Here is a 114,476-nt window from a genome sequence, read left to right as displayed (position 1 = left end):
AGAATGACAAGGGAGCCGCGGCTGCCACGCTCTCTCTGAAGCACGCGGCAGCCCAAGTGCGCAAGAGCCGGTTTGGTGGGGCGAGATCATGATCACGAAGATCACGTCCGTGGGCAGCGGCAGCCGGTTCAGTACCGAGCCGGTGCGCTCGTTGAAGCCGCGCTGGCATTCGCGGCAACGAAAGCGGCGATAGCCCTGCGCCGTCGAACAAGCTGGCGTGAAGGCTGACAGAACCTTGAAGGGGACGGTAGGGTGGGCGATCGAACGCCGTTTTCGTCTTGCCAAGGCCTCCTGCCGCTCTCTACGACAGTCCGCCATCAAGGCCTTCGACGGCACCCATGTCGCCGTCGAAGGCGCGTGCGAGGCGCTCGGCCGTATTGGCGCTTGCGCCGCTCCGCGTCGAGTAGGGCCGTGGCGAGGCCGGCCCCGGTCGCGTGAACCTCCCAGTAGCCGCGCGTCCGGATGAGGTCGCCGGCTCCCGCTGCCCTGATCAGGGCCTCGTGCCGTGGCACCGCCTCCAGGATGAGCCGGTGCCACACCGGAATGACCTTGCGCAGCGGCGTTCCCGCCGACGACCGCCAATAGGAATACAGCGCTGGAAGCTGGCGCGGCAGCGAAGGCCAGTGAAGCGCGACCGCATTCTTCCAGCCGAGCGCCATCCGGAGCATCACCAGCGGGTTCGACGGCAGGGCGTAGGGTTCGACCGCCTCGGCCTGGATGATGCCGGCGTTGCCGTAACTGGTCTCCGATCCCGGCGGACGCCGGTCGACGACCACGCAGTCATGTCCCCGCTCCTGCAGGGCAAGGGCCGTGCAGATGCCGACCATGCCCGCTCCCAGTATCGCGACCTGCGCCATTCTGCGCCTTCCGTCCGGTGTTCCGTTGCCGCCACGCCGCGCGGGCCTTGTGGGGTGTCCGAGTCCGCCCGTCCGTGGCCGGGCATCCTGCTCATGCGAACCTGATCGCATCGAGGGCCGCCTTCGCCCGCTCGATGTCGAACTGCTCCTCCCTGCCGATGAAGACCAGCTGGACGCCAGGGGTCGGGTCCGGTTGCGTCGACGGAGACAGGCTCGCCCGGGTGCCGACGAGCTGGAACATGAACCGCTCGTCCGGCCGTTCGCGGATCGACAGGAAGCCTTTGCCGCGAGCCAGCTGCGCGGCGAATGTCTGGACCGCGCCCTGGAAGGCAGAGAAGGAAACCGGGGTTTCCGACGACCATTCGAGATGCACGAACCGGCTGTCGGCGAAGCGTCGAGGGGTACCCCCCTCCCGCCCATCCGGCCGCTCCGGCGGATTCCCGAAAAAGATGTCGATCGGGATGTCGGCAGCCTCCCGGATGACGAACACCGTCTTCTTCCGCATGGCGCGCAGCAGGGCCCTGACGCCGAGCACATCCTTGTCGGTGACGCGGTCCGCCTTGGACAGGACGACGAAGTCGGCGGCATCCAGCTGGGCTCGCCACAGGCCGTCGGAGACGTCATGCTCTTCCGCATCGACGACCGTCACCACGGAATCGAGCCTGACCGCGTCCTTGAGGATCGGGTCGTACAGAGCCTCGGCGATGCCGCGGGGATCGGACACTCCGCTTGCCTCGATCACGATACCGTCGATGCGGGACCCGTGGGAGAGGACGGTCCGCAGCGTCCGCAGCAGATCCCCCTGGAGCGAGCAGCAGATGCAGCCGTTCTTCAGGCCGATAACCGATCGGCCCGAGGCCGACAGTACCGCCTCGTCGATGTTGACCGCGCCGAAGTCGTTCACGATCGCGGCCAAGCTCCGCCCGCCGCTGCCGTGCAGGATGTGGTTGATCAGCGTGGTCTTCCCCGACCCCAACACGCCGGTGACGAGCATCACCGGCACGGGACCGGCGGCGGCGTCATGGTTCATCGTCCCGCCTCCCGCCTCTCACCGCGCGGCCCGGCCGCGCTTGCGTGTCCAGCGTCCCGTCGAGGATGACGGGCGTTCCTCCCACCAGCACGGCGTCCATCCCGGCCGCATGCGCGGTCATGTCGGTGAAGCTGGCGCGCGCGGCGACGGTTTCGGGATCGAAGACGGCAATGTCGGCATCGCAGCCCTCCTGCAGCCTGGCTTTCCGGCGCATCTGCGGAAGGCATCCTTCGATGACCTTCGACGGGATGAGGGTGCATTTCCCGATCGCCTCCCTCAGGCCGATCTTCCCGCGCTTGCGGTGGTAGTCGCCGAGGAACTTGCTGAAGGTGCCGGCGGATCTGGGATGGGACGACAGCCGCCGCGGCAGCGGCCATTCCGCACCGCGGTAGAGCGAACCGTCCGGTTCGACCCAGGGCATCGCGTCGGATGCGATCGCGCCACCCGGATACAGGACGGACAGGTCGAGCAAATCCCGATGGCCGTCGTTCCGCTCCAGATCCAGGAAATGCCAGGCGACCAGCGCCCCCGGATCGGCCCGCCGGGCGCCGAGCAGGTCGTCCCGGTCGCGCATCTGATGCCGGTTGTGGATCAGCTCGATGCTGCCATAGGCGGAGCCGGTCCGCTTCGGGAATTCCGGGTCGGCAAAGAAGGCGGCGGAAACGACCGTCGAGCCGGTGCCGTAGGGATAAGCTTCGACGGTGATCGGCAATCCCATCCCCTGCGCGTGCAGAAGCAGCTCACGGCATCGGCCGATGTCGTGCAGCGAGGTGGAGTTCAGGTGGCAGACATGCATGTGGGCGCCGGTCGCGGCGGCATAGCCGATCAGCCGGACATAGGCCTCTTCCGAACTCTGCGGATCGGTGTTCGACATGAAGGGGATGTGGGTGAAGGTCGGGACGCCAGCCTGTGCCGCGATCCCGCAGACCGCCGTCATCTCCTTGACGCCCGCTCCCGGTGCATAGCCGTGAGGGATGCCGATGCCGATGCCGCCCTCGCGCAGGCCGGCCGACAGGATGTCCTGGATTTGCGCGATCTCGCCGGCGGACGCCACCGCACTCGCCCATCCGCCCTCGTCGCCGGCGCCCTGGCCCATCATCTCCATCGGGTGCAGTTCCGGATCCGGGGCGATGCCGGCCTTGACGGCCTTGCGCGCGAAGATCCAGCCGACCGACACCCCGTGGTTCAGGACGCGCCCTTCGGCCCGCTGCCGGTCGTACCAGACCGCCACCGGCAGGACCCCGACCTCCAGTTCCAGCGCGGTGGTCACGCCGTCGAACGCCTGCATCCAGTCCGCCGCGACCGACTGGCCATGCGCATGGATGTCCACAAAGCCGGGGCAGACGATTTTCCCCGAGGCGTCGAGGGCCTTTTCACCGGACGCCGCCGGGATCGCACCGACCGCGGCGATGGTCCCCGACCTGATGGCGACATCGGCGATCTCGTCCCGGCCGCTTTCGGGATCGATGACACGGCCCCCACGGATCACCAGATCATATGCGTTGTTTGACAACGTCCCGTCACTCCCCGATCCATGCGCCGGCGGCCGGCACGCCGCTGGCTCCCGCGGCGTACCGTCCATCGCGGGAACGGCGCGAATATTTTAAAATCGCAAGTCCTGCATCAATAGCTGCGCGCCATCCGCTCCTTCAGGGAGTTTCCATAAAGACTGAACAGCTCGTGTATCGTTCCGACCCCCAGCTTCGAATACAGGTTCTTGCGGTGGGTCTTCACCGTCGTTCCGGAAATATCCAATCGAAGGCTGATCGACAGCGTCGAGTGGCCGCCGATCAGGAGGCCGACGATCTCCTTCTCGCGCGGACTCAGCCGCTCGATCCTTTGCAGCAGCCTGTGATCGATGGTGTCGCCCCGGCCGTCAGCCGGCAGGCCGGCACAATGCCAATGGCGGCGGAACACCGAGGTCAGGAATGGGAGGACGGTTCTCACCCGTCCGGCCTCTTCGTCCGTGAACCCCCGTCTGCTGCGCCTGCGCGTCAGCACCATCAGGGTGCAGGCCTCGCCGGACATCGGCAGGGCGATGCAGAGTTCCTCGCTGCCGTCCGGCACCCCGTCGGCCTGGTATTCTCCGGCTGGGTATCCGAACTCCCCGGCCGGATCGCACAAGCTCTCGTGCCGTCCGGTTCCTCCCGCGGGCGGCACCGGACGGGCGATGTCGCGCAGCAGGTAGACACCCGATCTCATGCCGGCGCGGTACATCCGGTCGAATGGATGCCGCACCCTACCGCCGTCCTGGTGTTCGGAGCCGGTCCCCGGGCAGTCCTGGCCGTCGCGGCCGACCAGAACCTGCCGCCGGTTGCCGTCGTAAAGGACCTGGGTGCATTCCTCGAAGGAGATCAGTGTGGTGAGGGAGCGGGAGAAGATGCTCGGGAACACCGGATCTTCGATCGCTTCGACAAGGTCCGCCGACGTCTCGGCCCAGGCCGCCAGGAGGCCGTGGTGGGAAACGGTGCAGCCCTGCGTGTCTCCATGACACAGCATTTCGCCCTCGCTTCGTAGAGGTCGGGATCGTGTTTTCCGAGGCGGCCGTGGCGGTTCCACCGGCGGGGACCCGCGGAGAGGTCCCGTCCGCGTGATGGCCGCGCGGGGGTCAGGACATCTGCGCGGCGGCCTGCCGGACCGCGTCCATCCGGCGCGCCCGGAACGGTGCGATCCTTTCGCTCATCGCTGCGAGAACCTCCGCCGGCGCGGTGTCCGGCGAGCCCGCGTCGAACGGCGGGGCGGGATTGTATTCCAGGCGCAACTGCACCATCTCCGCGGTCGCACGGTCGACGAGGGTCGCCACCAGGGTCAGCGCGAAATCGATCCCGGCGGTGACGCCGCCGCCGGTGATGCGGTTGCGGTCGATGCAGACCCGTTCCCGCGACAGCGTCGCCCCGAACAGGGGAAGCGCCTCGAGCGCGCTCCAATGGGTGGTCGCGCGATAACCTTTCAACAGGCCGGCCGCCCCGAGCACCAGCGATCCGGTGCAGACCGAGGTGATGTACCGGGCGCCTTCCGCCTGCTTGCGAAGGAAGCCGAGCACCTCGGCGTCGCCGAGAAGGCCGTCGGTGCCATATCCGCCCGGCACGCAGATGACGTCAAGTTGCGGGCAGTCGGCAAAAGTCACGGTCGGCGTCATCGCAAGGACGGAATCGCTCGGCACCGGCTCCATGTTTTTCCAGATCAAGTGGACTTCGGCGCCCGGCACACTGGAAAAGACCTGCAACGGACCCGTGAGGTCGAGTTGTGTGACCTGGGGAAAGACCATTAGTCCGATTTGCAACGGTGTTGCCATCGCTTGGCTCCAAATATTCGGCTTGACGAAAGAAATCTGCCATGATGGCATCGGGTCGGAAACGGCGTAATTCCCTCCTTTTCGGACGGACGCATGATCGGAGTTCTGATCTATCCGGACTTTCAGCTGCTGGACGCCGCGGGACCCATATCCGTGTTCGAGATCGCCGGGCGCTTCGCCGGCAAGGCACCGGCAATCCGGATGTATGCCGTGGAGGCGGGGCCGGTGCGGAGCTCCTCGGGTATCGAGACGTTCGCATATGGGCTGCGGTCGGCCAAACCCGTCACGACCCTGATCGTCGCCGGAGGGGAGGGGGTCACGGCGGCGGCGTCCTGCAAGACGACGGTCGCCTTTGTGCGGCGGCTCGCAAGCCGCGGGGTCCGGATCGCCAGCGTCTGTTCGGGCGCCTATCTCCTGGCCGAGGCCGGGCTGCTGGAAGGCCGGCGCGCCACCACCCATTGGTGCCGCACGCAGGACTTCATGGCACGCTATCCCGACGTGAAGCTCGAACCGGACAAGATATTCACCTGCGACGGCGGCGTTTGGACCTCCGCCGGCATCACCGCCGGGATCGACCTCGCGCTTGCGCTGGTCGCCGAGGATCATGGCGACGCGGTCGCGCAGAACACCGCACGCCAGCTCGTGCTCTACCACCGCCGTAGCGGCAGGCAGACGCAGTTCTCGCCGCTTCTCGAATTGAAGGCTCCGAACGGTCGTTTCGACGCGTTGCTGTCCTGGGCGCGCGAGCATCTCGACCAAGCTCTGACCGTGGAGGTTCTCGCCGAACGCGTCGGCATGAGCTCCCGGCATTTCGCCCGCACCTTCATTGCCGAGACCGGTATGACCCCATCGAAGGCGATCGAGAAGCTGCGGATCGAAGTCGCGCGGGCATGGATCGAGTCCTCCAGCGAGATGATCGAGCGCGTGGCCCAGATCACCGGCTTCGGCGATCCCGAGCGGATGCGCCGTGCCTTCATCCGCAAGTTCGGCCAAGCACCGCAAGCCCTGCGCCGCGCCGCCCGCGATGCCAAGGTTCCCCTGCCGACCCGGTGACGGCGCCCGACGCCGAGCAAGGCACGGGTCCGCCCGCCATCCTCCCTTGGGAGGATGGCGGGCGGCTGCACGCCCGGCCAGAGTAAGAAAGTCAACATAATCTGGCAGGCATTCGGCCGAACCTCGATGGTCGGCGGCGGTGCTGCAGCCAGAACAGGGAGCTTGCACGGATTCTTCGCCTTTGAAGGGCGAATACCGGGCCGAGTACCAGGTTGAGCCATGCCGTCTTTTCGGTGAGCGTCGGAATACCCGGCGCGCGAGGAGAGCAGGGGCATGGATGTGGTCGGGCGGAAGAATCCATCGCGTCACGGCAATCGCAACGACCGACTTAGCGCAGGGACGACGAGAAACATGCACCATCATCGAAGCCAGTCCATCAAGCCCTGGTACCGGTCCGCCATCCGGAATTCGAAGACGGCCGCTGCCGCGCTGTCGGCAATGGCGATCATGGCGACTCTTTCGGCGACGACCGTTTCGGCGGCCGAAATCTCGGACGGCGTGGTGAGGATCGGCATCATCAACGATCAATCGGGAACATTGTCCGACCTGGCGGGTCCCGGCTCGGTCGTCGCCGCCAAGCTGGCGATCGAGGATTTCAAAAAACTGAAGCCCGACCTGAAGGTCGAGCTTCTCACGGCCGACCATCAGAACAAGGCCGACATCGGGTCCCAGGTCGTGCGCCGGTGGATCGATGTCGACGGCGTCGACATGATCGCCGACGTCGGGAACTCCGCCGTCGCCCTGGCGATCCAGTCGGTCGCCCGGGACAAGAACAAGATCGTCATCTATTCGGCGGTCGGCACGACCGAGATCAGCGGCAAGCAATGCTCGCCGACCGGCATCGCCTGGCTCCACGACAATTACAACCTGGTCGCCGCCCCGATCCGCAGGCTCGTTTCCGAAGGCCAGGACAGCTGGTTCTTCGTGGCAGCCGACTACGCCTTCGGCCGGAACATGGTGTCGGAGTCCCAGCGGATATTGTCCGAGATCGGCGGGAAATCGGCCGGTGCGGTCTTCCATCCGCTCGGCACCGTCGACTACAGCTCCTTCATCCTGCAGGCAAGCAGCTCGCAGGCAAAGGTCATCGCCTTCGCGAATGCCGGCGACCAGCTCGTCGCCGCGATGAAGCAGTGGAACGAGTTCGGAATGGACAAGGGCTCGCAGAAGGTGGTTGCCGAACTGATGTTCCTGACCGACGTCCACAGCATGGGGCCGGAGATCGCAAAGGGCCTGACGACGGTCACCGCCTGGTACTGGGACCTGAACGACGAGACCAGGGCGTTCGGTCGGCGGTTCTACCAAGTCCGCAGCAGGATGCCGACAGCTCCCCAGGCGGCGGTCTATTCCGCCGTGCTGCATTACCTGAAGTCCGTCGCGGCGGCCGGCACGGATTCGACCGACGCCGTCATGGAAAAAATGAGGTCGATGCCGGTGGACGATTTCTTTGCGCGTGGGGCGAGGCTGCGTGCGGACAACAAGCTCGTTCATGATTTCTACCTCGTCCAGGTTAAGGAACCGGCCGAGGTGAAGGGCCCCTGGGAATATTACAAGGTGGTCGCGACGATCCCCGCGAGCGAGGCTTACCTGCCGCTGAGCCAGAGCGATTGCCCGCTGGTCGGCACCGCAAGCAGCCAGAAATAAGCGGAGCGACGGTCACCAGCGGTGGATACCGGGCAGCCGTCGCGACACGGTTCATCGAGTGCCGCCATCGGAACTGCCATGTCCCACCGCCAGCAACAGAAGGACGCCAGAACGTGACCATGAATGGCACCATCATTCTGGAGGCCCGGGGACTTTCGAAGGAGTTCGGCGGCTTCGTCGCGGTTCGCGATGTGAACCTGCAAGTGAGGCGGGGCACCATCCACGCGCTGATCGGCCCGAATGGCGCCGGCAAGAGCACGGTGTTCAACCTGCTGACCAAGTTCCTGACGCCCACCCGCGGCCAGATCCTCTACAAGGGCCGCGACATCACCCGCACCAAGCCGGCGGACATCGCGCTGATGGGGCTGGTGCGCTCCTTCCAGATCTCGGCCGTTTTCCCGCATCTCAGCGTGCTGGAGAATGTCCGCGTCGCCTTGCAGCGGCCGCTCGGCACCAGCTTCCATTTCTGGAAGTCCGAGTCGTCGCTCTACGACCTGCACGACCGGGCGCTGGAGCTGATCGAGGCGGTGAACCTGTCCCCTTGGGCCAACCATCTGGCCGCCGAGCTGCCCTATGGCCGCAAGCGCGCGCTGGAGATCGCCACCACCCTGGCGCTCGACCCGGAGGTGATGCTGCTCGACGAGCCGCTGGCCGGCATGGGCCATGAGGACATCGAAGGCACCGCGGATCTCATCAAGCGCGTCGCCGCCGACCGCACCGTGCTGATGGTCGAGCATAATTTGTCGGTCGTCGCCCACCTGTCGGACACCATCACCGTGCTGCGCCGCGGCGAGATCCTGGCGGAGGGACCCTACGAGGTCGTCTCCAAGAACCCGCAGGTGATGGAAGCTTATATGGGGACCGGACATGCCTGACGGGGCAATGACCAAGACCGCGATGCTGGAGATCGCCGACCTGCACGGCTTCTACGGCGAAAGCCATGTGCTGCACGGCGTCAGCCTGGAGGTGCGGCAGGGCGAGGTGGTGACGCTCTTGGGCCGCAACGGCGCCGGCAAGACCTCCACCATGCGCGCCATCATGGGGATCATGGGCAAGCGCACCGGCTCCATCCGCTTCCAGGGCACCGAGCTGATCGGCATGGCGCAGCACAAAATCCCCCGCCTCGGCATCGGCTATGTGCCGGAGGAGCGCGGCATCTTCTCAAGCCTCAGCGTGGACGAGAACCTGACGCTGCCGCCGGTGGTCAAGGACGGCGGGATGACGGTCCCGCAGATCTACGATCTGTTCCCCAACCTGAAGGGCCGCGGCTCGACCCAGGGCACGCGGCTGTCGGGCGGTGAGCAGCAGATGCTGGCGATCGCCCGCATCCTGCGCACCGGCGCCAATCTGATCCTGCTGGACGAGCCGACCGAGGGTCTGGCCCCGGTCATCATCGAGCAGATCGGCGTGGCGGTGCGGGCGCTGAAGCAGCGCGGCTTCACCATCGTGCTGGTCGAGCAGAACTTCCGCTTCGCCGCCACCATCGCCGACCGCCATTACGTGATGGAGGAGGGCCATGTGGTCGACATGATCCCCAACGACCAGCTCCACGCCAACATGGACAAGCTCCACACCTATCTCGGCGTGTGAGCGGGAGAGGAACGCCCGATGTCGCACCTGTTCGGCATTCCGCCGCAGGCCCTGTTCGGCCAGCTGCTGCTCGGCCTGATCAACGGCTCCTTCTATGCGCTGCTCAGTCTCGGGCTGGCGGTGATCTTCGGTATGCTCAACGTCGTCAACATGGCGCATGGCGCCCTGTACATGGTTGGCGCCTTCGTGGCGTGGCTGCTGCTGACCAATGCCGGCGTCGGCTATTGGGGGGCGCTGGTGCTGGCGTCCCTGGTGGTCGGTCTGGTCGGTCTGGTGCTGGAGCGCACGATGCTGCGCCGGCTCTACAAGGTCGACCATCTCTACGGGCTGCTGCTGACCTTCGGGCTGGCGCTGATCTTCGAGGGCGCCTTCCGCCACCAGTACGGCGTGTCGGGCCAGCCCTATCCGATTCCCGACCTGCTGAAGGGCGGTACCAACCTTGGCTTCATGTACCTGCCGACCTATCGGGGCTGGGTGGTGGTGGCCTCGCTTCTGGTGTGCCTGGGCACCTGGTACGCCATCGAGCGGACCAAGCTGGGGGCGTATCTGCGGGCGGCGACGGAAAACCCGACGCTGGTGCAGGCCTTCGGCATCAACGTGCCGGTGATGGTGTCGCTGACCTACGGCTTCGGCGTGGCGCTGGCCGGGCTGGCCGGCGTGCTGGCGGCACCGATCTACCAGGTGTCGCCGCTGATGGGCTCCAACATCATCATCGTGGTGTTTGCGGTGGTGGTGATCGGCGGCATGGGCTCGATTCTCGGCGCCATCGTTACCGGCCTCGGCCTGGGTCTGCTGGAGGGGCTGACCAAGGTGTTCTATCCCGAGGCCTCCAACATCGTGGTGTTCGTCATCATGGCCGTGGTGCTGATGGTGAAGCCGGCCGGCCTGTTCGGACGGGAGAAATAAGCCATGACCATGCAAACCCAGGCGCTGCCGCGGACGGGAATGGGGACGGGATCGCGCAAGGCGCTGCTGCTGGGCGGCGGCTTGCTGCTGGCGCTGGCGGCGCCGTTCCTGCTGTACCCGGTGTTCCTGATGAAGGTGCTGTGCTTCGCGCTGTTCGCCTGCGCCTTCAACCTGCTGATCGGCTTCGCCGGCCTGCTCAGCTTCGGCCATGCCGCCTTCTTCGGCAGTGCCGCCTACATCGCCGCCCACACGGTGAAGGTCTGGAACTGGGCGCCGGAGTTCGGGCTGATCGCCGCCACGGCGGTCGCCGGGCTGATGGGGTTGGTCTTCGGCCTGATCGCCATCCGCCGGCAGGGCATCTATTTCGCGATGATCACGCTGGCGCTGAGCCAGATGGTGTTCTTCCTGGCGCTGCAGCTTCCCTTCACCCATGGCGAGGACGGCATCCAGGGCGTGCCGCACGGCACCCTGTTCGGGCTGTTCGACCTCAACCAGCCGCTGACCATGTACTACGCCGTGCTGGCGATCTTCGTCGGCGGCTTCGCCCTGATCTGGCGCACCGTCCATTCGCCCTTCGGGCAGGTGCTGAAGGCGATCCGCGAGAACGAACCGCGCGCCGTCTCGCTGGGTTACCGCACCGACCGCTACAAGCTGGTCGCCTTCGTGCTGTCGGCTTCGCTGGCCGGTCTCGCCGGCGGGACCAAGGCGCTGGTGTTCCAGCTCGCCAGCCTGACCGACGTGACCTGGCAGATGTCGGGCGAGGTGGTGCTGATGACGCTGCTGGGCGGCATGGGCACGCTGTTCGGGCCGGTGATCGGTGCTGCCCTTGTGGTGACGCTGGAAAGCTACCTCGCCTCCACCAGCCTGCCGGTGCCGGTGGTGATCGGCTGCATCTTCGTCGTCTGCGTCCTGGTCTTCCGCCGCGGCATCGTCGGCGAGATCGTCGCGCGGAGTGGCCGCGGCAGGAAACCGTCATGACTCCGGGGGACTCCTGGGGTGACCAAGGGCGATGACCGCCAAGCCGTACTGCTATCGGAGAGTGTCATGACGAGCAGAGACATCCTGGCCCATCTGGTCGGCTTCAACACGGTCAGTTCGACGTCCAACTTAGCGCTGATTGACTGGGTCCGCGGCTACCTGGAGCGGCACGGCATCCGCTCCGAGGTGATCCGTGACGAGACCGGGACCAAGGCCCATCTGTGGGCGACCATTGGTCCCGACCGCGACGGCGGCATCGTGCTGTCCGGCCATACCGACGTGGTGCCGGTGGACGGCCAGCCCTGGACCAGCGATCCCTTCACCCTGACCGAACGCGACGGCAGGCTCTACGGCCGCGGCACCGCCGACATGAAGGGCTTCATTGCGGTCGCGCTGAATGCCGTGGAGCGCTTCAAGGCGGCGGCGCTCGACCGACCGGTGCATCTCGCTTTCTCCTACGATGAGGAGATCGGCTGCCTCGGCGTGCCGAGCCTGCTGGAGGCGATCGGCCAGCACGGTATCCGGCCGGTCGCCTGCATCGTCGGCGAGCCGACCATGATGAAGCTGGTGGTCGGGCATAAGGGCATCCTGTGCGCCCGCGGGCATGTTCGCGGTTTGGAGTGCCATAGCTCAATGGCCCCGGAGGGCGTCAACGCCGTCCAGTATGCCGCCAGGATCATCGATTTCGTCCGGCGGGAGACCGAGCGGCGGTATAAGGAGGGGCCGTTCGACCACCGCTTCACCCCCTCCACCACCACACTGCATGTGGGCACGGTGCATGGAGGCACCGCCTTCAACATCGTGCCGCGGGATTGTCGGTTCGACTTGGAGATCCGCCATCTGCCGACAGAGGATCCCCACCGGATCCTCCAATCCGTCGAACGCTATTGCCGCGACGTGCTGGAGCCGGAGATGCGCGCCGTCGCTCCTGAAACCGGGATCACGTTTTCCGTGGTCTGCGATACCCCTGGCCTCGCTGCCGATCCCGAATCCGACATCGCTGCGACCGTGCGACGAATCACCGGCGACAATGACAGCGCCGTCGTCGCCTACACCACCGAGGCCGGCCATTACAGCCGGGCGGGCTACCCGACCATCGTCTGCGGCCCAGGATCGATGGAACAGGGCCACAAGCCTGACGAGTTCATCGAAGCGTCGCAACTGGAAGCCGGAGACCGCTTCATGGAGACGCTGGCTGGCATGCTTGGCCGGAAAGATGTTCCGTCGGATAACACGCTACGCTCGGACTGACGATCGTGCCCCTGGCCGTGGTGTAGGAGCGGAAAGGCGCTCATGGCCTCCGGCTGGTCTGGCCGGGATTGCCAGGCGGCCACGGCAGGCAGGCTGGCAAGGGGATGATCGCCGAGCGGGGCGATGGTTTCCAGATGCTATGGGACAGCGTGACGTTGCGGCACGCTGAGGCATTTGGAACCGATGGAGACGCTCCCATGCAGCAGCCCGAGATCGGCCGCTCGACGGCCACCTTCGTTCCCGAAGAAACCCTGGTTGCGGTCATTGAGATGAGCCTGTCCACGTGGCTTGTTGCCGGGCTTGTCCCTGGCGTCGACCGCCGTCCCTTGAAGAAGCTCAGCCCCGACGAGAACGACCTTCTGCTCCTCCTGGATGGCTGGCGCTGCGAGGCGATAGCCGCCGGCCGAACGATCACACGTGTCGTGGTTGCGTACGAGTCCGGCCGTGATGGGTTCTGGCTGGCACGCTGGCTGCGAACCCGAGGCATAGAAGCCCAGGTCATCCACGCCAGCAGCGTAGCGGTGTCGCGTGACCGTCGCCGCGCCAAGACCGACCGGCTCGATACGATGCTGCTCATGCGCGTCCTGCTAGGCTGGTTGCGTGGCGAAGCTGGGCATTGCTCTATGGTGGCCGCGCCAGGGATCGATGAAGAAGACGCCAAGCGTCCGACGCGCGAGCGTGAGAACTTGGTGGCCGAGCGCACCCGGATCGTGAATCGGATGAAAGCGACCTTCGCCCGCCTCGGCATTTGGAACGTCAACCCAGCACTGCGCAAGACGGCCGAACGATTGGACAAGCTACGGACCCCTGAGGGTGGGATGATCCCCGCCAACACGCTGGCAGAACTTCGCCGAGATATAGTCCGGCTTCGGATGGTTGAGGAACAGATCGCCGAGATTGAGCGCGATCGTATGGACCGCATTGCCCAGGCCGCTCCGCAGCGCAGCCGCGCTGACGGTATGCTCCGCATGCTGTCGCGCGTGGTCGGTGTCGGCGTGGAGATGGCCGGCCTATTGGTGCAAGAGATCCTGCTGCGCGATCTGCGGGATCGCCGGGCGGTTGCCCGCTATGCCGAATTGACCGGGTCTCCTGATGAGAGCGGTGCGCGCCGGCGCAAGCGCGGATTATCGGGCGCCGGTAATGCGCGGGTCCGAAAAGCCATGGTCCAACTCGCGTGGCGCTTCCTGGTCTTCCAGAAGGAGAGCGCGTTGGTGAAATGGTATCGGGAACGCACGGCCGATGGCCGGGCGCGAACCCGTATGGCGTTGATCGTCGCACTCGCCCGCAAGCTGTTGATCGCATTGTGGCGGATGGTGAAGACCGGCGAAGTGCCGCAGGGCGCTCTCGTCCGACCTGACCCTGCGACGGCGTAGCTCTCGACGGGACGGCGGCTGTCAATAGCCGCCGGGCTGTCCTGGCGGGTCCGAGGTGGCGGCATCCCGCTACATGACGTGGTCTTCGTACCGTTTTCCAGATAGGGACCGCTGCGCCGGAGCTTGGCTGACGATACGGATGCCTGCATCATGGTACGGGCGTTTTGCCCACCGAATACAAGGTCGCAGCGCACCTTGTGCGCTCTGCAAGCCGGCTGTCCGGGCTAGCCGAACGATGGCACGGAGGAGGTGTTGGACACGGTCAACCCGGTCGGCGAAGTCAGTTCCGAACCCGGATGGTTCAGGAGCGGCGCGGCGACGTCCGCGCCCCAATCCTCGCCGGCAAAGCCGTCACTCAGCAGTCCGACATTGGCCGTCAGGCGAAAGCCTCCTCCGGACGGGCTGGGATAGACAAGTCCCTCCTGCTCCAGGGACTCCAGGATTCGATAGACGGTGGGGCGGGGCAGTTTCAGATTACGTGCGATGGTTGCGGCAAAGGTACCGGGGGTGCGCGTATAGAAGGAGGTCATGGAATCGTTCGTATGCCGCCCCAGCGTCGTCACCACGCGGCCCGGCTGCGCGAGCGCCGCGTCGTAGCCCTTCCCCACATCGTCCAGGTTAAGCAGCTCCATCATCAGGTGATGGACTCCGGTTTTCCCGCTTTCCGCCAGAGCGAGGCTGTGATGGCGCGCGTTCACATGGAAGAAGGACGCCTTGAACGGCTGCAGCACATAGTCGCTCAGCCGGAAGCCCAGGACATCCTGGTAGAACCGCTGCATCTCGTCGAGACGCGGCGTTTCGAGCACGATATGCCCAGGCCGAGCGCTCCGGTGCGAAACCCGGAAATCGGACGTCCGGAGACAAACGGGGTATCCGCGAGTTCCGGTCCGCAAACGCATCCAACCGATAGCCAGCGGGATCGTGGAAGGTGATGCCAGCCGTCACCCCGCGCATCGCCAGCTTCGAGCCCGGCAACGCCGCGACCGTCACCTTCGCGGTTTCCAGCCGGACGGCCAGAGCCTCCAGCGCCGCCGGGCCGCCAACACCCTGGCCGAATCCACCGTCGACGCCATTGCGCGCCTGACCAAGCTGTCGTGGTCGACGGCGTTCCGGTTTCTCGAGACGCTCGAATCGTCCGGCTACATGATCCGCAGCGAAAGCGGCCTCAACAGGCCGGCCTTGCTGGCCCGTTCGCTTGGGGAAGGCTACGCGCGCTGAGGCCTGGGTCGCCCAGTTCGCGGTGCCGCACATCGTCGATCTGTCGCTGCGGCTCGTCTGGCCGATCGACCTGCTGGTCTTCGACAATGATTCCATGCTGATCGTCGAAAGCACCCAGCGGACAAGCCCCTTCTCGATTGATCGGAACATGGTGGGACAGCGTTGGCCGATCCTGATGACGTCGAGCGGACGGGCCTATCTCGCCCATGTCGCGGCGCATGAGCGGAGCAGCATCGTCGAACGGCTGAGAAACAGGGATACGGCCGAGGGGGAACTGGCGCGCGACAGCCGAGGGCCGCGCCTCATGGTCAAACAGGTCCGTCAGGCCGGCTGCGCAACCCGGGAAGGCGGCCTGTTCCCGCATACCAAGAGCATTTCCGTGCCGGTCGTAGCGAAGGGGCAGGTCACCGGCTGCCTCACCATCGTCTGGATCGCGTCCGCCTTGACGCTGGAAGAGGGCGCGATGCGCTTCGCAACGGAACTTAAGTCCGCCGCGGCTCTCATTGTTGCGGATCTCGAACGCGATGGTGAGCCGGGGGATCGATCGGCGCCTACCGGGGAAATGTGCGTCGCGCCCCACTGCATCGCAGATGCCGCTAAACGGAAAAGATGACCTTGCCCTGGTTCGGTGGTTCCTGCGCACTTTGCGTGGATTGAACCGCCGTTCGCTCGCCAAGTGCTTGAAGCGGCCCGCTCCCCAATAGGTCAGCGCGTGATATCCACAAACGGGTTCGGACTCAACTCTGACAGGGAGTCCTGCTTCTGAGCTGATCAACAGCCGGCAGCGTGATCTCGATGGCCAGCCCCCCTTGCGGGGCGCCGGTGGCCACGACCGTTCCACCGTGCGATTCGACGGCACGGCGGGCGATGGCAAGGCCGAGACCGAAGCCTGCCGTCGCCGGGGCCGTGGCATCCAGGCGCAGGAAAGGCTCGAATATCTTGTCGAGCATATCCTCCGGCACGCCGGGACCATGGTCGACCACGGCAACCCGAAGCCCTCCCGGGCCGATGGCGGCCGTGACCTCGACAACCGTGCCCTCGGCGGTGAATTTGACCGCGTTGCGGATGATGTTCTCGAAAGCCCGGCACAGCACCTCGGCCGCAACGGTGCAGACGAACGGACCGTCGGCCGCCAGCCGCACGCCGCGGCCGCAGGCTTCTGCCTCGAAGGCAGCATCGTCGACGATGGCGGCCAGCAGCTCGATCAGATCGACGCGTTCGCGGGAAATCACCTCGGAGCCGACCTCCAGCCGCGCCAGGGTCAGAAGCTCTCCCACCATGGCGTCAAGCCGGTCCGCCTCGCGGTCGATGCGCTCGACCATGGCGGCGGTCTTGCCCGGATTCTGGCGCAGCAGGCCGATGGCCGCCTGCATGCGGGTCAGCGGCGAGCGCAGCTCGTGCGAGATGTCGTGCAGCAGGCGCTGGCGCCCCTCCACCAGCTGCTGGAGCCGGTCGGCCATGCGGTCGAAATCGCTGCCGAGTGCCGCGATCTCATCGCGCCGCCCGCCCATGTGGTGGCGGACGCGGGTGGCGAAGTCGCCACGCGACACCGCATGCAGGGCCCAGCTCAGCGCGCGCAGCGGGCGCGACAGATACCAGGCGAGCAGGCTGCTGAACAGCAACGCCACCAGGCCGCCCGACATCAGCGGCACCAGGATGGGCGGCCGCAGGCTGAGCGTCCCGACGAAATCCAGGGCGGTGACCAGCGTGTAGCGGCGGCCGTCGGCGCCCAGCACGCTGCGGCGGTAACCGGTCAGCGCGGCGGGAGATCCGGCCAGCCGCCGGCCGTCGTCGGCCAGCAGCGCCACGGGGGGAGCCGCCCGACCGGCGTTCCAGGCGGCGATCACCGAAACCGCAGCGTCCGTTCCTGATCGTTCGAGCAACCCTTGCGCCGTCGACAGCAACACCTCGGTCCGCACCGCGTCGGCATTGTCCAGCGCATCGCGATAGCCCGCCAGATGCAGATAGAAGACGCCCACGACGAAGGACAGCACCATCGCCAGCCACAGCGACAGGAACAGCTTCCAGAACAGGCCGCCCCGGTCTGGGCGGAGCAGGCGCCAGGGGGAACGGCTCATAATCAATCGACCACCAGCTGATAGCCCATGCCGCGCACCGTCTGGATCCAGGACCGGCCGTCGCCGCGGGTGCCCAGCTTCTGCCGGATGCTGCTGATGTGGACATCGATGCGCCGGTCGAACGGGCTGAGCGGCCGGCCCAGTGCACGCTGCGACAGGTCCTGCTTGCTGATCAGGTGGCCGGCGCGGCGGGCCAGAACCTCCAGCAGGTTGAATTCGGTGCCGGTCAGGTCGAGCGTCCGACCCTCCAGCGTCGCCGTGCGGCTGCCGGGGCACAGCAGCAGCGGCCCGGCCTCGACGGTGGCGGCGGCCATCGCCAATGCCGGCTGCGGTCCGGTGCGGCGCAGGATGGCGCGCAGGCGCGCAACCAGCTCGCCCGGGGTGCAGGGCTTCGGCACATAGTCGTCGGCGCCGAGGTCGAGACCGGTGATGCGGTCGATGTTGTCGCCGCGTGCCGTCAGCATCAGCACGGGAACGCGGCTGGATTGGCGGATGCGGCGCAGCGTCTCGATCCCGCTGAGGCGCGGCATCATCACGTCCAGCACGACAATGGCATAGCCGCCGCCCAGCGCCGCGGCGACGCCATCCTCGCCGTTGTGGACGGCGTGGCCCTCGAAGTTCTCCTGCGCCAGATATTCGACGAGCATCGCCGTCAGGTCGACATCGTCGTCGACAAGCAAGACCTTGATCATGCCACACAGTCGATCCGGGAATGCGGGGCTGTCAACGGCAATGAACTCCCGCGAAAGCGGTACCCGTCAACCTTTACCTAACTTTACGCTCACTTAACCCTGCTTGACACAGCGCCACGCTATATCGGGCCAACCGATATGCTGATGGACCTTTGTGTGGCATGCGCAGTCTGTTTCGAAACGCCGCGGCGATGACCGCGGCCCTGGCGCTGGGAGCCTGCGCGGCCGGGCCCGATTACGACGCACCGGTGGCGACGACGACGACATGGTCCGCACCGCTGCCGGCCCGGGTGGGCACCGCATCCCTGGTGGGATGGTGGGACCACTTCCGCGATCCGGTGCTGACCGGCCTGCTCCAGGCGGCGGAGGCGGACAGCCCGTCGCTGGCCGAGGCCTGGGCGTCCATCGCCAAGGCGCGCGCCACGGTGACGCAGGACCGTGCCGACCGGCTGCCCGCCGTGACGGTCGGCGGCTCGGCCCAGCGGGCGAATCAGTCGGCACTGGGCAGGGTCGCCACCGCGAACACGCTGACCGGGACGCTCGACGCTTCGTGGGAACTCGACCTGTTCGGCAAGCTGCGCCACACCCAGGAGGCCGCAGAGGCGCGGCTGGAGGCGCGCACCGACGACTGGCACGACGCCCGCGTCTCGCTGGCCGCCGAGGTCGCCGACGACTATGTGCAATACCGTGCCTGCCGGCTGCTGGCCCGCGCCTATGCCGACGAGGCGGCGTCGCAGGCCGATACCGCGCGGGCCACCGCCACCAGCATGCGGGCCGGCTTCACCTCTCCGGTCAACGGGTCGCTGGCCGAGGCGAGCGCCGCCAGCCTGCGCGCCAGCGCCGTCGAACAGCAGGCCGAATGCGACGTACTGGTGAAAGCGCTGGTTTCGCTGACCGGGCTGGACGAAGCCGACCTGCGCCGCCGGATGCGGGAGCCGGCGGACGCACCCCCGCCCTTGCCCGCTCCGGAGGGTTTCGCGGTCGACAGCGTGCCGGCGGCGGTGCTGACGCAACGGCCAGACCTCGCCTCGCTGGAGCGGGAACTGGCGGCGGCCAGCGCAGAAATCGGCGTGGCAGAGGCCGACCGCTATCCCAGCCTGTCCTTCAGCGGCGAGATCGCGCGCTCCGGCACGGCGTTGGGCAGCCTGATGACGACATGGCTGCTGGGGTCCTCGCTGACCGCACCGCTGTTCGATGCCGGCAAGCGGGCCGCGGCGGTGGACAGCGCGAGGGCCGCCTATGATTACCAGCTGGCTGCCTATCGCAGCGGGGTGCGCACCGCCATCCGCGAGGTGGAACAGGCGCTGGTCCGGCTGGATGCCGCCACGCGGCGCACCGGCGACGCCCGCACCGCCGCCCAGGGCTACCGCACCTATTTCGAGGCGATCGACCGCAACTGGCGGGCCGGCGGGGCCAGCCTGCTTGACCGCGAGGAAGCCCTGCGCAACGCGCTGAACGCCGAGATTTCCCTGATCATCGTACAGCGCGACCAGATCGAATACTGGATCGCCCTCTACAAGGCGCTGGGCGGCGGCTGGCAGGCGGGAACGCCGGCCAGGGCACCCGCGCAAACCGCCGCCCGAGCCACCACACCGGACACCCGGAAGAGCGGAGACGCATCGTGAGCCTCCTCACCCGCAAGCAGATCATCGGATTTGCGGCCGGACTTGGGCTGGCCGCCGCTGCCGGCCTTGCCGCAGCTCTAGGCGAAACAGAGACCGGACCGCGGGACGGCACCGTCACCCGGCCCGCCGTATCCACCACGCGCAACAGCGTGCTGACCGTCACAGCGACCGTTCCTCGTCTTGAGGACTGGACGCAGACCCTGCCGGCCAGTGGCGCCTTGGCGGCGTGGCAGGAAGCGGTGATCGGCGCCGAGACCGGAAACCTGCGCATCACCCAGCTGTTCGCCGACGTCGGAACCCAGGTCACCCGTGGACAGGAACTGGCGCGGCTGGCTCAGGACAGCGTGCAGGCCGATGTCCGCAAGCAGGAGGCGCTGGTGGCGCAGGCCAGGGCATCGCTGGCGCAGGCCCAGGCGAACGCCAAGCGCGCCCGTCTGGTCAAGGGCAGCGGCGCGCTGTCGGACCAGCAGGTGACCGAATACCTGATCACCGAAGAGACGGCGAAGGCCAGCCTGGCATCGGCCGAGGCCGACCTGGACAGCAGCCGCATCACGCTGGCGCGAACCAGCATCCGGGCGGTGGATGACGGGGTGGTGACCTCCCGCTCCGCCACGCTGGGCACGGTGGTGTCGGCAGGGACCGAGCTGTTCCGGCTGCAACGGCAAAGCCGGGTGGAATGGCAGGCGGAGTTGGACGCCCGTCAGGTGCCGCAAGTCCGGTCCGGCCAGACCGCGCGGGTGACCCTGCCCGACGGGCGGACGGTGGAGGGAACGGTGCGGCAGGCGGCCCCGGCGCTCAACAGCGGCACCGGTCGCGGCATCGTCTATGTGGCACTGCCGGCCGGAAGCGGCGCATTGGCCGGCGGCTATGCCAGCGGCAGCATCGAGTTGGGCAATAGCCCGGCGCTGACCCTGCCGCAATCCGCCGTGGTTCTGCGCGACGGGCGGTCGCAGGTCTTCACCATCGGCGAGAACGGCCGGGTAACCCGGCAGATCGTCGCCACCGGACGGCGGCAGGGTGACCGGGTGGAGATCCTGTCCGGCCTGTCCGCCGATGCGCAGGTGGTGGAGACGGGCGGCGCCTTCCTGTCCGACGGCGCGACGGTCACCGTCGCGCCTCCGCCGTCCGCCGATGTCGGTCACGGACCGACGGATGTCGCCACCCTGCCCGCAGCCGTGACCGGAGGGCGTTGATCATGAATCTGTCCACCTGGTCGATCCGCAACCCGGTTCCGTCGCTGCTTCTGTTCATGCTGCTGACCCTGCTCGGCCTGATCGGCTTCGACCGGCTCGGCATCCAGCAGTTCCCGGACATGGACCTGCCCACCATCACCATCAGCGCGTCGCTAGAGGGTGCGGCACCGGCGCAGCTGGAGACGGAGGTCGCCCGCAAGATCGAGGACAAGCTGGCCTCGCTGAGCCGGATCGAACACATCACCACCACCATCACCGACGGCGCCGTGTCCATCAGCGTCACCTTCGACATCGACAAGAACGGCGAGGAGGCGCTGAACGAGGTGCGCAACGCGGTGGACGGCGCCAAGGCCGACCTGCCGGCCAGCATGACCACGCCCAGCGTGTCGAAGGTGACGGCGGAAACCCGCGCGCTGCTGACCTACAGCGTCCGGTCCGACCGGCTCGACGAGACGGACCTGTCCTGGTTCATCGACAACGACGTGACCAAGGCGGTGCTGTCGGCCAAGGGCGTGGCCGGCGTGACCCGGATCGGCGGCATCGATCGCGAGGTCCATGTCGACCTCGATCCGGCGCTGATGGCCGGGCTGGGGGTGACGCCGTCCGACGTGTCGACCGCGCTGAAATCGGTGCAGGCCGACAATTCCGGCGGTCAGGGCGAGATCGGCGGCAAACGGCAGTCGCTGCGCACGCTGGGCGCCGTCGGCACGGTGGAGGAGGTCGCCGCCATCGCCGTCCCGCTGTCGGACGGCCGACATGTCCGGCTCGATCAGGTGGCGCGGGTGAGCGACGCGCATGCCGACCGCAGCACCCGTGCCTTCCTGGACGGCCAGCCGGTGATCGCCTTCCAGGTCACCCGCAGCAAGGGCTTCTCCGACGCCGGCGTAGCCGAGGCGGCGCGCAAGGCGGTGTCCAGCTTCGCGGCCGCCCACCCGGAGGTGACGATCACCGAGGCCAGCACCACGGTCACGCCGATCCTGGAGAATTACCGCGGATCGATGCATCTGCTGCTGGAAGGGGCGGCGCTGGCGGTCGTGGTGGTCTGGTGGTTCCTGCGCGACTGGCGGGCGACGCTGATCTCGGCGGTGGCGCTGCCGCTGTCGATCCTGCCGGCCTTCGCCGCCATGCATCTGCTGGGCTTCAGCCTGAACACCGTCTCGCTGCTGGCGCTGGCGCTGGTAGTCGGCATCCTGGTCGACGACGCCATCGTCGAGGTGGAGAACATCGCCCGCCACATGCGCCAGGGCAAATCCGCCCGCGATGCCGCGATGGAGGCGGCCGACGAGATCGGGCTGGCGGTGATCGCCACCACCTTCACCCTGGTGGCGGTGTTCCTGCCGACCGCCTTCATGGGCGGGATCCCGGGCCGCATCTTCCGCCAGTTCGGCGTGACGGCGGCGGTGGCGGTGCTGGCATCGCTGCTGGTGGCGCGGCTGCTGACCCCGATGATGGCAGCGCAGTTCATGAAGGCGCACCCGGCGGAAGAGCGCGACGGCCGGCTGATGCTGACCTACCTCGCCACCGTGCGGGCCTGCCTTCGCCATCCCTGGCGGACGGCCTTCGCGGCGGTCGCCTTCCTCGCCCTGTCGCTGACGATCGTCCCTCTGCTGCCCACCGGCTTCATGCCGGCGCAGGACGACGCACAGAGCCAGGTGACGTTGACCCTGCCGCCCGACGCCGCGCTGGACGACACCACCAGCCTCGCCTTGCAGGCGGAGGCGCTGCTGCGCGGCATGCCGGAGGTGACGGGGGTGTTCACCGCAGTCGGGACGGCGACGATGGGCGGCGGCATGGACGCCACCACGACGACCAGCCCGCGCACTGCATCCCTGACGGTGGAACTGGCGCCACGGTCGGAGCGTCACCGTAGTCAGGCGGCAGTGGAGGCGGAGATGCGCACCCTGTTGCGACGCCTTCCCGGCACGCGGGTCGAGGTCGGGCGCGGCAACAACGGCGAGCAGTTGCAGATCACGCTGGCCAGCGACGACCCGAGCGCCCTACAGCAGGCCGCCGACGCGGTGGAGGCCGATCTGCGCCGGCTGACCGGCATCGGCAACGTCACCTCCGGCGCAGCGCTCCAGCGGCCGGAGATTCAAATCCGGCCAGACTTCGCCCGTGCGGCGGCGCTGGGCGTCACCTCGCAGGACATGGCGGATGCCGTGCGGATGGCGACTTACGGTGACTATTCGTCCTCCATCGCCAAGCTCAACCTGCCCCAGCGCCAGATCGCCGTGCGCGTGCGGCTCGACCCGGCGGTGCGCACCGACCTGTCGGCGCTGGACCAGCTGCGGGTGAAGGGCGCCAACGGAACGGTGGCGCTCGCCTCCGTCGCCGGGATCGGCTTCGGCAGCGGACCATCGCAGATTGATCGCATCGACCGCTCGCGCAATGTTACCCTGTCGGTGGAGCTGGCCGGCCGCGCCCTGGGCGAGGTGATGCGGGAGGCCAAGGCACTGCCGTCGATGAAGGCGCTTCCCGCCTCGGTCCACCTCGTAGAACAGGGGGAACTGGAGCGGATGAGCGAGCTGTTCGGCAGCTTCGGCACCGCGATGGCGGTCGGCGTCTTCTGCATCTATTCGGTTCTGGTGCTGCTGTTCCACGAGTTCCTGCAACCGGCGACCATCCTGGCCGCCCTGCCCCTGTCGGTGGGCGGTGCCCTGTTCGCGCTGCTGGTGGCGGGGATGAGCTTCTCCATGCCGACCGTCATCGGGCTGCTGATGCTGATGGGCATCGTCACCAAGAACTCGATCCTGCTGGTGGAGTACGCGGTGATGGCGCGGCGGGACAATGGGCTGGGCCGGGTGGATGCGCTGATCGGCGCCTGCCACAAGCGGGCCCGCCCGATCCTGATGACCACCATCGCGATGGGCGCCGGCATGATGCCGATCGCGCTGGGGCTGGGCGCCGACCCCAGCTTCCGTCAGCCGATGGCTGTGGTGGTGATCGGCGGGCTGCTGACCTCGACCATGCTCAGCCTGCTGGTCATCCCCGCCCTGTTCCTTCTGGTCGACGACCTCTCGCGGTGGATGGCCGGCTGGTTCGCGCCACGGGGGGCGACAACGACGACCTGAGAACTTGTTTGCAGCGGCTCGGGCCCTTGGAAGTCAGCGCATGAACTCTACAAACAGATACTCAGAAGATAGGGCCTCCAGGAAGCCCGGTGCGGTTCAGATCTTGGCGACCTGCTCGGCGTTGGAGGTCGCCAGCTTGCCTCGCCCGGCATAGAGGCTGCCCTCCAGCCCGACGCGGACGTTGCCGCCGAGGATGGCGCTCAGCGTGACGAAGGACATCTGGTGGCGCCAGGCGGCCAGCACCGACAGGTAATAGTCGTTGCCGAACAGCCGATCGGCCTGCGACCGGCCGTGCACTCCTGCATGCCGGCGTTCAGCTGCCCGCGCACCTCCGGCGTCAGTGCTGGGATACCGAGATCCCGCCACCGGTTCTCCATCTCCGAGTGCCCCGTTTCCCGCACCCGCGTCTTCACCACATGGCGCGAGGCGACCGGCATCGCCCGGAGCGTCTGAACCAGCCTACGGGCGGGTTGTTCAAGTTTGTGGCGTGTCAACCGATCACCAAGTTGACAATATCGCGAAGACTGACAAAGCTCCGCTCGCGGCGGCAATCCCAAGGGTAGCACCCGGCATGGCGCCGACGGCCCGCGCCGTTGGGGTGGGGCCGCGCCTGCCGACCGACATCCTGCGCGCGCTGATGCTGGTCCGCGCCGCCGGATACGCTGCGGGCGGAAGCGGGGCGTCGCCGACGATGCTGCATGCGCTCGTCGCCGCGCTGAACGCCGGCTTTCATCCGCTGGTGCCGTCAAAGGGCTCCATCGGCGCCGACGATCTGGCTCCGCTCGCCCATCTCGGCCGCGCCCTGCTCGGCGACCCGGACGCCGAGGTGGAAATCGGCGGAGACATCCTGCCCGCCGACGCAGCCCTGGCCCGCGCCGGACTGACGCCGCCGGTCCTCGGTCTCAAGGACGGCCACACCGTCGTCGTCGCCAACGCCCTGTCGGTCGGCCAGGGCTGCCTCGTGCTGGAGGATGCCCGCGTGGCGCTGGACGCGCTGGATGCGGCGGCGGCGCTGAGCTGCGAGGGGTTCCGGGCGCAGCTGGAACCCCTCGACCCGCGCGTCCAGCAGGCGCGCCCGGCCCCCGGACAGGCGGAGGCCGCGGCCCGGCTGCGGGCCCTGCTCGCCGGCAGCGGCCTGGAAAAGCCGGGGGCCGCCAGACGCCTTCAGGACCCGTTGAGCTTCCGTTGTCTCGCCCCGGTTCATGGGGCCGCCCGCGTGACGCTGGAAGCCGCGCGCGAACCGGTCGCCATCGAACTGAACGCCGCCGCCGACAACCCGCTGGTGGCGGTGGCCGAAGCGGGAACCGAAGGTGGAATGCTGCACAACGGCAATTTCGACATGACCGCCCTGGTCCTGCGTTTCGAAGCGCTGGGACAGGCGCTGGCCCAGGCGGCGACCATGGCGGCCCACCGCACGATGAAGCTGATGTCGCCCACGGTTTCCGATCTGCCGCGCTTCCTCACCCCGCAGGGCCAGAGCCGCACCGGATTCGCCACCGTCCAGAAGACGATTGCGGCACTGGAGGCGGAAATCCGCCATCTCGCCTTGCCGGCCTCGCTCGGCGTCCTGCCGGTGGCCGATGGCATCGAGGACCACGCCTCGATGGCGCCCGCCGTCGTCGCCAAGACCGGCGGGATCGTCGAGCGTCTGCGCTGGCTGACCGCCATCGAGCTGGCAGCGGCGGCCCAGGCGGTGGACTTGCGCGGCCCCCTCGTTCTCGGCGCCGGTACCCGCGCGGTGCACGCCTTCGTCCGCAGCCTTGTGGCGCCGCTGGAAGAGGACCGTTCGCAAGGACCGGACTTCGAACGGCTGGCGCAGTCGATCGCCGCCGGCGCGTTGCAGCAGGTCCTTGCCGCGGGAGGCTGAACGCCCGGCCGGGACGGGCTCAGAGAAGGAGCCTCAGGGCAGGATCTCGGTGTGCGACAGCACGAGGAACAGCAGGGAGTCGCCGTCGCCGATGTTCACACAGGCATAGGGGACGTCGGCGTCGAAGAGAATGGTGTCGCCGGCAGCCAGCCGGTGCAGGACGCCGGCTACCCGAAGCTCCACCACGCCCTCCGCGACGACCAGATGGGCGGCGATCCCCGGCGGATGCGCACCGCCGACCTCGCTGCCGCCGGGATGCAGGCGGATCTCGAAGACGTCGGCCCCCCGTCCCTCCCCCGGCGGGGCCAGCAGCCGCGACTGGACCAGCCCATCCGGGGAAACCAGCCGCTTGGTCTGGGATTGGCGCACCACCACCACCCCGCCCTGCTCGGTGAACCGGGTCAGCGATGCCAGCGTGACATCCAGCGCACGGGCGATCTTCCACAGCACGGTGATGGTCGGTGCGCTGCGCCCAAGTTCGATCTGGCCCAGCATCGCCCGGCTGACCCCGGACAACCGCGCCAGCCGTTCCAGCGACAGACCCTGGCGGGTGCGCAAACGCCGCAGATGACGCCCAAGGATAGCAGGGATCGCGTCCTCGGCGGATGGAGCATAGTCGTCGTTCGCCACGCTCACAGATCATCCTCTCCGCTTGAACGGGCTTATGTGCACGGCCACATTTCCCGCTTAAGGAGAAGAGAATATCTCCTTTAGCCTATTCATCAAGTAGATTTAACGTCGCAGCGCAATTGCTTGGCATCAAATCACAAAATCGAATCGTTCATTCTGTCTGCGTTCATGTTCGGCGACCAGCTGGCCGATCAGGCCGGCGGCGGCCGGCGCCGGTTCCGGCCGGCCGACAAGATAGCCCTGGATCAGACGGCAACCGTTCGCCGCCAGCCAGGCATGCTGGGCCGGCGTCTCCACCCCCTCGGCGACCAGGGTCATCGACAGGCTGCGCGCCAGCCCGATGATGGCGCGGGCAACCGCCTGTCCACCGGCATTGTCCAGTTCCGCCGCGCCCAGATTGCGGGTGAAGGACCCGTCCATCTTCAGCACGTCGAACGGCAGGCTGTTCAGATAGCTGAGGCTGGAATAGCCGGTGCCGAAATCGTCCAGCGCCAGCCGCACCCCCAGCCGTTTCAGCCCGGTCAGCACATGGCGGCTGTAATCCATGTCCTCGATCAGCAACCCCTCGGTCACCTCCAGCACCAGCAGGGCGGGATCGATGCCGGTCACCGCCAGCACGGTCCGCACATCCTCCAGCAGGGCGGGGTCGCGAAGCTGACGGGGCGACACGTTGACCGCGATCTCCAAAGGCGGCCCCCCACCGTCCGCCCATGCCCGGATCTGTCGGCAGGCGGTTTCCAGCACCCATCGGCCGATGGGCAGGATCAGCCCGCTCGCCTCGCACAAGGGAATGAACACCGATGGCGGAACGGGCGCCGCATCGCCTGACGGCTGCCAGCGCAACAGGGCCTCCACCCCGACGGGACGACCTCCGGCCGCCTCGACCAGCGGCTGGTAGACTAGATGGAACTCGCCGCGATCCAGCGCGCCGGCCAGCAACCCGCGCAGCCGGGTCCGCTCGGCCGCCGCTTCCATCATCGCCGAGTCATACTGGCAGACCGTGCTGCCGCCGCGCTCCTTGGCCCGGTACATGGCCAAGTCGGCCATGCGCAGCAGATCATCAACACCTTTGGCCTGGACGGGATAGCGGACCAGACCGATGCTGACGGTCAGCCGGTGCCGGCCGCCGGCAAGTGGAAATGGTTCGGCCATCGCCCGCAGCAGGGCATGCGAGGCCGCGGCAACCGTCCGGTCGTCGCCCTCCTCGACGACGATGGTGAACTCGTCGCCGCCCAGCCGGGCGATCGTCGGTCCGGGTCCCAGCACATCCCGTAGCCTGCGGGCCACCACAACGAGAAGCTCGTCGCCCACCGCGTGGCCGAACTGGTCGTTGATCTCCTTGAGGCCATCGAAATCGAGCAGCATCACCGACAGCTGGGTGCCGTCCTGCCGTGCCGCCGCAATCGCCTTCTCCAGGCGCCGGTGCAACTCCACACGGTTGGGAAGGCCGGTCAAAGGATCAAAATGGGCCAGCCAGGCGATCCGGTCCTCCACCGCCTTGACCTGGGTGATGTCGCGGAACACCAGCACACCGCCGATCGTCCGTCCATTCTGCACCAGGGGGCGGGCATTCACCCGCAGCCAGACGCCGGTGCCGGCCGCAACGCCGTCCGTCTGCGGTCCGCCGGAAGGGACCGCGGCCAGATACAGGCTCTCCCGGTCCATCGTCTCGCCCCGGATCGCCCGGCCCATCGGCCAAAGAGCTTCCGGGCATGGGCTGACTCCGTCCTCCAGCCTCAGGCGGTTTCCGAAATGCGCATCGAAGGCAACGCCGCTCAATGGGCCGAAAATCGCCTCCGCCGCCGGATTGGCGGTCAGGATGCGGCCGTCGCAACCGGCGACGCACACACCCTCCGCCATATTGTCGAGGACGAGACGGAGGATGGGCGCCACGCCGGCGTCCTCAGATTGCACAATCGGCGGAGGCGCCCGACGAAGGGACGAGTGCGGCATGGGAGTCACCATTTCCATGTCACATGAAGGAGAATTATTATCCATAGTGTGTATTGTTATAATAGTACATATTTTTCGTGTTTTAATGTGCGCCATATCTCCCGGATGCAGATCACTTCTCAAGTCTTTACCGAGATTCCACAGGACTTCGAACGTCGCGTGAACAACCTCAAGAAGGCTACCCATGCATTTCACTATAAACACATATGAACAAAGCCAACAAAAATCCCGGGATTCAATAGAGAATACTCCGATATCAGGGTTCGGCCTAATTGAACGGAGATCTGTCCGTTATAGCGGATCAATCGATCCGCCCTGTTTTACCGGTGCTTGAGACGAAGCCGGAAGCTGTGCATGGTCGGCCTTGCCCCCGATGCCGGGGATGCGGCCGCCGCCGGCGGACCGCATCCCGAGGCGAGGGCTTCGCCTTTCCGCCGGTCAGCCTGGACCCATCCCCCGCAACGGCGCCTCCACGCAACCACCACGGTCGTCGCCGTCGCGTGCCGTCGGAGCGCCTTTCAATGCCGTCGCCCTTTCCAAGGAGCCGATTCCCATGTCCGAAGACACCGAGCTGCGCCGAACATTGAACGAGCAGGCGGCCCGCCAGCTCGCCAACGCCACGAAGACACGGGCGCAATGGTCGGGCATCACGCCGCGCTGGCTGGTGTCCTTCCTGCCCTGGACACCGGTCGAGGCCGGCATCTACCGCCTGAACCGCGTCATCGACCCGCAGGGGCAGGTGCGGACCGAGGTCGAATGCAGCCCGCGCAACGACGCCGACCTGCCGGAAACCTTCGTTCCCTACGATGAAAGCCCGCGCGAATATTCGCTGAATGCGGTCACGACGGTGCTGGACGTTCAGACCCGGGTGTCCGACCTCTACAGCCACCCGATCGACCAGATCCAGGAACAGCTGCGGCTGCTGATCGAAAAGGTGAAGGAGCGCCAGGAAAGCGAGCTGATCAACAACGCCGAATATGGCCTGTTGACCAACGCCGCCCCGGGCCAGCGTATCAAGACCCGCAAGGGCCAACCCACGCCCGACGATCTGGACGAATTGATCACAAAGGTGTGGAAGGAGCCGGCCTTCTTCCTGGCCCATCCGCGCGCCATCGCCGCCTTCGGCCGCGAATGCACCCGCCGCGGCGTGCCGCCGCCCACCGTCACCCTGCACGGCTCGCCCTTCCTGACCTGGCGCGGCCTGCCGCTGATCCCCAGCGACAAGCTGCATGTCACGCCGGACGGCCGGACCAACATCCTGCTGCTGCGCACCGGCGAGGCGAAGCAGGGCGTCATCGGCCTGTTCCAGCCCGGCGTTCCGGGCGAGGTGGCGCCAAGCCTGTCGGTCCGCTTCATGGGCATCAACCGCAAGGCGATCGCGTCTTACCTGATCTCGCTCTACTGCTCGGCCGCGATCCTGACCGAGGATGCCATCGGCGTGCTGGAGGATGTCAATGTCGGCCATTATTACGACTATGCCTGAGTCCGCCGGCTTCCCTGCCGACTCACTCACCCTGCCGCCGTCACCGGCGGCAGGGGATGGCGATTTCGCGGGCTCGCCCGATATCGGCCTGATCGCCCGGCTCGCCAACCAGTTCTTCCAGGCGCTGCCCAACGGACTTCCATCAGCCGGCCTTCCATCCGCTGGCCCGCCGTCGGGCGGCCTGCCGGCGACCATCGGCGCGGTTCCGCCGCCGGCTGCGGTTTCCGCCGTCCAGGTGCCGGGACCAGTTCCGGCCGCGCCCTCCCTTCCGCCCGCAGCCCCCCCGGCCGGTCCATCGGCGAACCCGGCATTTGCGGCGGCAGCAGCCCCAAACCATCCGATCTCCCCGGCCGGTGATGGCGGGCTTGGCGCCATCCTGCATTCGCTGGGCGGCGCGCTGTCTCTGGTGCCGCCGCTGGCTTCGCCCCTGCCGGCTGCAGTCCCTTCGACCCCGGCGACCACCACCCCGGCACTGCCGTCGGGAAATCCATATTTCCTCGGAAGCGGCCCTGCCGGCGCGACGGTGCCGTCCAGCCCCGCCGCCATCGGTGTGCCGGGCATCTCCCCACCCACGGTTCCCGCCGCCCCCGGCCAACTGGTCGATGTCGGCGGACTGTCGGTCCAGCTGCGCGCCGATCAGGTCCCCGACCTGCCGCCGCAGGCCAGCCCGGTCTTCGACCCGCATGCCGCCCGGCGCGACTTCCCGATCCTGAACCAGACGGTCAACGGCAAGCCGCTGATCTGGCTGGACAACGCCGCCACCACGCAGAAGCCGCAGGCGGTGATCGACCGGCTCGCCCGCTTCTACGCGGAGGAGAATTCCAACATCCACCGCGCCGCCCATGCGCTGGCGGCCCGCGCCACCGACGCCTATGAGGATGCGCGCGAGAAGGTCCGCCGCTTCGTCGGCGCCGCCGATACCCGCGAGATCGTCTTCGTCCGCGGCGCCACCGAGGCGATCAACCTCGTCGCCAAGGCCTGGGGCCGCCAGTTCGTCCGCGAGGGTGACGAGATCGTCGTCACCTGGCTGGAGCATCATGCCAACATCGTTCCCTGGCAGCAGCTCTGCGCCGAAACCGGCGCCCGGCTGCGCGTGGTGCCGGTCGATGACGACGGCCAGATCCGGATGGACGACTACGCCCGCCTGCTGGGACCACGCACGAAGCTGGTGTCGCTGACGCTGGTGTCGAACGCGCTCGGCACCGTCACCCCGGCGGCGGAGATGGTGGCGATGGCGCGCGCCGCCGGCATCCGCACCCTGGTCGACGGGGCGCAGGCGGTGTCGCACATGCCGGTGAACGTCCAGGCGCTGGGCTGCGATTTCTTCGTGCTGTCGGGCCACAAGATGTTCGCCCCGACCGGCATCGGCGTACTCTATGGCCGGCTCGACGTGCTGGAGGGCATGCAGCCCTGGCAGGGCGGTGGCAACATGATCGCCGACGTAACCTTCGAGAAGACCGTCTACCAGCCGGCGCCGATGCGGTTCGAGGCGGGCACCGGCAACATCGCCGACGCGGTGGGGCTGGGGGCGGCCATCGCCTATCTGGACCGGATCGGCATGCCGGCCATCGCCGCCTACGAACATCATCTGCTCGAATACGCCACCGCCGGCCTGCTGACCGTGCCCGGCCTGCGGCTGATCGGCACCGCGCGGGAGAAGGCTGGCGTGCTGTCCTTCGTGCTGGACGGCTGCAGGACGGAGGACATCGGTCGCGCGCTCGACCGCGAGGGCATCGCCGTGCGCTCCGGCCATCACTGCGCCCAGCCGATCCTGCGCCGCTTCGGGGTGGAAAGCACGGTGCGCCCGTCGCTGGCCTTCTACAACACCTGCGAGGACATCGACGCGCTGACCGCCGCCCTCCACCGCATCCGGGCCGAGCTGGTCCGGCGCGGACAGCGGTCGTGAGGAAGACGCCCATGGCCCGCATCGTCACCCCGACCTGCTTCGCCGCCGCGTCGCGGACCCCAGAACGGACGGCGGCGGGCGACCGGGCGGAAGCCGCGCTGTGGACGAGGCTGCGAGAGGATGCCGAGGATACTGCCGGCCGCGATCCGCTGTTGCGCAGCTTCATCCACATCGCCGTGCTGTCGCATGAAAGCTTCGGATCGGCCCTGGGCGGCCATCTCGCCCGCAAGCTGGGCGACTGGTACATCTCGGCGGAGCGGCTGGCCGACCTCGCCGAGACCGCCTATGCGGAGGAACCGGCGATCGTCGCAGCGGCGGTCGCCGATCTCGGCGCCATCGTCGCCCGCGACCCGGCGGCCGACGGCTGCCTGACGCCCTTCCTCTATTTCAAAGGCTTCCACGCCCTGCAATGGCACCGCGTCGCCCACTGGCTGTGGCGGCATGGGCGCACTGAACTCGCCCATTTCCTGCAAAGCCGCGTGTCGGAGGCCTTCGCCGTCGACATCCATCCTGCGGTGCCGTTCGGCTGTGGCGTTCTGATCGACCATGGCACCGGTGTCGTGATTGGCGAGACGGCGGAGGTCGGCGACGACGTGTCGATCCTCCAGGGCGTCACCCTCGGCGGCACCGGCAAGGAGCATGGCGACCGCCATCCCAAGGTGCGCGACGGTGTGCTGCTGGCCGCCGGCGCCAAGGTGCTGGGCAACATCGAGATCGGCCGGCATGCCAAGGTCGGTGCCGGCAGCGTGGTGCTGAAGCCGGTTCCGCCCGGCGCCACCGTGGCCGGGGTACCGGCCAGGATCGTCGGCTGGACCAACTCGCCACAGGCCCCGGCGGAAGAGATGGACATGAGCCTGCCGGAGCCGGATTACACGATCTGAGCACCGCCAGAGGGAGTTGCGGAAGGCTGTGGTTCCATGCTTGAACCTTCCCACCCTATTCTTATCGCGATATATAGCAAATTATATTTGTTTATTATGTGTTTTAGTTACTATTTATTTTATATGCTATTGATGTCTATAGCCCGATTTATAAGTAGATATAATGGGAGCGGCAGAGTGTAATGAAACTGTTCCGACTGGTGGCCGTGGCCTCCCTTGCAGCCCTGATGAGCGGTGCGATCGCCGGTGCGGCTCAGGCCGACGCCACGCTCGACCGGATCAAGCAGCGCGGCAGCCTGGTCGCCGGTGTCATCCTGTCCGGCGCGCCCTTCGGTCCCCTCCCCCGCCCCCGGTACCCCTGCCCGACAATCTGGCGTCCCTCTACCGGGAGCGGATCGCCGAGCTGGCGGCGACACTGGAGGACCCGGACCACCGGATCGAAACACGCGACCGGCTGCGTCCGCTGATCGAGCGGGTAGCGGTGCGTTTCAGCACTGCCGATGCCCGCGGCGTCGAGATCGAATTGGAGAGCGATCTGGTGGCGTTGCTCAGCCTCGGGCTGAGCCCAAACGCACCGAAGGCCGGCGCTGCGGGAGCGGCCGGCCTTCGGGAACGGGTGCGTTCGGTAATGGTGGTTGCGGGGGCAGGATTTGACCTTTACCGAACTCACAGCGCTGGGCACTGAACTGAACCGTCCCTCGGCCGCAAGCGCCGCAGGTTGCGGACGATAGCTGGCCCAAACTTCAAAACCTGGTGCCGGACCGCTTCGTAAGTCACGTCCATACCGCGCTCCGCCAGAAGCTCCTCGACATAGCGGTAGCTCAGCGTGAAGCGCAGATGCTACCTGGCCGCATACTCAATCACGGCAGGAGGGAACGGACGGCGGGCATACGAGATCGACGACATCCGATGAGGATAATGTAACGATCGGCGAACCGCCATCACTCCCGTGATATCGCCGTCTCAAGGTATCCGTGGCCGAACTGCGCCGTCCATCATAGTCGGTGCCAACGAGTTGACTGTGCCCCGCCGACAGCTCACCCGTAAATTTTGTGCAGCAACCGCGGTCACGATATTTGGCAGCATCACTTACCGGCCGTCATCGCGGCGCACCTTTCCGAATGACGGATGTGCTGAACCATGGAATGCAGATATGGAGACATGTGTTCGAACATACTCTTGTAGCCGCTGCAGAGATGATTGTGCCAATGGTCGTCAACGCGTCGGATGCGGTGTTTCGGACATCCCCCATGGCAGGCGAACCGCCATTCGCATTGGACGCAGGTGCGCGGAAGATCGGCCTTCGCCATGCCGAATGCGCGCTGCTGCCGGCTTTCGACTAGTGAAGCGAGGTTGTGCTTGCGGACGTTGCCGAGCTTGTTCGCGGGATAGACATAATGGTCGCAGGAATAGATGTCTCCATTCAACTCGATGACCAGGCCGAAGCCGCAAGTCGCCTGCATGACACATAGACTGGGCTTCTCGCCCAGCCATGCGGCAAGTGCATTCTCGAACAACTGCACATGGACGCGACCAACATCCTGTCGGACCCATTCGTCGAAGACCCCGATCATGAAGCGACCGTACTCCTCTCCCGAAACCGACCAGTCGGTGACACTAGCCGTCACATCATCCGACTGAGGATGGGCGAGTTCGCCGGAGTCCCTCCCGCAGGCCCGCCGTTCGACAGCAGGGATGAATTGGATAAAGGTCGTACCAAGGTCACGCGTCAGGTAGCGATAGACCTCACCCGGATGCTTGGCCGTAGTCGAATTTACGACGGCAAGAATATTATACTCGACTCCAAATTTCTTGAGACGCTCCAACGCACTCGCCGCGCGGTCGGAAACACCGGCGCCATTCCTCAGCTTTCGGTGGCGGTCATGAAGCTCCGGCGGGCCATCGATCGACAGCCCAACAAGAAATCCGTTGTCCGACAAGAACGTGGCAAAGGCGTCATCAATGAGCAGGCCATTGGTCTGGAGTGAGTTCCTGATAACCTTGCCCTTGCCATACCTTGCCTGAAGCGCAAGCGCCCTCTCGAAAAAGGCGATACCGGCGATCGTCGGCTCGCCTCCTTGCCACATGAACTCGACTTCACGCGCCGGCGTCGCGTCTATGTAGTTCCTGACGTAGGTCTCGAGTATTTCGTCGCTCATATGCCGCTGCGGCGCAGAAGACTTCAGCGTACCTTCTTCTTTTTCAAGATAAAAACAATAGTCGCAGGCGATATTGCATCGGTAGCCGGTCGGCTTCGCCATCAGATGAAATGGACGACGTGCTTTCCGGCGAGTTCCTGACATTTCTTCACCCCATCCCCACACCGAGCACCAAAAGACGGAAAGTCACGGCTACTTGCCATGTCCGGGTCCCGATGCGCATCGTATCATGTCGTTTCGGTTGAGGCGTGAACCCCAATCTCTGGCCAGCAGTTCGCCAGTCAAAAGGCAAAGACCTTGCGCGGTTGACATCGAGCGCTCCAAGCCCGGAAAACACGGCGGCCGGGAGATAGGAAGCAAGTCCCTGCGCGGCGGGACACGATGCATCGGACACCGGGATAACGACAGTCACGACGGCGCGCTCATAGCTGCCCACTTTGTCCCGCCGCAACTTGATTTCCACCCAAAGCGGGAGTCCCGAACGTCGTCTACAGATAGGCTGCCTCAGAAATGCTGCGAAACGATGAGGTTTGCAGCATCGCCCAGGGTAGCCCATCTGTCGGCGTATCCGGGCAAACCTGCTCAGGGAGAAACGACCTGCAAAACGATTCTGGAAATATGGGGAAAGCCGGCGATGCTGCTGGCGCAGAACGCCACGAGGGCAATGGCGGATGGCAATCCGAACGAGGAATGGCTGCGGTGGGAAACGATTTCGGAACCGACGACGCGGCGGCTTCGGGCCATGCGGTACACGGTGAAGATGAAAATCAGGAGAGTTAATAGAGCCAATGCCAGAAAAGCATTCTGTTCCTTCAGGCGCAGTCGTAGAACGATCAACAGAATCGTGCACATACCGGCAAACGTCCTGAACCATGCCAGAGATGTCCTTTCCATTTGAAGGCCAGGATCTCTGTTTGAAACAGTTAAGATGTTTTCAGACATTTGACATATTCCATATTACAATACAAATGATGACGCCCATCGTAAAGCTCACGATCCTCTGCGCTGGCGTGTATTGCAGGTCGCTGTTCAGCCGCATCGCTTTCTCGTTGCCTTGCCAGCGCCAATATCCGTATACGGCGAGCGCCAACGAGCAGAGATACAGGACAAGCGCGAGGTTTTCGCGGATAGTCGTCGTTCCGATGTTCACAAGTCCCTGGTCGAGGGCTACCCCACCGGCCAGGAAGCCAAGCGATGTGCGGATCCATGCAAGGAACGTACGCTCATTTGCCAGCGTAAACCGGTAATCAGGAGCCTTGCCAATTTCTGACATCTTCATTTTGGAATGCCTGACGGATTTTCAGCGCGTGTTTTTGTTGCTGTTGGCCTGGAGATCGCCGCGCAGGGCGCATCCCCAGGATGCTTCGGCTTCTCGTCATACGACGCGGTGAGGAAACGACCGGCTGCCGTGGCAGCCCGGGCGACCGAAGGCGACCTGCCCGGAAGCTCGCGGTTCCTTCGCCGGGGATGGTACGATGAACGATTGCCGTCACAGCTCCAATCGTCGGAAGGCTTCGTCCGGTGCATCGTGGAGACGCATGATTTCCATCATGCCGGCCGTCAGACGGCCGACCACCTCCCCGTCGTCGATCGGCGAGACCTGGGTCGGATCCGTCAGGAGATCATAGAGAACCGTTTGCGAGTCCTTGAACGAAAGCCCTTGCGGCGGCTCCTTCGCTTTGTTGCCGGCATAGGCCGGAACCTTCAGCAACGGCATGCCCTGAGTGAAATCGAAGGGGTCTACGAGTTCGGCCGCGGACAACTCTTCGGTCGAGAAGAAGCTCTTCATGTGCAGCGGGATTAGCACATACTCGTACAATTCCTGCCCGACCATGTCCGTCGGGTAGCGGAAATAGACATACCGTCCGTCCGTCACGTTTGTCGCCCCGCCGAACATTCCGAAGATCGCGACATCGCGGATCGTGCTGTCGTTGTCGAGCACTGGCAGCAATGACCGGCCGGTGACCGTTGCCGGCGCCTGAACGCCAAAGCAGTCCAGAATGGTCGGCATCAGGTCGATGGTCTGGGTAAGGGCCTTGCGCCGGCCATCGCAGCGGTGCTCCGGATGCCAGAAGAACAAAGGGATGTGGGAGATTTCCTCGTAGAAGGGCATCACGTTCTTCGCCCACCATTCATGCTCGCCGAGCAGGAAGCCATGATCGGTGGTGACGATGAGAGCGGTATCCTTCCACAGATCCTGCTCGTCGAAGACATCGAGCAGGCGGCCGAGCTGTTCGTCGCACAGCGTGAGGAGCGCGGCGTAATTGGCGCGGATCTCCGCGATCTCGGCAGTCGACTCCGTCGTCCGCTTGTAGCGCGGCCAGTCGAGGATCGGGCCGTCATAGCCGCTCGGAAAGCGCTTGCGCAGCCGTTCCGGCGCATGGAACGGCTCGTGCGGGTCAAAGGTTTCCAGGTGAAGCAGCCAGTTGTCGGCGCTCCCGTTGGTTTCCAGGAACTCCAGCGCGGCGTCGAAACACTTCACGCTGGGGAAATCCGCCTCCTCCTTGATGTATTCCCGATTGATCATATAGTTGAGCCGGCCGTCGGTCGGCTCGGCCTGATGCTGCATGGGATGATACATCGCCTTGAACCGGTCGATCGGCGGTTCGACCAGCGCCTTCCATTTGTCCTTCTCCTGCCCGCGGATGTAATCCCAACTGGAATAGCGCTGGTGATAGGTCGCCCCGCCGTCCTCGAAATAGTGGAAGTGATCGGAAATCAGGTGGCTGTAAACGCCTGCTTTTTGCAGCAGTGCCGCGTAGGACGTGTCGTAGGGTTCCAGCGGGCTCCACCCACGATGAAGGAAGTTCAACCGGCCGGTGTGCAGGTCGCGTCTTGCGGGCATGCAGGGGAGGCTGCCGGCGTAGTGGGTGTCGAACACGGCGGCCCGGCGCGACAGGCGGTCGAAATTCGGGGTCGGGATGGCGGTGCCGCCATAGGCTCCCAGCGCATGCCGGTTGAGGCTGTCGAACAGGACGAAAACCATGCGCATCGCAGTCACTCCAGATTATTGACGGCGAGAAAGGCGCGCCAACCGCCATAGGGGCTGATGTCGCGCGCCGCCGGAGCCTCGACCGGATCGCAGAGGTAGCCGTAAACCTCCATTCCGCTTTCCAGCCGCACGCGACCGATCCGGATGGGGCTCTGTACCAGGCTCGCGAGCCTATCGACGGCTCCGGAAGGCAGTTCGTACAATTCGCCGTCGATGGCGGCCCCCGCCTCCATGCCAACCTCGACAAGGCCCGGCTTGAAAGGCGCCCTTTCCCCCCGTGCAAGCAACCGGTAGCAGCGGTCTGTTCGCGCGGTCCCGACAAGGCGAGCGCCTTGATCACGCAACTCTGAATTCCGTGGCAAGCCCGTCAGATGGTTGCCGATCGCCAATATGAAAACAGAATCGGGATGAATGCCTGCTATCGTCATTCTTTCGTCACTCCAACAGAGCTCTTTGAAATGCTCCTGATGCGCAGTCGAGTGAAGAAACAGCAAATTCCTCTCCCGATTGGAATTGGTTCCGATCGAGTGGAGTCGTGGATTCTGCTGGATGCTGTAATGCGCGTTCAGGATGCATGGCCTGCGACTGACCACCGCGGCTCTTTCACGTTACTTGCCGTCGCTCCTTGTTTGCATGTACTGTGAACTTTCGGTTCATCAATGTTACTTAATTGAGACCTTCAGTCCAAGCCAATCGGGCTAACAGGCCGATAACAAAAGAGTATGGAAGGACGTCGTCGATGGAATTGCGTCAACTCCGCTACTTCGTCGCCGTGGCGCGCTTGGGGCATTTCGGCCGTGCCGCGGCGACGCTCCGGCTGGCGCAGCCGGCGCTCAGCCGGCAGGTTGCAAATCTGGAGGCGGAGCTTGGCGTCAAGCTCCTGCAACGCCATTCCCGGGGCGTAACCCTGACCGCGGAGGGGGAACTGATCCTCGGCCGCGCCGAGGCCCTGCTCGCCGAGGCCAGCGCCCTTGCGCAGGACGCGCGTGCACAACAGTCCGAACCACAGGGGTTGGTGACGGTCGGTTTCTCGCCGAGCGTTGCCGAGCAGTTTGCCGCACCGTTGATCATCCGCAGCCTGCAACGCTATCCCAAGGTGCGATTGAGGGTCATGACGGCATCCAGCCCGGTCCTGGAAACCTGGATCCACGAAGGTCAGCTCGACGTCGCCATCCTCAACGGCCCGACGGACCCGTCCCGTTTCCTGCTGACGCCGCTGTTGGAGGAGCCGATTTGCCTGATCGGCCTGCGGGATGATCCGCGCCTTTCGGTGGAACGCATCGACATCGGCTGCCTTGAACATGTCCCGCTGATCGTCACCGGTCCCCCCGACGGACCGATGCAGCGCATCCTGTTCGCCGCACAGGCGAAGGCGGGGCGTTCGTTCGTACCACTTGCACAGGTCGACACTGCGGGTGTCGCACGCCAGCTCGTGTCCGCCGGCGTCGGCCTTATGGTGGATGTGCCGGCGGTCGCACGGGTGGAGCTGGCGGCAGGGCTCTTGAAGGCCGTCCCGATCGCGAACCTCTGCATCCAACGGTTCCTCGCCCGCGACAAGGCGCGCGCCGGCTCCGACACCGTGGCCCAACTGGCCGTGTTGCTGCGGCATTGTGTCACGGACACGATTACCCACAGCATGTGGCCGGATACGGTCAGCCTTCTGGACGAGGTATGAGCCGGGTAACGGGTGGCGCGTCGCGGATGTCCTGTGCCAGGCCATTGCTCCCTTCGCCGCTATCGGCGCCTTCCACCGCGCCCTTTATGAAGCCACCCCTCCGTCCCGGACCGGAATGCTCGACGAGGCGCCAAGCCCGGCCTGACCCACACCGTTCCCAGGCGAGCGTCAGGCCGCCCGGATTGCCGACAGGAAGGACGTGACTTCCTGATGCAGTGCGGCCGCCTTCTCCGACAGCGTCTTGGAGGCACACAGAACCTGTTCGACGGCGATGTCGGTCTGGTTGGCCGCCGCGTTCACGTCACCGATGTTGCTGCTCACCTCCTGGGTACCGTCCGCCGCCTGGGCAATATTGCGGGCGATCTCGCTCGCGGTGGCGTTCTGCTCCTCCGTGGCAGAGGCGATGGTGGTGGTGATTTCGTTGATCGAGGCGATGATGGTACCGATTTCCTCGATCGCCGCCACCGTGCTGACGGTCGCCGACTGCACGCCGGCGATCTGTGCCGAAATTTCCTCGGTTGCCCGCGCCGTCTGGTTGGCAAGGCTCTTGACCTCACCGGCGACGACAGCGAACCCCTTGCCTGCCTCGCCGGCCCTCGCGGCTTCGATGGTCGCGTTCAGCGCCAGCAAGTTGGTCTGATTGGCAATGTCCTGGATCAGCCTGACCACGTTGTCGATGCGCTCGACGGAGGTGGCGAGGTCGCGGACGCTGCTGCCGGTACGCCCGGCTTCGGCGACGGCACGGCCGGCTATCTCATGGGACTGGGCGACCTGCCGGCCGATCTCCTGGATGGCCACGGTCATCTCTTCGCTGGCGGCGGCAACCGTCTGGACGTTGGACGAGGTCTGCGCGGCCGCCACCGCACTGGCGGTCGATCGCCGTCGGGTCTGATCGGCCAGCACAGCCATCAGGTCGGCTGTCTCGCCCAATTCGCCGGACGAATGGCCAAGTGTATCCAGGATATCGGCTGTTCGCAGGTCGAAATCACGGACCAGGGCCTCCAACCGGTGTGTCCGGGCGCTTCTTGCCCTGGCCTCGGCCTCGCTGGCCTCGGCCAGCCTGATGCGCTCGATGGCGCCGGCCTTGAGAACCATCAGCGCTCCGGCCATGTCGTCGAGTTCGTCGCCGGCACCTGCCTGTGGGATGTCGACGGCGAGGTCGTCGGCCGACAGCCTGACGATGGCGGCGGTCATCCGGTGGAGGCGGCGTACGATTTGCCGGAACAGGATGCCCGCCGCGGCGCCGAAGGCGATGATCATGACGGCGATGATTGCCAGCGCCCCGGCCAGACGCCACCAGGCGCCGTTGAGCGCTTCGGCGTTGCTTTCCTTGGCGTGGGCAAGGGCCGCATCCCGCATCAGAAGGATGTTGTTCGCCACCGATCCAGACCAGGGATTCCATTCGGCGAAGGCGATCGGTGGCGCAACCTTGTTCCGGGCAGCTTCGGCTATGGACTGGAATCGCTGCTCGCCGGCGGTCATGACCGTTGTGTTGAGATGCTCAACGGCCTGTGCGAGATCAGGAGGGAGCCCGAGATTTTCAACCGACTTCCGGAGCTGTTGCCAAAGCAGCCCGATCTTGCCGGTCATTTCCGAAACGGCGATGTTACGATCCTGTGACAGTGCAGCCCCGCTCACGAACACGCCGAGCATCGCCGACCTTATGCCGACAAGGTCCCGCAGATCCTGGGCGAGCCGTGCCAGATTGGTGCTGGCGAGCAGGGAACCGTCCATGCGAACCGTTTCCCGGTACGCGCTGTCGATCGCACGGCTGCCCAGTTCGTTGACCGCCACCAACCCCTCCACCAGCGTGGCGAAGCCATTGGCCGGACGTGCGGAACGATCCTGTGTCAGCACCTGCCGGGCGGCACCGCGAACCGCGATGAGTCGTTCGGCGATGCGGTCGATGTCATCATGTGGCAGCCCCGCCACCACGAAGCGACGCTGCGTTTCGTTCACCACCTCGTCCAGGGCTGCGCCCGCCATGTCGACGCGCTTGCCGGCTTCGCCGCCAAGTGCATCGGCATTGTTGAAGGCTAACCCCCACGCCGACCGCTCCGTCGGAATGCGGGAGGCAATGGACAGTGTCATCTCGTAAGCGGCAAGGTTCTTTTGTACACGGACCTTGGTGGTCAGGTCGGTGACCGCATCGAAAGCGACATACCCTGCCAAGCACATCGGGACCACCGCCATCGCGGCATTCGCAGTGATAAACCTTGCCAAAATCCTCATGTCACCACTCCGGTCCCAGTGCCGAACAACCCCAAGTGCCGGCAGCAGGCCAAATCATGCGGTTGGGGCTTAGTCCGGTACCCGCGGCAGAGATGCCGGGACGGCGGCCGCTCGGACTTGGCCATGCCGGCGCTGTGTGGATGCGCCCAGCCCGACTGTGGGAGCGCAGCCATGGACTTGAGCCGCCCGCCAGCCTTGATCCACACCCTGCGTCGCCGCCATGGTCAGAACTTCAAGACGGTTCGGACCAGGGCCACATTCCCTTCGTCGTCGGCCGAACCGGCGCCGGTCAGGTTGGATTTGTCGCTGTCGGCCACATAGTGATCGTATTGGGCCTGAAGCATCAAACCCGGAGCGACCGTATAGGCGGCGCCGAATTCGTACACGTCGACTTTGCGCTTCCCGCGAACAGTGATTGATCCTGGATCCTGGCCATATTTGTAATTCGCGCCGACGATGTACGCGCCGAAACTGTATTGCACACCTGCGGTCCAGGTCCGCGTGGATTCCGTATAATTCCCCGCGATCTCGTTCTGCCCGGATTTCCCGTAATATGTGTAGCTGCCCCCCGCGGCCAAGCCGGCATACTCCACTTGCAGGCCTGCCTGCCAAGCCCGGAGATCCTTGTAACGGTCGGTCGCGACATTCCGACCGACGGCCGTCCCCCATAGGTGGGCGGCGCTGCCCTGGATGTTCACCCCGGAAAAGGTTCGATTGTAGTTGGCGCCGATCTCGACTGTATCACCGAACACCCCGGTGGCCGCCGATGTCGCGGCATTGTTGATCTCGACCCGCTGCACATCCGTGTTGGATGAATCGCTGCGCGGCGTATAACTGGCACCGAGTTGCAGACCGGCGATGCGCGGGGAGAAATATTCGACCTTGGTTGCGTTGCTGTCGGCCAAGGAAACGCTGATGATGTTGGAGCCTCTGACGGTACCGGCGATGCCACCCTTGAAGTCCGCACCGGAATAACGCCCATTCAGGATCTGCTGGCCGTTGTTTGGGCCAACGTAGTTGACGATGCGATCGTAGGACGTCAACGGCATATAATCCATTGGCGCCGTCGCGTAGACCACGTCGTTGAAAGTATTGGTCTGGCCCAGGCGGACCTCGCCGAAGGAGCCGATGGCAAAGATATATGCACGATCGGCGGCGAATGTAGGATCCGAGGAGTTCAGGAGGCGGACACGGGCACCATATTCAAGACCGTTGTCCGCCTTCGCGACCGGCGTGATGACGAGACGGAAGCGGTTGAGCATTTCCGTCGTTCGCAGGTTTTGGTCGCGGTTCTGGCTGGTGTATCCGGCTTCGAACAGGTAATCGCCACCGATCTTCAGTTCGAACTTGGTTTGAGCGGCCGCCATGGGCGCGACGAGCGCCGTCACGACACCCGGCACCCATAGCGCGAGGTGATGCTTCATTTTAATATCCTTCGCACTTACGAATTATTTCCACCGAAACTATGCGGCTTCATTGGTTCCGTCACAGGGAGGGCGGAGGGGGGGAAGTCAGCCGGTAGGCATCGGGGTCGGAAAGTCCTGGGCTCCGGCCCCGCTGCCGCCCTTGATGCGGGCTACGATGGCGGCCGCAGGACCAAGGCCTGCGGCATTCATGATCCGTTTCGGGTTGCCCGGCTTTCGGAAATCCGGTTGCCGACCGCAGGCCGTAATGGCACGGAAATCGCGTCAGACACCGGAATAGGCAGCAAAGCCACCATCCACCGGCACGACGACGCCGTTGACGAAGCCGGATGCCTCGGTGCTGGCCAGCCACAGCAGCGTGCCGATCAGTTCATTCGCCTCACCGAAACGCCCCATGGGGGTTTGCCCGACGATCTTGAGGGCCCGTGCGGTGAAGCCGCCCGTCGCTTCGTCGATCAGCAGCTTGTGGTTCTGGGCCGTGAGGAAGAAGCCGGGCGCGATTGCATTGACCCGGATGCCGACCTTTGCGAAATGCACCGCCAGCCATTGCGTGAAGTTGCTCACGGCCGCCTTCGCCCCGCTGTAGGCTGGGATTTTGGTCAGCGGCCGGAAGGCGTTCATCGACGACATGTTCAGAACGGTGCAGCCCGCACGCCCCAGCATCTGCCGCGCGAACACCTGGGTCGGCAGCAGTGTGCCCAGGAAATTCAGGTTGAACACGAACTCGACGCCTTTGGGGTCGAGATCGAAGAAGCTGGTCAGCGCGGCTTCCTCCAGATCCGCCACCTCCAGCCACTCCTTGTCCGTGGTGCCGCGCGGGTGGTTGCCGCCGGCGCCGTTGATCAGCAGGTCGCAAGGGCCAAGCTCAGCAAGCACCCGCTCGGCCGCCGCCTCCAGCGACTCCCGGTCCAGGACATTGGCGGCAAGACCGATGGCCTGGGCGCCGTCCTTGCGCAGCTCCGCCGCCACGGCCTCGGCGGCATCGGCCTTGAGGTCGAGAATGGCGATCCTGGCGCCCGCCGCGGCGAGCGCCTGGGCGAACGCGGCGCACAGAAGCCCGCCACCCCCGGTGACGACGGCGACCTTGCCGGCGAGATCGGCGGGCTTGAAGGGTATGGTCATGGTTCAAGCCCTCTCAATGCCGGCCTTCGGCCTTGGCGATGCCTTCCCAAAGGCCATTGAGATACACCGCCCCCAGCGCGCGGTCGTACAGGCCATACCCCGGCTTGCCCGTTTCGCCCCAGATCATGCGGCCGTGGTCGGGCCGTGCGTAGCCCTCGAAACCAGCCTCGTGGTAGGCTTTGACGATCTCCGCCATATCCAGCGAACCGTCGGCCGAACGGTGCGCAGTTTCGTAGAAATCGCCGGCCTCGTTGATCTTGACGTTGCGCAGGTGCGCAAAGTGGATGCGCTTGCGTCCGGCAAATTCGCGAACCATCGCCGGGATGTCGTTCTTGCACGACGCACCCAACGATCCCGAACACAGCGTCAGTCCGTTGGCCGGGTGGTCGACGATACCGAGCAGGCGGACAAGATCGGCGCGATCCTTGACGATCCGGGGCAGTCCGAAGATGGGCCGCGGCGGGTCGTCGGGGTGGATGGCCATGCGGATTCCGACCTCCACGGCGACCGGAATGATGCGCTTCAGGAAATATTCGAGGTTCGCCCACAGCGCCGACTCATCCACCGCCTCATACTCGGCCAGAAGGGCCTTCAACTCGTCGGCGCGGTAGCTGGCGTCCCAGCCGGGCAGCGCGATGCCCTGGCTGAGGTCGATCTTGTCGATCGTCGCGGTATCGAAGCCCAGCGTGGTTGATCCGTCGGAAAGCCGCATCTCCAGTGTCGTCCGGGTCCAATCGAACACCGGCATGAAGTTGTAGCAGATGACCTTGATGCCGCACTGCGCCAGATGGCGGATGCTGGTGCAGTAATTGTCGATCAGCCGGTCGCGGGTCGGTTTGCCGAGTTTGATGTCCTCGTGCACCGGCACGCTCTCGATCACCTCCAGCGCCAGCCCGTGCGCCTCCACCGTGGCTTTCAGCGCCTGGATGTTGGCCAGCGGCCACGCTTCTCCGACCGGCACGTCGTAAACCGCCGACACCACCCCATGCATGCCCGGAATCTGGCGGATATAATCGAGCGGAACGGGGTCTTCGTCCCCGTACCAGCGGAACGTCATCTTCATGGCTTATCCTTTTGAAATCTGGTCTTTGTTGGTGGTGACGATGACCGGTGGCATCCGCGCCCACCGGCGGGACGGCGGCATGTGCCGCCGCCCGGGATCCCGATCCCGGCAGATCGGGATCAGAGGCCGTTGGCGCCGATAGGGACCGCTTTGCTCATACCGGGCGTGACGATGACTTCCGGGTGCCGGTCTGGAAGCCGGTGGCCGCTTGCCGCCGAGAGGGTGCCGTCAGGCGCGCAGCGTGATGCGGTGGATCGGTCCCATCAGGACCACATAGGCGAAGACGGCCAGGACCGTATGGGCGGCGACGAAGATCAGGACGCCTTCGAACGAGCCGGTCGCGGCGATGATGTAGCCGGCGGCGATCGGCATTACGATACCCGCGATGCTGCCGATGGCGTTGAACATGCCGCCGGTCAGGCCCGTCAGTTCCTTCGGGCAGGCGTCGGAGATGACCGCCCAGCCGATGGCGGCCAGCCCCTTGCCGTAGAAGGCCAGGGCCATGATGGCGATCACCATCCATTCCGTGTCGACGAAGTTGCAGAGCACCAGCGAGGAGGCCAGCGACATGCCGATGACGAAGGGCGTCTTGCGGGCGACCGACAGCGAGACGCCACGGCGAAGCAGCGCGTCGGAGAGCAGGCCGCAGCAAATGCCGCCGAGAAAGCCGCAGATCGCCGGCAGGGTGGCCACCAGGCCGACCTTCATGATCGGCATGCCGCGGCCCTGCGCCAGATAGACCGGGAACCAGGTCGTGAAGAAGTAGGTGAGGGAGGTGTTCGCATACTGGGAAATATAGGCGGCAAGCAGCAGGCGGTGGCTGAGCAGCTGCTTGACATGGCTCCAGCGCACCTTCACCGGCGGGGCGGAGCCCTTGCGGTCCATGTCCACCAGCGCGCCGCCCTTCTCCACATAGGCGATTTCCGCCGCGTTGACGCGCGGATGGCTCTTGGGGCTGTAGATCAGCTTGGGCCAGAAGACGCCGATGACGATGCCGATGGAGCCCATGAACAGGAACACATATTCCCAGCCATAATAGGCGGTGAGCCACGCCATGATCGGCGAGAAGATGGCCAGCGAGAAATACTGCGCCGTGTTGAAGATCGCCGTCGCGGTGCCGCGCTCGGCTGTCGGAAACCAGGCTGCGACGATCCGTCCGTTGGCCGGGAAGGCCGGTGATTCCACCAAGCCCAACAGGAACCGCACGCTGAAGAGAAGGAAGAATGCGGTCGCGGGGTGCGCGAGGCCAACGGCACCTTGCAGCAGCGTGCAGATCGACCAGAGGATGAGGCTCATCCCGTAGATGACCTTGGACCCGTAACGGTCCAGCAGCCAGCCGCTGGGAATCTGGCCGATCACATAGGCCCAGGCGAAGGCCGAGAACAGGTAGCCCATCCCGATGGAGTCGAAGCCCAGGTCGCGTTGGACAGCCGTTCCTGCGATCGAGAGCGTTGCCCGGTCAGCGTAATTGATTGTGCTGACGAGAACCAGGATTGCCAGAATGCCGTAGCGGACATGCGTGGCCTTGGCCCCGTCCGAAACGGCGGTCTGCGTGATAGCACTCATTTTTGAACCTTCCCAACGGCTGCTCCGCCCATTTCTCATCAGGTCCGGAACTCTGTCGCGAAACCGGAGAGGCGCCATTCATCTGGAATATGTGACCGAATCTCGGACCCGGCCGTGCGATGCGGGGACCAGCCCCGGTTCATCCCATGCCGCCGTTTTATCGACCCTGTTGACAGGCAATTCGACTATCGATCGCTGGTGTTCGATGTCGGCCAATACGGTTCGGACTGCGAAAAATCGGCATTATCCGTACGACAGTCACGAAGTCGCGCTTGCAACCAAGATGGATCGGTAGATGGACTGTCCCGGAAGAAGTGTGCTTGACCATCGCCATCGCATGACTATCGATATTCACCAAACCTCGGGGCAGATTTCTCGATTGTCTTGTTAGGATTGGAACCTCATGGACGGATGCGCACATGAGCATTTCCCCCTTCCCATAATGCTTATGCAATCTGCATTTTGTTTTGCGGAATAATCATCCGGGCATTGGGGATAGTCCAAGACAATCGGGCTAACAGGTCGATGCCGGAATGGAATGGCCGGGAAGGCACGGGAAAGGCGCTAAGAGGGCGGCCTTCTGTCACATCGCACATCCACGCTGGTACGATGCAATGGTGGCTGGGACACCTTCAAAAGCCAACGGCCGTCCTAACTTGGCACGACGCAGCCCCATCGCCACAACTTGCGAAAACTTCGATAATAGCGCTGCGATAGCGTCCTTTAGAAAAAGAAAAATAATCCATCACAGCGCTATGCCGAACCGCAGGCTGCTAAGAGCAGACATGCAGCGTCGATGCGTTTAACTTAAAACGGGCCATGCAATGATCTCGGTGTGTAAAGATTTTCTCCGCCGGGGAGACACTTTGTCCCCACATCATTCAAGGGAACGAATCATGTCTCAGAAATTTGTTTTCATGCGGCTGATGCTCACTGCCGGTTTCGTTGCGGTCGCGTTGGGCGGCTTCGTTGCCGCGGCAGCCGCCGCCGCGAACACGGCGATCGGCCCGGTCGGCGCGACAACCGCGATCGATTGGAGCGCAGTCGTCGACAGCACGCAGCAGAACCTGCTGTTCAACTGATCCAGCGTCGGGAAGGTCGGTAGCATGCCGTCCAGTGCCGGCATCGTCATGCCCGGCGTCCTCTTCGCGATATGGGCACGGCAGAGATGGAAAATGGGTGTTGATCGGGTCAAGGATAGAGAGGAAGCGCCGCACTTGGCGGGGTGACTTGAAGCGCTTCATCTGCTACTCGCGTCGTCGGGTCGGTTGGTGCGAGTTTCGGCACGGTTGTTGATGCTCTCATGCTGACGGTGATCCCCCGGCATGAGGGTCCGCTTGGCGGCGTAGGACTTCAGCTTATCGGTGACCGGCCCCCCCACGGCGGACGGCCCCGCTTTTTCAGAATTTTGCAGGAGCCAAGCGTTTGGCCGCCTTGGCATCACGCCGCCTCTTGACCACAAAGCCGTCGCGCTCGACTGCCCGCCATAAGTAATGCCTCCTGCCGGCGATGGTCAAGACGACCTCGTCGAGGTGCCATTTACCGCCCCGATGTGGCGCCCCGCCGGCGCAACCAATCTGCGATCGGCGCGGCCGAACTTCAACACCCACTGCCGCACCGTCTCATGGCTCACGGTGATGCCGCGGGCCGCCGGCATCTCTTCCATACGCAGGCCCAGGGGGAAGCAGGAACTGACGCAGCGGAGGGCACGGGGCGTCGTCATGGCAACCCTATACCCGCCCTCCTGTCCCCCCGACACCATGGACCTGACGGTGCCATGCCGAACCAAAGCAACGGTAATTCCAAGAGAATTTGCCGAAATACGCTTTTGGCATTAGTTCGATACCTCAACGGTCTTAGACGAGGGGCGGAGCCCAAGCTAACGTGGTCCAAACAGTTTGGGGGGCCGTCGAATGCTTGGGACTGCCGCAATCAATCGCGAATAATTCGGATCGCTCCTGAACGGACGTGGTGATTGTTCGAATGTGGGAAAAGTTTGTCAAAGTAGTAGATGCGCTTCGTGCTGCCTTGATTGCCGAGACATGCACCGCTTAAAGCCAGCATCATCCTCTGACAATACCCTCCTACGCGCTGTTGAAACATCCGACGCGTCATAGTTAGCAACAATGGAAGTATATATCCATGATTCTCAATAAAAAATCATGCTGGCCAATGTCCCGTCGCGCTCTGCTGAAAGGAACGAGTTTCCTCGCGGCCGGTGCGTTTGGCTCCGGGCTTTCAGTGGCACGTCCAGCATGGGCCGCCACCGATGCTGCAGAGACGATCGCAACCCTGATCTCGGGCGAGCCGACGCCCACCTCCATCGTGCTCCAGGTGCGCTTGAGCCCAGGATTGCCGCCGGTCGGCGTGTATGACTCTCCGACGCCAGGACTTCCTGCCCAACTTCGCTTTGAAGTTTCGGAAATGCCGGAATTTCACGATCCACTCCGGACGGCTTGGCAAGAAGCAAATGAAGAAGAAGATTATGTCACCAAGACAACGATCCACGGCCTGAAACCACACACCAAATACTTCTACCGTGTGGAAGTGCGTAAACCCGACAACAAAATCTTCAAAACCAAACAAGTGGGTAGTTTCTGGACACTGGCAAATGCAAATGATGACATACGCGTGTCTTTTGCGGTGTTCAGTTGCCTGAACTATGAGAAATTTTACGGAATAGTCAAAGGCGGCGGAGGGGGAGAGAAAGACGCACCGGCGTGGAGCTTGCCGGCTGAAGGCCGGGATTGGTCGCGCGGGTATCCCGTAATGGATGTCATTCGCGAAAAAAAGGTACAATTCATGGTCGCTACGGGCGACACGGTCTATTACGACCCGCGGCAGGATACGGATAAATTTCGCGCGACAACCACCCCCCAGATGCGCGCTAGCTGGCACAAGCAATTTGCGGTTCCGTCTTTGCGGGACGCTTTGGCTGAGCACGGCACGTTTTGGATGATTGATGATCACGATTTTCGCTTCGATGATGCTGATGGTACAGGTGAACGATTGCCGTCGCCCGCCGACGGTAAGAAGATATTTCATGAGCAGGTGCCGGCGCCGAAGGAAGGACCGACTTACAGGACCTATCCGATCAACAGATGCGCCCAGATTTGGGTGCTTGATGGGCGTGAATACCGCTCGCCAAACAAAGCCCCGGATACGCCAGACAAGAGTCTTTGGGGGGTCGAGCAGCGGGAATGGCTTGAAAAAACCCTCCGAGAGAGCAAAGCGCCTTTCAAGATAATCATCACACCGTCTCCTATCATTGGCCCTGATGATGCAAAAAAATCTGACAACCAAACTAATTTCGGTGGTTTCCGCCGCGAGGGGGAAACCTTCCTCGAGTTCCTCCACGGAAATAACCTCGTCTCATCTACCGTGATTATTACAGGAGACAGACACTGGCAGTATCATTCTATTCATCCGACCGGAGTTGAGGAGTTTGCCTGTGGAACAGCCCATCGCCAGAATTCGCGATATGGGGTAAAGCCCGGGCAAGGAACCGACCCTGAAGGCCGTATCCGCCAGCCATATCTCATGGCAGAGCCCGAAGGGGGGTTCATCGAGGTCGCCGTCGAGCCCGGAAGCGGAAGCGAAAAAGCGACTCTTGTAATTCGTCTTTGGAACGAAACCGGGTTGCTGCGGCACGAAGTACGGCGAGTGGCGTAGATGCCATAATGGGCCGGTGAACTGAGCTGGCAGTTTGGGCGGGGTACCGTCATGTGTGGACGACCGCTGCGGCGTAAGGGAAAAGAGATCTGGCTTGGCGAAAAGGTCGGGTGCGGTCATGTGTCCGGCCTCGAAGAATGCGGTGCTGATGACCGCGGGCCATGATGAACTCGCGGGATTGGGTCCCGATCAACTTGCCGCGCTCGAGGCGCATGACAGTACGTGGGTCTTCCCAATCCCTGGCTCGAACCGTTTCGCCATCACCTCTCTCTGCACCCTCACACAGCATGGTCCTGTTCTTCAGCGTTACCAAACCGGACGGTCCAGCGACACGGTGGCTTGCATCCGATGGTGGAACAGACTGAACCGCTCCGGGTTTTCCAGAGGCCATTTGTGTTGAGTCACGCCGCGCTGGCGACGTCCTCGGTTTGGGCATAGTAGCGGGCTTCGGCCTCGGCGGGAGGAATGTTGCCGATGGGTTCGAGCAGGCGTCGGTGGTTGAACCAGTCAACCCACTCCAGGGTGGCGAACTCGACAGCCTCCAGGGTGCGCCATGGCCCGCGGCGGCGGATCACCTCGGTCTTGTAGAGGCCGTTGATGGTCTCGGCCAACGCGTTATCGTAGGAGTCGCCAACGCTGCCGACGGAGGGCTCGACCCCAGCTTCGGTGAGACGCTCAGCGTAGCGGATCGCAACGTATTGCGATCCGCTACCGGAGTGATGGATGAGGCCACTGGTCTTGGCGGGCCGGCGGTCGTGGAGTGCCTGTTCGAGCGCGTCCAGAACGAAGCCGGCGTGGGCTGTGCTGGACACCCGCCAGCCCACAATCCGGCGGGCGAAGGTGTCGATGACGAAGGCGACATGGACGAAGCCCTGCCATGTCGGCACGTACGTGAAATCCGCCACCCACAAGGCGTTTGGCCGTGGCGCCTGGAACTGGCGGTTCACCCGGTCAGCGGGACAGAGCGCGGCTTTGTCGCTGATCGTGGTGCGCACCGCCTTGCCCCGCGTCGCCCCCTCAGGCCCATTTGGCGCATCAGCCGGGCTTTTCGCCAAGCCAGATTTCTTTTTCTTGCGCCGCAGCATTTGTCCACACATTACGAGTGTATCGCTAGGTTCAGGCTGGTGCGAACGCTGAAAGACCATTCTGATCACAGCGGTGTCTTGTCAACAATCAAGATTTTGCACCAATTTTTGGCGCACCATTTCGAATATCCGAAAAGAAGATGCCATGCCCGTAGGAACGGGCATGGCAAGTTTCACGCAGCACCATTCGGAAGATATTCAGGGAGGAGCGATCACTGCTGGACAGTGCGGCCAATCTCCTTGTTGATCTGGTCCAGCAGCTCGGCGCCATAGCGCGACTTCATCTGCTCATGCACTGGCAGCAGCGCGGTGCGCAGCGCCGCCTTCTCCTCCAGGCTCGGGGTATGGATAGTCATCAGGCCGGACTTGCGGATGGCCTCCAGTGCCTGCTGATCCTCCTCCTGAGCGAGTTTGGTGAAATAGGCGGTCGTCTCCTTCATCGCGCCTTCCAGTGTGGTGCGGATGTCTGGCGGCAGCTTCTCCCAGAACGGTTTGTTCACGATCACCACATAGCCGTGATAGCCATGGTTGGTGATTGTCATGTGCTTCTGCACCTCGTGCATCTTTTGGGTGTAGATGTTGCTGAAGGGGTTCTCCTGTCCGTCCACTACGCCGGTCTGGAGGGCTTGGTACAGTTCGGAGAAGGCCATCATCTGGGGCAGCACGCCGAGTTGGCGCATCTGTGCCTCGATCACCTTGGAGGACTGGATGCGCATCTTCAGGCCCTTGTAGTCCTCGGGCATGTGCAATGGCGTGTTGGCGGTCATTTGCTTGAAGCTGTTGTCCCAGAAGGCCAGCCCCAGGATGCCTTTCGGCTCCAGCTTGCGCAGCAGCGAGGCGCCAATCGGCCCCTGAGTGATCTTCCTGGCCTGCTCCATGCTGTCGAATAGATAGGGCAGGTCAAAGATTTCGAACTCGCGCACGCCAAGCGGGCCGAATTTGCCGAAGGCCGGAGCCAGCATCTGGACGGCGCCGAGTTGGACAGCCTCCATCTCTTCCTTGTCCTTGTAGAGCTGGCTGTTGGGGTAAACCTCGACCTTCACGCGACCACCGGTTCGCTCCTCCGCCAGCCTCTTGAAATAGTCGGCGGCCTTCCCCTTGGGGGCCTCGGCGGTCACGACATGGCTGAATTTGATGGTGATCGGCGCCGTCTGAGCGACAGCGGGAACCGCCGCCAGCCAGGGCAAAGCGGTGGCGGTCAGCATTGCCGTCAGGGCGTGGCGTCGATGGATGCCCATGGTGTTTCCTCCAAGTTTTTGGTTCGATAGTGGGGTTCGGTGCGGCGTTCAGGCCGTGCCGCAGGCTCCCGGCGCGACCTTCGCCGAGGCCGGCGCCGGATGCAGATCCCAGACCGGTCCAGCTTTCGCCACCTGCCCGGGCACGTCATGGCCCAGCAGCGCCGGCAAGCTGCGTGACAGGGTCAGCAGGCGATCCAGGTCGATCCCGGTCGGGATGCCCATCGCGTGGCACATGTGCACGAGATCCTCGGTGCAGATGTTGCCGGTGGCGCCGGGGGCGAAAGGGCAGCCGCCGAGCCCGCCCAACGAGGCGTCGAAGCGCCGGGCGCCGGCCTGGAAGCCGGCCAGAACGTTCGCCAGCCCCAGGCCACGGGTGTTGTGGAAATGCAGGGTCAGCCCGGTGGTCGGCACCAGCCGCAGCACGTGCCCGGTGCGTTCCGACACCAGCCGCGGGTCGGCCATGCCGGTGGTGTCGGCCAGGGTCACATTCGTGATGCCGAGCGCCAGATAGCGCTCGGCGAAACTGATCACCCGCTTGTCCGTGATGCTGCCCTCGAATGGGCAACCGAAGGCGGTGGCGACGGTGCCGTTCAGCCGGACGCCGGTGCCGGACGCCACCTCGGCGATGCGCGCGAAGGCTTCGAAGGAGGAGTCGGTGCTCATCCGCATGTTGGCGCCGTTGTGCGTCTCGCTGGCCGACACGACGAGGTTCAGTTCGTCCACCCCGGCGGCGATTGCGCGTTCGGCACCCTTCATGTTGGGCACCAGTGCGACGTAGAGGCAGCCCGGCCGGCGGCGGATGCGGGCGAACACCTCCCCCCCGTCGCGCAGCATCGGGATCGCTTTGGGCGACACAAAGGATCCGGCCTCGATCCGGGTGAAGCCGCAATCGGACAGTTCGTCGATCAGTGCGACCTTGCGATCGGTCTCGATCCAGCCCGGTTCGATCTGCAGGCCGTCACGCGGTGCGATCTCCTGGACCAGCAGCGTATCGTCGGCGGCGCTCATTGTACGACGCCTTTCCGGCGCAGCCGCTCGATCGCCGCGGCGTCGAACGCCAGCCGATCCAGCACCGCATCGGTGTGGGCGCCCAGCGCCGGGCCGATCCAGCGCACCGAGCCCGGCGTATCCGACAGCTTCGGCACGATCCCCGGCATTTTGAAGGGCACCTGGTCGGGCAACTCGCCCTGCAGGATCATGTCGCGGTCACGGTAATGCGGGTCGGCAACGATGTCTGCCACTGAGTAGATGCGGCCCGCCGGCACCTCTGCGGCATCGAGCTGTCTCAGCACCTCGTCCATCGACTGGGTCCGGGTCCAGGCGGCGATGGCATGGTCGAGCAGTTCGTTGTGGGCGACGCGTCCGTCATTGTGGGCCAGAGCTGGGTCGTCTCTCAGATCCGGCCGCTCAATCACCTGCATCAGCCGCTTGAAGATCGGATCGCTGTTGCCGGCGATCACAACGTAGCCGCCGTCGCGGGTCGGATAGGTGTTGGACGGGCTGATGCCGGGCAGGGAACCACCCGACCGCTCGCGGACGAAGCCCATCACGTCGTACTCCGGTACCAGGCTTTCCATCAGGCTGAAAACGCTCTCGACCAGCGAGACGTCGACCACCTGCCCGTCGCCTTGGCTGGTCTTCACCCGTAGGAGCGCCATCAGCGCGCCAATGACGCCGTAGAGCGAGGCCAGGCTGTCGCCCAGGCTGATGCCGACGCGGGCCGGCGGGCTGTCGGGGTCGCCGGTGGTGTAGCGAATGCCACCCATTGCCTCGCCGATCGCACCGAAGCCGGGGCGGTCGCGATAGGGACCGGTCTGGCCGTAGCCGGAGATGCGCACCATCGTTAGCTTCGGGTTGATCGCGTGCAACGTGTCCCATCCAAGCCCCAGCTTTTCCAGGGCACCGGGACGCATGTTCTCGATCAGGACGTCCGCCTCGGCGGCCAGCCGACGCACAATCTCAACCCCATCAGGAGATTTCAGATCGAGCGCGATCGACTGTTTGTTGCGAGATTGCAGGTACCACCAAAGTGAGGTGCCCCGATGGAGCTTGCGCCATCGGCGCAGCGGGTCACCTGTACCCAAGGGCTCGATCTTGACAACCTCCGCCCCAAATTCGGCAAAAAGCCGTCCAGCAAATGGAGCGGCAATCAATGTGCCGATCTCGACGACGCGAATTCCTTCGAGAGGAGCCGTCATGTTTCACCACATTACTGAGTATGTTTGTTATGTACAGCAGTGTGTGGATTTTCTTGCGGATGATCCAATCGCATTTGTTTAATGAGCATTCTCGGATCGAGAACGCTCGGTCCTCACACCTCCAGCCCGGACAAATGATCGAGTAGCAACCGGCTGCCTGGCGACAGGGTCTGCTCGCCGCGGTGGATCAGCAGCAGCTCCCGCCGCGCCCAGGGGTCGGTCAGCGCAACTGCCCTTAACCCCATCGGTCGGCCGATAATGTCGAAGGCCCGGTTGGGCAGGATGCCGACGCCCATGTTCGCCTGCACCATCCGGCACAGCGCGTCGAAGCCAGGGACGTGGATCTTGAGCTTCAGCGGAGCTCCCACCAGCCGGGCCGCGTCTGCGGTGCGGCCGAAGATGGCGCTGTTGCTGTGCAGCCCGACCTGATCGTAGGGCAGAGTTTCGTGGAACGCAATTTCCGGCCGTACGGCCAGTGGATGGTCGGGCCGCACCGCCAGCATCAGCCGGTCGCACCGGTAAAGGCTGCGGGCGAGTTGGCGCGTGTCGGTACCGCCGGAACAGATGCCGAGGTCGGCCAGCCCTTCTTCGATCTCATCGACGATCTTGTGGCTGGGCCGCTCCTCGAGGTCGAGCTTCAGCTCGGCGTGCTCGGACAGGAAATGCTCCAGGTCCTCCGGCAGGAACTGGACGATCGCCGATAGGTTGGCCAGCATCCGGACATAGCCGCGGATGCCCATCCGATAGGCACCCAGTTCGACCCCGATGTCCTCGACATTCTGCAGCATGCGGCGGGAATGGTGCAGCATCGTCTCGCCGGCCGCGGTCAGCGTCATGCCCTTCGCCTGCCGGACGAACAGGGTGACGCCCAGTGCGGCCTCCAGCTCGGCCAGCCGCTTGCTGACGGCCGAAGGGGCTATGGCCTCCCGCTCGGCGGCACGGGTCAGGGTTCCCTCCTCGCATACCGCGAGGAAGAGCTGGAGCGTCAGGATATCCAGATCACGGAGCAGGCGGCGGTTCATCGGGTACTCGCACGGGGACTCAAAGCAGCCTAGCGCCAAACGCATGGCAGATGTTTGCGTTGACTGGCGGTGCGCCGGCTGTTTGAGCAATTTCCTGCCAAAAATTTATGATTTCTCGCAGTGAGTGCTAAAATTCTCGATTCTGTTTTCTCTTAGCCTTTTCATTGAAGTTTTTTACAAGCTGCTTATCGCCGTCATGCACTGCCCTCTTGGGTCATGAGCGACTTCAGGCATCTGAAGAGGATCGAGATGAAGGCATCTCGACGAAGACGGCGAGGTGCTCCTTTGCCCGCACGACGATGTTGTTCAGTCGTCGGTAGCGATTGATCCAGCTGAAGGAGCGCTCCACGACCCAAGCGATTTCGATCGGGATGCATTCTGCAGCGGCCGCAGGCAATCGGCTTGAGGGTGATACCGAATGCCAGATCATGAGAGGGCGGGCGTGAACGAGAGCGGCTCTCGTGGCGGCGAACTGCAATGCCCTTCCCACGAAGGCCGCACTCACCGAGCATCATGACGCCAGCTTCCGGCTGATCGCCTCGGCCATCATGATCGTCGTTACGTTGGTCGGGGCCGAGACGATGTCCGGCATGATCGAGGCGTCGACCACATGCAGGCCTTCGATCCCGCGAACCGCGCCGCGGCTGTCGACCACCGCCGCCGGATCGCCGTCGGCACCCATCGGCACACTCGACGTTGGATGCGAGTAGCCGTCGATCTGGGCGACGATCGCCTGCTCCAACGCCGCATCGTCCCCGATGTCCTCGCCGGGCGCCATCTCGAAGGCGATGGTATCGCTGAACGGCGCGGTGCGGCCGATCCTGCGCGACAGGCGCACCGCCTCCTTCATCCGGCGCAGGTCGCTGGGATCGTCGAAGAAATTGAAGCGGATCAGCGGCATGTCGTGCGGGTCGCGGCTGGCGAGCCGGATCGAGCCGTTCGACCCGGGTAGCGTCACCGCACAGGCGAGCACGATCGCGCCGCCGGTCGGGCTGAGCGCCGGATCGAAGATGTGCGTGCCGGAGACATGGAGGTCCAGTTCATCCTCACCCGCCTCACTCGAGTTGGTCCAGATGATCGCACCCGCGGCGGGCGTCATGCTGCTCACCTCCGGCTTCAGTGCATAGACATTGTAATAGAAGGGATGCTCTTTCAGCCGCTCGCCGACCGGCGCGTCGAGCAGGACGGGGATGCCGAGATCCTCCAGATGCGCCGCCGGGCCGATGCCGGAGCGCATCAGGATGGCGGGGCTGCCATAGGTGCCGGCCGACAGGATCACCTGCCCGGCACGGATTTCCTCGCCGCCGGCCAGGCGAACGCCGATTGCGCGCTTGCCGTCGAACAGCACCCTGTCGGTTTCCGCTTTGCCACGGATGGTGAGGTTGGGCCGCGCACGCACCTCGTCGGTAAGGTAAGCGATGCCAGTGTTGATCCGGCGCTCGTCCACAACGTTCAGCGGATAGGGCGAGACCCCGTTCTGCTCGGCGCCATTGAAGTCGGTGATCCGCTTGAGGCCGAGCGCTTCGGACGCCTGGACGAAGGCGCGCATCGATGGCGTGATCTCCTCCATCGTCCGCTGCCGGATCGGGAACGGACCGGTGCGGCCGTGCCAGGCGTCATCGCCGGTCGGCGTGTTCTCGAGTTCGCGAAAGATCGGAAACACGTCGTCCCACGTCCAGCCTTCGATACCCATGGCAGTCCAGCGGGCGAAGTCGGAGGGGCGTGCCCGCATCGCAACCGCGGCGTTCACGCCTGAACTGCCGCCCAGCACCTTGCCGCGGATCGCGTTGACGTCGTGGCCGAGTGTCGCGCCGTCCTGCGTGTGGTAACCCCATCCGTGTGCTGCATCGCCGCCGACGCGGTTGGCGTTGGCGATCACGTCCGGGTAAGCGGACGGTGCGTAAGCCTCCCCGGCCTCGAGCAGGAGCACGCGGCGTCCTGCGTCCTCGCTCAGGCGCCGGGCGAGAACGGCGCCGGCCGAGCCGCCGCCGACGATTGCGACATCGAAGAGGGTGTCGGATGGAGACTGGATCGGCATAACGTTCCTCCGGGAGATGATGATTGTGCGACCGGTCAGCAGCCGAAGGCGCGGGTGATGAAGCGGCCGGCCCGATCGAGCGCTTCGCGGCTGCTTTCAAGCTGCGCGACGTCGAGCTGGAAGACGTGGTGCATTCCCTCCCACACCTCGAGTTCGACGGGCACGCCTGCCCCGGCCGCCTTGGCGGCGACCTGCCGGGAGTCGTCGAGAAGGCGCTCGTCGGTGCCGACCTGGATCAGCAGCGGCGGCAGACCGGAGAGATCGCCATGGAACGGCGAGGCGAGCGGGTCGCGGGGATCGTAGGCGCCGACATATTTGCGAGCGCAGTCGGCGAGATAGTCGTAGCCGATCAGCGCGTCCGTGACGGCGGGATCGGTCATCGACTTGCCCGTGAAAGCGAGATCGGCCCAGGGGGAGAAGAGTACGCCCGCAACCGGCTTCGGAAGGTCGGACCGCTCGGCGAGCTGCACCATCGTCACCAGCGACAGGCCACCGCCTGCCGAGTCTCCTATGATCGCAATCCGGCCGAACCCTTGCTCAACCAGATAGGCATAGGCTCTGAGCGCCGCGTCCGGCGCCGCCGGCAGGCTCGCTTCCGGAGCAAGCGGATAGTCGATCGTCAGCGCCGGGATGCCCGTCCGGCTCACGATCTGGCTGACCAGACCGCGATATGCCTTGGCCGTGCCCAGCACATAGCCGCCGCCATGGATGAACAGGATTGCGTGGCCGGCAACCGGCGGCACCTCGGCCGGGCGCACCCACCAGCCATGAACCTCGCCGTTCGTCACTTCCTCGGTGGCAGTGCGGTCGGCCATCGGGCTGGCAGCGATGAAGCGGTCGTAGATATCGCGAGGCGAGCCGGTCGCGGTCGCCCAGAAATCGGCGAAGTGCTCCAGAAGCCTGGCCTCCCGCTCGCGTTCAGCGGCTGAAAGCCAGGGGACGTTGGTCACGATCGGGCCGGCAGACGTCGTGAGATCGATCATTTGAGGTCTCCTCGGGTTTGCACGTCAGGCGGCGGAGGACACCGGCTCGGCGATCCGGCCGGCAAGCTGCGCAATGCGCTCGCCCTGGTAGCGGGCGACGGCTAGGTCTTCGTCGCCCGGCTTTTTGGTGTCGCCTTGCGAGATGAAGGTCGCGCCATAGGGCGTGCCCGCCTTGAACAGAGCCGGGTGCGAATAGCCCAGAGGCACGATGATCAGGCCGAGATGCGCCATCACGGTGTAGATCGAGAGCAGGGTCGATTCGTTACCGCCATGCTTGGACGAGGTGGAGCCGAAGACGCCGCCGAGCTTGCCATTCAGCTTGCCCTGGAACCAGACGCCGCCCAGCCCGTCGATATAGGCTTTCAGCTCGGATGCGACGCCGCCGAAACGGGTCGGCGTGCCGAAGATGATGGCGTCCGCCCAAACCGCATCGTCGGCGGTCGGCGCCCCATATGTCTCGTTCATGGCTGCCGCGTTCTCGGCCCAGCCCTGCGCCATTGCCATGACCTCGGGCCCGACCATCTCACGGGCACGGCGCAGTCGAACCTCGGCGCCGAGCGCACGCGCTCCCTCGGCCACCGCTTCGGCGAGCGCAGCAGTCGAGCCATTGCGCGAATAGAAGACAATCAGAATTTTGGGAGTGGCCATCGTCATGAACTCCAGGCGTGGTTCGGCCGTCGCGCGATGCCGGGCACCGCGCGTGGTTCAGGTTGAGGAGGGTGGCGGCGTCAGGCCGGAATGCGACCGAACTTGCCTTTGGCGAAATCGGCGAGCGTGCGGCGCACGTCGTCTGCGGTCGACATGACCAGCGGGCCGTATTTCACGAACGTCTCGTGGATCGGCTTGCCTGCCATCAGGACGAAGTGGGAAGGGTCGTCAGCTCCAAGGACGATGCCGGTCGCTGACCCGGCCTCGACCGTCGTTGCCGCGCCCGCCTGAAGGACCCGTTCCTCACCCTCCACCACAACCGTGACACTGCCGGACACCGCATAGATCCATGCTTGGCGACCTTCGGGCAGTTCGTGGCTGAACCGACCGCCAGCGGTGAGAAAGCCGTCGAGCATCGTCATCTCTTCTGGCGTTCCCGTCTCGCCGCCGATGCCTCCGCTGACACCGAGCACGACACGAACACGGTGCCCTTCGCCGGTGATCGTGGGCATGTCGCCGGCGCTGACCTGCAACGATCGCGCCGGGCACTTCTTCAGCCGCTCCGGCAGGTTCACGAACACCTGCAGCGCGTGGATGCGCGAGTTGGCCACCGGCTTCTCCTCATGAGCGGCACCGCTCGCCGCGGCGAGCCAGTAGAGATCGCCGGCCTTGAGTTCGATGTTGTGGCCGAGCGTATCGCGGCTGAGGAAAGTGCCTTTCGAATCCTCGAACATCATGGTCACGGCCGAAATGCCGGCATGGAGGTGCGGCTCGAAGGTAGGCCCGGTCATGACGAAATGGTCAACCATGAGCAACGGGTCCATGCCGCCTTCGAACATCTCTTCGGAGAAATGCCTGGCCGAAAATCCGGTGCCGATGTTGTGCATAACTCCCGATGAGATTTTCCCAATTCGTTGGAAGTTCACCACAGAAATTTCGGTATTTGTAGCGCCGTCCATAATATTCACTCCAAGACCTTGTCTGTTGGGCCGATTATGAGCCGGACAGATCGGTCGAGAAGTCGCTAAGTTTGGAACCTAGCGTTCACGGATTTGGACGATGGGCGGCGGGGCAGTCACTCCGAACGTATGGATAGGACTGTGGGCGGGAGCATGCCTTTGCTGAACGATGACGCCGTCTTGCTCCGCGCAAGACGGCTGCTCAACACTGTGTGGTGTGGCCTCGATGGCCAGCTTTTACATGAGTACGCGCTTTGGGAACTCTGCCGACAGATGGTCAAGGAACGCCCGCACGGATGGGAGGAGGCCCTGCCGATACGGGATGAGCGCTGTCAGCGTGGAATCACCGGCAAGCCAATCCGGGAGGATCCGCTCCATGGCGCCGGAATGGACTTCGGCCCGGCAAATGTAGCCGGGAAGCGCCACCACGCCGAGTCCCTTGATCGCGGCCTGCTTGAGACCGACCATGTCGTCGCCGAGCAGGCGCGGGGTGAGCGGTACCACGATCTCGTCGCGCGGTTGGCGTGTGTGGCGCAACCGCCAAACAGGGGCCACGCCCGTTCGCATCATGAACAGCGAGGGATGCTCCTGCAGGTCCTGCGGCGTCTTTGGAGCGCCGTGTTTCTTCACATAGTCGGAGCCTGCAAACAGAAACCACGGCGCGGGAGCGAGGGTCCGCTGAATGAGATTGGAGTCCGGCAGCGGGTCGGAGTGCGCACGGACGGCCAAGTCGTAATTCTCGCCCACGATGTCGACCGTCCGGTCGGCGGCATGCGCGACAACATTCACTTTCGGATGCTGGACCAGGAAGTCGGCGATGATGTCCGCGAGCGCGAACTGCATGGTTGCCGAACCTGCCGTGCAGCGGACCGTGCCCATCGGTTCCGTCAGGCGCCCGCGGATCGCGGTTTCGGCCAGTTCTGCCTCCCGCAGCATCGCGACGGCGTGCCGATAAAAATCCTCGCCGGAATCGGTCATGCCGAAGCGGCGCGAGGTGCGGTTGAGAAGGCGCACACCAAGTTCGGTCTCGAGCTGCTGCATGCGGTGGCTTAGCGTCGATTTCGGCACGCGTAACGTCCGGCCGGCTGCTGTGAAGCCACCACGATCAACGATCTGGACGAAGTAGAAGAAGTCGTTCAGGTCCAGCATCGATAGCCCCCATTGTCCATTGCATCGGACGTTGAGTTGCGATTTTGACGACTTCTGGTCCGCAGGTCCACCCTCTAGCTTCCAGTCATCACGAACGATGGTCGTGAACCGGACCCAATAATTGGCTGGAGAGTGGAGATGACGAACCGCAGCTATGATCCGCTGACCAAGGACAATGCCGCCGTGATCCTTGTCGATCACCAGGTGAACCTGATGACCGGCGTGCGCGATTACGAGACGGGCGAGCTTAAGCACAACGTCGTGGCGCTTGCCCGTGCGGCCAAGGCGCTCGGCCTTCCGATCGTCGCCACCAGCACCGCGCGCGATACCTTGTGGGGCCCAACTTTCCCTGAGCTTGTCGAAGCGCTGGACGGCATCGAGATCATCGACCGCTCGACGGTGAATGCCTATGACGATCCCCGGGTGGCCGCAGCGATCGAGGCGACCGGCCGCAAGAAGCTGATCTTTGCCGGCATCTCGCTCGAAGTCTGCGCCGGCTTCCCGGCGATGACGGCCGTGGCCAAGGGCCATGATGCCTACATCGCGGTCGACGCGTCCGGCACCTTCAGCCGCACCAAGCATGACGTAAACCTGCTCCGCCTCCAGCAGGCCGGCGTGGTCCTCTCCGACTATGCGACCTTGATGGTCGAGGTTTTGAAAGACAACGGCGCACCGGAAGCAGCCGCCGTGTACGACGCCCTGGACATGCCCTGGGCCAAGCTTGTCGGTCAGATCGTCGCAGCCTACGCCAAGTAAAGACTTCACGGCTTCCCCAGCCGGAGGAAAGCCCCCTCAGCCCCCGACAGGTGGCTGCCGGCCGTCTCAGCAGTGCGGCCCGCCGTCAACGGCCTTCAAAGGAAAATGTTCGTCGAGCATTGTCCGGCCCGTGCCGTCGCGGGCCGGGATGGACACCCCCTGCAATGGAGATCGCAATGTCATCCCTTCAAGGAAAACGTGCTTTCGTCACCGGTGCCAGCCGTGGGATCGGCGCCGCCATAGCGCGCCGCTTTGCAGCCGAAGGCGCTGCCGTCGCCATCGGTTACGAGCGGTCAGCCGATGCCGCGAATGCCATCGCCAAGGAGATCGAGGCCGCTGGTGGTCGCGCTGTCGCGATCCGGATGAACGCAGCGGACCCGGCGTCGATCAAGCAGGCTGTCGATCTTGCGGCCTCCGAACTCGGCGGCCTGGACATCCTGGTCAACAATGCCGGCATCATCAGCTACGGCACCGTCGAGGAGGTCACGCTCGAACAGATCGATACAATGCTGGCGGTGAACGTTCGGGGCGTGATCCTCGCGACCCAGGCGGCCTTGCCGCACATGTCCGAAGGCGGGCGCATCATCTCGACCGGCAGCAACCTTGCCGATCGCGTGCCCGATGCCGGCAAGGCGCTCTATTCCGCCAGCAAGGCCGCGTTGATCGCCTGGACCAAGGGCGCGGCCCGTGACCTCGGCCCGCGGGGCATCACCGTCAATCTCGTGCATCCGGGCTCGACCAACACCGACATGAACCCCGCCGATGGCCCGCATGCCGAAGCCCAGCGGCAGCGGATGGCGATCAAGCAATATGGCAGGCCCGAGGACGTCGCGGCGCTTTACGCCTTCATCGCCAGCGATCAGGCCCGTTCGGTGAACGGGACGGGCTTCACCGTCGACGGGGGGGCGAACGCATGACCCCCACCGGCGACCGCTCCGAGAAGGCACTGGGCACGGCCCTGTGGCTGCTGGCCCCGACGACGACGATCGTCGTCGCGGCCGAATTCATCGTCGTCGGGCTGCTTCCGCTCATTGCGGAAGATCTGCGCATCCCGCTCGCCCAAGCAGGTGCACTGGCGGGATGGTACGCCTTCTCGGCGGCGGTTGCCGGACCATTCGTCACGCTTATCGTGGGCCGGCTGTCACCCCGGTTCATCCTGACTTCGACGCTGCTGCTCTATGCGATCGCCAATCTGGTGGTCGCACTCGTATCCGATTTTGGCATCATGCTTCTGGCACGGGTCGTCCAAGATGCCGTGCTTCCTGGATTCATCAGTGTTGGAGCGTCGGTCGTCACGCGGCTCGCGCCGTCTCACGAACATGGCAAGGGCCTGGCACGTGCCAATATCGGGTTCGTACTCGGCGTGCTGCTGGCGCTGCCGACTGGCGTCGCCCTTGCGCAAGGCGGGAACTGGCGCCTGCCGTTCATTGTCCTCGCGACAGCCTCGCTGTCGCTCACGCCGCTTGTTTCTGCTCTCTTTCCTAAAATTCCGGCTGCCAAATCCATTGGTGTGGGCGTGCAGCTCAGCCTCCTGCGCCAGCCTCTGTTCCTCGCGCATCTTGGACTGTCGGTATTGATCTTCTCGGCGATGTTCTCGGCCTACACCTATCTCGGCGCTTGGATTGAGGAAGCGCTCGGCCTGTCACCGCTGGGCGTCGCACTAACCTTGTTCCTCTTCGGTGTTGGCGGCCTGCTAGGCAACGGCATTGCGGGCCGGTTCGCGGATCGCTCGCCGCTTATGGCCATGGTCGTCGCAACCTCCGCCCTCGTCGTCGCTGTAAATCTGGCGACGCTTGCCAGCGGCTCGATTCTTCTCGCCTCGGTGCCGCTTCTCTTCTGGAGCGTCAGTCACACTGCAAGTGTCGCGCTCAGCCAGATTCGCGTCACCCTGGCGGGACGCGAGGCGCCGCCATTCGCCATGACGATGAACATCTCGTTCGCAAACTTCGGTATTGCCGTCGGCACGCTCGGCGGTGGCCGGGTGATACCCGTGCGCTCGTCGACCATTCACGGAAACTGTCAGATGAGTCCCTTCAATACAAAAGACACCGCTCGGCGACCAGAAAGCCGTAGGCGGCGATGCACAGGCTGGCGTGATGATGAAAACCGCGCCAGCTCCGCCCTTCGAAATGGCCGAGCCCGACCTCCTGCTTGAGTTCGCGATAATCGCGCTCGATGCGCCACCGGGACGACCGCCTCAGCGAGCGGGTCGTTGCGAGCGCCGGGGAGTTTCCCCCGGTCGTCGAGCGGCTGCGGCCGGCACACCCGTGGGACCGCGTTGTCGACGTGTTGAACACGGCGGTGAAGAAGCGCCCGGGCGACAACCCGGCACCCTGGACGCGCGACGCGCTGATCCGGGCCGTCCGCCGCTTGGTCGGCGATGGCTTGGCCGATCCTGGCCTGTTGAAGCCCGCACCACGGCGCTCCAAGAAGGCGGTGGCGCGGGACAGGCGGCTGGTGGAGCTGGTCGCGACCATCCACAACGCGGCCGATGGAGAGAAGCCGACGCTCGCCCGCATCGGCCGCCAGTTGGAGCGTCAGGGCATCCCGAGCAAAACCGGCGCCCGGACTTGGGCGCCATCGAGCGTCAAAGCCCTCCTCGACCGAGCCCGAGAGCAGGGCTTGCTTCACCCTACCGAGGACAAGACCTGACACTTGGCCAATCCGTAGAGGCTCCCGCTCCCGACGTGACGGAATCTGGGCAATCTGGACACAGGCACGTGGGTCAGGGCAGCGCTTTACCAATCGAGCCACCACCGTCGACAAACAGCGTCTGCCCGGTGATGTAGCTGGCCTCTTCGGAGAGGAGAAAAGCGATCGCCGCGGCGATCTCGTCTGGTCGACCAAGGCGCTTCATGGGAATGAGCGAGAGGAAGCGGCGCTCCGCCTCGCTGCCGGCCGGGGTATTCTGGCGGAAGAGTTCGGTCTCGGTCGGGCCGGGCGCCACTGCGTTGACGGTGATGCCGGTCTCCGCCAGTTCCAGCGCCCAGGTGCGGGTGAAGCTGCCGACCGCCGCCTTTGCCGCGGCGTATGCGGTGCGCTGGGCGACGCCGAGCACGGTCAGGCTGGACAGGTTGACGATGCGGCCCCAGCTCTTGGTGCGCAGCGTCGGCAGCAGCGCCTGCACGGCCAGAAGCGTCGGGTGCAGGTTGACGCGCAGGATTTCATCCATATCGGCCAGTTCGATGGAGCCGAGCTGGTGCAGCCGGACCAGCCCGACATTGTTGACCACGCCGTCGAAGGAGAAGCGCTCGGCCAGTTCGGCGAGCGCCGCGGCCGCGCGTTGGCTGTCGCTGAGGTCGATGGATACCAGTGTTCCGGGAAAGCTCGGGTCGCTGCCGCGGGCGATGCCGACGACCCGATGCCCGTTGGCGGCAAGGCGTGTGGCCAGAGCCCGCCCGATGCCCTTGGTGGCGCCGGTGACGAGAAAGGTCCGCTGAATCATGGTGCTCGATCTTTCATGCTGTGCCGCCACGGCGCGCGCCTTCACGGCCCGTGGCGTGACCCGGGAGCAGGCGGAAATTCGCCGCCGAGGGTGCTTTCAGGTTGGTGGATGCCCTGTCCGCGGCAGTCACGGCATGGGCTTCGACAGGTGGCCCTGGGATGGCTGCCTGACCGGGACTCTGTTCTGTTCCGGGACGCCAGCATTCCGCGGCTTCTTGCTTCGGTCAGCGCGTCCAGGGCGATGCGAGGATGACACTGCACATATCCACCCGCTGGAACGCCGGATCCTTCGCTGCCAGGAAATCGTCGTTGAAGGTGCCGAAGGTGCTGTTGGGGCGGTGCTTCATACCCTCATAGAAAGCATCGATGATCCCGTGCTTGAAGTCCGCTTCGCGGGGGAAGGCCGCGATGACGGCGTCACGCTCGTCATCCGTAAACTGGTCGTAGCCGCGGCCGGCCACGTCCATGCCGGCGCCCGCCTGCACCAGCGCGATCTCCGGGCGCATGAATTCCGGAATGCCGGGCGTCGTGTGAAGGGCAACGGCGTTCCAAACCGTTTCGATGTCACCGTCCGAAATTCCCTGCGCCCGCAGGAAATCCCGCGCGGCGTTGGCGCCGTCCACTTCGAACCGCAACTGGCTGTTCTTGTAGGTCGCGGTGAGGCCGATATCGTGGAACATGGAGGCCGTATAGAGCAGCTCCGGATCGAAGCTCATGCGCCGTCGCGTTCCCGCTATGGCTCCCCAGAAATAAACCCGGACCGAATGATGGAAGAGCAGATCGCTCTCCGTGTCCCGGATGAACCGGGTCACATCACGGGCCAGTTTGCTGTCGGGAATTCTCACATCCGAAATGTCATTGGCCACCATGGTCTGTACTCCTTCCCAAGCTGGGCCTTGCATCGGAGTCGTGGCGTGTTCAGCTCTCCAGAACGGCCTGCGGCGTATTGCGGAAGCTGATGGCCATGCGATTGTAGCTGTTCATCAGGCTGATCGCGATCGTGAGGTCGACGAGTTGCTTCTCGTCGAACACCTCTCGTGCAGCGTCGTAGGCGTCGTCCGGAACGCCCGTCTCGGCGACGAGCGTCACGGTCTCGGCCCAGGCCAGGGCGGCACGCTCGGTCCGGCTGAAGAGAGGACCGCCTTCCTTCCATGCCTGCACCAGCGCAAGCTTCTCGACCTTCACGCCCCTTTTGATGAGTTCACGCGTGTGCATGTCGAGGCAGAAGGCACAGTTGTTGATCTGTGAAACCCGCAGGTAGACGAGATCCACCAGCTCTCCGGGCAGACCGCTCTGCATGACATAGCCATAGACACCGCCGAGCGCCTTGGCACCGTTGGGGGCGATTTGATTGTAGTCGAGCCTGTTGGTCATTGGTCAGGTTCCTTCTTTCACTTGACGGGGAAGGTGAGCTTGTTCTCGCCGGAGTCGACGACAAAGACGGCAAGCAGCTTCGCAGGCGTGGTCTTGCTGGCGTTGCGGCTGATGGAATGAACCGCGCCCGGCGCTTCGGACCAGCTCTCTCCCGCCTTGTAGAGGCGGGTTTCACCGTCGTTCACCCTCGACTCGATCTCGCCGGACAGCACGTAGGCATAGATGAAGGCGGAATTTGCGTGGGTGTGCGGCAGGGAAGCGGCGCCGGGTGCGTACTCCACTTCGACCACGCGGAGCGACTTGCCCGGGATGTTGGCGATGGCCTGATCGAACTTGGCCGTCACCATTTCGGTTTGAGTGTCATGAGCCGGGGCAGGACCAGCGGAGGTCGCAGCAAGCACGGCCATGACAGCAGGGGCGATGATGCGGTTCTTCATGGGCTTTCTCCTGTGACGCATCTGAAGATGCGGGTTTTCTGAGCCAGGAAAAAGGCCCAAGAATGCGATGAAATCATGTACCATGACGGCATGAACAAGCCGCTCGACCTGACTCTCGACCGTTCTGCCAAGGCCTCCCTGTCGGAGCAGATCCGGAGGGGGGTTGCCAAAGCCATCGAAGACGGCGTGCTGGAACCCGGCGCCCGGCTGCCGTCCTGGCAGGATCTTGCGGCCCAGCTCGGCGTCGCGCGCGGAACGGTGCGGACCGCCTATGAGACTCTCGCCGCCGCCCAGCTGATCGAGGCCTCGCGCGCCAGGGGCACGCGCGTCGCCCAACGCCCGCGCACCGCCACAAAGAGCGAACCGCCGCCGGACGCAGGATCGTTCCTGGAGACCTACCTGGAAATGACGCGGGGGCCTGCGTTCTTTCAAATGGGCGTGCCGGCAGCCGAGACTTTCCCGGCAACCTTGTTCGCGCGCATTCGCGCGAATGCCGTCCGCGCCGAGGCGAGCGTTCCCCCGTCATATCCCGACCCTCGCGGCGAACATGAGTTGAGGCGGGAGATCGCGGCCTATCTGGCCGTCGCTCGCGGCATCAACTGCTCGCCGTCGCAAGTCATCGTCACCGGGGGGTTCGGCTCAGGACTGGGGCTGGGTCTCGGCGTTCTCGGCTTGGGCGGGCAGTCGGTCTGGTTCGAGAACCCGGGCTTTCCATGGACGAGGAAAGGGCTTGAACTCGCAGGTTTGGCGGTGGCCCCGATTCCCGTCGATGCGGATGGGATCGACGTCGATCATGGGCTGCGCCACCATCCCGACGCGAAGCTCGTCGTCGTGACCCCCGGACAGCAGGCGCCGCTCGGGCCGACTTTGTCGCTGGAGCGGCGCCTGCGTCTCCTCGAATGGGCGGACGCGAACCGGGTCTGGGTGATCGAAGACGATTATCTGAGCGAACTGCAACTGGCGGGAAGGGCGGCACCGGCGCTCGCCTCGCTCGATCGGGGCGGGCGCGTCATCCACATCGGCTCGTTCAGCAAGACGATCAGCCCGACCCTACGATTGGGTTTCGTGGTCGCCCCGGTCGCGCTGGTCTCCCGGTTCGCCGAGGTGGCGGCATGTCTGGCACCGCCGCCTGGCCCCGCGGTGCAGATCGCGACCGCAGAGTTCATCCGCGAGGGCCACTACATGCGCCACCTCCGGCGCACCAAGCGCGCTTATGCGGCCAAGCGGCAGGCGGTTCTGGATTGTCTTCACACCTCAGTCGGCGCGGATCTTGTTGCCGCTCCCGGCTTGGCCGTGCTGCTCAGATTGCCGACAGGAACGCCGGATGTCGCCATCGCGCGCGAAGCCTTGACGTTCGGCATGTTTCCGGCACCGCTTTCGCCCTGGTATGCGCCGCCGGGCAATGCCCAGTCCGGGCTTCTGCTGGGTGTCGCCACGGCACCGACCAGAAATCTTGCCCGATCCTGTGACCGGCTCCTGGAAACGATCCGGCGGTTCAAGTGCCTGCACCTTCTGAATGAGTGAGTGCATTAGCGAGAACGGCTGAATGCGCTCACCCGTTTCGGTGAATTCACCCACTTGCAGAGGCGGTGTCGGAGTCGACTTTGGCGCGTAGATCGCCGCGAAGACAGAGTCCTGCGGTCGCTGGCGGTGATCAGACGACCTTGCAAGAGATAGGCATGCCCAAGCTGGTCATGATGTTCATGACTTTGCAGCCGACAGCGGCGTCGGCCTTCTGGGCCGGCAGGGTCCGGGCGCGCAGGCTGCGTCCGATCACCTGTATGCAGCGCATCATCGCCACCGCGCTCGAGCGTAGCGGGATGATCACATCCGCCGAAGGGCTGTGGACGACGACTGCGCGGTAGACACGCTCGCCGTCGTACGCGCCGATCGGGCGGGCGATCTGATCGAGCAACGGCCCAACCAGCGAGGCGTCTCCCTCCTTCGTTGGACGTCAGCTCCGAGGCGAGGGTCTCACCGGTAGCGGGATTTATTGCGAGGTACAGCTTGGCCAACTCCAGCGCACATGGCCGCCGTGCTTTTCCAGGTGCCACTCGCCCTCGCCGTACACCTTCAGCCCAGTGGAATCGACCACCATCGTCATCGGCCCCTCGGCCTTCACCAAGGCACTCGCTACCTCCAGGTCGGCACTGCGCCGGGAAAAGGTCGTGTGATCCGGGATCGGTAGGTCCCGGCCGAGCAGGCGCGTGAGCGAGCCCAGCAAGCTCTCGGTCTGCCGTCACGGTCGCCCGAAGGCCAAACGCAGCATCAGCCCCGTCTCGATGGCGATGGCCGAGTGGTGGAAAGGCTGGCCCCGTCGTCCGATCGGCAGCGGCGTCCGTGCCGCGATCGCTTCGGGCGTCACCCAGATCGTCAGGTCGCCGCGCCGCCGCAGCACGGCGTCGTAGGCCGCCCAGTTCGCAACCTGATAACGGGCCTTCGGGATCTTGTGGCGGCGGGGCTCGTTGGCCTTGTACGGCATCGGGGTCTCGGCGTCAGCGCGCCGCCTCTATACCCGTTCGTCCTCCCGACCGCCGCCAGCCGGCCATTTTCTTTACCAACGTCGCTCCATATCCCGCGTTCGCCCGTTCCGGCAACCCGTTCAACGCCAACTTGACGGTCCCCAGCGGCGGGCTTCATCCTGTATAGCGTCCACGTCGCGTGTCTTCTCCGTGACTGGCGAATTGGGAGGGCGTGACGCCGAAGTGGCGGCGGAACATCGCGGTAAAGGCGCTGGGGCTGTCATAGCCGAGGTTGAGCGCCACTGTCGTGACCGGGGTGCCGGTCGTCAGCATCTCCGCCGCCTGGAACAGACGCAGCCGCTGGCGCCACGCCGAGAAGCTCATGCCGGTCGCATCGGCGAAGCGCCGGGTGACGGTGCGCCGTGACAGCCCGACTGTGTCCGCCAGCGCGTCGAGCGACCGGTCGTCCGCCGGGTCGTCGATGATCATGCGGGCGATCTGCGCCATCGCGCGGTCGGCCGGCATCGGCAGATGTTCGCGCTCCAGCGGCAGCGCCGCGATTTCGTCGATGACCACCAGCCCGAGCCGCTCCTCGCGCGTGCCGGGATCGGCGCCGTCCTGCCAGCGGCTGATGCGGGCGATCCCCTCCCGCAGCAGGCTCGGGGTGGAGGCGCTGCCGAAGCGGTCCGGCAGCTGGCGGCACATCTCCGGCGCCACATAGACGTACCAGCCGGAAAAATTCCCGCACAGCCGCAACGCATGCTCCTGCCCCGGCGGGATCCAGGCGGAATGGCCGCTCGGCACCATCCAGTTCCCCTGGCGGGTGTAGATCGTCAGCAGGCCGGTGGACACGACCACGGCCTGCCCGCGGGCATGGCTGTGCCAGCGGATCGTCACCGGTTTCGTCCCGCGCTCCCGCCCGATCGCCAGCACCGTCGGCTGTTCGGGCGCATCCAGGCTGGCAAGTGAATAATTCAGCAGCCGCATGGCCTCGTCTCGATAGTTCCTGTCCCATCCGCAGGAGCGGGATGCAATGAGGAATGATACTCATTCTCATCAAGAGCCGGTAGATGCTTCCAGCGCACGGCAGGGCAAGCGACAGAGGATGTGATGGGGCAGACGGTGCGGATCCGGGCGGCGGAGAGCCAGGGAAAGAAGACGAGCCGGCGCAATGCCGCGATCCCGGCAATACTGGCGGTGGCGGCGACCGTCTGGACGCCGGCCTGGGCACAGGATGCAGCCGGACAGCAAGGGGCCGGGCAGCAACGGATTGGGCAGCAGGGTGGCGCGACGCTCAGCCTGCCGGCGGTGTCGGTGACGGCGAGCCCCGGCAACCCGGCGCTGGCAGCCGACGGCTATGTCGCCCCCGCTGCGCTGGGCGCCACCAAGACCGGCGCCGCCCTGTTGGAAACGCCGCAGACCGTCACCGTCATCACCCGCGAGGAGTTGGACGCCCGCCGGCCGCAGACCGTCCGGTCGGTGCTGCGCTACGCCCCCGGCGTGCAGATCAGCGAGGATGCCGACAACCGGCTGGACAGCCTGACGGCGCGCGGCTTCGCGCTCGACCAATATCTGAACGGGCTGAAGCAGCTCTCCGGCACCTGGGCGGTGCCGAAGACCGAGCCCTATCTGCTGGAACGGGCGGAGGTGCTGACCGGCCCCTCCTCCGTTCTCTACGGGCAGGCGTCGCCCGGCGGCATCCTCAACATGGTCGCGAAGCGTCCGACCGCCGAGCCGCTGCATCAGGTGGAGATCCAGTCCGGCACCGGCGCCATGATGCAGGGCGCCTTCGATCTCGGCGGGCCGCTGGACAAGGAGGGCCGCGTGCTCTACCGGCTGACCGGCATCGGACGGACCGCCGAGACGCAGACCGACCACACCAGGGAACAGCGCATCGCCATCGCCCCGTCGGTGACCTGGAAGCCGGACGACGACACCAGCCTGACCCTGCTGGCCGGCTACCTGCATGACCCGAAGGGCGGCATCTGGAACCTGCTGCCCTATTCCGGCACCCTGCAGCCGAACCGCTACGGCAGGATCTCGCCCAGCTTCTACACCGGCGACACCGGCTTCGAGAGCTTCAAGCGCGACCAGAGCCAGATCGGTTACGAGTTTGAGCACCGCTTCGGCAAGGCGCTGACCGTCCGGCAGAATGCCCGCTACACCCACATCGACATCGACTATGCCTCGGTCCAGGGACTGAACCTCCAGGCCGACCAGCGGACGCTGAACCGCCAGACCTACACCGCCGACGAGCGGCTCGACAGCTTCGCCATCGACAACCAGGCGGAGCTGAAGCTCGACACCGGGCCGCTGTCGCACACGCTGCTGGCGGGGGTCGACTACCAACGGATCAACTGGGACAATCTCACCCGCTTCGGCGCCGCGCCGACGCTGGACATCCTGGCACCCAACTACAATCAGGTCATCAGGCTGCCCGGCATCTTCCAGAACGCCTACCAGACCCAGAGCCAGATCGGCGCCTACCTCCAGGACCAGATCAGGCTGGGCGGCTGGTCGCTGCTGCTGGGCGGGCGGGAGGACTGGGCGACGACCGACAACGAGAACCGCGTCACCAACCGCCGGACCAGCCAGTTCGACCGCGCCTTCACCGGCCGGGTCGGGCTGACCTATCTGTTCGACAATGGTCTCGCGCCCTACGCCAGCTACGCCACCTCCTTCCAGCCGGTCGCCGGCACCAACCGGCAGGGCGCCGCCTTCGAGCCGACAAAGGGCAAGCAGGTCGAGGTGGGGCTGAAGTTCCAGCCGAAGGGCTCCAACAGCTTCGCCACCGTCTCGGCCTTCGACCTGCGCCAGACCAACGTCACCACGCCGGATCCGGTCAACGCGAACTTCAACGTGCAGACCGGCGAGATCCGCTCGCGCGGCGTCGAGCTGAGCGGCGTCGCCAGCCTGACCGACGGGCTGAACGTCCGCGCCTCCTACGCCTATCTCGACAACGAGATCACCAAGGACAATGCCGGCAATGTCGGCCACCGGCTGAGCAACGTGCCGGCGCACATTGCCTCGCTGTGGGCCGACTACACGATCCAGGCGCAGGCGTTGAAGGGGCTGGGCTTCGGCGGTGGCGCCCGCTATGTCGGGCCGACCTACGCCACCAACGCCAACACCGTGAAGATCCCGGACTACGCCGTGTTCGACGCGGCGGTGCATTACGACCTGGGACAGGCGCTGCCCTCCCTGCAGGGAACGCAGCTGGCGGTCAACGCCTCGAACATCTTCGATCGTGAGTATGTGTCGTTCTGTTCGGCCGTCGGCTGCCGCTATGGGCTGGGCCGCACGGTCTATGCCAGCGTGCGTTACTCCTGGTGATGGGGACCATGGTCCGCGGGACACTTCCCCTGTCGCGGCGCCGCCTGCTGGGCGGCGCCGTCGCCCTGGGCTTTGGTGGAGGGCCGGGTACAGGTCCGGCCCTGGCGGAGACGCGAGCGGAGATGGGCGCGAAGAAGCGCGCGGAGGCGCCGCGCCGTGTCGCCGTGCTCGACTGGGGGCTGGCGGCCAGCTGCGTCGCGCTGGGCTGCGTCCCGGTCGGCGTGCCGGCACCGTCCTGGTGCACGCGCTATGTCGGCGATCCGGCTCTGCCGGCCGGGGTAACCGACGTCGGCCTGCTGTTCACGCCGAATTTCGAGCTGTTGCAGGAGCTGAAACCGGACGCGATCCTGATCACGCCGGGGCTGGAGGTGATGCGCGGCCCGCTGGAGCGGGTAGCACCCGTCTTCGCCGTGGCTCTCGACCGGCCGGGAGCCGGGGTGCTGGAGCGGGCGGGATCGGAGACGCGGCGGCTGGCCGCCTTCCTGGGTCTGGAGGCGGCGGCCGAAGCGCTGGCCGCCCGTGCTGAGGCGACGCTCGAGCAGGCCGCTCACGAACTGGCGCCGCTGACGGACCGGTCGGTCTGTCTCGTCAACATCCTCGATCAGCGGCACGTCAACGTCTTCGGCGCATCGAGCCTGCACCACGCGGTGCTGAACCGGCTCGGGCTGCGCAATGCCTGGGGCGGGGAGCCGGTGATGGGGGAATTCGTCGCGGTCGGGCTGGAGCGGCTGGCCGCGGTGCCGGACGCGCGGCTGATCAACGTGGCGCTCGGCGGCTTCGGCCGGCTGAAGGCCATGGCGGCCAATCCCTTCTGGCAGGCGCTGCCCTTCTCGCGGGAGGGCCGCACCCACGAGATTGGGTCCGTCCTCGGTTCGGCCGGCCTGCCGGCGGTGGAGCGGCTCGCCCGGCTGCTGAGCGCAGCGCTGGTTCCGGTGGAGGCCAGCCATGGCTGACCGGGTGGCCGACAGCGGCTTCCGCTGCGGGGCGCTGATCGCCCTTCTCGCGCTTCTCGCCGCCGTACTGACGGTAGTGGCGGCGCACCCCTATCTGCCGGGACCGCCCTGGACGGCCGGCACATGGCGCTGGCTGCTGGAAGGCGGCGGCGACGTGCGCCGGCTGATCCTGACCGACAGCCTGCTGCCGCGTCTGTGCGCCGGCCTGCTGTGCGGCGGCGCCCTCGGGCTGGCCGGGGTGCTGTTCCAGCAGGCCCTGCGCAACCCCCTGGCCGAGCCGTCGACCCTGGGGGTCGCCGGCGGCGCACAGCTGGCACTGATGGCGACAGCCACGCTGCTCCCCGGCTTCGGCGGTAACCTCGGCACCCTCGGGCACGGGCTGGTGGCGCTGGGCGGCGGGGTCGGGGCGGCGGCGCTGGTGGTCGGGCTGGCATGGCGGGCGGCGTTGGCGCCGGCCGTCGTCATCCTCGCCGGCCTCGCCGTCGGCCTGACCTGCAGCGCGCTGGCGAGCGGCCTGATGCTGTTCAACGGCGCCGGCTTTCAGGCCCTGTTCCTGTGGGCGAGCGGGTCGCTGAGCCAGAACGGCTGGGCGATCCCGCAGGCGCTGGCCCCGCAACTGGCGGCCGGGGCCGTCCTCGCCCTGCTGCTGGCGCGGCCGCTCGCCCTGCTGGATCTGGGGACGGAGGGCGCCGCCGGCCTCGGCGTTCCGGTGCGGGCTCTGCGGCTGGCGACGCTGGCACTGGCGGTGGCGCTGAGCGCGGCGGTGGTAAGCGCCGCCGGAGTGATCGGTTTCGTCGGGCTGGCCGCGCCGGCGATGGTGCGGCTGGCCGGCGCCCGCAGCCTGTTGGCCCGGCTGACCTGGGCACCACCGCTGGGTGCGGCGCTGCTGTGGCTGGCCGACGCCACGACGCAGGTGGCCTCGCAGATCGCCGGCAGCGGCGCCCGCGAGTTGCCGACCGGAACATTGACGGCCCTGCTCGGCGCGCCGCTGCTGCTGTGGCTGCTGACCCGCTCCGGCGGCGGTGACGGTGGGCCACCGGTTCCGGCCGAGCCGCCCGCGCGGCGGCTGGCCCGGTCCGGCCCTTGGCTCCTGGCGGGACTGCTCGCCCTGCTGCTCGCCGCTTGGCTTGCGTTGGCGGTGGGGCAGGGCGTTGGCGGCTGGCGCTGGAGCGGCTGGGCGGATCTGCAACCGCTGCTGTACTGGCGGGCGCCGCGCATGGCGGCGGCGATGGCCGCGGGGGCGATGCTGGGTGCGGCAGGGGTGCTGCTGCAACGGCTGACCGGCAACCCGCTGGCGGGGCCCGAGGTGCTGGGTATCGGCACGGGCGCGGCCTTCGGCGTCATCCTGCTGTACCTCGCGGTTCCCGCCTTCCCGGTGGAGGCGCAGGTGGCCGCCGCCGGAGCCGGCGCGCTGGCGACGCTCTGCGCGGTTCTGCTGCTCGGCAGGCGGCAGGGCCACGCGCCGGAACGGCTGCTGTTGACCGGCGTGGCGCTGACCACCGTCTTCGGCGCCGTGGTGGCGCTGCTGCTGTCGAGCGGTGATCCGCGCGCCTTCACCCTGTTCCGCTGGCTGACCGGCTCGACCTATCTGGCGACCCCGGCCATCGCCATCGCCGCCTGGACCGCCGCCCTGCCGTTGCTGGCGGTGCCGCTGCTCTGCGCCCGCTGGCTGGAGATCCTGCCTTTGGGAGAGGAGGCGGCACGCGGACTTGGCCTGCGGCTGCCGCTGGTGCGCGGGATCGTCCTGCTGCTGGTCGCGGCGCTGACCACTGCGGCGACGCTGGTGGTCGGCCCGCTGAGCTTCGTCGGGCTGATGGCCCCGCACGCGGCCCGGCTGTGCGGCCTGCAGCGGGCGGTACCGCAATTGGCCGGGGCGGCGCTGGCCGGCGCCCTGGTCATGGTGCTGGCCGACTGGCTGGGCCGCGTCCTGCTGTTTCCCGCCCAGATGCCGGCCGGCCTGCTGGCGACCCTGCTGGGTGCCCCCTACCTTCTCTGGCTGTTGCGACGATGAACGACTCCATTCCTTTACCCGGCGGCGATCCCGCCCGGGACCGCTTCGCGCTGCTCCGCGCGGCGTTGCGCCTGCTGCGCCCCTTCTGGCCGGCGACCTTGGCCGCGACCCTGCTGGGGGCTGCCGGCGGCCTCGCCACCGCGGCGCTGCTGGCGCAGGTCAATCGCGGGCTGCAGGCGGCCGACGGGGTCGGCGCCGGCTTCCTCCTGGCCTTCGCCGGCCTATGCGGGCTGAGCGTGCTGGGCAAGGCGGCAGCCGGCGTCGGCAACAGCCTGGTCGGCCAGAAGCTGGTCGCGGCGCTGCGCAAGGACATCGCCGCCCGCATCCTGCGCGCGCCGATCGCCGCCATCGAACGGCAGCGGACGCACCGGCTGGTCGCCTCGCTGGTCAACGACGTGGAGGCGGTGAGCATCTTCACCTTCAACGTTTCCGGCTATGCCGTGGCGCTGACGGTGACGCTGGGCTGCTTCGGCTATCTGCTGGCGCTGTCGCCCGCCCTGCTGCTGCTGGTGCTGCTGGCGGTGGCGGCGGGGATGCTGGTCACCCACCACGCCCGCCGCGCCTGGATGGTGGATTACACCGACGTCCGCGACGCCCAGGACGATCTGCAGAAACAGTACCGCGCCATCACCGAAGGCGCCAAGGAGCTCCGCGTCGACCGGCCGCGCCGCCGCCGGGTGTTCGAGGTCCTTTTGGGTGGGGCGGTGGACCGTATCGCCAGCCGCAAGAGCCACGCCATGCGCCTGTTCTGGACGGCGGATGCCGTCGGGTCCGGCCTGTTCTTCCTGGTCATCGGCATCATGCTGCTGCTGCGCGACCGGTTGGCGCTGGAGCCGGCGGTGGTCAGCGGCTTCGCCATCGTGCTGCTCTACGTCAAGGGACCGCTCGACCAGCTCGTCGGCGCCTTGCCGGCGCTGGGGCAGGCGCAGATCGCCTTCCGGCGGGTCGCCCGGCTCGCCGCCGATTTCGACGGGCACGAGCCGGTGGCGCTGGTGGAGCCCGGCGGACAAACGCCGGAACTGTGTCGGAGCATCGCGCTCGACGGCGTGTGCTACGCCTACCCGCCGGCGGACCCGGCGGGAGAGGACGGCCGGCCGGGATTCGCGGTCGGCCCGATCGATCTGGAGATCCGGCGCGGTGAGATCCTGTTCATCGTCGGCGCCAACGGGTCGGGCAAGACGACACTGATCAAGCTGCTGCTCGGCCTTTACCCGCCGCAGGCGGGCGTCATCCGGCTCGACGGACAGCCGGTCGCGGAGGAGGCGCGCGACGATTACCGCCAGCTCTTCGCCACCGTCTTCACCGACTATTTCCTGTTCGACGAGGTCGGCACCCCCGGCGCCGGCCTGCCGCCGGAGGCGGAGCGCTATCTGGAACGGCTGGACATCGCCCACAAGGTATCGCTGCGCGACGGCGTCTTCTCCACCACCGACCTGTCGACCGGCCAGCGCAAGCGGCTGGCCCTGCTGAACGCCTGGGCGGCCGGCCGGCCGGTGATCGTCTTCGACGAATGGGCCGCCGACCAGGATCCCGGCTTTCGCCACCTCTTCTACACCGAGCTGCTGCCCGATCTGCGCCGCCAGGGCCGGGCGCTGGTGGTGATCTCGCACGACGACCGCTATTTCGGCGTCGCCGACCGGGTGGTCCATATGGCGGGCGGGGGGATCGCGCGGGTTTGCACGCAGGCCGCCGAGGGTCCGGACGACAGCGCAGCAGGGAATGCCGAACGATGAGCACCAGCTTCTTCGACCTGGACAATGTCGGCGCGGTGGTTCCCGGCCGCACCCTGCTGCACCCGCTGACCCTGACGCTGGCTCCCGGCCGGGTCATCGGGCTGATCGGGCACAACGGGTCGGGCAAATCGACCCTGCTGAAGCTGATGGCGCGCCAGCTCGCCCCGTCGACTGGGACGATCCGCTTCGAAGGCCGACCGCTCGCCGTCTGGGAAAGCCGCGCCTTCGCCCGCCGGCTCGCCTACCTGCCGCAGCAGACACCCGCCGCCCCCGGCCTTCTCGGGCGCGAGCTGGTGGCGCTCGGCCGCTATCCTTGGCACGGGCCGTTCGGCCGCTTCGGCGCAGCCGACCGGCAAGCGGTGGAAGACGCGATGGCGCAGACCGGCGTCGCCGACTTCGCCGGCCGGCCGGTCGATGCGCTGTCGGGCGGAGAGCGCCAGCGGGTCTGGCTGGCGATGATGGTGGCACAGCAGCCGGGTGCCCTGCTGCTGGACGAGCCGACCTCGGCTCTCGACATTGCGCATCAGGTGGAGATGCTGTCCCTGATCCGCCGTCTCGGCCGCGACCATGGCCTCGGCGTGATCATCGTGCTGCACGACGTGAACATGGCGGCCGCCTTCTGCGATGAATTGCTGGCCCTGCACGGCGGTCGCCTGATCGCCCGCGGTGCACCGGACGACATCATGACTCCGGCGATGCTGGAGCGCATCTACGGCCTGCCCTTTGGGGTGTTGCCACATCCGGTCTCGGGCCGGCCGATCGGTTACGTCTGAGGGGCGGTTTTCAGAATGTGCTGAGACTTGTTCGTAGCAGGGGGGTGATCGAGGGAGTGGCGGTACGCTTTAGCACTGCCGGCACCCGCGGCGTCGAGATCGAGTTGGAGCACGATTTGGTGGCGTTGCTCAGCCTCGGGCTGAGCCCAAACGCACCGAAGGCCGGCGCTGTGGGAGCGGCCGGCCTTCTGGAACTGATGCGTTCGGTAAAGGTTGGTTGCGGGGCAGGATTTGGTCTTTACCGAACCCACCAGGGCCACTGAACGGCAACTCAGTTCCAATCGCCACATGCAGCGACCCGGTGTCGTGCAGTATTCCTCCCCGCACACGTCGATGGTCCCTCACCCCTCCACCAGTTGCAGGCGCTCGGGTGGGGAAGAGGCGAGTTCGGCCCAGTCAAGCTCCTGCTCCAGCGCGTGGAACACATCGTCATTGATGGCGCCAGAGCGGCGCATCTCGGCGAGCCTGCGGCGCTTCACGACGATCATGTCCCGTTTCAGGCAGTCGCTCTCGCTGACCTCCCAGGGATGCTGTCCGGCAGCCGTGGCCACGCGCGCCTCTTGGAGAGAGTCCAGTTGCGCCCGCGCCGCCTCATCATCATGTGCCTCAAGCGCCGCAATGGCGGCGTCGATCAGAGCGATCCGCGCGGCAGACAGCTCCCGGTCGAAGGAATCGTCCGGCGGAAAGCGCAGGCGGACGATCAGCGGCCCGAGCGTCAGGCCTTGCAGCACCAGGGTGCCGAGCAGAACGGTGAAGGCACACAGCACGATCAGGTCGCGTTCCAGGAAACTTGCCGGCAGGGCCTGCGCGGTCGCCAGCGTGACCAGCCCGCGCATGCCGCACCAGGCGACCATCTGCCCCTGCCCTACTGTCGGAACGCCTTGCCCGCCCGGCGCCGCACGACGAAGGCGGCGGCACGGTTGTAGACGAGCACCCAGACCACGCGCACCACAACCACGGCCAGGAACACCGCCGCCGCGACGCCGGCTGCCTGCCAGAACCGGTCGCCTTCCAGCCTGCCGATGATCGCCCTTGCCTGGAGGCCCATCAGAAGGAAGGCCAGGACGTTCAACAGGAAGACCACGGCCTCCCACACGGAATAGGAATGGACGCGGTCGCGGGGCGGGCCCTGTAGAACGGTGGCGGTTGCGCCGCGGCAGGGCGAAGCGTCCGAGCATGGCAGCCGCCGCCGCGGTCGTCAGGATGACCGCCACGGCGGCCAGGGCCAGCAATGGCGCCCAGTTGCGCCGGAGCACCGCGAGAGGCGTGTGATAGGGGCAACATCCACCAGGGCCGGCGCCACGAACAGCACCAGCGCCAATTGAGGCTCCAGCGTGATGTCGGGCGCCGGGATGTCGGGGATCAACGTGCTCTCGAACAACGCCATGTGCAACCGCGCCTTTCTGCCTGAAGCGGCTGGTTCAGCGACCAATGTTCCGCCGGAGCTTCCGGTATGACGCAGCCCAGCGCGGCCGGGCAATCGCAGCAAGGGTGATAGCGCTCGGCCACTTTTCAGCTTTCTAGAACGTTATGGTTCATTTTATCCCGATTTTCCTGAATAGAGGAGGCGCGTAGATCTCTGTCATCCCCGGCGCTGACGAAGAAGCCAAGCGCCGATCCGAAAATCCCGATCAACGAAGGATGACTGACATGACCATCTCCACCCCCACCGCTTCGGCCTCCTCCCTTCCGATGGCCTCGATCGCCGCCGATGCGGCTCCGCTGGCCGGCCGCGTCCTGCTGGCGGGCCTGTTCCTGGTCTCCGGCTATGGCAAACTCATCGCGCCGACGATGACCATCGGCTATATCCAGTCGGTCGGGCTGCCGGTGCCCGAACTGTCCTACATGATGGCGCTGCTGGTCGAACTGGTGGGCGGCCTGGCCCTGATCATCGGCTTCCAGACCCGGCTGGTGGCGCTCGCCATGGCGATCTTCACCGTGTTGACGGCGGTGACCTTCCACAACAACCTCACCGACCTCGACCAGTACTTCCACTTCTTCAAGAACATCTCGATCGCCGGCGGCCTGTTGCAGATTGTCGCCTTCGGCGGCGGCCGCTTCAGCCTGGATGCTCGCCGATAATGCCCGCAAAGCTATCCGACGGTGCGGAGGCGTCAAAACGCCTCCCCCGCCGGCCGGATGTCGTTCCGATCAGGGACCGACCGGCAGCGCGATGGCGTCGGCCGGCCCCCATTCCACCCGATAACGGCCGCCCGGGCGCACATGCTGGTGGTCGGCGTTGTTAGGAATTTTCGCGACCAGTCCGGCGGCCGGACCGTCTGCCAGATGCACGCGGATGTGGTCGCCCAGATAAATCAGGTCAGAGACATGGCCGAACAGGCCCCGCTCTCCCCCGGCCCCATCAGCCGCCTCTGCCGGCACCAACCGGACCCGCTCGGGCCGCAGCGACACGGTGACCAAAGCACCCGCTTCGAGACCGGGGGCAACACGGGCCTGCACCACCGGACCGCTTTCCAGCCGGACGGTCCCGCGGTCGCCCTGCCGGTCGGCCAGCACGCCGGACAGCCGGTTGTTCTCGCCGATGAAGCCGGCAACGAAGACGGTGGCCGGCTCCTCGTACAATTCCGCCGGCGTCGCCAGCTGTTCCACCCGGCCGCGGTTGAAGACGGCGATACGGTCGGACATGGTCAGCGCCTCCGCCTGATCATGCGTGACATAGACCATGGTCACGCCGAGACGCTCATGCAGATGCTTGATCTCGAACTGCATGTGCTCCCGCAGATTCTTGTCCAGCGCCCCCAGCGGTTCGTCCATCAGCACCAGATCCGGTTCGAACACCAGAGCCCGCGCCAGCGCCACCCGCTGCTGCTGCCCGCCGGAAAGCTGAGAGGGTCGACGCTGCGCCAGCGTGCCCATCTGCACCATGTCGAGCGCGCGGGCCACCCGCCGCTCCGTCTCCGCACGACCCATCCGCCGCACCTTCAGCGGATAGGCCAGATTCTCGGCGATGGTCATGTGGGGGAACAGCGCATAGTTCTGGAACACCATCCCGATGTTGCGGCGGTGCGGCGGCACATTCTGGATCGGCTTGCCGGCCACGCGGATTTCGCCGCGCGACGGCGCCTCGAACCCCGCCAGCATCATCAGGCTGGTGGTCTTGCCGGAACCGGACGGCCCCAGCATCGTCAGGAACTCCCCCTTCGGGATCGACAGGTCCAGCCCTTCGATCACCAGAGTGCGCCCGTCATAGCTCTTCTGGACGCCGGCGAACTCCACAAAGCCCTGATTTTCCATGATCATATCCTCCGGGATCAGGCGGCGTGGACGGGCGGGCGGCGGTCCCGCCAGGGGCGGGCGCGTTCCAGTTGGCCGGCAAGGCGGAACAGCGTCGCCTCGTCTCCGGCGCGACCGGTGAACTGGGAGCCGACCGGCAACCCTTCGGCGTTCCAGGACAGCGGGACGCTCATCGCCGGCAGGCCGGCCATGTTGGCGAAGGTGGTGAAAGCCAGGAACTGCATGAAGCGGTCCATGACCGCTTCCCCGCCATGCAGCTCCGCATCGAAATGGCCGAGCTTCGGCGGCGGCGAGCCCAGCGTCGGCGTCAGCCAGACATCGTAGCGTTCCAGGAAGCGCCCGAGGATGCGGGAGAAGCCGTGGAACCAGCCAAGATCCGTCACGTAATCCGCCGCCAGGATGCGGCTGCCGCGCTCGAATAGGTAGCGGTTGAAGGGCTCGACCTCTTCGATCAGCACGGCGGGGGAACGATTGGTGGCGCGGCCGATGCTCCACAGGCTGCGCGTCGCCGTCATCGACCAGAAGCGGCGATAGGCCGACTGGTAGTGCTCCGCATCGAAGACCGGGGCGGCGATTTCGACGTCATGCCCCAGCTCCGCGCAGAGGCGCGCGGTGTCGCGCACCGTCGCCACGCAATCCGGGTCGACGTCGGTGCCCAACAGCGACCGGTCGGTGACCGCGATGCGCAACCGTCCGGGCTCGCGGCCGACCTGCGACAGGAAGCTGTCTGCCGGCGGGGCGGCGCTGTAGGGATCGCCGGCCATCGGCCCGTGGGTGGCGTCGAGCAGCGCCGCGCTGTCGCGCACGGTCATCGTCACCACATGTTCGTTGACGATGCCGCCCAGGCTGTCTCCCAGATCGGGCCCCATGGTGATGCGGCCGCGCGTCGGCTTCAGCCCGAACAAGCCGCAGCAGGAGGCGGGAATGCGGATGGAACCAGCGCCGTCACCACCATGGGCCGCCGACACCATGCCGCCCGCAACAGCCGCCGCGGCACCGCCGCTCGACCCGCCGCTCGACCGGCTGGTATCCCAGGGGTTGCGGGTGGGGCCGAACAGCACCGGCTCCGTCGTGCCGAGCGTGCCGAACTCGCACAGGTTGGTCTTGCCCACCGTCAGCAGCCCGGCGCGGCGGTATCGCGCCATCAGTTCGCTGTCATGGTCGACGATGGCGCCGGCCAGAAGGCGGGAGGCGCCGGTGGTCGGCGTGCCGCTGACATGACAGTAGAGATCCTTGATCAGGAAGGGTACGCCGGCGAAGGGACCGGACGACGCCTCCCCCCTCTCCAGCACGGCGCGGGCCTGGTCGTAGAGCGGCAGGATCACGGCGTTCAGCACTGGGTTCACCGCCTCGATGCGGGTGATGGTGGCATCGAGCAGCTCGGCGGCGCTGAGCTCGCCATCGCGGATCAGACGGGCCTGATCGAGCAGATCGAGATAAGTCATGACGCGCCCCTCCTCAGGCGGCAAGGCTGTCGCGGGACAGCGCGTCAGCAACATCGTCCAGCGCAACGCGCAGCCGCTCGACCAGCGCGTCGATCTGGCCGGGTTCGATGACATAGGGCGGGCAGAGCGCGATATTGTCGCCCATGTTGCGGATGATCGCGCCATGGGCAAGGCAGCGCCGCTCCACCTGCGCGCCGACCCGCAGGGCAGGATCGAAATCGCGACCGGTCGCCGGGTCGGCGGTCAGGCCGATGCCGGCCAGCAATCCGACGCTGCGGATCTCGCCGACCAGCGGGTGCCCGGCCAGCGTCTCGGCCAGCGCGGCGCGCAGATGGGCGCCCAGCCGCCGGGCGCGGCCGACCACGTCGATCTCGTGATAGATGCGGATCGCCTCGGTCGCGACCGCCGCCGACACCGGGTGTCCGGAATAGGTAAAGCCGTGGCCGAAAACGCCGACCTCCGCGCTCTGGTCGGCAATCGCCTGATAGATGCGGTCGCTCAGCGCCACCGCGGCAATGGGGATGGCGCCCGACGACAGGCCCTTCGCCATCGACATCATGTCCGGCAGGAAGCCGAAGGTCTGGCTGCCGAACCAGTTGCCGGTGCGGCCGAACCCGCAGATCACCTCATCGGCCAGCAGCAGGATGTCATGGCGGGCCAGCACCGCCTGGATTTTGGGGAAATAGGTCTCCGGCGGCAGGATCACACCACCCGCCCCCATCACCGGTTCGGCGATCATCGCCGCGATGCTGTCGGCACCCTCCGCCTGGATCAGCGCCTCCAGTTCGGCGGCCAGCCGCGTCGCATACTCCTCCTGGCTTTCGCCCGGTTCGGCATAACGGGCATGGTTGGGACAGGCGGTGAAGACCACGCCCTGGTCTGGCAGGTTGAAGGCGCGGTGCATGTGCGGCAGGCCGCTAAGTGCCGCACCCATCACTGTGCTGCCGTGGAAGGCGCCGGTGCGGCTGATGATCTTGCGCTTCTCCGGCTGGCCGCGCGCGGCGTTGTGGTACCAGGCCAGCTTCACCATGGTATCGTTGGCTTCCGACCCCGAATTGGCAAAGAAGATCTTGCCTCCCTTGAGCGGCGAGATGGCCGATATCGCCTCGGCGAGCGCGACGCAGGCGTCGTTCGTGCGGTGGTTGAAGGTGTGGTAGGTCGCCAGCGTCCGCATCTGGCGGGCGGCGGCATCGGCCAGCCGCGCCTCGTCGAAGCCGAGCGACGCGCACCACAGCCCGGCCATCCCCTCGATATAGCGGCGGCCGGACTCGTCCACGACATGGACGCCGTCGCCCCGCACTAGGGCAAGCGGCCCGCGCTCCTCATGGGCGCGGGCATTGGTTTGCGAATGCAGATGCAGGTCGATGTCCAAGGCACGAAGGGCGTTGGTCATGGGATCGGCTCATCCTGATTACGGGAATTGAGTGAGGGGAGCGTCGATGGCGCTCAGACCGCGGACCTGACTGGAGGTTGGGGCGGAAGGAGCAGCAACGTCGCGCTTGCCATTCCCAACTTGTATCTTATAAGTTATAAGTTGTCGAGGGCAATTCGGCGCGCCTTCGCACCCCGCCGCTCACGTTCCAGCGCCGATCCGCTGACAGGAAGACCATGCCAACGACCGCCACCGCCGCACCGGCGCCCGATCCCATGGGCGCCGACCGAACCCTGATGCCTGCTCCTCTGACACCTGAAGCCATCGCCCATCTGGAGGAGCGCGCCCGGCATGTCCGGCTGGAGACGATCCGGCTGATCGCCATCGCCAAGGTCGGCCACTATTCCTCGACCTTCTCCTGCGCGGAGCTGTTCGCGACGCTCTACTACGACGCTATGCGCCTGCGTCACGGGGAGCCGCGCTGGCCCGACCGCGACCGCTTCCTGATGGGCAAGGGCCATGCCGCGGTCGGACTCTACCCGCTTTTGGCCGACTGGGGCTTCTTCCCGAAGGAGCTGCTGGACGGCTACACCCGGCTCGGCAATCCGCTGGGCGACCACCCTGACATGACCAAGGTGCCGGGGGTGGATTTCAGCTCCGGCTCCATCGGGCATGCGCTGTCCGCCGGCCTCGGCATGGTGATGGGCGGCCGGATGATGGGCCGGCGCTTCGACGTCTATGTCATGCTCGGCGACGGCGAGATGCAGGAGGGGCAGGTGTGGGAAGCGGCGATGGCCGCCGCCCACCAGAAGGCCGGCAACCTGATCGCCATCGTCGACCGCAACGGCTACCAGCTCGACGGCCAAGTGGACGAGGTGATGGGGATTGAGCCGCTGGCCGACAAATGGCGCGCCTTCGGCTGGGAGGTGCATGAGGTGGACGGCCACGACGTCGCCGCCCTCGCCACCCTGTTCCGCCGGCTGAAGCAGGACAAAGCCCGCGACAAACCGGTCTGCGTCATCGCCAGGACCCTGAAAGGCAAGGGCGTCGGCTACATGGAGCGGGAGGCCGGCTGGCACCTGGGATATCTGGCGCCGGAGGACGAGGCCGCCGCCATCGCCGAGATCATGGGACAGCCCACTGGCCTCGCCATCCTCCAGGGAGACGCCCGATGACCGCCGCCAATATTCTCGCAGGGCCGGCAAATCCCGGCAGCTGGCAGTACCGGCAGCTCAATGCCCGCGCGCCCGGCCTGTCCTACCTGTCGGACGCGCTGTCGGCGCTGGTGGAGGACGGCCACCTGGTGATGGCCGGGACCGCCGACCTGCAATATTCCAACGGCCTCGCCCGCTTCGCCGCTCGGCATCCCGACCGCTTCATCCAGTTCGGCATCTCGGAGCAGAACATGGTGTCGGCGGCGGCCGGCATCGCCACCACCGGCGTGATGCCCTTCGTGGCGACCTTCGCCTCCTTCCTCGGCCTGCTGTGCTGCGAGCAGATTCGCATGGACGTCGCCTATTCCGCCCTGCCGGTGCGGCTGATCGGGCATCATGCCGGGATCGCGCTCGGCTTCTACGGCACCTCGCACCATGCGACCGAGGATCTGGCGATCATGCGCTCCATCGCCGGGCTGACCGTTGTCAATCCGGCCGACGGGCCGCAGCTGGCCGCCGCGATCAAGGCATCGGCCGACCACCCGGAACCGATCTATTTCCGCATCGGCCGCGGGCAGGAGCCGAACGTCTATGAGGACCTCCCCGACTTCCGGTTCGGCAAAGCCATCGAGCATGAGACCGGCACCGACCTGACTATCATCGCCTGCGGCACTATGGTCCACCCCTCCCGCGAGGCGGTGCGGGCGCTGCGGGCGTCCGGCCTGTCGATCGGGCTGACCGACATGCATACGATCAAGCCGCTGGACCGTGACGCGGTGCTGGCGGCGGCCGAACGCTCCCGCATCATCCTGACGGTGGAGGAGCATAACATCCTCGGCGGGCTCGGCGGTGCCGTGGCGGAGGCGATGGCGGAGGCCGGCACCAAGGCGGTGCTGATCCGCCACGGCATCCGCGACGAATACAGCCTGGTCGCCCCACCAACGCACCTCTACCGCCACTACAAGCTCGACGCCGCCGGCATCGAGACGGTGGTCCGCGACATCCTAGCCTGACACCGGCTGGCCGGGACGGGCGCCCCCTGCCCGTCCCGGCAGCCCTGACGAGGACCAACCATGCCAATCGAGACCGACAACGCCGCGCTGACCGCGCGGGCGCGGGCCGTCATGCCGGGCGGGCTGCTCAGCCCCAGCCGGCGGCTGGCGCACCCCTATGTGTTCATGCGCGCGGCCGGGCCGTACCTGTACGATGCCGACGGCAACGAACATGTCGATTATCACTGCGGCTTCGGCGCCAACATGCTGGGCCACTGCGCCGCCGCCGTGCGCGACCGCGTGACCGCGGTGTCCGAGCGCATCGACCTGATCGGCGCCGGGGCGCTGGATCTGGAGATCGAAGCGTCGGAAACGCTGGTCCGCCTGATCCCCTGCGCCGACCGGGTGGCCTTCTGCAGCAGCGGGTCGGAGGCAACCTACCACGCGCTGCGGCTGGCCCGCGCCGCCACCGGTCGGCGGACCGTCATCAAGTTCCAGGGCGGCTATCACGGCTGGCACGACTACGTCGCCATGAACGTGCAGTCGCCCGCCGACCGGATCGGCCAGTACGACCCGGTTTGCGACGGCATCCTGCTCGACGCTGCCCGGCACACCATGGTCCTGCCCTACAACGACGCCCAGGCGTTCGAGGATTACCTGACCGCCCATCCGGGCGAGGTCGCCGCGGTGATCGTCGAGCCGATCGCCCACAACATGGGATCGGTGATCGCTCATGACGCCTTCCTGCGCGACCTGCGCCGGCTGACCGCCGACCATGGCACCGTGCTGATCTTCGACGAGGTCATCACCGGGTTCCGCCACGCGCTGGGCGGCTACCAGTCCATCTCCGGGGTGACGCCCGACCTCGCCACCTTCGGCAAGGCGGTGGCCTCCGGCCATCCAGTCGGCATCCTGGCCGGCCGTGCCGATCTGATGGAGCGGCTGGCACGGACCGGCGAGGGAGCGGTCTTCATGGGCGGCACCTTCAACGGCACACCGCCCTCGCTGGCGGCCCTGCTGGCCACCATCGGCGAACTGGAGCGGCCAGGCACCTATGAGCGGCTGTTCGCGCTGGGCGACCGCATGCGAAACGGCCTGTCCGCCATCGTGGAGCGGCTGGGGATTCCGGCGCAGCCGGCCGGCTACGGCTCAGTGTGGCTGCTCTATTTCTTCCAGGGCGCCTTCCAGCGCTACGAGGATCTGCTGCGCAACGACAACACCGCCGACCTCGCCTTCCGCCGGCGGCTGGTGGAGCAGCGGTTCATCTTCCAGCCCCTGCCGCTGAAGCGACTCTACCTGTCGACCGCCCATGACGAGGCGCTGATCGACCGCACGCTGGACGCCATCGCCGAGACGCTGCATGCGCTCCATCCGGCGATGCGGGTCGGCGCCTGACCTTTCTGTGTTATAGCTTATAGGACGGCAGGGACGACGCCGAGGCGCCATTCCTGCCGTTCGTCCGTGTGTGAGGAGATGACGTCGTGCGAATGCAGCCGATCGAACCGGGAAACCTGTCGGCGCGGTCCTACGTGGCGGTGCGCGAAGCACTGATCGCCGGGAGCTTCAAGCCGGGCCAGCGGCTGGTCATGCAGGAATTGGCGGACGAGCTGGGTACCAGCATCACGCCGGTGCGCGAGGCCTGCCTGCGGCTGGTCAGCGAACAGGGGCTGGAGTTGAGATCGGGCCGCTTCGTCTGCGTGCCGGGGCTCAGCCTGTCGCGCTATCTGGAAATCCGTACCATCCGCATCGCCCTGGAAGGTCTGGCGGCGGAACTCGGCGCCGCCCATGCCACGGCGGAGGACATCGCTCGCCTGACCGAAGCGCATGCCCGGTTCGACGCGGCGGAGCGCGCGCGCGACGTCACGGCGGCGCTGCAGCACAACCGCGACTTCCACTTCGCGGTCTACCGGCTGTCGGGGATGGAGATGCTGGTCGGCCAGATCGAAAGCCTGTGGGTGTCGATGGGTCCGATCCTGAACGTGTTCTACAACGAGGTCGAACACGACGATTACGCCGGCGCCGACGAACATCTGGCCCTGATCGCCGCACTCCGCGCCCATGACGGCCCCGCCGCGCGGGCCGCCATCGAACGCGACATCATCCGCGGCGGCGAGAGCCTGATCCCCTATCTGGAGAAGATCGGCCAATCCCTGACGCCGGCCTGACCGGCGCCGGGGGAACCCGTCACTCGTCCAGACCGCGCGGGGTGCGCATCCCGGCGGTCTCGCCGCCGTCGATGGTCAGGACGGTGCCGTTGACGTAGCTCGACCGCTCCGACAGCAGCCAGGCGACGGCATCGGCGACCTCCTCCGGCGCGCCGAAGCGGCCGGCGGGGATGCGCTGCTCCAGGCGGCGGCGCTTGATCTCCTGCGTCTTGATGCCCTGCATCATGCGGGTGTCGATCTGGCCCGGGCAGACGGCGTTGAAGCGGACCTCGTCGCCGAACTCCAGTGCCAGCGCCTGGGTCATGCCGATCACGGCCGCCTTCGATGCACAGTAGATCGCCAGCCCCTCTTCCCCGATCTTGCCGGCAACGGAGGCGACGTTCACCACCGCGCCGCGCGCCGCCCGCAGCCCCGGAAGGGCGAGGCGGGTGAACAGGAAGGCGCTGCGGGCGTTCACCGCCATCACCTGGTCCCAATCCTCCACCTGCGCTTCGGCGAAGGCAACGCGGCGCGACATGCCGGCATTGTTGACCAGCCCGTCGATGCAGCCGCCGCCGAGTTCCATTGCACGCGCGACCACACGGGCGCAGTCGTCGGGCGCGGCGACATCGCCGCTCTGGAAGACGGCGCCCGGACAGCGTCCGGCGAGGTCGGCGCCGGCCGCCTCGTCCCGGCCGGTGAAGAGGACGGCCCGCCCTTCGCCGGTCAGGCGCTCGACACAGGCGCGGCCGATGCCGTGCGTGCCGCCGGTAACGATGATCATGCTTTGCTCCCGGACTTTGAACCGGTCCCCCGCCCCAGCCGGGTCAAGAGAACCATGAAGACGATGGTGACGCCGACCAGCAGAGTCGACATCGCCAGGATGGAGGGATCAATGGTGTCGCGGATGCCGTCGAACATCTGGCGCGGCAAGGTCCGCTGCGCCGGCCCGCCGATGAACAGCGCCACCACAACCTCGTCAAAGGAAAAAATGAAGGCGAACAGGCCGCCGGACAGCACGCCCGGCAGGATCAGCGGCAGCGTCACGGTGAAGAAGGTCCGCACCGGCGAGGCGCCCAGGCTGTAGGCCGCGCGCACCAGGGTGGTATCGAAGTTGCGCAGCGTTGCCGTCACCGTGATGACGACGAAGGGCGCGCCCAGCGCCGCATGCGCCAGGATCAGCCCGAGATAGGACGCGGTCAGGCCGATCCGCGCGAACAGGAAATACATGGCGACGCCGCTGATGACGACCGGCACCACCATCGGCGCGATCAGCAGCCCGAGCAGGAAGGATCGCCCCGGCAGGTCGTTGCGCGCCAGCCCCAGCGCCGCCAGCGTGCCCAGCAGCGTGGCGAGCGCCATGGCGCCGGTGCCGACGATCAGGCTGTTGCGCAGCGCCGGCAGCCAGGGGCCGGAGGCCGCCAGCACCTTCTCGTACCATTGCAGCGACAGGCCGGGGATGGGGTAGGACAGGAAGCCGGCGGAGCTGAAGGAAATCGGGATGACCGTCAGGATCGGCCCCACCAGGAAGACCATCATCGCGCAGCAGAAGGCGTATTGGAGAACACGGGTCGGACTGGACATGGTTCGGCCTCTCTTCCGGAAGCGGGGACCTCACTGGATGCCGGCGATGCGGCCGACACCGATCAGGCGTCCGACCGTCGCATAGAGCAGCATGATGCAGGCCAGCAGGATCGCCCCCAGCGCCGAGGACAAACCCCAATTGATGGTGGTGTTCGCGTAGTAGGCGATGAAATAGCTGGTCATCTGGTCGCGAGCACCGCCGACCAGGCTGGGCGTGATGTAATAGCCGACGCCGATGATGAAGGTCATCAGGCACCCCGCCCCGACACCCGGCAGCGTCATCGGCAGATAGACCTTCAGGAAGCCGACCGCCGGATGGGCGCCAAGGGAAGCCGAGGCCCGCATGTAGGACGGCGAGATGCCCTTCATCACGCTGAGGATCGGCAGGATCATGAAGGGCAGCAGGATGTGCACCATCGCGACATAGAGGCCGAAGCGGTTGAACACCAGTTCCAGCGGCGCATCGACGATGCCAAGCCGGGTCAGCAGCCCGTTCAGCACGCCTTCCTTCTGCAACACGACGATCCAGGCGCTGGTCCGCACCAGCAGCGAGGTCCAGAAGGGCAGCAGCACGCAGACCATCAGGACCGACGCGAAGCCGCGTGGCAGGCTGACCAGCGCATGGGCAAGCGGGAAGCCCAGCACGAGGCACAGAAGCGTGGTGACGAAGCCGATCCACAGAGTGCGGCCCAGTGTGTCGATGTAGATGCGCTCCTCCGCCGGAGCCCGTGCGATCGAGCCGTTGTCGTCCATCCGCAGGTCGAGCGCGGTCAGCAGGTAATAGGGTGTCAGCGACGGGCTGGCCCGTCGCAGCGCCGCCCAGGTGGCGGTTTCGCTCCAGCGCGGATCGATGGCGGTCAGCTCCGCCGTCCAGCCCGCCCGCGGCCGGTCGATAGCGCGGATGGACCGCGCGGTCTTGGCCAGCAGCGCGCGGTAACCGGCGCGTTCGTAGTTCAGGCGCCGGCTCGCTTCGCCCAGGCGAGGATCGCCATAGGCGGCCTTCAGGTCGCGGGCCAGCGCGGCATAGGCGCTCTCCGGCGGCAGCCCCTCGCCGGTCCAGCCGCGCATCTCCGCGGCAACGCCGGGCAGCGCCTCGCCCACCTCGCCATTCTCCACCGCATGCACCAGCATGCCGCCCAGCGGCAGCACGAAGACCAGGGTGAGGAACAGGACGAGCGGCATGATCAGCAGGGCCGAGACCATCCGGGCCTTCGCGCGGGACGACAGGGACGGCGGTGCCAGCGCCGTGGCCCGGCCCATGGAATCAGTGGGGGTTTCAGTGGTGGTTGCCATGCGCGTCATCGCTCCTTCCCGCCGGTCATCGGGAGCGCCAATTGGCGAAGCGCGCTTCCAACGCCTCCCCATGGTCGGCCCAGAAGGCGGTGTCGAGCGGAACCGCCAGCGTGAAATTGGCAGGGCTCGTCGGCAGGTCGGCGGCCAGCTTCGGATCGACGGCAAGATTGGCTTTGCGGTTGGTCACGCCATAGGCGATGTGGCTGGGAAAGCGCGCCTGCACCTCCGGCCGGCTGGCGAAGGCGATGAAGCGCTCCGCCGTGGCGCGGTTCTTCGCCCCCTTCGGGATCGCCCAGTAATCGACGCCCAGCACCTGCCCGTCCCAGGCGAGCGCGAAGGACCGCCCTCCTTGGTTGGCTGCCGCCACCCGACCGTTGAAGGCGGCGGACATGACCACGTCACCGGAAGCCAGCCGCTCGATCGGTTCGGCGCCGGAGGTCCACCATAGGATGTCCGGCTTGAGCCTGTCGAGCGACGCGAAGGCACGCTCCACCCCGGCCGGGGTCGCCAATACCTTGTACACCTCCTCACGCGGCACACCATCGGCCAGCAGGGCGATCTCCAGCGTCATCTTGGCGGTCTGGCGCAGGCCGCGTTTTCCCGGCCAGCGCTGCACGTTCCAGAAATCGGCCCAGCCCTTCGGTCCGTCGGCGGTGCGGGCACGGTCATAGGTCATCACCATCGACCAGACGAAGGCGCCGACACCGCATTCGCTGTAGGCCTCGTCGATGAAATCCCTGCGGTCGCCGATCCCGGTCCAGTCGATCTTCTCGAACAGCCCCTCCTCGCAGCCGCTCAGCAGGCTGTTCTGTTCGACCTGCAGCACGTCCCAGCTGACGCTGCCGGTATCGACCATGGCGCGGACCTTCGCCATCTGACCCGAATAGGAATCCTCGGTCAGCTGCACCTTGTTGGCATTGGCAAAGGGTCGGAAGAACACCGCGCGTTCGGCGTCCTGCAGCACACCTCCGGCGCCGACGACGGTCAATTGCTCGGTTTGTGGGGATTGCGCCAGGGCCGGCACGGACAACAGCCCGGCGGCCAGCGCGCATCCGACGATGCGCGTCGCGTGAAGCATCATGTTTCTCACCTGTTCAGGAAACTGGTTGCGGTCGGCTCTGCATCCGGTCCGGTGAACCCGGATCTATTGGGCGACCCAGCGCTCGAAGCGCTGCTGCAACTCGTCTTCGTTGTTCACCCAGAAGGGCGTGTCGATCATCAGCGCGCCCGCCATGTTCTGCGGGGCGGTCGGCAGGTCCGGTTGGATTTTCGGATCGATCAGGGCGGAGGCGCGGTTGTTGGTGACGCCGTAGGGGATCGTCTCGGCAAAGCGCTTCTGCGCGTCGGCGCTGGTCATGAAGGCGATCAGTTCCCTGGCCGCCTTCAGCTTGTCGGTGCCCTTGGGGATCGTCCAGTAATCGGCGGAATAGAGCTGCTGCGTCCAGAGCATGGTGAAGGCCCGCCCATCCTTGTTGGCGGCGGCGACCCGCCCGTTGTAGGCAGAGGTCATGACCACATTGCCGGCAGCGAGCCATTCGACTGGCTGCGCGCCGCTGACCCACCAGCGGATATGCGGCTTGATCTGGTCCAGCTTGGCGAAGGCTCGGTCCACCCCGGCTTTGGTGCCCAGCGTCTCGTAGAGTTTGTCCGGGGCAACGCCGTCGGCCAGCAGGGCGATCTCCAGCGTCATGCGCGCCTGCTTGCGCAAGCCGCGCTCGCCCGGCCAACGCTTGATGTCCCAGAAATCGGCCCAGGATTTCACGCCGGGGGTCTTGGCCGGATCGAAGGCCAGCACCTTCGACCAGACGAACGCGCCGACACCGCAGGGCGCTTTGACCTGCGGAAGGATGTCGGCGGCGTTCGGCTGGCTTTTCCAGTCGAAGGGCTCGAGAAGCCCCTCGTCACAGGCCAGCGTCATCTCGTTCTCGTCCATTTGCAGGACGTCCCAGGTGACCGTCCGCGACTGGTTCATCGCCTTCAGCTTGGCAATGCCGCCGGTGTAGGACTCCTCAATCAGTGGCGCGCCGTATCGTTTGGAAAATGGCTCGAAATAGGCGGTCCGCATCGCGTCCTGCAACGATCCGCCAAAGCCGACGACGGTCAGGTCACGGGCATGCGACGCCCCGGACGCAATCAGCATGGCGAACACTATGGGCGCGTAAAGGCGACCTGCTCGTGTCGTCGTCATCCGATCCTCCTTGTCTGGAACACGGAAGGCCGGCGACGTCCCATCGCACCGGACCATCCGATGCGCCGATCTTATAAGTTATAAATTACCTGTCAAGACGGGCAATTTGGTCAATGCGGCGAGTGGCGGACTGCAGTGCTGACCGCCAGCAAGCCGGCGATCAGCACGAATTCGGCGCCCTTGACCGACGCGGCGAAGTCCGGCGGCAACAGCAGGATCGAAACATGCGCACCGATCAGCATGATGATCGCCAGCACGAGCGCGGTGCCGAGCGAGCGCAGCGCCAGAATGGTGGCACAGCCGATTGCGGTCAGAAACGAGCCAACGGCAGCGAAATGGAGGTCGGAATGGAGCGGGATCAGGTCCGATGCACCGCCGCCGAGTTGACCGGCGATCGACAGCAGGTGATTGCCGAGCCAGCCGAGAAGGCGCTGATTGCCCGATGGCATCATCAACAGGTCCAGCACCCCGCGAACGACGGAGCAACCAGCACTGTGCAGCTTGCAGGAAAGGCTCGTCAGAACATCGCCGGCGGCGACGCAGAGGGAGGTGGATTGGCTCATGATCCGCGTCCTTGGACCTTGGAGAGATCGGGATCAGGCCGGACGCGAACGGATTGCCGTGCCGGTCAATGCAAGGACGCTAAACGTTCTTACCTGAACGATAAACAAAGCATGTCGAAGAAATCCGTTGCGCAATCAAGAACAATCAACGGCGGTTCCTCATCCTGCCATCTGGCCTTCGAAGCGGGAAATCAGGAAGGATGCGGCCGGCCCCGGCGGGCTATCGGTGCGGTGGACTGCCTGCAGCCGATAGGGACCGCCCTTGCAGTCGGGCATGTCCAGCCGTACCAGCCGTCCGGTGTCCAGATCCTCCTGGATCATCGGCAGGGGCATGTTGCCCCAGCCGATCCCCTCGCGCAGCAGCATGTGCTTGGAGCCCAAATCGGCCAGCCGCCATGTGCGCGTGCCGATGACCGCGAACTCCCAGTCCTGCGTCAAGGTAGAGCGGTCGGTCAGCACCAACTGCACATGCTCGCGCCCTGCGCCGGGCGGATTGCGCCCGGCCAGCGCCAGCGGATGGGAGGGGGCGGCGACCGGCACCAGTTCGACGAAACCGACGCCGATCCGCTCAATACCGTCGATCTCCATGTCCAGCGGCCCGCTGATGCCGATCGTCGCCGCACGGTTGAGCACCATTTGGGTCACCGCACCCAGCGCTTCGACATGCAGACGGAACGTCACGGTCGGGTAGGTCTCCCGGAAGGCCTTCAACGCGTCGACCACCCGCCAAGCCGGCAGCATGACGTCGAGCACGAGATGCACCTCTGATTCCAGCCCCCCGATCAGGCCCTTCACCTTGGCGCGCAGGCTGCCCATGCCGTTGGCGATGGTCCGCGCCTCCGACAAAACGGCGCGGCCGGCGTCGGTCAGCTGTGGCCGCTTGGTGGTCTCGCGGTCGAACAGCGAGACACCCAACTGCATTTCCAGATTCGCAATGGAATAGCTGATGACGGAGGTCGCACGCCCCAACTTGCGCGCCGCCCCGGCAAAACTGCCAGTATCGACCACGGTCAGGAAAACGCGGAGTTGGTCGAAGGTCGGGGTGCCGGGATCTGACATTTCCAATTTCTCGAATGTTTTGGTCCATATTATCCCGGTTTTTCCGAAGCTCCAGCAACGTTAGCTTTCCCTCACCAGCCACGCCGGACCGCTCCTTCAGGGCAACCAACTCGGCGCCGCCTCTTCCCAAACCGGGAGTTCCCGTCATGACCGTCCGCCCCGCCGCCGGCATCGACCACATCCTGCTGCCTGCCGTCCGCGACATCGGCGACGGGTTCCAGGTCCGCCGCTCCCTGCCGTCGGCGATGCGCCGGTCGGTCGGCCCCTTCATCTTCCTGGACAGCTTCGGCCCAGTGACCTTCACCGCCGGCGAGGGCATGGACACCCGCCTCCACCCGCACATCGGCCTGTCGACCCTGAGCTATCTGATCGAGGGTGAGATCGTCCACCGCGACAGCGAAGGCTTCGTCCAGACCATCAAGCCGGGGGCGGTGAACCTGATGACCGCCGGGCGCGGCATCGTCCATTCCGAACGCACGGCCCCTGCCACCCGCCGCAGCGGGCACCGGCTGTTCGGTTTCCAGAGTTGGATCGCCCTTCCGGCGCAGCATGAGGAGACCGATCCAGGCTTCCAGCATGTGGCGGCCGACACGCTGCCACGCATTGAAGGCGAAGGCATCGACCTGCGCCTGATCGCCGGCTCCCTGCTTGGCCGGCGCGCGCCGACAAACGCCTTCTCCGACCTGTTCAACGCCGATGTTGTGCTACAGGCCGGTGCCCGGCTGCGCATTGACGCCGAGCACATCGAACGCGCCGCTTATGTCATCGACGGCGCGGTGGAGGTGGTGTCTGAAGACGGCCTCTTCCGCAAGGACCAGCTGATCATCTTCCAGCCGGGGGCGGAGATCGTGCTGCGTGCCGTCGGCCGTGCCCGACTGATGCTGCTGGGCGGCGAACCGCTGGACGGGCGGCGGCACATCCACTGGAATTTCGTGTCCAGCCGGCGCGAGCGCATCGAACAGGCCGCGTGCGACTGGCGCGAGGGCCGCTTTCCCGTCGTCCCCGGCGAAACCGGTTGGTCGTCGGCACCGGCACTTCGTCCGGACGGTCGGTTCGGTCTCGTGGTCTCACTGCTCGATTGCGGCGAACTCTTCACCGGCAAGGATCATGGCTTGCCGAATGGCGGGATAGCCGCTGTAGGGCAGCATGTTCAGAAGGATTTCGACAATCTCCTCCTTCCGAGCGCCGGCCTTGATCGCGGCCCGGATGTGGACGCGGAGTGGCGTGACGTCAGTCGCGGCGCCACGGGCTGCCAGGGCCGCACAGGCAGTCAGCTCCCGTGTTTTCGCGTCGATGCCAGGCCTATGAAAGATGTCTCCGTAGCAAAACTCGACGATCAAGCTTCCGATTTCAGGTGCGACATCGTCGAAGCTGTGCACCACCGCCTCACCGGACGCGCTCGACGTTGCCGCCAGCGCCGCCAAGCCGCGACTCCGGCGGAGTTGCCGGCTCTCGGACACCGCATCTTCCACCTCGGGAGCACGATGGGGTTCAGTCATGGTCGGATGTTGGACCAGCGGGTCCTCAAGCACCGCGCTCAAGAGAGTGAAGCCGTTAAGCGCCGCGGGGAAACCGGCATAGACGCTGAGCTGCATAATGGCTTCGGCAATGGACGCGAGGGCAACACCGCTAGTAACCGCAGCTCGGAGATGTAGCCGCAGCAACTCCGAACGGTTGCCCGTCGCACCTAGCATGCTGATGATCGCCAGATGCTTATCTTCTTTTGCCAGCCCGTCGCGCGCCATCACGTCACCGAAGACAAATTCCAGTGCCCAACGGGCGAGTTCGGCGGACATATGGGCGACACTGGCAGAGAACGTGGCAGGATCCGCTCCCATGAGGTCACGGAATGTGCCGAGGCCCCGCCGGTACCGGTCGGTCCCATCATCGTCGTCCGTTTTCCTCGGGCTGAAGGAAAGGCCTCGTTCCTTGAAGATGTCCCTCACGATGCCGATGGAGTCGATCGCAATGGGAAAGCCGAGCATGGCGGTCGAAAGGAACAGCAGCTCGACGAGGTCGTCCGGTGTTCCTCCGACATTCAGCAGGCCTTCCATATGAAATTTCAGTTGCGGCTGCAGGGATGCCTGCGCCATCAGGGCACTGATGGTGCAGATTTGACGCAGGCGCAGATCGAGTCCGGGACGGGACAGAACGTCGCCGTACGGGTATTCGACCGTGAACCGGGCCATGTCCTTCGACAGCCTGCTCAGCCGGTTGATCGGCCCATCGAAATCGACGCCGCCGATGCGTTGCAGAAGGAGCATGCCGCGCCTGAAACGCTCCGCCGGGTCCTGGCTGGATTCTGTCTCGTGGGAACTCGCATGTTCGGTCATTGGCATTCTCGCTTTCCCTTCCCGTCCAGCGGGGCATTATCCACTGCGATGGAAAGAAAGCTGATCGCGCCAATCCGATCCGACAATCGATCGGAAACCGCATAGGGCTTTCAGCGCAGCCGAATAATCGCTCTTCGCCCGAATTGCTGCCCCGGCTTCTCTACAGTCGGCCTCATCTAGGCTCGACGGCTTTGGCCTTGATAAAGTCGATGAAGGCACGCAGCGCCGGCGCCATTTGCCGTTGCTGCGGGTAGCAAAGATAGAAGCCGGGGAACGGGGCCGACCACTCCTCCAACAGCGGGACGAGCAAGCCCTTTGCGATCAGGGGCCGCAGCACATGCTCCATCCAGAACGCGATGCCGATGCCGTTCACGGCGGCGTCGATCGTCATGCTCTGCTCACTCAACACCAGGGGCCCCTTCACGTCCACCTCGAACCAGGCACCGTCGGCGAAGAATTCCCAGTTGTAGGGGGTGGTTCGCCCCGGCCAGCGCCAGCGGATGCATGCGTGCGACAGCAAATCTTTCGGCGTCTCCGGCCGGCCGTGACGGGCAATGTAGGCGGGGGAAGCAACAGCGATCTGCCGGACGTCGGTGCCCAGCCGCAGGGCTACCATGTCCTTCTCGATCACCTCCCCAAGCGTGAAGCCAACGTCGAAGCCGGACGCCACCAAGTCGACCACCGCGTCGTCCACCAGCACGTCAAGGGTGACATCCGGGTAGGCTTCACGGAAAGTCGCAAGATTCGGCCCGACATAAGCGCTGAAGGCCGCGCGCAGGCAGCGCACGCGCACCACCCCAGCCGGCCGCGCGCGCAGTTGCCCAACGTCGTCCAGCGCCGCGTCCAGTTCCGCCAGCGCTGGGCGGACGCGCAGCAGAAGCCGTTCGCCCGCGTCTGTCAGGGAAACGCTGCGCGTCGTCCGGTGCAGCAGGCGCACGCCCAACCGCTCCTCGAAGTTGCGGATGATCTGGCTGAGCGAGGACGGCGACAGGTTCAGTTGCTCTGCCGCCTTGGAAAAACTGCCCTGCTCGGCCACTGCGACGAAGGCGCGAAGGTCTGTGTTCCCGCTGGCCCGCATTCAAGAATTTCCCCTGGATGCCGCTGATTCTATTGCCAAACCTAAACACCCTTTTCGGCATTCGGTCGATTAACCCACCAGCTTGGTCCCGCTAGCTTTTCGGACAACGCCGGCCCGATCGCCGGCGCATTCCAACCGCAAGAGAGTTCCGATCATGACCAACATTGATCCGACCGTAAACGAAGTTGAAGGCAAGGTCGTCATCGTGACGGGAGCCGCGAGCGGCATCGGGCGGGCCATCGCCGAACTCCTGCACACCCGCGGCGCCAAGGTGGTCGCCGAGGACATCGACCCGACGGTTCAGGAGATGGCCCGCGATGGCCTCGTCCCGTTCGTCGCCGACGTTACCCGGGACGGCAGTGCCGAGCGGGCGGTCGGCATCGCCACGGAAGCCTTCGGCCGGCTTGACGTGCTCGTCAACAACGCCGGACGCATTCTGTACAAGCCGCTGGTCGAGATGACGCGCGAGGATTGGAACTGGCAGATGGAAACCAACCTCACCGGTGCCTTTCTGCACTCGCGCGAGGCGATGAAGGCCATGATGCCAAACAAGGCGGGCGCCATCATCAACATCGCCTCCTACGCCTCCTACTTCGCGTTTCCCGGCATTTCGGCCTACACGGCCTCCAAAGGCGCTCTGGCACAGCTGACCCGGACGCAGGCGCTGGAAGCCATCGAGCATGGCATCCGCGTGAACGCCATCGGGGTCGGCGATGTCGTCACCAACCTGCTGAACCACTTCATGGAGGATGGCCGCGGCTTCCTCGCGGAGCATGGCAGAAAAGCCCCGATTGGCCGTGCCGCCGATCCGCTGGAAATTGCCGAAATCGTCGCCTTCCTCGCCTCGGACCGCGCGAGCTTCATCGTCGGGTCGGTCGTGATGGCCGACGGTGGCATGAGCGTGCCGGTGGGCTGACGACCGACCTCAACCCGGTTCCGCTTTTGAACGGAGACGATTGGACACACACGTGCCGATGACGGTGGCGTTCTTCGTCACCGCTCCTGGAGAACGCGAGGCGCCGTGGCCTCGGATGGCGGGCCTCAGGTCCGTCATCCGCATCACCTCACGTCCGCCGGCGAAACAACTCTTTTCGGGAGTTTGCGCATGCAGTCCATACCGCTCGACAGGGCCAACCGATTTCTCGAGCCCGGCCCGATTGTCCTGGTCACCACCATCGACGGTGGCAAGCCGAACATCATGACCATGGGTTTCCACATGATGGTGCAGCACGATCCACCGCTTGTCGGCTGCGTCATCGGTCCTTGGGACCACAGCTACAGTGCGCTGCGCAACAGCGGCGAATGCGTCATCGCCATTCCAACCGTCGATCTCGCCCGCACCGTTGTCGACATCGGCAACTGCTCCGGTGCTACCGTCGACAAGTTCCAGGCCTTCGGGCTGACGCCACTGCCGGCGCGCACTGTGTCGCCCCCGCTGATCGGCGAGTGCCTCGCCAATCTCGAATGCCGCGTCTCCGACATCCGGCTGGTCGAGACCCACAACCTGTTCATTCTCGAGGTGGTCGCCATCTCAACCGATCCCGAACGCCTGGAGCGGCGGACGCTGCACCACCGGGGGGACGGAAGCTTCGTGATCGGCGGCAAAACCGTCGACCTGCGCGACCGCATGGTGAAGTGGCGGCACCTGCAAGACTAAATCCCAAACCCCGGTGGTTTAGCGCCAGTTCCAATAAGGGCTCTGTCGCAGATTTGATGGTGCGGACCTCATCCAGGGCCGATGACGCGCGCCTGAAGGATGTCGAGTTTGCCGCGGCCATACATCTGCCGCTTCACCAGCTTGAGCTTGATGATCTGCCCCTCGGTCTGGCCGTTGGACCACGGCAGAGTGATTGCCGCGATGACGGCGTTCCGGTCCTTGGCCATCCCATTGGCGAAGGATGCCACCAAACTTGCCTTGGCCCGCTGCAGCCAGGGCTCAAGTTCCTCGGCACTTTTCTTCCGGATCATCGACTGGAACGCCGCAACGATTTAGCGGAGCGCACCGTGATCTGAACTGCAGGGCCGCTGTCCGTTGTCTCGACGATCACGAAGCCGGGTGGTACGCATCCCGTATAGCGAAGCGACTGAGCCATGATGCTGATCCTGCTGACGAAGCCAGAACGGACAACGATCCAGTACCATCAAATCTGCGACAGAGCCCTTATTCCATGCCGATTCACCCCTTTCCTTCGAAAACGTTGTCCACACATAGCCGGACGGCCCTTGGATCGCCCAGCCGGCCGGCCGCACCATGAAAGGCCGATGCCTCGCGTCGCATTCGGGCAAAGATGCGAGGGGAAAATCCCCTAATTGTCTCGGCGGCAGGCAAAGCTCCATATGGAAATGAGCCTTCGCTAGTGAAAAGTAAAATGAACGTCAATATCTTGACGCTCCTGTCCGCTGACATGAAGGTGAGGGCTTGAGGTTCTGCCATTGCCGGAGAGTATCAGTTCGCGGTCTATTGCGTCGGTTCGTCAGCCAACAGGCTGTCTGCCATGGCCCATAGCACGTCGGGATGTCGCGCCATGGCACGCCGGTGTTCAATTTCCAGAACAGCCCGTTGACCACGTCGCGGTGATTGCGCCATCGCCCGCCGGGGCCGCCATCAGACGTCATCAACTCGGATACCAGCGCCCACTGGGCGTCGGACAGCTCATGACGGCGCATCGCGGTCACTCCGGCCGGAGGGGACTACCGTCTCCAACAGGTTCCGCTCGCCGATCCGTCAGACACTACCTAGCTCATCCATATCCTCGGCTCACCGAAGATGGAGGTCGGGACGCTTTCAACCTCCAGCCCCTTCAAGGCCAGCGCGATCCGCACACAGGCGACAGCCGACGAGATCCGGTCTTCGAACAGCTTCATTTCTTTGTCCTCACGGTTGGGGGGTGGTCACCGCCGTTGACGCTTCGGCAGGCCGGTGCGGAAAGGGTGCGACAGAGGAAGGAAGGGGCTGCGGTCGCCAGAGCAGCGCCAGGATGGAGGGCGCCTCTCGGGGGTCGTCGTCCCAGGCGCAGGGGGCGGCAGCGAGCCCGATGGCCGCCACCGCAAGAAGGACACGCATGGTGCTGTCTCCTACAGTGAATCCATGATAATGATTATGATCATAATCACATCGGCGTCCCACCAAGTCCGGTGGGTGCGGCGATGGTGATCAGGACAACCGAACGTCCGGGAACGACATGAGCCGCAAGACCGCCAGCACACCAGCCGCCGCCACCTCCGACACGCCGGCCGCTGCACCGGCCGGGAGGTCGCAAACCGCCAGGCTGGCGGATTTCATGTGCTTCACGATCTATTCGGCCAACCTCGCCTATTCACGGGTCTACAAGCCGGTGCTGGAGCAGCTCGGCGTCACCTATCCCCAGTACATCACCATCATCGCCCTGTGGGAGGAGGATCGGCAGACCGTCAAGAGCCTCAGCGAAAAGCTGTTCCTGGAGCCCAGCACCATGACGCCGATGCTGCAGCGGCTGGAGGCCATGGGCTATCTCACCCGAACCCGCGACGACGAGGACGAACGCAGCGTCCGCGTCTCCCTGACCGAGGCAGGCCGCCGGCTTCGCGAGAAGGGCCTGGGCTTCGGTGAGTTGACGGTGAAGGCTTCCGGACTTCCGCCCGACGAGTTCCGCGCGCTCCAGAGAGCGGTCGCCCGGCTGCGCGACAACCTCCGGGAGGCCAGCAAGTGAAGGAGATCGGATGCGGAGGTCCGGGGCCATGCCGGCTTCTCCTCAGCCGAAGGTGAAGGCGTAGGCGTCGACTCCGGGATCGAGGAAACGCACCTCGAACGTCCGCTCCCGCACCGCGCCCGCCTGCCGCACCAGCTGGTAGAGCCTGGTTTCCGAAACGGTGCCATAGCCCTCGGCATCCGTGTCCGTTCCGTGATCCGGCCCTGGGGCCATGCCGTCGATCGTGACCTGGAAGCGGACCGGCCGGCCGTCCCGGGCCGGACCGAGGATGAGGTGCAGGTCGCGCGCCCGGAATCGGTAGACGATCGTCCCGCCCGCCCAGTTCAGCCGCGCCTGCTCGGGCCCGACCGTCCAGTTGCCTGAAAGCCCCCAGTGGTTCAGCCGCAGCGCACCGACCGTGTAATCCTGCGGCCGGTCGATGCCGTCCCGTTCCGGCGACGCGAAGTTCGCAGCCTGCCGGTAGCCGACATAGGTTTCGCCGGAGCGGACTTCATCGAGGTCGGCGGGCGCCTGCGCCCCCTGCCCCGCCGGGCTGACCAGCCCGCCATCACCAGCCCGTCCCCCGGCGGCCCGTCCCCCGGCGGCCTCCGCCAGCAAATCCTGGATGACCCGTTCGGTCTGCTCATACCCGCCCTCGCCGAACTGATGATGACGGATCCGCCCCGTGGCGTCGGCGATATAGAAGGCCGGCCAGTAGCTGTTGCCGAACGCCCGCCAGATGCGGAAGTCGTTGTCGACCGCCACCGGGTAGGTGATGGCGAAATCCCGCAACGCCTTCTGCACGTTCCCGATCCGCTTTTCGAAGGCGAATTCCGGGGCATGGACACCGACCACCACCAGCCCCTGGTCCCGGTACTTCTCCGCCCATGCCCGCAGGTACGGCAGCGTGCGGATACAGTTGATGCAGGAGTAGGTCCAGAAATCGATCAGGACGACCTTTCCACGCAGCTCGTCCGTGGTGAGCGGCTTTGAGTTCAGCCAGTCCGTCGCACCATCCAGGGAGGGGAGAACGCCCTCGACCGGCAGGCTGCTGCGGTAGACCCGCCGGGCATCGGCGAGCACCAGACCCGTCGCGGACGTCTCCGGCGCACCCGACGTTGCGGCAGTGGCAGAGGGAACGGCAGGGGCGAACCGATCGATCAGCGACTGTTCGACGCTGGACGTTCCGGCATAGGACAGACGGGCCAGCAACCCGGTGTCGAGCCCCAGGGCAATGACGCCGACACCGGCGAGGACGGCGATGCCGAGCCCCTGGCGGAGACGCTCCCCGATGCCGAGCGACCGCTTCATCGCCGCCAGTAGCCGGCCGCCGGCCAGAAGGGTCAGCGCCAGGGATGTCGCGGCACCCGCCGCATAGGCCGCCAGCAACAGCGTGGTTTGCAGGCTGGCGCCGTGAAGCGCCGCACCGGTGAGGACCAGCCCGAGGATCGGCCCGGCGCACGGCGCCCAGAGCAGGCCGGTGGCGACACCCAGCAGAAGCGATCCGGCAACGCCGGCCGGGCGACCGGACAGCCGGTTGCCGACGGCCACCAGCGGACGGCTGAGCATCGCCGCGGCACGCGGCGACAGGAGCGTCCATCCGAACACGGCCATCAGCGCGATGGCGGCGGCCCGTCCTGCTCCGTTCGCTTCCACCGCCCAGCCTCCGCCGACGGCGGACAGCGTGGCGACCCCGGCGAAGCTGGCCACCATGCCGAACAGCATCGGCAGGATGCCGCGGAACAGCGGCTGCCCCGCCCGGGAGAAGACGAAGGGCACGACCGGCAGGATGCAGGGGCTGACGATGGTCAGGGCGCCCGCCAGGAAGGAGACGAGAAAGAGGATCATGGCTGAACCCTTTCGACAGGCCGGGCGCGGGTTGATGCCCGGCCCGGCAAATCAGTGGGAGACCGCCTCGGCCGCCTCGACGATCAGGGCGGCGACGGCCTCGGGCTTGGCGGCGTAGACGGCATGGCTGGCCTCGACCGACCGGACATGGCTGCCGGCCCGGCGGGCCATCTCCAGTTCCAGCTCGGGGTTGATCGAGCGGTCGGCGGTCGCCACCAGCGCCCAACTCGGCTTCGACTTCCATGCCGGGTCGCCGGCCGGCGTCGTGAAGGCGCCCTTGGCCGCGAACACCTGGGAGTGGGCGAGGAAGGCCGCGTCGGCCGGCGGAAGGTCGGCGGCGAAGGCACCAGCGAAGGCCGGCGGGTCGAGATAGAGGTAGCCGTCGGCGGTGGCCTTGACGGCATCCGGCGCGGCACCGGTCACCGGCCTCCTTCCGGCCAGTTCGGCGAGGCTCTCGCCCTTGTCGGGCTCGAAGGCGGCGACATAGACCAGCGCCGCGACATGGCTGTCGTTCCCGGCCTCGCTGATCACCATCCCGCCATAGCTGTGGCCGACCAGGACGGCCGGGCCGGTCTGAAGGGAGAGAACGCGGCGGGTGGCCGCGACATCGTCGCCGAGCGAGGTCAGCGGCTGCTGGACGATCGACACGGCATAGCCCTTGGCGCTCAGGATGTCGGACACTTTGCGCCAGCCCGAGCCATCGGCGAAGGCGCCATGCACGATGACCACGGACTTCACTGGGGCGGCGGCGGCCGGCGACCAGGGAGCGGCCAGCGACAGGGCCAGACCGAACAGGGCAGCCGGAAATCTGCACGGAAGCATGGAGGCATCCCCTCATGTTGTTTGCGTCATAACTATTATTTTGATAACTATATTGATGGAAGGCAGGCTGTCCAGACGGAACGATGTGGATGCCGGCTTGCGGCAGGGGGATTTTTGTACCGGCATGTATCGGCCGACCAGGCGGATACAGACCGACACAAACCGCCGGACGCAGGCAGCGCTCCGCCCGTCATAGGACCGCCGAACAGCAGCGGGGTTCGACCGAATGGATCACATCGACCATGTCCTGATCGTCGACGACGACCGGGACATCAGGGAACTGGTGTCGGGCTATCTGAAGAGGAACGGCCTGCGCGTGACCCTCGCCGCCGACGGCCGGCAGATGCGGTCGTTCCTGGAGCGCGACCGGGTGGATCTTATCGTGCTCGACATCATGATGCCGGGTGACGACGGGCTGGTGCTGTGCCGGGAGCTTCGCGCCGGCCGGTATGCCACGACACCGGTCCTGATGCTGACCGCGCGCAACGACGAGATGGACCGCATCCTCGGCCTGGAGATGGGGGCCGACGATTATCTGGCGAAGCCGTTCGCGGCGCGCGAGCTACTGGCCCGTATCAAGGCGATCCTGCGCCGGGCGCGCATGCTGCCGCCCAACCTCCAGATCAGCGAGGCCGGACAACTCCTGAGCTTCGGGAAATGGAGGCTTGATACCGTCGCCCGCCATCTGCTCGACCAGGACGGCACCGCCGTCGCACTGAGCGGTGCCGAATACCGGCTGCTGCGCGTCTTCCTCGACCATCCGCAACGGGTCCTGTCGCGCGACCAGCTCCTCAACCTGACCCAGGGGCGCGAGGCGGAACTGTTCGAGCGGTCGATCGACCTGCTGGTCAGCCGGCTCCGGCAACGGCTGCGCGACGACGCGCGCGAGCCCAGCCACATCAAGACGGTCCGCAACGAAGGCTATGTGCTGGCGATGCCGGTGGAGATCACGAGGGCAAGGTCATGAGGGACACGGCCATGGAGGGCGCAATCCTCCGGTTCAGCCGCTTCATGCATCCGCCACACACCTTGCGCTGGCGGCTGTTCCTCATCCTCCTGACCGGGCTTGCCCTGGCGCACGGACTATCCTTCGGCGCACTGTTCCTGGAGCGCACCAGTGCCGCCAAGGCGATGATGCTCAGCACGCTGGAGCAGGATGTGGCGACCTCCGTTGCCCTGCTCGACCGCCTGCCGCCGGACGAGCGCGGCCGCTGGCTGGCGGTATTGGAGCGGCGCACCTACCGTTATGAGCTCGGTCCCGGCCTGCCGGGTGTACCGGACTTGGGCAGCCGCAGTACGGAGATCGCCCGCGCCATCAACGGTGGTGCCGGCCCCGGCTTCCCGGTGGTGGTCGAGACCATTCCGGGTGACCGCCCGCATCTCCAGGCCCATGTCACGCTTCGCGACGGCTCGCCGGTGACGATCGACGTGACACCGGCGCTCATGCCGCTCGCCACCTGGCTCCCCCTACTGCTGGCTGGCCAGCTCGTGCTGCTGGTCCTCTGCACCTGGCTTGCCGTGCGGCAGGCGATCCGCCCGCTGGCGCGCTTCGCCAAGGCTGCCGAGACGCTCGATCCCGGCGGCACGTCGGCACGGCTGGCGGAGGACGGGCCGAGCGAGGTCGCCTATGCCGCGACCGCCTTCAACGCCATGCGGGACAGGATCGCCCATTATCTTGAGGAGCGCGTGCGGATCCTCGCCGCCATCTCCCACGACCTGCAAACGCCAATCACCCGCATGGCGCTGCGGGTCGAGATGGCGGAGGACAGCCCGGAGAAGGAGCGGCTGCTGCGGGATCTGTCGCAGATCGAACGGCTGGTGCGCGAAGGGGTGGCCTATGCGCGCAGCGCTCATGGCGATGTCGAAACTCCGGCCCGCATCGATGTCGGGTCCTTCGTCGAAAGCCTCGCCTTCGACTATCAGGACATGGGCAAGCCGGTGACCGTCCACGGGCTCTCCGGTGCGGTCCTGACCACCCGGCCGCACGCACTGCGCCGCATCCTGACCAACCTGATCGACAATGCCCTGAAATTCGCCGGAGAGGCCGAGATCACGGTGACCCGGGATGGTGCAGGCCGCATCGGTATCGCGGTTCGCGACACCGGCCCCGGCATTCCGGAGCATCAGCTCACCGCCGTCCTCCAGCCCTTCTACCGGCTGGAACAGTCCCGCAACCGCGATTCCGGAGGAACCGGCCTGGGGCTGGCCATCGCCTATCAACTGGCGCTGGCGATCGGCGGGTCGCTCACCCTGCGGAATCGGCGTACTGGCGGCCTCTGTGCGGAGGTGACGCTCGGCTGACAGGGGGAGTCAGCTGTTTCCGAAGGCAGTGGTGAAGACCGCCCAGCGCTCCTCGAACAGCTGCAAGAGGGACGGCCTGCCCGCCATTCCATCGTCGCCAAGTCCATCGTCACCAAGCCGGATCCGGTTGTTGACGCCCTCCAGCAGGTCGATCAGGATCCCGCAGACCGAAGCCGGATCGCCCGGCCGCAATTCGCCCGCGCCTTGGGCGACGGCGACGAACCCGACCAGAGGTTCCAGCGCATCTTGCGACCAGGATGCCAGCCGCTCCCGCAGAGCCGGCGAAACCGCAGCCTCGGCGCTGACGGACAGATAGAAGGCGGCATAGTCGCGCGACGACCCGATCTCGACATAGCGAAACGCGGCGCGGCGCAGCGCACCGAGCGCTCCCGCCCCACCCTCGCCGGCGGCGGACAGCAGAGCTTCGCGGAACCGCCCGACATCGCGTCCGACCACGGCTTCGAGAAGGGCGGCTTTGTTGGGGTAACGGCGGTAAAGCGTGTGCTTGGACACGCCGAGTTCGGCCGCTATCTCTTCCAAACCGCTATTGAAGACGCCCTTGCGGCAGAAGACGGCCCTGGCGCCATCCAGGATGCGCGCATCGATGGCCGCGGCCTGCTCCCTGGTCGGCCTTCCCCCTGGCTTGCGCCCGCCGGCGTCCATGATCACGTCCCTTCCGCTCTCCATCCGCCGACAAAACAGCACAGCTCCGTTGCGTTTTCCATCGCCGTCTGATATCAGCACGATTGCGTGCTGATATTCTGACTCCAACGAGGGGCGACGCATGGCCTCCATCTCCCTTTCCCGGATCGGTTGGGCGACGCCCGATGGCCACAGCGTCCTGACCGGTGTCGACCTGAATTTCGGGCAAGAGCGCACCGGCCTCGTCGGGCGCAACGGCGTCGGCAAATCGACCCTCCTGAAACTCATCGCCGGAGAACTTCAGCCGCTCGCCGGCAGCGTCCGGGTCACCGGCACGCTCGGCCTGCTGAAACAGACGGTCCGGCCCGGCGAACGGGAAACGGTGGCCGACCTGTTCGGCGTGACCGGAGCGCTCGCCCTCCTGCGCCGCGCCGAGGCCGGGGCGGCAAGCGTGGAGGAACTGGCGGAGGCCGATTGGACCCTGGCGGAGCGCATTACCGCCGCTTTGATCCGCGTCGGGCTCGATGCCGGTCCCGATACCCGGCTGGCCGAGCTTTCGGGCGGCCAGCGGACGCGCGCCAGCCTTGGCGCGGCGGTCTTCGCCGCACCGGATTTCCTGCTGCTCGACGAGCCGACCAACAACCTCGACCGCTCGGGCCGCGAAGCGGTGATCGCCCTTCTCGCCGGCTGGCGGGCCGGGGCCATCGTGGTCAGCCACGACCGCGAGCTTCTCGACCGGATGGACGCCATCGTCGAACTGACCTCGCTGGGTGCCGCGCGCTATGGCGGCAACTGGACGTACTATCGCGAACGCAAGGCGACGGAACTGGAAGCGGCGCAGCAGGATTTGGCCCACGCGGAAAAGCAGGCGGCCGAGGTCCGGCGCAAGGCGCAACGCGCGGCGGAACGGCAGGACCGGCACGATGCGGCTGGCTCAAGGAGGGCGGCCAAAGGCGACATGCCCCGCATCCTGCTGGGTGCGCGCAAGAGCAATGCCGAGGCAAGCCGGGGTGCTGGCACCAGACTGGCCGACCGTCGGCGGGCGGAGACCCAGGCAGCGGTCGCATCGGCACGGTCCCGTATCGAGATCATGCAGGACCTCTCGGTGGCCCTGCCATCCACCGGGCTACCGGCCAACAGGACCGTCCTGCGGCTGGATGACGTCACCGCCGGCCATGACCCGGAGCATCCGATCATCCGCGATCTCTCCTTCACCATGGAGGGGCCGGAACGGGTCGCCATCGTCGGGCCGAACGGTTCGGGCAAGACGACGCTGGTGACGCTGATCGCCGGAGGAATCGCCCCGATCCTGGGCACCGTGTCGGTCGCCGTCGACTTCGCGATACTCGACCAGCGCGTCGGCACCCTCGATCCCGCTATGTCGATCCTCGACAACTTCAAACGCCTCAATCCCGGTGCCACCGACAATACCTGCCGGGCAGCCCTCGCCCGCTTCCTGTTCCGGGCGGACGCAGCCCTGCAGCAAGTGGGAACGCTGAGCGGCGGACAGACGCTGCGTGCCGGCCTCGCCTGTGTACTGGGCGGGCCGCGGCCGCCGGCGCTGCTGATCCTCGACGAGCCGACCAACCACCTGGATATCGACTCGGTCGAAGCCATGGAGGCGGGACTGAGATCCTATGACGGCGCCATCCTGCTGGTCAGCCATGACGAGACCTTCATGGCCAACATCGGCATCGAACGGCGGCTGAGCCTCGATCCACAGGGCGGCGGGAACCCATAGCCTCCGCCGGTATCGCCGATCTGGGACAGGATCGGGACGGCTACCTAGATCAGGACTTTGTATCCCACTGTATCGGTTGGGCCGGCAGGTACAGACGCTTTCACCATGTCCGATGGCCGGACATGCGGGGGATACATCGGCATCTCATGTTGCGGCCACGGACGAACGCATCTCGGGAGAGATAGATGACACGGAAACTGGAAACGGATACCGCCGGCACGGCTCTGGTCGACCACGGGCGGCGACGCTTCATCGGCATGGCGACCCTCGCAGCAGCGGCGGCCGGCCTCGGGCTGGGAACGGGACGGGCGCAGGCGGCGGAACCCTCTGCGGCCCGGCCGGCGGCGGGCTCCCCCTCGCCCACCGGCTTCAAATCGCTGAAGCAGATCGATGCCGGGCCGCTCAACATCGGCTACGCCGAGGATGGACCTGCCAACGGGCCGGTGATCCTCCTCCTGCATGGCTGGCCCTACGACATCCACAGCTATGTGGAAGTGGCCCCAATCCTGGCGGGGGCCGGTTACCGCGTCATCGTTCCTCATCTGCGCGGCTACGGCACGACGCGCTTCCTGTCCGCCACGACGCCGCGCAACGGCCAGCAGGCGGCTATCGCCGCCGACATGATCGCCCTGATGGATGCACTGAAGATCCAGACCGCGATTCTCGCCGGCTACGACTGGGGCGCCAGGACGGCGAACATCATGGCCGCACTCTGGCCGGAGCGCTGCAAGGCCATGGTGTCGGTCAGCGGCTATCTGATCGGCAGCCAGCAGCTCAACCGGGCACCGCTGCCTCCCAAGGCGGAGCTTCAGTGGTGGTATCAGTATTACTTCGCCACCGAACGCGGCCGGGCCGGCTACGCAAAGTATACGCACGGCTTCGCGAAGCTCATCTGGCAGCTCGCCTCCCCGAACTGGGCCTTCGACGACGCCACGTTCGAACGCTCCGCGATCTCCCTCGACAATCCGGACCATGTCGACATCAGCATCCACAACTACCGCTGGCGGCTCGGCCTTGCGGAGGGGGAGGCGCAATATGACGCGCTCGAACGGGCGCTGGCGGCCTTCCCGACCATCAAGGTTCCCACCATCACCATGGAAGGCGACGCCAACGGCGCTCCACACCCGGAACCGGACATGTACCGTGCGAAGTTCACCGGCCGCTACGAGCATCGGCTGATCACCAGCGGCATCGGTCACAATCTGCCGCAGGAGGCGCCGAAAGCCTTCGCGCAGGCCGTATTGGACGTTGGCAAAGACTGACCGGGACCTGAGCGCTTTTGCGTGGACAGACTACGAAGGCCTTGTCACGTGATCGGTGGCGGCGCGCCCGTCACGGCATTATCTTGCTCGGATGCCGCCGCTCCGGTATGCCCGCCACCAGTTTCCGCCCGCGATCATCCGGCACGCGATCTGGCTCTATCTCCGGTTTACGCTGAGTTACCGGGATGTCGAGGAGCTGCTGGCCGAACGCGGCGTGGAGGTGTCCTACGAGACCGTCCGCCGCTGGGTCCTGAAGTTTGGGCCGGCCATCGCCGGCAACCTGCGGCGATTGCGTCCCGAGCCCAGCCCACGCTGACACCTGGACGAGATGGTCGTGCGCATCGGTGGCCAGCTGACGTACTTATGGCGGGCCGTCGATGATGAGGGTGGAATGCTGGAGGTGCTTGTCCAGCGCTGGCGCGATAAGGCTGCGGCTTTGAAGGTGATGCGCAAGCTGCTGAAGAAGTATGGCTTCGCCCCCATCCAGGTCACGACCGACAAGCTCCGGTCCTACGGGGCCGCCTTCCGCGAACTGGGTCTGACCGCCCACCATGAACAAGGGCGGCGAACGAACAACCGCGCCGAGGTCTCACACCAGCCGGTTCGGCGACGAGAGCGCAAGATGCAGCGGTTCAAATCATCGGGTTCCGTCCATCGCTTCGTCTCTCTGCATGCCGCCGTCTACAACACCTTCAACCTCCAGCACCAGTTGGTCTCCCGCCGCACCCTGCGCACCTTTCGGGCGCAGGCAATGGCCGAGTGGCTGGCCGCGACCGCGGCGCCGTGACGCAGTCGGCGGATGCCAGGTTCTTTGCAGGCCGGTTCAGTTCGCGTGACAATGCCGATCGCTAATATGCGCGCCGCCAACTTGGCCAAATGCGACGTCTGAACGCTTCGCCGTGGTCTGGGGCGGGGCGTGCAACGCCCCCGTCCGCGTGGATGCGGAGCGGGAGCGGACGAACGGCGGGATCAGTTCGACAGGTCAGCGGCGAGAAATGGGGCGATGGCCGCACGGTCCACCACCGCACCCAGCCCCGGCAGATCCGGAAGCGCGACATACCCGTTTCGCACCTCCCTTTCCGGCGGGTTCTCCGTGACCGGCACATAGGTGTTCTGGTCGGAGAAATAGGGATACACTTCCAGATTCATGGTGTTCGGCAGCAGGCAGGCCAGAACCAGCGACGCCGACGAACACAGGGAACTGGCGCAATTGTGCGGAGCGACGCGGACATTGTAGGTTTCCGCCATGCCGGCGATGTGCACCGCTTCCAACAGACCGCCGCAGTTGCCGATGTCCGGCATGATGATCGAGACGGCACCGGTGTCCAGCAGGTTGCGGAAACCGGCGCGGCCGTATACCCGTTCGCCGGCGGCGATGGGGATACCGGTCCTGGCGGCGATGCGCGGAAGGCCGGAGAGGTTGAACGGATCCAGAGGCTCCTCGATCCATGTGATGTCAAGGCCGGCACAAACGTCGAGGAAGCGGATCAACTGGTCGTCGCACAGGCCGCCCGACAGGTCGAGCATCAGTTCGACCTCTGGGCCGACTTCCGCGCGCAGGGCCTTCACCCGCTCGACCGCGCGGCGGAAGCGTCCATCGTCCACCGCGCGGGCGGACACATGGCGGAAGGTGCCGTCCGGAAGTTCGTGGGCGAAAGGATAGGCTTTCAGGCTGGTGTAGCCGTCGGCCAGCGGCCGGGCAGCCGCCTTGGCCCAGCGCAGGACGTCGTCGTGTTCGTGGTTCCAGCCGTTGGCGTACACCTTGACCGATCGCCGCACCGCCCCCCCGAGCAGCCGGTGCACCGGCAAGGACAGGGCTTGGCCCAGGGCATCCCAAAGTGCAAGTTCGATGGCGCTCAGCGCCGCGAAGGTGATGGCGCCACCACCTTTGCTCCAGAAAGCCCGATCGTAGAGATCCTGCCAGATGGTGCGGATCTCGGTGGCATCGCGCCCGATGATCTCGGCGGCCATGTCCCTCAGCATACCGGCAACGGCGGGCGCGCCGTAGCCGTAGGCGACGCCGGCTTCTCCAAAGCCGCTGACGCCATCGTCGGTAACGATCTCGACCAGGACGGGCCGAAGCCCGCCGCCCTCGACGGTGTAAATCTTGACGGATTTGATCTGCATTGCGGCGGGCCGTCAGATGTGGGCAGTGACGACGATTTCGATCATCGTCGTTCCCCCGAGGTCGGCAACGCCGACGGTGGCGCGGGTCGGCAGGGCCTCGGCCGGCAGCCATTCCTTCCAGACCGCATCCATGTCCGGCTTCTTTCCAAGGTCGGTCACAAAGATGGTTGCGGACAGCAGCTTGGACTTGTCGCTGCCGGCCTGGGCCAGATAGCTGTCGATCTTGGTCAGGATTTCGCGGGTCTGACCTGCCATGTCCAGGCTTTCGTCGTCGCAGGTGGTGCCCCCAACGAAGATCATGCCATTGCGTTCGACGACGCGGTGCATGATCGGGGTGCGCAGATGCCGGATGGTCATCGCTGGATGTTCCTTTCGGTGGTGGATTGCTGTGGACGGGATCAGTGTTCGGCACCGACGGGGTGTTCCCCCGTCACGGCGAACACCGCATCGGGCGGCGTAGGGAGGGCGGCCAGTTCGGACAGACGCAACGGCTTGACCGGCGTGCGCAATCGGTAGGTGCCGATCTCGCAGGG

100 protein-coding genes and 7 pseudogenes (1 of these 107 running past the window's edge) are annotated in these 114,476 nt (G+C 65.9%); 44 read left to right on the top strand and 63 right to left on the bottom strand.

Features of this window, described 5'->3' with window-relative positions; all coding sequences use genetic code 11:
* Positions 1–317 precede the first annotated feature (317 nt).
* The 5 genes from J2848_RS13235 to J2848_RS13215 all read right to left on the bottom strand — a co-directional run bounded on the left by J2848_RS13235 (position 318) and on the right by J2848_RS13215 (position 5,182).
* Positions 318–857, bottom strand: coding sequence for an FAD-dependent oxidoreductase (locus J2848_RS13235; protein WP_170307035.1), 540 nt, complete (start codon positions 855–857; stop codon positions 318–320).
* 91 nt (positions 858–948) lie between these two features.
* A complete protein-coding gene (locus tag J2848_RS13230; RefSeq protein WP_149231454.1) occupies positions 949–1,887 on the bottom strand; it encodes a CobW family GTP-binding protein in 939 nt (312 codons plus the stop codon).
* The gene (locus J2848_RS13225; RefSeq protein WP_246193862.1) at positions 1,877–3,400 is read right to left on the bottom strand and encodes an amidohydrolase family protein; all 1,524 of its coding nucleotides are present in this window, start codon (positions 3,398–3,400) and stop codon (positions 1,877–1,879) included. Before J2848_RS13225 ends, J2848_RS13230 begins: the two co-directional genes overlap by 11 nt.
* Before the next feature lie 110 nt (positions 3,401–3,510).
* On the bottom strand, positions 3,511–4,386 hold the full coding sequence (locus tag J2848_RS13220) for a helix-turn-helix transcriptional regulator (protein ID WP_149231452.1): 876 nt from the start codon (positions 4,384–4,386) through the stop codon (positions 3,511–3,513).
* Positions 4,387–4,495: 109 nt separating this feature from the next.
* Positions 4,496–5,182 carry a DJ-1/PfpI family protein gene (locus tag J2848_RS13215; RefSeq protein ID WP_149231451.1) on the bottom strand — a complete coding sequence of 229 codons (687 nt, stop codon included), beginning with the start codon at positions 5,180–5,182 and terminating at the stop codon, positions 4,496–4,498.
* A gap of 93 nt (positions 5,183–5,275) precedes the next feature.
* On the opposite strand from J2848_RS13215, the gene J2848_RS13210 reads away from it, so the two are divergent.
* The 8 genes from J2848_RS13210 (at position 5,276) to J2848_RS13175 (ending at position 13,974) form a co-directional block, all read left to right on the top strand.
* On the top strand, positions 5,276–6,235 hold the full coding sequence (locus tag J2848_RS13210; RefSeq protein ID WP_149231450.1) for a GlxA family transcriptional regulator: 960 nt from the start codon (positions 5,276–5,278) through the stop codon (positions 6,233–6,235).
* Between the two features lie 351 nt (positions 6,236–6,586).
* Positions 6,587–7,876 (top strand): ABC transporter substrate-binding protein, encoded by a 1,290-nt coding sequence (locus tag J2848_RS13205; protein ID WP_246193861.1) that lies wholly within the window; start codon positions 6,587–6,589, stop codon positions 7,874–7,876.
* Between the two features lie 119 nt (positions 7,877–7,995).
* Positions 7,996–8,751, top strand: coding sequence for an ABC transporter ATP-binding protein (locus tag J2848_RS13200; RefSeq protein WP_149231702.1), 756 nt, complete (start codon positions 7,996–7,998; stop codon positions 8,749–8,751).
* Positions 8,744–9,466, top strand: coding sequence for an ABC transporter ATP-binding protein (locus tag J2848_RS13195; RefSeq protein ID WP_149230980.1), 723 nt, complete (start codon positions 8,744–8,746; stop codon positions 9,464–9,466). Before J2848_RS13200 ends, J2848_RS13195 begins: the two co-directional genes overlap by 8 nt.
* A gap of 18 nt (positions 9,467–9,484) precedes the next feature.
* Complete coding sequence (locus tag J2848_RS13190; RefSeq protein ID WP_149231449.1) at positions 9,485–10,372, top strand: branched-chain amino acid ABC transporter permease; 888 nt, start codon at positions 9,485–9,487, stop codon at positions 10,370–10,372.
* Positions 10,373–10,411: 39 nt separating this feature from the next.
* Positions 10,412–11,350: a branched-chain amino acid ABC transporter permease gene (locus tag J2848_RS13185; protein WP_246193891.1), complete on the top strand. Its 939-nt coding sequence runs from the start codon at positions 10,412–10,414 to the stop codon at positions 11,348–11,350.
* Between the two features lie 66 nt (positions 11,351–11,416).
* Entirely contained in the window at positions 11,417–12,601 is a 1,185-nt protein-coding gene (gene argE / locus J2848_RS13180; RefSeq protein ID WP_211103116.1) for an acetylornithine deacetylase, read from the top strand.
* A gap of 104 nt (positions 12,602–12,705) precedes the next feature.
* Positions 12,706–13,974, top strand: a complete 1,269-nt coding sequence (locus J2848_RS13175; RefSeq protein ID WP_211103115.1) for an IS110 family RNA-guided transposase — start codon at positions 12,706–12,708, stop codon at positions 13,972–13,974.
* Between the two features lie 224 nt (positions 13,975–14,198).
* On the opposite strand, the gene J2848_RS13170 is transcribed toward J2848_RS13175, so the two are convergent.
* On the bottom strand, positions 14,199–14,780 hold the full coding sequence (locus J2848_RS13170; RefSeq protein ID WP_211103114.1) for a VOC family protein: 582 nt from the start codon (positions 14,778–14,780) through the stop codon (positions 14,199–14,201).
* Positions 14,781–14,895: 115 nt separating this feature from the next.
* On the opposite strand from J2848_RS13170, the gene J2848_RS13165 reads away from it, so the two are divergent.
* Entirely contained in the window at positions 14,896–15,192 is a 297-nt protein-coding gene (locus J2848_RS13165; protein WP_170307034.1) for a helix-turn-helix domain-containing protein, read from the top strand.
* Positions 15,170–15,805, top strand: a complete 636-nt coding sequence (locus J2848_RS13160) for an IclR family transcriptional regulator domain-containing protein (protein WP_425458688.1) — start codon at positions 15,170–15,172, stop codon at positions 15,803–15,805. Before J2848_RS13165 ends, J2848_RS13160 begins: the two co-directional genes overlap by 23 nt.
* A gap of 124 nt (positions 15,806–15,929) precedes the next feature.
* Here J2848_RS13160 and J2848_RS13155 read toward each other — a convergent pair whose 3' ends face one another.
* Together J2848_RS13155 and J2848_RS13150 are read right to left on the bottom strand one after the other, a co-directional pair.
* The gene (locus tag J2848_RS13155) at positions 15,930–17,270 is read right to left on the bottom strand and encodes an ATP-binding protein (protein ID WP_211103113.1); all 1,341 of its coding nucleotides are present in this window, start codon (positions 17,268–17,270) and stop codon (positions 15,930–15,932) included.
* A gap of 2 nt (positions 17,271–17,272) precedes the next feature.
* Positions 17,273–17,962, bottom strand: a complete 690-nt coding sequence (locus J2848_RS13150) for a response regulator (RefSeq protein ID WP_149231446.1) — start codon at positions 17,960–17,962, stop codon at positions 17,273–17,275.
* Between the two features lie 161 nt (positions 17,963–18,123).
* On the opposite strand from J2848_RS13150, the gene J2848_RS13145 reads away from it, so the two are divergent.
* Genes J2848_RS13145 through J2848_RS13135 form a run of 3 tightly spaced genes read left to right on the top strand, consistent with a single transcriptional unit; the run spans position 18,124 to position 23,851 of the window.
* On the top strand, positions 18,124–19,587 hold the full coding sequence (locus J2848_RS13145) for an efflux transporter outer membrane subunit (protein WP_149231445.1): 1,464 nt from the start codon (positions 18,124–18,126) through the stop codon (positions 19,585–19,587).
* Positions 19,584–20,780, top strand: coding sequence for an efflux RND transporter periplasmic adaptor subunit (locus tag J2848_RS13140; protein ID WP_246193860.1), 1,197 nt, complete (start codon positions 19,584–19,586; stop codon positions 20,778–20,780). Before J2848_RS13145 ends, J2848_RS13140 begins: the two co-directional genes overlap by 4 nt.
* 2 nt (positions 20,781–20,782) lie before the next feature.
* Complete coding sequence (locus tag J2848_RS13135) at positions 20,783–23,851, top strand: efflux RND transporter permease subunit (RefSeq protein ID WP_149231444.1); 3,069 nt, start codon at positions 20,783–20,785, stop codon at positions 23,849–23,851.
* A 96-nt stretch (positions 23,852–23,947) separates the two neighbouring features.
* Here J2848_RS13135 and J2848_RS13130 read toward each other — a convergent pair whose 3' ends face one another.
* Complete coding sequence (locus J2848_RS13130) at positions 23,948–24,148, bottom strand: 3-keto-5-aminohexanoate cleavage protein (RefSeq protein WP_342787937.1); 201 nt, start codon at positions 24,146–24,148, stop codon at positions 23,948–23,950.
* Between the two features lie 274 nt (positions 24,149–24,422).
* Here J2848_RS13130 and J2848_RS13125 point away from each other — a divergent pair, with 274 nt between their 5' ends.
* Positions 24,423–25,718, top strand: a complete 1,296-nt coding sequence (locus J2848_RS13125; protein ID WP_246193859.1) for an aromatic amino acid lyase — start codon at positions 24,423–24,425, stop codon at positions 25,716–25,718.
* Between the two features lie 33 nt (positions 25,719–25,751).
* Here J2848_RS13125 and J2848_RS13120 read toward each other — a convergent pair whose 3' ends face one another.
* Together J2848_RS13120 and J2848_RS13115 are read right to left on the bottom strand one after the other, a co-directional pair.
* Positions 25,752–26,348 carry a helix-turn-helix domain-containing protein gene (locus J2848_RS13120; RefSeq protein ID WP_246193858.1) on the bottom strand — a complete coding sequence of 199 codons (597 nt, stop codon included), beginning with the start codon at positions 26,346–26,348 and terminating at the stop codon, positions 25,752–25,754.
* 129 nt (positions 26,349–26,477) lie between these two features.
* Positions 26,478–28,241, bottom strand: a complete 1,764-nt coding sequence (locus tag J2848_RS13115) for a sensor domain-containing protein (protein ID WP_246193857.1) — start codon at positions 28,239–28,241, stop codon at positions 26,478–26,480.
* Between the two features lie 613 nt (positions 28,242–28,854).
* On the opposite strand from J2848_RS13115, the gene J2848_RS13110 reads away from it, so the two are divergent.
* The 3 genes from J2848_RS13110 to cysE are packed head-to-tail and all read left to right on the top strand — an operon-like array spanning position 28,855 to position 32,571.
* Positions 28,855–29,784, top strand: a complete 930-nt coding sequence (locus tag J2848_RS13110) for a family 2A encapsulin nanocompartment shell protein (protein ID WP_149231441.1) — start codon at positions 28,855–28,857, stop codon at positions 29,782–29,784.
* A complete protein-coding gene (locus J2848_RS13105; protein WP_246193856.1) occupies positions 29,756–31,690 on the top strand; it encodes a family 2A encapsulin nanocompartment cargo protein cysteine desulfurase in 1,935 nt (644 codons plus the stop codon). The genes J2848_RS13110 and J2848_RS13105 overlap by 29 nt, the downstream gene beginning before the upstream one ends.
* Before the next feature lie 11 nt (positions 31,691–31,701).
* Entirely contained in the window at positions 31,702–32,571 is an 870-nt protein-coding gene (gene cysE / locus J2848_RS13100; RefSeq protein ID WP_301311630.1) for a serine O-acetyltransferase, read from the top strand.
* A 1,085-nt stretch (positions 32,572–33,656) separates the two neighbouring features.
* Here the strand turns inward: cysE and J2848_RS13090 are convergent.
* The 5 genes from J2848_RS13090 to J2848_RS13070 all read right to left on the bottom strand — a co-directional run bounded on the left by J2848_RS13090 (position 33,657) and on the right by J2848_RS13070 (position 38,216).
* The gene (locus J2848_RS13090) at positions 33,657–34,832 is read right to left on the bottom strand and encodes an anaerobic sulfatase maturase (protein ID WP_211103112.1); all 1,176 of its coding nucleotides are present in this window, start codon (positions 34,830–34,832) and stop codon (positions 33,657–33,659) included.
* Between the two features lie 480 nt (positions 34,833–35,312).
* Positions 35,313–35,672 (bottom strand): DUF202 domain-containing protein, encoded by a 360-nt coding sequence (locus J2848_RS13085; RefSeq protein WP_149231438.1) that lies wholly within the window; start codon positions 35,670–35,672, stop codon positions 35,313–35,315.
* Entirely contained in the window at positions 35,665–36,009 is a 345-nt protein-coding gene (locus J2848_RS13080) for a YidH family protein (RefSeq protein ID WP_149231437.1), read from the bottom strand. The genes J2848_RS13085 and J2848_RS13080 overlap by 8 nt, the downstream gene beginning before the upstream one ends.
* A 210-nt stretch (positions 36,010–36,219) precedes the next feature.
* The gene (locus tag J2848_RS13075) at positions 36,220–37,716 is read right to left on the bottom strand and encodes a sulfatase (protein ID WP_246193890.1); all 1,497 of its coding nucleotides are present in this window, start codon (positions 37,714–37,716) and stop codon (positions 36,220–36,222) included.
* 11 nt (positions 37,717–37,727) lie between these two features.
* A complete protein-coding gene (locus J2848_RS13070; RefSeq protein WP_149231435.1) occupies positions 37,728–38,216 on the bottom strand; it encodes an allophanate hydrolase-related protein in 489 nt (162 codons plus the stop codon).
* Positions 38,217–38,461: 245 nt separating this feature from the next.
* On the opposite strand from J2848_RS13070, the gene J2848_RS13065 reads away from it, so the two are divergent.
* On the top strand, positions 38,462–39,397 hold the full coding sequence (locus J2848_RS13065) for a LysR family transcriptional regulator (protein WP_149231434.1): 936 nt from the start codon (positions 38,462–38,464) through the stop codon (positions 39,395–39,397).
* A gap of 168 nt (positions 39,398–39,565) precedes the next feature.
* On the opposite strand, the gene J2848_RS13060 is transcribed toward J2848_RS13065, so the two are convergent.
* From J2848_RS13060 to J2848_RS13040, 5 genes are all read right to left on the bottom strand, one after another.
* Positions 39,566–41,629 carry a methyl-accepting chemotaxis protein gene (locus J2848_RS13060; protein WP_246193854.1) on the bottom strand — a complete coding sequence of 688 codons (2,064 nt, stop codon included), beginning with the start codon at positions 41,627–41,629 and terminating at the stop codon, positions 39,566–39,568.
* A gap of 224 nt (positions 41,630–41,853) precedes the next feature.
* Complete coding sequence (locus tag J2848_RS13055) at positions 41,854–43,053, bottom strand: porin (RefSeq protein ID WP_149231433.1); 1,200 nt, start codon at positions 43,051–43,053, stop codon at positions 41,854–41,856.
* 264 nt (positions 43,054–43,317) lie between these two features.
* On the bottom strand, positions 43,318–44,175 hold the full coding sequence (locus J2848_RS13050; protein WP_149231432.1) for an SDR family oxidoreductase: 858 nt from the start codon (positions 44,173–44,175) through the stop codon (positions 43,318–43,320).
* Positions 44,176–44,188: 13 nt separating this feature from the next.
* Positions 44,189–45,238, bottom strand: coding sequence for a mannonate dehydratase (gene uxuA, locus J2848_RS13045; protein WP_149231431.1), 1,050 nt, complete (start codon positions 45,236–45,238; stop codon positions 44,189–44,191).
* Between the two features lie 228 nt (positions 45,239–45,466).
* Positions 45,467–46,804 (bottom strand): MFS transporter, encoded by a 1,338-nt coding sequence (locus J2848_RS13040; protein ID WP_149231430.1) that lies wholly within the window; start codon positions 46,802–46,804, stop codon positions 45,467–45,469.
* Between the two features lie 917 nt (positions 46,805–47,721).
* On the opposite strand from J2848_RS13040, the gene J2848_RS13035 reads away from it, so the two are divergent.
* The gene (locus tag J2848_RS13035; RefSeq protein ID WP_170307033.1) at positions 47,722–47,886 is read left to right on the top strand and encodes a hypothetical protein; all 165 of its coding nucleotides are present in this window, start codon (positions 47,722–47,724) and stop codon (positions 47,884–47,886) included.
* 318 nt (positions 47,887–48,204) lie between these two features.
* Here J2848_RS13035 and J2848_RS36285 read toward each other — a convergent pair whose 3' ends face one another.
* Positions 48,205–48,414 carry a DDE-type integrase/transposase/recombinase gene (locus J2848_RS36285; RefSeq protein WP_149231429.1) on the bottom strand — a complete coding sequence of 70 codons (210 nt, stop codon included), beginning with the start codon at positions 48,412–48,414 and terminating at the stop codon, positions 48,205–48,207.
* Between the two features lie 532 nt (positions 48,415–48,946).
* Between J2848_RS36285 and J2848_RS13025 the strand changes: the two genes are divergently transcribed.
* Positions 48,947–50,476 (top strand): alkaline phosphatase D family protein, encoded by a 1,530-nt coding sequence (locus J2848_RS13025; RefSeq protein WP_149231428.1) that lies wholly within the window; start codon positions 48,947–48,949, stop codon positions 50,474–50,476.
* Between the two features lie 401 nt (positions 50,477–50,877).
* Here J2848_RS13025 and J2848_RS13020 read toward each other — a convergent pair.
* The 10 genes and pseudogenes from J2848_RS13020 to J2848_RS12975 form a co-directional block, all read right to left on the bottom strand.
* A pseudogene (locus tag J2848_RS13020) lies at positions 50,878–51,518 on the bottom strand (IS3 family transposase); the annotation flags it as partial.
* A 255-nt stretch (positions 51,519–51,773) separates the two neighbouring features.
* The gene (locus J2848_RS13015; protein WP_425458687.1) at positions 51,774–52,799 is read right to left on the bottom strand and encodes a TRAP transporter substrate-binding protein; all 1,026 of its coding nucleotides are present in this window, start codon (positions 52,797–52,799) and stop codon (positions 51,774–51,776) included.
* A 48-nt stretch (positions 52,800–52,847) separates the two neighbouring features.
* Positions 52,848–53,807, bottom strand: a complete 960-nt coding sequence (locus J2848_RS13010; RefSeq protein WP_149231426.1) for a hydroxymethylglutaryl-CoA lyase — start codon at positions 53,805–53,807, stop codon at positions 52,848–52,850.
* A complete protein-coding gene (locus J2848_RS13005; protein ID WP_149231425.1) occupies positions 53,804–54,997 on the bottom strand; it encodes a CaiB/BaiF CoA transferase family protein in 1,194 nt (397 codons plus the stop codon). The genes J2848_RS13010 and J2848_RS13005 overlap by 4 nt, the downstream gene beginning before the upstream one ends.
* 113 nt (positions 54,998–55,110) lie before the next feature.
* A complete protein-coding gene (locus tag J2848_RS13000; protein WP_149231424.1) occupies positions 55,111–56,019 on the bottom strand; it encodes a LysR family transcriptional regulator in 909 nt (302 codons plus the stop codon).
* Between the two features lie 511 nt (positions 56,020–56,530).
* Positions 56,531–58,057 (bottom strand): GMC family oxidoreductase, encoded by a 1,527-nt coding sequence (locus J2848_RS12995; RefSeq protein WP_149231422.1) that lies wholly within the window; start codon positions 58,055–58,057, stop codon positions 56,531–56,533.
* 35 nt (positions 58,058–58,092) lie between these two features.
* A complete protein-coding gene (locus J2848_RS12990; RefSeq protein WP_149231421.1) occupies positions 58,093–59,040 on the bottom strand; it encodes an alpha/beta hydrolase in 948 nt (315 codons plus the stop codon).
* A gap of 24 nt (positions 59,041–59,064) precedes the next feature.
* Entirely contained in the window at positions 59,065–59,694 is a 630-nt protein-coding gene (wrbA, locus tag J2848_RS12985; protein WP_211103111.1) for an NAD(P)H:quinone oxidoreductase, read from the bottom strand.
* 74 nt (positions 59,695–59,768) lie between these two features.
* Positions 59,769–60,575, bottom strand: a complete 807-nt coding sequence (locus J2848_RS12980) for a pirin family protein (RefSeq protein WP_211103110.1) — start codon at positions 60,573–60,575, stop codon at positions 59,769–59,771.
* A gap of 309 nt (positions 60,576–60,884) precedes the next feature.
* A complete protein-coding gene (locus J2848_RS12975; RefSeq protein ID WP_149231419.1) occupies positions 60,885–61,796 on the bottom strand; it encodes a LysR substrate-binding domain-containing protein in 912 nt (303 codons plus the stop codon).
* A 138-nt stretch (positions 61,797–61,934) separates the two neighbouring features.
* On the opposite strand from J2848_RS12975, the gene J2848_RS12970 reads away from it, so the two are divergent.
* The 3 genes and pseudogenes from J2848_RS12970 to J2848_RS12960 all read left to right on the top strand — a co-directional run.
* Positions 61,935–62,552, top strand: coding sequence for an isochorismatase family protein (locus J2848_RS12970; protein WP_149231418.1), 618 nt, complete (start codon positions 61,935–61,937; stop codon positions 62,550–62,552).
* Between the two features lie 164 nt (positions 62,553–62,716).
* The gene (locus J2848_RS12965; RefSeq protein ID WP_246193853.1) at positions 62,717–63,469 is read left to right on the top strand and encodes an SDR family NAD(P)-dependent oxidoreductase; all 753 of its coding nucleotides are present in this window, start codon (positions 62,717–62,719) and stop codon (positions 63,467–63,469) included.
* Positions 63,466–64,503 (top strand): annotated as a pseudogene (locus J2848_RS12960) (MFS transporter); the annotation flags it as partial. The gene J2848_RS12965 and the pseudogene J2848_RS12960, both read left to right, overlap by 4 nt.
* 82 nt (positions 64,504–64,585) lie before the next feature.
* Here J2848_RS12960 and J2848_RS12955 read toward each other — a convergent pair.
* Positions 64,586–64,738: pseudogene (locus J2848_RS12955) on the bottom strand (transposase); the annotation flags it as partial.
* Here J2848_RS12955 and J2848_RS12950 point away from each other — a divergent pair.
* On the top strand, positions 64,728–65,204 hold the full coding sequence (locus J2848_RS12950; protein WP_149231416.1) for a recombinase family protein: 477 nt from the start codon (positions 64,728–64,730) through the stop codon (positions 65,202–65,204). The pseudogene J2848_RS12955 and the gene J2848_RS12950 sit on opposite strands and share 11 nt — an antisense overlap.
* Positions 65,205–65,277: 73 nt before the next feature.
* On the opposite strand, the gene J2848_RS12945 is transcribed toward J2848_RS12950, so the two are convergent.
* The 4 genes from J2848_RS12945 to J2848_RS12930 all read right to left on the bottom strand — a co-directional run bounded on the left by J2848_RS12945 (position 65,278) and on the right by J2848_RS12930 (position 67,807).
* Complete coding sequence (locus J2848_RS12945; RefSeq protein ID WP_149231415.1) at positions 65,278–65,997, bottom strand: SDR family oxidoreductase; 720 nt, start codon at positions 65,995–65,997, stop codon at positions 65,278–65,280.
* Between the two features lie 223 nt (positions 65,998–66,220).
* Positions 66,221–66,865, bottom strand: coding sequence for an HD domain-containing protein (locus tag J2848_RS12940; protein ID WP_149231414.1), 645 nt, complete (start codon positions 66,863–66,865; stop codon positions 66,221–66,223).
* A gap of 49 nt (positions 66,866–66,914) precedes the next feature.
* On the bottom strand, positions 66,915–67,370 hold the full coding sequence (locus J2848_RS12935) for a carboxymuconolactone decarboxylase family protein (RefSeq protein ID WP_149231413.1): 456 nt from the start codon (positions 67,368–67,370) through the stop codon (positions 66,915–66,917).
* 17 nt (positions 67,371–67,387) lie between these two features.
* Positions 67,388–67,807 (bottom strand): cupin domain-containing protein, encoded by a 420-nt coding sequence (locus J2848_RS12930; RefSeq protein ID WP_149231412.1) that lies wholly within the window; start codon positions 67,805–67,807, stop codon positions 67,388–67,390.
* A gap of 75 nt (positions 67,808–67,882) precedes the next feature.
* Here J2848_RS12930 and pdxR point away from each other — a divergent pair, with 75 nt between their 5' ends.
* Complete coding sequence (gene pdxR / locus J2848_RS12925; protein WP_211103109.1) at positions 67,883–69,331, top strand: MocR-like pyridoxine biosynthesis transcription factor PdxR; 1,449 nt, start codon at positions 67,883–67,885, stop codon at positions 69,329–69,331.
* Between the two features lie 130 nt (positions 69,332–69,461).
* Here pdxR and J2848_RS12920 read toward each other — a convergent pair.
* Positions 69,462–70,289 (bottom strand): annotated as a pseudogene (locus tag J2848_RS12920) (IS5 family transposase).
* Between the two features lie 154 nt (positions 70,290–70,443).
* Positions 70,444–71,256 (bottom strand): AraC family transcriptional regulator, encoded by an 813-nt coding sequence (locus J2848_RS12915; protein ID WP_149231411.1) that lies wholly within the window; start codon positions 71,254–71,256, stop codon positions 70,444–70,446.
* A 123-nt stretch (positions 71,257–71,379) separates the two neighbouring features.
* Here J2848_RS12915 and J2848_RS12910 point away from each other — a divergent pair, with 123 nt between their 5' ends.
* Genes J2848_RS12910 through J2848_RS12890 form a run of 5 tightly spaced genes read left to right on the top strand, consistent with a single transcriptional unit; the run spans position 71,380 to position 79,072 of the window.
* Positions 71,380–73,602 carry a TonB-dependent siderophore receptor gene (locus J2848_RS12910; protein ID WP_149231410.1) on the top strand — a complete coding sequence of 741 codons (2,223 nt, stop codon included), beginning with the start codon at positions 71,380–71,382 and terminating at the stop codon, positions 73,600–73,602.
* Positions 73,603–73,610: 8 nt separating this feature from the next.
* Positions 73,611–74,555 (top strand): ABC transporter substrate-binding protein, encoded by a 945-nt coding sequence (locus tag J2848_RS12905; RefSeq protein ID WP_170307031.1) that lies wholly within the window; start codon positions 73,611–73,613, stop codon positions 74,553–74,555.
* On the top strand, positions 74,548–76,566 hold the full coding sequence (fhuB, locus tag J2848_RS12900) for a Fe(3+)-hydroxamate ABC transporter permease FhuB (protein ID WP_149231408.1): 2,019 nt from the start codon (positions 74,548–74,550) through the stop codon (positions 76,564–76,566). The genes J2848_RS12905 and fhuB overlap by 8 nt, the downstream gene beginning before the upstream one ends.
* On the top strand, positions 76,563–78,299 hold the full coding sequence (locus J2848_RS12895) for a cyclic peptide export ABC transporter (RefSeq protein ID WP_149231407.1): 1,737 nt from the start codon (positions 76,563–76,565) through the stop codon (positions 78,297–78,299). The genes fhuB and J2848_RS12895 overlap by 4 nt, the downstream gene beginning before the upstream one ends.
* On the top strand, positions 78,296–79,072 hold the full coding sequence (locus tag J2848_RS12890; protein WP_149231406.1) for an ABC transporter ATP-binding protein: 777 nt from the start codon (positions 78,296–78,298) through the stop codon (positions 79,070–79,072). Before J2848_RS12895 ends, J2848_RS12890 begins: the two co-directional genes overlap by 4 nt.
* A 341-nt stretch (positions 79,073–79,413) precedes the next feature.
* On the opposite strand, the gene J2848_RS12885 is transcribed toward J2848_RS12890, so the two are convergent.
* Together J2848_RS12885 and J2848_RS12880 are read right to left on the bottom strand one after the other, a co-directional pair.
* Positions 79,414–79,926 (bottom strand): cation:proton antiporter, encoded by a 513-nt coding sequence (locus J2848_RS12885; protein WP_149231405.1) that lies wholly within the window; start codon positions 79,924–79,926, stop codon positions 79,414–79,416.
* Positions 79,927–79,937: 11 nt separating this feature from the next.
* Complete coding sequence (locus J2848_RS12880) at positions 79,938–80,156, bottom strand: hypothetical protein (protein WP_149231404.1); 219 nt, start codon at positions 80,154–80,156, stop codon at positions 79,938–79,940.
* A 566-nt stretch (positions 80,157–80,722) separates the two neighbouring features.
* On the opposite strand from J2848_RS12880, the gene J2848_RS12875 reads away from it, so the two are divergent.
* The gene (locus J2848_RS12875; protein ID WP_149231403.1) at positions 80,723–81,154 is read left to right on the top strand and encodes a DoxX family protein; all 432 of its coding nucleotides are present in this window, start codon (positions 80,723–80,725) and stop codon (positions 81,152–81,154) included.
* A gap of 69 nt (positions 81,155–81,223) precedes the next feature.
* Here the strand turns inward: J2848_RS12875 and J2848_RS12870 are convergent, their stop codons facing one another.
* Genes J2848_RS12870 through J2848_RS12860 form a run of 3 tightly spaced genes read right to left on the bottom strand, consistent with a single transcriptional unit; the run spans position 81,224 to position 85,165 of the window.
* Positions 81,224–82,327: an ABC transporter ATP-binding protein gene (locus J2848_RS12870; protein WP_149231402.1), complete on the bottom strand. Its 1,104-nt coding sequence runs from the start codon at positions 82,325–82,327 to the stop codon at positions 81,224–81,226.
* 17 nt (positions 82,328–82,344) lie between these two features.
* Complete coding sequence (locus J2848_RS12865) at positions 82,345–83,772, bottom strand: amidase (protein WP_149231401.1); 1,428 nt, start codon at positions 83,770–83,772, stop codon at positions 82,345–82,347.
* Between the two features lie 13 nt (positions 83,773–83,785).
* Positions 83,786–85,165 (bottom strand): aminotransferase, encoded by a 1,380-nt coding sequence (locus J2848_RS12860; RefSeq protein ID WP_149231400.1) that lies wholly within the window; start codon positions 85,163–85,165, stop codon positions 83,786–83,788.
* Positions 85,166–85,380: 215 nt separating this feature from the next.
* On the opposite strand from J2848_RS12860, the gene J2848_RS12855 reads away from it, so the two are divergent.
* The 4 genes from J2848_RS12855 (at position 85,381) to J2848_RS12840 (ending at position 89,455) form a co-directional block, all read left to right on the top strand.
* Positions 85,381–86,319 carry a transketolase gene (locus tag J2848_RS12855; protein ID WP_211103108.1) on the top strand — a complete coding sequence of 313 codons (939 nt, stop codon included), beginning with the start codon at positions 85,381–85,383 and terminating at the stop codon, positions 86,317–86,319.
* Positions 86,316–87,311 (top strand): transketolase family protein, encoded by a 996-nt coding sequence (locus J2848_RS12850; protein ID WP_149231399.1) that lies wholly within the window; start codon positions 86,316–86,318, stop codon positions 87,309–87,311. The genes J2848_RS12855 and J2848_RS12850 overlap by 4 nt, the downstream gene beginning before the upstream one ends.
* A 60-nt stretch (positions 87,312–87,371) precedes the next feature.
* Positions 87,372–88,685, top strand: a complete 1,314-nt coding sequence (locus J2848_RS12845; RefSeq protein ID WP_211103107.1) for an aspartate aminotransferase family protein — start codon at positions 87,372–87,374, stop codon at positions 88,683–88,685.
* A 92-nt stretch (positions 88,686–88,777) separates the two neighbouring features.
* A complete protein-coding gene (locus tag J2848_RS12840) occupies positions 88,778–89,455 on the top strand; it encodes a GntR family transcriptional regulator (protein ID WP_253568648.1) in 678 nt (225 codons plus the stop codon).
* A 19-nt stretch (positions 89,456–89,474) separates the two neighbouring features.
* Here the strand turns inward: J2848_RS12840 and J2848_RS12835 are convergent, their stop codons facing one another.
* The 7 genes from J2848_RS12835 to J2848_RS12805 all read right to left on the bottom strand — a co-directional run bounded on the left by J2848_RS12835 (position 89,475) and on the right by J2848_RS12805 (position 96,121).
* On the bottom strand, positions 89,475–90,218 hold the full coding sequence (locus J2848_RS12835) for an SDR family NAD(P)-dependent oxidoreductase (RefSeq protein ID WP_149231397.1): 744 nt from the start codon (positions 90,216–90,218) through the stop codon (positions 89,475–89,477).
* Positions 90,215–91,018, bottom strand: a complete 804-nt coding sequence (locus J2848_RS12830) for an ABC transporter permease (protein ID WP_149231396.1) — start codon at positions 91,016–91,018, stop codon at positions 90,215–90,217. Before J2848_RS12830 ends, J2848_RS12835 begins: the two co-directional genes overlap by 4 nt.
* Positions 91,019–91,048: 30 nt before the next feature.
* Positions 91,049–92,311, bottom strand: coding sequence for an ABC transporter permease (locus tag J2848_RS12825; protein WP_246193852.1), 1,263 nt, complete (start codon positions 92,309–92,311; stop codon positions 91,049–91,051).
* Positions 92,312–92,336: 25 nt separating this feature from the next.
* Complete coding sequence (locus J2848_RS12820; RefSeq protein WP_246193851.1) at positions 92,337–93,392, bottom strand: ABC transporter substrate-binding protein; 1,056 nt, start codon at positions 93,390–93,392, stop codon at positions 92,337–92,339.
* Between the two features lie 63 nt (positions 93,393–93,455).
* The gene (locus J2848_RS12815) at positions 93,456–94,499 is read right to left on the bottom strand and encodes a polyamine ABC transporter substrate-binding protein (protein WP_149231395.1); all 1,044 of its coding nucleotides are present in this window, start codon (positions 94,497–94,499) and stop codon (positions 93,456–93,458) included.
* 110 nt (positions 94,500–94,609) lie between these two features.
* Complete coding sequence (locus J2848_RS12810) at positions 94,610–95,062, bottom strand: hypothetical protein (RefSeq protein WP_149231394.1); 453 nt, start codon at positions 95,060–95,062, stop codon at positions 94,610–94,612.
* Positions 95,063–95,221: 159 nt separating this feature from the next.
* Positions 95,222–96,121 carry a LysR family transcriptional regulator gene (locus tag J2848_RS12805; protein ID WP_149231393.1) on the bottom strand — a complete coding sequence of 300 codons (900 nt, stop codon included), beginning with the start codon at positions 96,119–96,121 and terminating at the stop codon, positions 95,222–95,224.
* A gap of 14 nt (positions 96,122–96,135) precedes the next feature.
* Here J2848_RS12805 and J2848_RS36125 point away from each other — a divergent pair.
* Positions 96,136–97,101, top strand: a pseudogene (locus tag J2848_RS36125) (pirin family protein); the annotation flags it as partial.
* An 87-nt stretch (positions 97,102–97,188) separates the two neighbouring features.
* Here J2848_RS36125 and J2848_RS36120 read toward each other — a convergent pair.
* Positions 97,189–98,310, bottom strand: coding sequence for a carboxymuconolactone decarboxylase family protein (locus tag J2848_RS36120; protein ID WP_366520483.1), 1,122 nt, complete (start codon positions 98,308–98,310; stop codon positions 97,189–97,191).
* Between the two features lie 316 nt (positions 98,311–98,626).
* The gene (locus J2848_RS12790; RefSeq protein ID WP_149231392.1) at positions 98,627–99,532 is read right to left on the bottom strand and encodes a LysR family transcriptional regulator; all 906 of its coding nucleotides are present in this window, start codon (positions 99,530–99,532) and stop codon (positions 98,627–98,629) included.
* A 154-nt stretch (positions 99,533–99,686) separates the two neighbouring features.
* Between J2848_RS12790 and J2848_RS12785 the strand changes: the two genes are divergently transcribed.
* Positions 99,687–100,448: an SDR family NAD(P)-dependent oxidoreductase gene (locus J2848_RS12785; RefSeq protein ID WP_149231391.1), complete on the top strand. Its 762-nt coding sequence runs from the start codon at positions 99,687–99,689 to the stop codon at positions 100,446–100,448.
* A 189-nt stretch (positions 100,449–100,637) separates the two neighbouring features.
* Complete coding sequence (locus tag J2848_RS12780) at positions 100,638–101,189, top strand: flavin reductase family protein (RefSeq protein ID WP_149231390.1); 552 nt, start codon at positions 100,638–100,640, stop codon at positions 101,187–101,189.
* Positions 101,190–101,257: 68 nt separating this feature from the next.
* On the opposite strand, the pseudogene J2848_RS12775 reads toward J2848_RS12780, so the two are convergent.
* The 4 genes and pseudogenes from J2848_RS12775 to J2848_RS12770 all read right to left on the bottom strand — a co-directional run.
* Positions 101,258–101,521, bottom strand: a pseudogene (locus J2848_RS12775) (transposase); the annotation flags it as partial.
* Between the two features lie 387 nt (positions 101,522–101,908).
* Complete coding sequence (locus J2848_RS36115; RefSeq protein ID WP_149231389.1) at positions 101,909–102,199, bottom strand: transposase; 291 nt, start codon at positions 102,197–102,199, stop codon at positions 101,909–101,911.
* 69 nt (positions 102,200–102,268) lie between these two features.
* Positions 102,269–102,397: a thioredoxin domain-containing protein gene (locus J2848_RS35905; protein WP_281288568.1), complete on the bottom strand. Its 129-nt coding sequence runs from the start codon at positions 102,395–102,397 to the stop codon at positions 102,269–102,271.
* A 10-nt stretch (positions 102,398–102,407) separates the two neighbouring features.
* Positions 102,408–102,596, bottom strand: a complete 189-nt coding sequence (locus J2848_RS12770) for a hypothetical protein (protein WP_170307030.1) — start codon at positions 102,594–102,596, stop codon at positions 102,408–102,410.
* Positions 102,597–102,714: 118 nt separating this feature from the next.
* Between J2848_RS12770 and J2848_RS12765 the strand changes: the two genes are divergently transcribed.
* Positions 102,715–103,221 carry a MarR family winged helix-turn-helix transcriptional regulator gene (locus J2848_RS12765; RefSeq protein WP_149231388.1) on the top strand — a complete coding sequence of 169 codons (507 nt, stop codon included), beginning with the start codon at positions 102,715–102,717 and terminating at the stop codon, positions 103,219–103,221.
* Between the two features lie 42 nt (positions 103,222–103,263).
* On the opposite strand, the gene J2848_RS12760 is transcribed toward J2848_RS12765, so the two are convergent.
* Together J2848_RS12760 and J2848_RS12755 are read right to left on the bottom strand one after the other, a co-directional pair.
* The gene (locus tag J2848_RS12760) at positions 103,264–105,048 is read right to left on the bottom strand and encodes a cytochrome c biogenesis protein DipZ (protein WP_149231387.1); all 1,785 of its coding nucleotides are present in this window, start codon (positions 105,046–105,048) and stop codon (positions 103,264–103,266) included.
* A gap of 51 nt (positions 105,049–105,099) precedes the next feature.
* Positions 105,100–105,870 carry an alpha/beta fold hydrolase gene (locus J2848_RS12755; RefSeq protein WP_149231386.1) on the bottom strand — a complete coding sequence of 257 codons (771 nt, stop codon included), beginning with the start codon at positions 105,868–105,870 and terminating at the stop codon, positions 105,100–105,102.
* 226 nt (positions 105,871–106,096) lie between these two features.
* Between J2848_RS12755 and J2848_RS12750 the strand changes: the two genes are divergently transcribed.
* Both J2848_RS12750 and J2848_RS12745 read left to right on the top strand, forming a co-directional pair.
* Entirely contained in the window at positions 106,097–106,837 is a 741-nt protein-coding gene (locus tag J2848_RS12750; protein ID WP_149231385.1) for a response regulator, read from the top strand.
* Positions 106,834–108,171: a sensor histidine kinase gene (locus J2848_RS12745; protein WP_246193848.1), complete on the top strand. Its 1,338-nt coding sequence runs from the start codon at positions 106,834–106,836 to the stop codon at positions 108,169–108,171. Before J2848_RS12750 ends, J2848_RS12745 begins: the two co-directional genes overlap by 4 nt.
* A gap of 9 nt (positions 108,172–108,180) precedes the next feature.
* On the opposite strand, the gene J2848_RS12740 is transcribed toward J2848_RS12745, so the two are convergent.
* The gene (locus tag J2848_RS12740; RefSeq protein ID WP_211103106.1) at positions 108,181–108,966 is read right to left on the bottom strand and encodes a TetR/AcrR family transcriptional regulator; all 786 of its coding nucleotides are present in this window, start codon (positions 108,964–108,966) and stop codon (positions 108,181–108,183) included.
* On the opposite strand from J2848_RS12740, the gene J2848_RS12735 reads away from it, so the two are divergent.
* From J2848_RS12735 to J2848_RS12725, 3 genes and pseudogenes are all read left to right on the top strand, one after another.
* Complete coding sequence (locus tag J2848_RS12735) at positions 108,956–110,554, top strand: ABC-F family ATP-binding cassette domain-containing protein (RefSeq protein ID WP_149231383.1); 1,599 nt, start codon at positions 108,956–108,958, stop codon at positions 110,552–110,554. The genes J2848_RS12740 and J2848_RS12735 overlap by 11 nt on opposite strands.
* A gap of 185 nt (positions 110,555–110,739) precedes the next feature.
* Entirely contained in the window at positions 110,740–111,816 is a 1,077-nt protein-coding gene (locus tag J2848_RS12730) for an alpha/beta fold hydrolase (RefSeq protein WP_149231382.1), read from the top strand.
* A gap of 91 nt (positions 111,817–111,907) precedes the next feature.
* A pseudogene (locus J2848_RS12725) lies at positions 111,908–112,603 on the top strand (IS6 family transposase).
* A 182-nt stretch (positions 112,604–112,785) separates the two neighbouring features.
* Here J2848_RS12725 and J2848_RS12720 read toward each other — a convergent pair.
* The 3 genes in view from J2848_RS12720 to J2848_RS12710 are tightly spaced (at most 41 nt apart) and all read right to left on the bottom strand, a layout consistent with a single transcriptional unit that may run on beyond the window.
* Positions 112,786–113,943, bottom strand: coding sequence for a mandelate racemase/muconate lactonizing enzyme family protein (locus J2848_RS12720; RefSeq protein WP_149231381.1), 1,158 nt, complete (start codon positions 113,941–113,943; stop codon positions 112,786–112,788).
* Positions 113,944–113,955: 12 nt separating this feature from the next.
* Entirely contained in the window at positions 113,956–114,300 is a 345-nt protein-coding gene (locus J2848_RS12715) for a RidA family protein (protein ID WP_149231380.1), read from the bottom strand.
* Positions 114,301–114,341: 41 nt separating this feature from the next.
* Positions 114,342–114,476: the 3' end of an NAD(P)/FAD-dependent oxidoreductase gene (locus J2848_RS12710; RefSeq protein WP_149231379.1), read on the bottom strand. 1,344 nt of this gene lie beyond the right edge of the window; the window shows 135 of its 1,479 coding nt (coding positions 1,345–1,479); its start codon lies off the right edge, out of view; the stop codon is at positions 114,342–114,344.

Source organism: Azospirillum lipoferum (genome assembly GCF_024170005.1).
Lineage (GTDB): Bacteria > Pseudomonadota > Alphaproteobacteria > Azospirillales > Azospirillaceae > Azospirillum > Azospirillum lipoferum.
The sequence above is the reverse complement of the archived record's forward strand: the minus strand, read 5'-3'. Positions and strand labels throughout refer to the sequence as shown.

Coding starts and splice junctions, on each gene's coding strand:
- J2848_RS12940 (WP_149231414.1), bottom strand. CDS start 66,865: ATGGTGGCCAATGACATTTCGGATGTGAGAATTCCCGACAGCAAACTG.
- J2848_RS13125 (WP_246193859.1), top strand. CDS start 24,423: ATGGCGCCGACGGCCCGCGCCGTTGGGGTGGGGCCGCGCCTGCCGACC.
- J2848_RS13135 (WP_149231444.1), top strand. CDS start 20,783: ATGAATCTGTCCACCTGGTCGATCCGCAACCCGGTTCCGTCGCTGCTT.
- J2848_RS13000 (WP_149231424.1), bottom strand. CDS start 56,019: ATGAACCGCCGCCTGCTCCGTGATCTGGATATCCTGACGCTCCAGCTC.
- J2848_RS12750 (WP_149231385.1), top strand. CDS start 106,097: ATGGATCACATCGACCATGTCCTGATCGTCGACGACGACCGGGACATC.
- J2848_RS13050 (WP_149231432.1), bottom strand. CDS start 44,175: ATGACCATACCCTTCAAGCCCGCCGATCTCGCCGGCAAGGTCGCCGTC.
- J2848_RS13015 (WP_425458687.1), bottom strand. CDS start 52,799: ATGGGCATCCATCGACGCCACGCCCTGACGGCAATGCTGACCGCCACC.
- J2848_RS12780 (WP_149231390.1), top strand. CDS start 100,638: ATGCAGTCCATACCGCTCGACAGGGCCAACCGATTTCTCGAGCCCGGC.
- J2848_RS12810 (WP_149231394.1), bottom strand. CDS start 95,062: ATGAGCCAATCCACCTCCCTCTGCGTCGCCGCCGGCGATGTTCTGACG.
- J2848_RS13090 (WP_211103112.1), bottom strand. CDS start 34,832: ATGGCGAAGCCGACCGGCTACCGATGCAATATCGCCTGCGACTATTGT.
- J2848_RS12935 (WP_149231413.1), bottom strand. CDS start 67,370: ATGACCAACAGGCTCGACTACAATCAAATCGCCCCCAACGGTGCCAAG.
- J2848_RS12910 (WP_149231410.1), top strand. CDS start 71,380: ATGGGGCAGACGGTGCGGATCCGGGCGGCGGAGAGCCAGGGAAAGAAG.
- J2848_RS12860 (WP_149231400.1), bottom strand. CDS start 85,165: ATGACCAACGCCCTTCGTGCCTTGGACATCGACCTGCATCTGCATTCG.
- wrbA (WP_211103111.1), bottom strand. CDS start 59,694: ATGACGATGGCCACTCCCAAAATTCTGATTGTCTTCTATTCGCGCAAT.
- J2848_RS13230 (WP_149231454.1), bottom strand. CDS start 1,887: ATGAACCATGACGCCGCCGCCGGTCCCGTGCCGGTGATGCTCGTCACC.
- J2848_RS13040 (WP_149231430.1), bottom strand. CDS start 46,804: ATGAGTGCTATCACGCAGACCGCCGTTTCGGACGGGGCCAAGGCCACG.
- J2848_RS12850 (WP_149231399.1), top strand. CDS start 86,316: ATGACCGCCGCCAATATTCTCGCAGGGCCGGCAAATCCCGGCAGCTGG.
- J2848_RS12745 (WP_246193848.1), top strand. CDS start 106,834: ATGAGGGACACGGCCATGGAGGGCGCAATCCTCCGGTTCAGCCGCTTC.
- J2848_RS12785 (WP_149231391.1), top strand. CDS start 99,687: ATGACCAACATTGATCCGACCGTAAACGAAGTTGAAGGCAAGGTCGTC.
- J2848_RS13185 (WP_246193891.1), top strand. CDS start 10,412: ATGGGGACGGGATCGCGCAAGGCGCTGCTGCTGGGCGGCGGCTTGCTG.
- J2848_RS12875 (WP_149231403.1), top strand. CDS start 80,723: ATGACCATCTCCACCCCCACCGCTTCGGCCTCCTCCCTTCCGATGGCC.
- J2848_RS13220 (WP_149231452.1), bottom strand. CDS start 4,386: ATGCTGTGTCATGGAGACACGCAGGGCTGCACCGTTTCCCACCACGGC.
- J2848_RS12855 (WP_211103108.1), top strand. CDS start 85,381: ATGCCAACGACCGCCACCGCCGCACCGGCGCCCGATCCCATGGGCGCC.
- J2848_RS13150 (WP_149231446.1), bottom strand. CDS start 17,962: ATGATCAAGGTCTTGCTTGTCGACGACGATGTCGACCTGACGGCGATG.
- J2848_RS12930 (WP_149231412.1), bottom strand. CDS start 67,807: ATGAAGAACCGCATCATCGCCCCTGCTGTCATGGCCGTGCTTGCTGCG.
- J2848_RS13055 (WP_149231433.1), bottom strand. CDS start 43,053: ATGAAGCATCACCTCGCGCTATGGGTGCCGGGTGTCGTGACGGCGCTC.
- J2848_RS13205 (WP_246193861.1), top strand. CDS start 6,587: ATGCACCATCATCGAAGCCAGTCCATCAAGCCCTGGTACCGGTCCGCC.
- J2848_RS13025 (WP_149231428.1), top strand. CDS start 48,947: ATGATTCTCAATAAAAAATCATGCTGGCCAATGTCCCGTCGCGCTCTG.
- J2848_RS12865 (WP_149231401.1), bottom strand. CDS start 83,772: ATGACTTATCTCGATCTGCTCGATCAGGCCCGTCTGATCCGCGATGGC.
- J2848_RS13215 (WP_149231451.1), bottom strand. CDS start 5,182: ATGGCAACACCGTTGCAAATCGGACTAATGGTCTTTCCCCAGGTCACA.
- J2848_RS13105 (WP_246193856.1), top strand. CDS start 29,756: ATGTCGGCCATTATTACGACTATGCCTGAGTCCGCCGGCTTCCCTGCC.
- J2848_RS12735 (WP_149231383.1), top strand. CDS start 108,956: ATGGCCTCCATCTCCCTTTCCCGGATCGGTTGGGCGACGCCCGATGGC.
- J2848_RS12765 (WP_149231388.1), top strand. CDS start 102,715: ATGAGCCGCAAGACCGCCAGCACACCAGCCGCCGCCACCTCCGACACG.
- J2848_RS12715 (WP_149231380.1), bottom strand. CDS start 114,300: ATGACCATCCGGCATCTGCGCACCCCGATCATGCACCGCGTCGTCGAA.
- J2848_RS12720 (WP_149231381.1), bottom strand. CDS start 113,943: ATGCAGATCAAATCCGTCAAGATTTACACCGTCGAGGGCGGCGGGCTT.
- J2848_RS36115 (WP_149231389.1), bottom strand. CDS start 102,199: ATGCGCCGTCATGAGCTGTCCGACGCCCAGTGGGCGCTGGTATCCGAG.
- J2848_RS13065 (WP_149231434.1), top strand. CDS start 38,462: ATGGAATTGCGTCAACTCCGCTACTTCGTCGCCGTGGCGCGCTTGGGG.
- J2848_RS13035 (WP_170307033.1), top strand. CDS start 47,722: ATGCGGCTGATGCTCACTGCCGGTTTCGTTGCGGTCGCGTTGGGCGGC.
- J2848_RS13010 (WP_149231426.1), bottom strand. CDS start 53,807: ATGAGCGCCGCCGACGATACGCTGCTGGTCCAGGAGATCGCACCGCGT.
- J2848_RS13080 (WP_149231437.1), bottom strand. CDS start 36,009: ATGAAGATGTCAGAAATTGGCAAGGCTCCTGATTACCGGTTTACGCTG.
- J2848_RS13235 (WP_170307035.1), bottom strand. CDS start 857: ATGGCGCAGGTCGCGATACTGGGAGCGGGCATGGTCGGCATCTGCACG.
- J2848_RS12815 (WP_149231395.1), bottom strand. CDS start 94,499: ATGACGACGACACGAGCAGGTCGCCTTTACGCGCCCATAGTGTTCGCC.
- J2848_RS13210 (WP_149231450.1), top strand. CDS start 5,276: ATGATCGGAGTTCTGATCTATCCGGACTTTCAGCTGCTGGACGCCGCG.
- argE (WP_211103116.1), top strand. CDS start 11,417: ATGACGAGCAGAGACATCCTGGCCCATCTGGTCGGCTTCAACACGGTC.
- J2848_RS12770 (WP_170307030.1), bottom strand. CDS start 102,596: ATGCGTGTCCTTCTTGCGGTGGCGGCCATCGGGCTCGCTGCCGCCCCC.
- J2848_RS12825 (WP_246193852.1), bottom strand. CDS start 92,311: ATGGCAACCACCACTGAAACCCCCACTGATTCCATGGGCCGGGCCACG.
- J2848_RS12790 (WP_149231392.1), bottom strand. CDS start 99,532: ATGCGGGCCAGCGGGAACACAGACCTTCGCGCCTTCGTCGCAGTGGCC.
- uxuA (WP_149231431.1), bottom strand. CDS start 45,238: ATGAAGATGACGTTCCGCTGGTACGGGGACGAAGACCCCGTTCCGCTC.
- J2848_RS12830 (WP_149231396.1), bottom strand. CDS start 91,018: ATGTCCAGTCCGACCCGTGTTCTCCAATACGCCTTCTGCTGCGCGATG.
- J2848_RS12840 (WP_253568648.1), top strand. CDS start 88,778: ATGCAGCCGATCGAACCGGGAAACCTGTCGGCGCGGTCCTACGTGGCG.
- J2848_RS13195 (WP_149230980.1), top strand. CDS start 8,744: ATGCCTGACGGGGCAATGACCAAGACCGCGATGCTGGAGATCGCCGAC.
- J2848_RS13005 (WP_149231425.1), bottom strand. CDS start 54,997: ATGACGGCTCCTCTCGAAGGAATTCGCGTCGTCGAGATCGGCACATTG.
- J2848_RS12835 (WP_149231397.1), bottom strand. CDS start 90,218: ATGATCATCGTTACCGGCGGCACGCACGGCATCGGCCGCGCCTGTGTC.
- J2848_RS12905 (WP_170307031.1), top strand. CDS start 73,611: ATGGTCCGCGGGACACTTCCCCTGTCGCGGCGCCGCCTGCTGGGCGGC.
- J2848_RS12915 (WP_149231411.1), bottom strand. CDS start 71,256: ATGCGGCTGCTGAATTATTCACTTGCCAGCCTGGATGCGCCCGAACAG.
- J2848_RS12740 (WP_211103106.1), bottom strand. CDS start 108,966: ATGGAGGCCATGCGTCGCCCCTCGTTGGAGTCAGAATATCAGCACGCA.
- J2848_RS12890 (WP_149231406.1), top strand. CDS start 78,296: ATGAGCACCAGCTTCTTCGACCTGGACAATGTCGGCGCGGTGGTTCCC.
- J2848_RS12965 (WP_246193853.1), top strand. CDS start 62,717: ATGGAGATCGCAATGTCATCCCTTCAAGGAAAACGTGCTTTCGTCACC.
- J2848_RS13110 (WP_149231441.1), top strand. CDS start 28,855: ATGTCCGAAGACACCGAGCTGCGCCGAACATTGAACGAGCAGGCGGCC.
- J2848_RS12885 (WP_149231405.1), bottom strand. CDS start 79,926: ATGGTCGCCTGGTGCGGCATGCGCGGGCTGGTCACGCTGGCGACCGCG.
- cysE (WP_301311630.1), top strand. CDS start 31,702: ATGGCCCGCATCGTCACCCCGACCTGCTTCGCCGCCGCGTCGCGGACC.
- J2848_RS12760 (WP_149231387.1), bottom strand. CDS start 105,048: ATGATCCTCTTTCTCGTCTCCTTCCTGGCGGGCGCCCTGACCATCGTC.
- J2848_RS13075 (WP_246193890.1), bottom strand. CDS start 37,716: ATGGTTTTCGTCCTGTTCGACAGCCTCAACCGGCATGCGCTGGGAGCC.
- J2848_RS12845 (WP_211103107.1), top strand. CDS start 87,372: ATGCCAATCGAGACCGACAACGCCGCGCTGACCGCGCGGGCGCGGGCC.
- J2848_RS12730 (WP_149231382.1), top strand. CDS start 110,740: ATGACACGGAAACTGGAAACGGATACCGCCGGCACGGCTCTGGTCGAC.
- fhuB (WP_149231408.1), top strand. CDS start 74,548: ATGGCTGACCGGGTGGCCGACAGCGGCTTCCGCTGCGGGGCGCTGATC.
- J2848_RS13145 (WP_149231445.1), top strand. CDS start 18,124: ATGCGCAGTCTGTTTCGAAACGCCGCGGCGATGACCGCGGCCCTGGCG.
- J2848_RS12870 (WP_149231402.1), bottom strand. CDS start 82,327: ATGGAAAATCAGGGCTTTGTGGAGTTCGCCGGCGTCCAGAAGAGCTAT.
- J2848_RS12755 (WP_149231386.1), bottom strand. CDS start 105,870: ATGCTTCCGTGCAGATTTCCGGCTGCCCTGTTCGGTCTGGCCCTGTCG.
- J2848_RS13200 (WP_149231702.1), top strand. CDS start 7,996: ATGAATGGCACCATCATTCTGGAGGCCCGGGGACTTTCGAAGGAGTTC.
- J2848_RS12945 (WP_149231415.1), bottom strand. CDS start 65,997: ATGATTCAGCGGACCTTTCTCGTCACCGGCGCCACCAAGGGCATCGGG.
- J2848_RS13060 (WP_246193854.1), bottom strand. CDS start 41,629: ATGAGGATTTTGGCAAGGTTTATCACTGCGAATGCCGCGATGGCGGTG.
- J2848_RS12980 (WP_211103110.1), bottom strand. CDS start 60,575: ATGCACAACATCGGCACCGGATTTTCGGCCAGGCATTTCTCCGAAGAG.
- J2848_RS13155 (WP_211103113.1), bottom strand. CDS start 17,270: ATGAGCCGTTCCCCCTGGCGCCTGCTCCGCCCAGACCGGGGCGGCCTG.
- J2848_RS35905 (WP_281288568.1), bottom strand. CDS start 102,397: ATGAAGCTGTTCGAAGACCGGATCTCGTCGGCTGTCGCCTGTGTGCGG.
- J2848_RS13190 (WP_149231449.1), top strand. CDS start 9,485: ATGTCGCACCTGTTCGGCATTCCGCCGCAGGCCCTGTTCGGCCAGCTG.
- J2848_RS12950 (WP_149231416.1), top strand. CDS start 64,728: ATGCGCCACCGGGACGACCGCCTCAGCGAGCGGGTCGTTGCGAGCGCC.
- J2848_RS12805 (WP_149231393.1), bottom strand. CDS start 96,121: ATGTCAGATCCCGGCACCCCGACCTTCGACCAACTCCGCGTTTTCCTG.
- J2848_RS13175 (WP_211103115.1), top strand. CDS start 12,706: ATGATCGCCGAGCGGGGCGATGGTTTCCAGATGCTATGGGACAGCGTG.
- J2848_RS12820 (WP_246193851.1), bottom strand. CDS start 93,392: ATGATGCTTCACGCGACGCGCATCGTCGGATGCGCGCTGGCCGCCGGG.
- J2848_RS12970 (WP_149231418.1), top strand. CDS start 61,935: ATGACGAACCGCAGCTATGATCCGCTGACCAAGGACAATGCCGCCGTG.
- J2848_RS12995 (WP_149231422.1), bottom strand. CDS start 58,057: ATGCCGATCCAGTCTCCATCCGACACCCTCTTCGATGTCGCAATCGTC.
- J2848_RS12975 (WP_149231419.1), bottom strand. CDS start 61,796: ATGCTGGACCTGAACGACTTCTTCTACTTCGTCCAGATCGTTGATCGT.
- pdxR (WP_211103109.1), top strand. CDS start 67,883: ATGTACCATGACGGCATGAACAAGCCGCTCGACCTGACTCTCGACCGT.
- J2848_RS13085 (WP_149231438.1), bottom strand. CDS start 35,672: ATGTCTGAAAACATCTTAACTGTTTCAAACAGAGATCCTGGCCTTCAA.
- J2848_RS12990 (WP_149231421.1), bottom strand. CDS start 59,040: ATGATCGATCTCACGACGTCTGCCGGCCCGATCGTGACCAACGTCCCC.
- J2848_RS12895 (WP_149231407.1), top strand. CDS start 76,563: ATGAACGACTCCATTCCTTTACCCGGCGGCGATCCCGCCCGGGACCGC.
- J2848_RS36120 (WP_366520483.1), bottom strand. CDS start 98,310: ATGGCCCGGTTCACGGTCGAATACCCGTACGGCGACGTTCTGTCCCGT.